This window comes from Cellulomonas sp. P4_D11 (assembly GCF_056401915.1).
Genome location: NZ_JBFUIK010000002.1, coordinates 111,749 through 225,381 on the forward strand (window position 1 = coordinate 111,749; position 113,633 = coordinate 225,381).

The 113,633-nt window shown below is 73.3% G+C and carries 107 protein-coding genes (2 of these 107 running past the window's edge); 51 read left to right on the plus strand and 56 right to left on the minus strand.

Annotation, left to right across the window (positions count from 1 at the left end; genetic code table 11):
- Together AC1DT4_RS02035 and AC1DT4_RS02040 are read right to left on the minus strand one after the other, a co-directional pair.
- Positions 1–118, minus strand: partial view of a ChbG/HpnK family deacetylase gene (locus AC1DT4_RS02035; RefSeq protein WP_477088099.1) — the 5' end (the start) only. 731 nt of this gene lie to the left of the window's left edge; only the first 118 of its 849 coding nucleotides appear in the window; it begins with the start codon at positions 116–118; its stop codon lies off the left edge, out of view.
- Positions 115–891 (minus strand): glycosyltransferase family 2 protein, encoded by a 777-nt coding sequence (locus tag AC1DT4_RS02040; RefSeq protein ID WP_477088100.1) that lies wholly within the window; start codon positions 889–891, stop codon positions 115–117. The genes AC1DT4_RS02035 and AC1DT4_RS02040 overlap by 4 nt, the downstream gene beginning before the upstream one ends.
- 129 nt (positions 892–1,020) lie before the next feature.
- Here AC1DT4_RS02040 and AC1DT4_RS02045 point away from each other — a divergent pair, with 129 nt between their 5' ends.
- Positions 1,021–1,878, plus strand: coding sequence for a hypothetical protein (locus AC1DT4_RS02045; protein WP_477088101.1), 858 nt, complete (start codon positions 1,021–1,023; stop codon positions 1,876–1,878).
- Here AC1DT4_RS02045 and galE read toward each other — a convergent pair.
- Both galE and AC1DT4_RS02055 read right to left on the minus strand, forming a co-directional pair.
- Positions 1,867–2,847 carry a UDP-glucose 4-epimerase GalE gene (gene galE / locus AC1DT4_RS02050; protein ID WP_477088102.1) on the minus strand — a complete coding sequence of 327 codons (981 nt, stop codon included), beginning with the start codon at positions 2,845–2,847 and terminating at the stop codon, positions 1,867–1,869. The two genes, AC1DT4_RS02045 and galE, sit on opposite strands and share 12 nt — an antisense overlap.
- Positions 2,844–4,079 carry a hypothetical protein gene (locus AC1DT4_RS02055; protein WP_477088103.1) on the minus strand — a complete coding sequence of 412 codons (1,236 nt, stop codon included), beginning with the start codon at positions 4,077–4,079 and terminating at the stop codon, positions 2,844–2,846. Before AC1DT4_RS02055 ends, galE begins: the two co-directional genes overlap by 4 nt.
- A gap of 123 nt (positions 4,080–4,202) precedes the next feature.
- On the opposite strand from AC1DT4_RS02055, the gene AC1DT4_RS02060 reads away from it, so the two are divergent.
- The gene (locus tag AC1DT4_RS02060) at positions 4,203–5,285 is read left to right on the plus strand and encodes a carboxylate-amine ligase (protein WP_477088104.1); all 1,083 of its coding nucleotides are present in this window, start codon (positions 4,203–4,205) and stop codon (positions 5,283–5,285) included.
- A gap of 3 nt (positions 5,286–5,288) precedes the next feature.
- Here the strand turns inward: AC1DT4_RS02060 and AC1DT4_RS02065 are convergent, their stop codons facing one another.
- Positions 5,289–6,518, minus strand: coding sequence for an NAD(P)/FAD-dependent oxidoreductase (locus AC1DT4_RS02065; RefSeq protein WP_477088105.1), 1,230 nt, complete (start codon positions 6,516–6,518; stop codon positions 5,289–5,291).
- A gap of 172 nt (positions 6,519–6,690) precedes the next feature.
- Here AC1DT4_RS02065 and glgX point away from each other — a divergent pair, with 172 nt between their 5' ends.
- Genes glgX through treZ form a run of 3 tightly spaced genes read left to right on the plus strand, consistent with a single transcriptional unit; the run spans position 6,691 to position 13,246 of the window.
- Positions 6,691–8,943, plus strand: coding sequence for a glycogen debranching protein GlgX (gene glgX / locus AC1DT4_RS02070; RefSeq protein ID WP_477088106.1), 2,253 nt, complete (start codon positions 6,691–6,693; stop codon positions 8,941–8,943).
- Positions 8,940–11,450, plus strand: coding sequence for a malto-oligosyltrehalose synthase (gene treY / locus AC1DT4_RS02075; RefSeq protein WP_477088107.1), 2,511 nt, complete (start codon positions 8,940–8,942; stop codon positions 11,448–11,450). Before glgX ends, treY begins: the two co-directional genes overlap by 4 nt.
- A gap of 5 nt (positions 11,451–11,455) precedes the next feature.
- On the plus strand, positions 11,456–13,246 hold the full coding sequence (gene treZ, locus AC1DT4_RS02080; RefSeq protein ID WP_477088108.1) for a malto-oligosyltrehalose trehalohydrolase: 1,791 nt from the start codon (positions 11,456–11,458) through the stop codon (positions 13,244–13,246).
- 3 nt (positions 13,247–13,249) lie between these two features.
- On the opposite strand, the gene zapE is transcribed toward treZ, so the two are convergent.
- Positions 13,250–14,284, minus strand: a complete 1,035-nt coding sequence (zapE, locus tag AC1DT4_RS02085) for a cell division protein ZapE (protein ID WP_477088109.1) — start codon at positions 14,282–14,284, stop codon at positions 13,250–13,252.
- 352 nt (positions 14,285–14,636) lie between these two features.
- On the opposite strand from zapE, the gene AC1DT4_RS02090 reads away from it, so the two are divergent.
- Genes AC1DT4_RS02090 through AC1DT4_RS02125 form a run of 8 tightly spaced genes read left to right on the plus strand, consistent with a single transcriptional unit; the run spans position 14,637 to position 21,947 of the window.
- Positions 14,637–16,295 carry a nitrite/sulfite reductase gene (locus AC1DT4_RS02090; protein WP_477088110.1) on the plus strand — a complete coding sequence of 553 codons (1,659 nt, stop codon included), beginning with the start codon at positions 14,637–14,639 and terminating at the stop codon, positions 16,293–16,295.
- A complete protein-coding gene (locus AC1DT4_RS02095; RefSeq protein ID WP_456787299.1) occupies positions 16,292–16,450 on the plus strand; it encodes a hypothetical protein in 159 nt (52 codons plus the stop codon). The genes AC1DT4_RS02090 and AC1DT4_RS02095 overlap by 4 nt, the downstream gene beginning before the upstream one ends.
- On the plus strand, positions 16,447–17,136 hold the full coding sequence (locus AC1DT4_RS02100) for a phosphoadenylyl-sulfate reductase (RefSeq protein ID WP_477088111.1): 690 nt from the start codon (positions 16,447–16,449) through the stop codon (positions 17,134–17,136). Before AC1DT4_RS02095 ends, AC1DT4_RS02100 begins: the two co-directional genes overlap by 4 nt.
- Complete coding sequence (gene cysD / locus AC1DT4_RS02105) at positions 17,133–18,038, plus strand: sulfate adenylyltransferase subunit CysD (protein ID WP_477088112.1); 906 nt, start codon at positions 17,133–17,135, stop codon at positions 18,036–18,038. Before AC1DT4_RS02100 ends, cysD begins: the two co-directional genes overlap by 4 nt.
- On the plus strand, positions 18,038–19,468 hold the full coding sequence (locus tag AC1DT4_RS02110) for a sulfate adenylyltransferase subunit 1 (protein ID WP_477088113.1): 1,431 nt from the start codon (positions 18,038–18,040) through the stop codon (positions 19,466–19,468). The genes cysD and AC1DT4_RS02110 overlap by 1 nt, the downstream gene beginning before the upstream one ends.
- The gene (cobA, locus tag AC1DT4_RS02115; protein WP_477088114.1) at positions 19,465–20,661 is read left to right on the plus strand and encodes a uroporphyrinogen-III C-methyltransferase; all 1,197 of its coding nucleotides are present in this window, start codon (positions 19,465–19,467) and stop codon (positions 20,659–20,661) included. Before AC1DT4_RS02110 ends, cobA begins: the two co-directional genes overlap by 4 nt.
- Positions 20,662–20,670: 9 nt before the next feature.
- Positions 20,671–21,465 carry a dihydrofolate reductase family protein gene (locus AC1DT4_RS02120; RefSeq protein WP_477088115.1) on the plus strand — a complete coding sequence of 265 codons (795 nt, stop codon included), beginning with the start codon at positions 20,671–20,673 and terminating at the stop codon, positions 21,463–21,465.
- The gene (locus AC1DT4_RS02125; RefSeq protein WP_477088116.1) at positions 21,462–21,947 is read left to right on the plus strand and encodes a hypothetical protein; all 486 of its coding nucleotides are present in this window, start codon (positions 21,462–21,464) and stop codon (positions 21,945–21,947) included. Before AC1DT4_RS02120 ends, AC1DT4_RS02125 begins: the two co-directional genes overlap by 4 nt.
- 53 nt (positions 21,948–22,000) lie before the next feature.
- Here AC1DT4_RS02125 and AC1DT4_RS02130 read toward each other — a convergent pair whose 3' ends face one another.
- From AC1DT4_RS02130 to AC1DT4_RS02145, 4 genes are read right to left on the minus strand one after another with little or no spacing between them, the layout of a single operon-like run.
- Positions 22,001–23,245 (minus strand): ABC transporter permease, encoded by a 1,245-nt coding sequence (locus AC1DT4_RS02130; protein WP_477088117.1) that lies wholly within the window; start codon positions 23,243–23,245, stop codon positions 22,001–22,003.
- Entirely contained in the window at positions 23,242–23,934 is a 693-nt protein-coding gene (locus AC1DT4_RS02135; RefSeq protein WP_477088118.1) for an ABC transporter ATP-binding protein, read from the minus strand. Before AC1DT4_RS02135 ends, AC1DT4_RS02130 begins: the two co-directional genes overlap by 4 nt.
- A complete protein-coding gene (locus tag AC1DT4_RS02140) occupies positions 23,931–24,968 on the minus strand; it encodes an efflux RND transporter periplasmic adaptor subunit (RefSeq protein ID WP_477088119.1) in 1,038 nt (345 codons plus the stop codon). Before AC1DT4_RS02140 ends, AC1DT4_RS02135 begins: the two co-directional genes overlap by 4 nt.
- The gene (locus AC1DT4_RS02145) at positions 24,965–25,573 is read right to left on the minus strand and encodes a hypothetical protein (protein WP_477088120.1); all 609 of its coding nucleotides are present in this window, start codon (positions 25,571–25,573) and stop codon (positions 24,965–24,967) included. The genes AC1DT4_RS02140 and AC1DT4_RS02145 overlap by 4 nt, the downstream gene beginning before the upstream one ends.
- Positions 25,574–25,741: 168 nt before the next feature.
- Here AC1DT4_RS02145 and AC1DT4_RS02150 point away from each other — a divergent pair, with 168 nt between their 5' ends.
- Both AC1DT4_RS02150 and AC1DT4_RS02155 read left to right on the plus strand, forming a co-directional pair.
- On the plus strand, positions 25,742–26,401 hold the full coding sequence (locus tag AC1DT4_RS02150; RefSeq protein WP_477088121.1) for a response regulator transcription factor: 660 nt from the start codon (positions 25,742–25,744) through the stop codon (positions 26,399–26,401).
- On the plus strand, positions 26,398–27,528 hold the full coding sequence (locus tag AC1DT4_RS02155; protein WP_477088122.1) for a sensor histidine kinase: 1,131 nt from the start codon (positions 26,398–26,400) through the stop codon (positions 27,526–27,528). The genes AC1DT4_RS02150 and AC1DT4_RS02155 overlap by 4 nt, the downstream gene beginning before the upstream one ends.
- Positions 27,529–27,562: 34 nt before the next feature.
- On the opposite strand, the gene AC1DT4_RS02160 is transcribed toward AC1DT4_RS02155, so the two are convergent.
- Together AC1DT4_RS02160 and gndA are read right to left on the minus strand one after the other, a co-directional pair.
- Positions 27,563–28,798 carry a carboxylate--amine ligase gene (locus AC1DT4_RS02160; protein WP_477088123.1) on the minus strand — a complete coding sequence of 412 codons (1,236 nt, stop codon included), beginning with the start codon at positions 28,796–28,798 and terminating at the stop codon, positions 27,563–27,565.
- Positions 28,795–30,249, minus strand: coding sequence for an NADP-dependent phosphogluconate dehydrogenase (gndA, locus tag AC1DT4_RS02165; protein ID WP_477088124.1), 1,455 nt, complete (start codon positions 30,247–30,249; stop codon positions 28,795–28,797). The genes AC1DT4_RS02160 and gndA overlap by 4 nt, the downstream gene beginning before the upstream one ends.
- A gap of 7 nt (positions 30,250–30,256) precedes the next feature.
- Between gndA and AC1DT4_RS02170 the strand changes: the two genes are divergently transcribed.
- The 6 genes from AC1DT4_RS02170 (at position 30,257) to AC1DT4_RS02195 (ending at position 36,539) form a co-directional block, all read left to right on the plus strand.
- Positions 30,257–30,382, plus strand: a complete 126-nt coding sequence (locus tag AC1DT4_RS02170; RefSeq protein WP_477088125.1) for a hypothetical protein — start codon at positions 30,257–30,259, stop codon at positions 30,380–30,382.
- A 115-nt stretch (positions 30,383–30,497) separates the two neighbouring features.
- Positions 30,498–31,082, plus strand: coding sequence for a DUF3000 domain-containing protein (locus tag AC1DT4_RS02175; RefSeq protein ID WP_477088126.1), 585 nt, complete (start codon positions 30,498–30,500; stop codon positions 31,080–31,082).
- Positions 31,083–31,153: 71 nt separating this feature from the next.
- Positions 31,154–31,672, plus strand: a complete 519-nt coding sequence (locus tag AC1DT4_RS02180) for a helix-turn-helix transcriptional regulator (protein WP_477088127.1) — start codon at positions 31,154–31,156, stop codon at positions 31,670–31,672.
- Between the two features lie 93 nt (positions 31,673–31,765).
- Entirely contained in the window at positions 31,766–33,061 is a 1,296-nt protein-coding gene (locus AC1DT4_RS02185) for an HRDC domain-containing protein (protein WP_477088128.1), read from the plus strand.
- A 122-nt stretch (positions 33,062–33,183) separates the two neighbouring features.
- Positions 33,184–34,425, plus strand: a complete 1,242-nt coding sequence (locus tag AC1DT4_RS02190) for a thiolase family protein (protein ID WP_477088129.1) — start codon at positions 33,184–33,186, stop codon at positions 34,423–34,425.
- On the plus strand, positions 34,422–36,539 hold the full coding sequence (locus AC1DT4_RS02195; protein WP_477088130.1) for a 3-hydroxyacyl-CoA dehydrogenase NAD-binding domain-containing protein: 2,118 nt from the start codon (positions 34,422–34,424) through the stop codon (positions 36,537–36,539). Before AC1DT4_RS02190 ends, AC1DT4_RS02195 begins: the two co-directional genes overlap by 4 nt.
- Here the strand turns inward: AC1DT4_RS02195 and pflA are convergent.
- From pflA to AC1DT4_RS02215, 4 genes are all read right to left on the minus strand, one after another.
- Positions 36,536–37,405 carry a pyruvate formate-lyase-activating protein gene (pflA, locus tag AC1DT4_RS02200; RefSeq protein WP_477088131.1) on the minus strand — a complete coding sequence of 290 codons (870 nt, stop codon included), beginning with the start codon at positions 37,403–37,405 and terminating at the stop codon, positions 36,536–36,538. The genes AC1DT4_RS02195 and pflA overlap by 4 nt on opposite strands.
- A gap of 5 nt (positions 37,406–37,410) precedes the next feature.
- On the minus strand, positions 37,411–39,684 hold the full coding sequence (pflB, locus tag AC1DT4_RS02205; protein ID WP_477088132.1) for a formate C-acetyltransferase: 2,274 nt from the start codon (positions 39,682–39,684) through the stop codon (positions 37,411–37,413).
- A gap of 82 nt (positions 39,685–39,766) precedes the next feature.
- A complete protein-coding gene (gene dxs / locus AC1DT4_RS02210; protein ID WP_477088133.1) occupies positions 39,767–41,650 on the minus strand; it encodes a 1-deoxy-D-xylulose-5-phosphate synthase in 1,884 nt (627 codons plus the stop codon).
- A 132-nt stretch (positions 41,651–41,782) separates the two neighbouring features.
- Positions 41,783–43,867, minus strand: coding sequence for a glycogen debranching N-terminal domain-containing protein (locus tag AC1DT4_RS02215; protein WP_477088134.1), 2,085 nt, complete (start codon positions 43,865–43,867; stop codon positions 41,783–41,785).
- 192 nt (positions 43,868–44,059) lie between these two features.
- On the opposite strand from AC1DT4_RS02215, the gene AC1DT4_RS02220 reads away from it, so the two are divergent.
- From AC1DT4_RS02220 to AC1DT4_RS02265, 10 genes are read left to right on the plus strand one after another with little or no spacing between them, the layout of a single operon-like run.
- Positions 44,060–45,100, plus strand: a complete 1,041-nt coding sequence (locus tag AC1DT4_RS02220) for a LacI family DNA-binding transcriptional regulator (RefSeq protein ID WP_477088135.1) — start codon at positions 44,060–44,062, stop codon at positions 45,098–45,100.
- A 49-nt stretch (positions 45,101–45,149) separates the two neighbouring features.
- A complete protein-coding gene (locus tag AC1DT4_RS02225; RefSeq protein ID WP_477088136.1) occupies positions 45,150–46,418 on the plus strand; it encodes a sugar ABC transporter substrate-binding protein in 1,269 nt (422 codons plus the stop codon).
- Between the two features lie 42 nt (positions 46,419–46,460).
- A complete protein-coding gene (locus tag AC1DT4_RS02230) occupies positions 46,461–47,582 on the plus strand; it encodes a carbohydrate ABC transporter permease (protein WP_477088137.1) in 1,122 nt (373 codons plus the stop codon).
- Entirely contained in the window at positions 47,579–48,448 is an 870-nt protein-coding gene (locus AC1DT4_RS02235; protein ID WP_477088138.1) for a carbohydrate ABC transporter permease, read from the plus strand. Before AC1DT4_RS02230 ends, AC1DT4_RS02235 begins: the two co-directional genes overlap by 4 nt.
- Positions 48,449–48,505: 57 nt before the next feature.
- Complete coding sequence (locus AC1DT4_RS02240; protein ID WP_477088139.1) at positions 48,506–49,960, plus strand: GuaB1 family IMP dehydrogenase-related protein; 1,455 nt, start codon at positions 48,506–48,508, stop codon at positions 49,958–49,960.
- Between the two features lie 5 nt (positions 49,961–49,965).
- Positions 49,966–50,658 (plus strand): type 1 glutamine amidotransferase, encoded by a 693-nt coding sequence (locus AC1DT4_RS02245; RefSeq protein ID WP_477088140.1) that lies wholly within the window; start codon positions 49,966–49,968, stop codon positions 50,656–50,658.
- Complete coding sequence (locus AC1DT4_RS02250) at positions 50,655–51,341, plus strand: NUDIX hydrolase (RefSeq protein WP_477088141.1); 687 nt, start codon at positions 50,655–50,657, stop codon at positions 51,339–51,341. The genes AC1DT4_RS02245 and AC1DT4_RS02250 overlap by 4 nt, the downstream gene beginning before the upstream one ends.
- Position 51,342: 1 nt before the next feature.
- Positions 51,343–52,215: an aminoglycoside phosphotransferase family protein gene (locus AC1DT4_RS02255; protein WP_477088142.1), complete on the plus strand. Its 873-nt coding sequence runs from the start codon at positions 51,343–51,345 to the stop codon at positions 52,213–52,215.
- A 40-nt stretch (positions 52,216–52,255) separates the two neighbouring features.
- Positions 52,256–52,867 (plus strand): isochorismatase family protein, encoded by a 612-nt coding sequence (locus tag AC1DT4_RS02260; RefSeq protein WP_477088143.1) that lies wholly within the window; start codon positions 52,256–52,258, stop codon positions 52,865–52,867.
- Positions 52,868–52,870: 3 nt separating this feature from the next.
- Positions 52,871–53,308, plus strand: a complete 438-nt coding sequence (locus tag AC1DT4_RS02265) for a DUF1801 domain-containing protein (RefSeq protein WP_477088144.1) — start codon at positions 52,871–52,873, stop codon at positions 53,306–53,308.
- A 17-nt stretch (positions 53,309–53,325) separates the two neighbouring features.
- On the opposite strand, the gene AC1DT4_RS02270 is transcribed toward AC1DT4_RS02265, so the two are convergent.
- From AC1DT4_RS02270 to AC1DT4_RS02295, 6 genes are all read right to left on the minus strand, one after another.
- The gene (locus tag AC1DT4_RS02270; protein ID WP_477088145.1) at positions 53,326–54,174 is read right to left on the minus strand and encodes a hypothetical protein; all 849 of its coding nucleotides are present in this window, start codon (positions 54,172–54,174) and stop codon (positions 53,326–53,328) included.
- Positions 54,175–54,208: 34 nt separating this feature from the next.
- Positions 54,209–54,943, minus strand: a complete 735-nt coding sequence (locus AC1DT4_RS02275; protein ID WP_477088146.1) for a HEAT repeat domain-containing protein — start codon at positions 54,941–54,943, stop codon at positions 54,209–54,211.
- A gap of 75 nt (positions 54,944–55,018) precedes the next feature.
- Entirely contained in the window at positions 55,019–57,763 is a 2,745-nt protein-coding gene (gene acnA, locus AC1DT4_RS02280) for an aconitate hydratase AcnA (protein WP_477088147.1), read from the minus strand.
- Between the two features lie 198 nt (positions 57,764–57,961).
- Entirely contained in the window at positions 57,962–58,132 is a 171-nt protein-coding gene (locus AC1DT4_RS02285) for a translation initiation factor 2 (protein ID WP_477088148.1), read from the minus strand.
- Between the two features lie 79 nt (positions 58,133–58,211).
- Positions 58,212–59,480 carry a class I SAM-dependent RNA methyltransferase gene (locus AC1DT4_RS02290; protein WP_477088149.1) on the minus strand — a complete coding sequence of 423 codons (1,269 nt, stop codon included), beginning with the start codon at positions 59,478–59,480 and terminating at the stop codon, positions 58,212–58,214.
- Positions 59,470–61,473, minus strand: a complete 2,004-nt coding sequence (locus AC1DT4_RS02295) for an APC family permease (protein ID WP_477088150.1) — start codon at positions 61,471–61,473, stop codon at positions 59,470–59,472. The genes AC1DT4_RS02290 and AC1DT4_RS02295 overlap by 11 nt, the downstream gene beginning before the upstream one ends.
- Before the next feature lie 107 nt (positions 61,474–61,580).
- Here AC1DT4_RS02295 and AC1DT4_RS02300 point away from each other — a divergent pair, with 107 nt between their 5' ends.
- Both AC1DT4_RS02300 and AC1DT4_RS02305 read left to right on the plus strand, forming a co-directional pair.
- Positions 61,581–62,228 (plus strand): potassium channel family protein, encoded by a 648-nt coding sequence (locus AC1DT4_RS02300; RefSeq protein ID WP_477088203.1) that lies wholly within the window; start codon positions 61,581–61,583, stop codon positions 62,226–62,228.
- Positions 62,225–62,899 carry a potassium channel family protein gene (locus AC1DT4_RS02305; RefSeq protein ID WP_477088151.1) on the plus strand — a complete coding sequence of 225 codons (675 nt, stop codon included), beginning with the start codon at positions 62,225–62,227 and terminating at the stop codon, positions 62,897–62,899. The genes AC1DT4_RS02300 and AC1DT4_RS02305 overlap by 4 nt, the downstream gene beginning before the upstream one ends.
- Here AC1DT4_RS02305 and AC1DT4_RS02310 read toward each other — a convergent pair.
- The 4 genes from AC1DT4_RS02310 to dut form a co-directional block, all read right to left on the minus strand.
- Positions 62,832–63,593 (minus strand): DUF3159 domain-containing protein, encoded by a 762-nt coding sequence (locus tag AC1DT4_RS02310; RefSeq protein WP_477088152.1) that lies wholly within the window; start codon positions 63,591–63,593, stop codon positions 62,832–62,834. The genes AC1DT4_RS02305 and AC1DT4_RS02310 overlap by 68 nt on opposite strands.
- Entirely contained in the window at positions 63,586–63,954 is a 369-nt protein-coding gene (locus AC1DT4_RS02315; protein WP_477088153.1) for an OB-fold nucleic acid binding domain-containing protein, read from the minus strand. The genes AC1DT4_RS02310 and AC1DT4_RS02315 overlap by 8 nt, the downstream gene beginning before the upstream one ends.
- The gene (locus tag AC1DT4_RS02320) at positions 63,951–64,721 is read right to left on the minus strand and encodes a DUF3710 domain-containing protein (RefSeq protein WP_477088154.1); all 771 of its coding nucleotides are present in this window, start codon (positions 64,719–64,721) and stop codon (positions 63,951–63,953) included. Before AC1DT4_RS02320 ends, AC1DT4_RS02315 begins: the two co-directional genes overlap by 4 nt.
- A gap of 64 nt (positions 64,722–64,785) precedes the next feature.
- Positions 64,786–65,256: a dUTP diphosphatase gene (gene dut, locus AC1DT4_RS02325; protein ID WP_477088155.1), complete on the minus strand. Its 471-nt coding sequence runs from the start codon at positions 65,254–65,256 to the stop codon at positions 64,786–64,788.
- A gap of 38 nt (positions 65,257–65,294) precedes the next feature.
- Here dut and AC1DT4_RS02330 point away from each other — a divergent pair, with 38 nt between their 5' ends.
- Positions 65,295–65,747, plus strand: a complete 453-nt coding sequence (locus AC1DT4_RS02330; protein ID WP_477088156.1) for a DUF3093 domain-containing protein — start codon at positions 65,295–65,297, stop codon at positions 65,745–65,747.
- A gap of 78 nt (positions 65,748–65,825) precedes the next feature.
- Here AC1DT4_RS02330 and AC1DT4_RS02335 read toward each other — a convergent pair whose 3' ends face one another.
- The 3 genes from AC1DT4_RS02335 to AC1DT4_RS02345 all read right to left on the minus strand — a co-directional run bounded on the left by AC1DT4_RS02335 (position 65,826) and on the right by AC1DT4_RS02345 (position 67,753).
- The gene (locus tag AC1DT4_RS02335) at positions 65,826–66,125 is read right to left on the minus strand and encodes a DUF4193 domain-containing protein (RefSeq protein WP_056090713.1); all 300 of its coding nucleotides are present in this window, start codon (positions 66,123–66,125) and stop codon (positions 65,826–65,828) included.
- 160 nt (positions 66,126–66,285) lie between these two features.
- Positions 66,286–67,107 carry an inositol monophosphatase family protein gene (locus AC1DT4_RS02340; protein WP_477088157.1) on the minus strand — a complete coding sequence of 274 codons (822 nt, stop codon included), beginning with the start codon at positions 67,105–67,107 and terminating at the stop codon, positions 66,286–66,288.
- Between the two features lie 13 nt (positions 67,108–67,120).
- A complete protein-coding gene (locus AC1DT4_RS02345) occupies positions 67,121–67,753 on the minus strand; it encodes a trimeric intracellular cation channel family protein (RefSeq protein ID WP_477088158.1) in 633 nt (210 codons plus the stop codon).
- A 134-nt stretch (positions 67,754–67,887) separates the two neighbouring features.
- On the opposite strand from AC1DT4_RS02345, the gene sepH reads away from it, so the two are divergent.
- Positions 67,888–68,931: a septation protein SepH gene (gene sepH / locus AC1DT4_RS02350; RefSeq protein WP_477088159.1), complete on the plus strand. Its 1,044-nt coding sequence runs from the start codon at positions 67,888–67,890 to the stop codon at positions 68,929–68,931.
- Here the strand turns inward: sepH and AC1DT4_RS02355 are convergent, their stop codons facing one another.
- Genes AC1DT4_RS02355 through AC1DT4_RS02370 form a run of 4 tightly spaced genes read right to left on the minus strand, consistent with a single transcriptional unit; the run spans position 68,932 to position 74,139 of the window.
- A complete protein-coding gene (locus AC1DT4_RS02355) occupies positions 68,932–69,591 on the minus strand; it encodes a thymidine kinase (protein ID WP_477088160.1) in 660 nt (219 codons plus the stop codon).
- Positions 69,591–70,793 (minus strand): alkaline phosphatase family protein, encoded by a 1,203-nt coding sequence (locus tag AC1DT4_RS02360; RefSeq protein ID WP_477088161.1) that lies wholly within the window; start codon positions 70,791–70,793, stop codon positions 69,591–69,593. The genes AC1DT4_RS02355 and AC1DT4_RS02360 overlap by 1 nt, the downstream gene beginning before the upstream one ends.
- Positions 70,790–71,362 carry a DUF5998 family protein gene (locus AC1DT4_RS02365; RefSeq protein ID WP_477088162.1) on the minus strand — a complete coding sequence of 191 codons (573 nt, stop codon included), beginning with the start codon at positions 71,360–71,362 and terminating at the stop codon, positions 70,790–70,792. Before AC1DT4_RS02365 ends, AC1DT4_RS02360 begins: the two co-directional genes overlap by 4 nt.
- Before the next feature lie 50 nt (positions 71,363–71,412).
- Positions 71,413–74,139 (minus strand): GNAT family N-acetyltransferase, encoded by a 2,727-nt coding sequence (locus AC1DT4_RS02370; protein ID WP_477088163.1) that lies wholly within the window; start codon positions 74,137–74,139, stop codon positions 71,413–71,415.
- Between the two features lie 128 nt (positions 74,140–74,267).
- On the opposite strand from AC1DT4_RS02370, the gene AC1DT4_RS02375 reads away from it, so the two are divergent.
- Entirely contained in the window at positions 74,268–76,742 is a 2,475-nt protein-coding gene (locus tag AC1DT4_RS02375) for a DNA gyrase/topoisomerase IV subunit A (protein WP_477088164.1), read from the plus strand.
- An 11-nt stretch (positions 76,743–76,753) separates the two neighbouring features.
- Here the strand turns inward: AC1DT4_RS02375 and AC1DT4_RS02380 are convergent, their stop codons facing one another.
- Both AC1DT4_RS02380 and AC1DT4_RS02385 read right to left on the minus strand, forming a co-directional pair.
- Positions 76,754–77,500 carry a lysoplasmalogenase gene (locus tag AC1DT4_RS02380; RefSeq protein WP_477088165.1) on the minus strand — a complete coding sequence of 249 codons (747 nt, stop codon included), beginning with the start codon at positions 77,498–77,500 and terminating at the stop codon, positions 76,754–76,756.
- 118 nt (positions 77,501–77,618) lie between these two features.
- Positions 77,619–78,653 carry an N-acetyltransferase family protein gene (locus tag AC1DT4_RS02385; protein ID WP_477088166.1) on the minus strand — a complete coding sequence of 345 codons (1,035 nt, stop codon included), beginning with the start codon at positions 78,651–78,653 and terminating at the stop codon, positions 77,619–77,621.
- Between the two features lie 159 nt (positions 78,654–78,812).
- Between AC1DT4_RS02385 and AC1DT4_RS02390 the strand changes: the two genes are divergently transcribed.
- The gene (locus AC1DT4_RS02390) at positions 78,813–79,292 is read left to right on the plus strand and encodes a P-loop nucleotide/nucleoside kinase family protein (RefSeq protein ID WP_477088167.1); all 480 of its coding nucleotides are present in this window, start codon (positions 78,813–78,815) and stop codon (positions 79,290–79,292) included.
- Positions 79,293–79,366: 74 nt separating this feature from the next.
- Here AC1DT4_RS02390 and AC1DT4_RS02395 read toward each other — a convergent pair whose 3' ends face one another.
- Positions 79,367–81,493, minus strand: coding sequence for a DNA gyrase/topoisomerase IV subunit B (locus AC1DT4_RS02395; protein WP_477088168.1), 2,127 nt, complete (start codon positions 81,491–81,493; stop codon positions 79,367–79,369).
- 163 nt (positions 81,494–81,656) lie between these two features.
- Between AC1DT4_RS02395 and AC1DT4_RS02400 the strand changes: the two genes are divergently transcribed.
- Positions 81,657–81,866 carry a DUF7455 domain-containing protein gene (locus AC1DT4_RS02400; RefSeq protein ID WP_315096168.1) on the plus strand — a complete coding sequence of 70 codons (210 nt, stop codon included), beginning with the start codon at positions 81,657–81,659 and terminating at the stop codon, positions 81,864–81,866.
- 134 nt (positions 81,867–82,000) lie between these two features.
- On the opposite strand, the gene AC1DT4_RS02405 is transcribed toward AC1DT4_RS02400, so the two are convergent.
- The 7 genes from AC1DT4_RS02405 to AC1DT4_RS02435 all read right to left on the minus strand — a co-directional run bounded on the left by AC1DT4_RS02405 (position 82,001) and on the right by AC1DT4_RS02435 (position 87,087).
- A complete protein-coding gene (locus AC1DT4_RS02405) occupies positions 82,001–82,279 on the minus strand; it encodes a YciI family protein (RefSeq protein WP_477088169.1) in 279 nt (92 codons plus the stop codon).
- Positions 82,276–82,767, minus strand: coding sequence for an SRPBCC domain-containing protein (locus tag AC1DT4_RS02410; protein ID WP_477088170.1), 492 nt, complete (start codon positions 82,765–82,767; stop codon positions 82,276–82,278). Before AC1DT4_RS02410 ends, AC1DT4_RS02405 begins: the two co-directional genes overlap by 4 nt.
- Positions 82,754–83,119, minus strand: coding sequence for an ArsR/SmtB family transcription factor (locus tag AC1DT4_RS02415; RefSeq protein ID WP_477088171.1), 366 nt, complete (start codon positions 83,117–83,119; stop codon positions 82,754–82,756). Before AC1DT4_RS02415 ends, AC1DT4_RS02410 begins: the two co-directional genes overlap by 14 nt.
- Entirely contained in the window at positions 83,116–83,475 is a 360-nt protein-coding gene (locus AC1DT4_RS02420; protein ID WP_477088172.1) for a VOC family protein, read from the minus strand. Before AC1DT4_RS02420 ends, AC1DT4_RS02415 begins: the two co-directional genes overlap by 4 nt.
- Positions 83,476–83,639: 164 nt before the next feature.
- Positions 83,640–85,232: an RNA polymerase sigma factor gene (locus AC1DT4_RS02425; RefSeq protein WP_477088173.1), complete on the minus strand. Its 1,593-nt coding sequence runs from the start codon at positions 85,230–85,232 to the stop codon at positions 83,640–83,642.
- 237 nt (positions 85,233–85,469) lie between these two features.
- Positions 85,470–85,865: a universal stress protein gene (locus AC1DT4_RS02430; RefSeq protein ID WP_477088174.1), complete on the minus strand. Its 396-nt coding sequence runs from the start codon at positions 85,863–85,865 to the stop codon at positions 85,470–85,472.
- Between the two features lie 97 nt (positions 85,866–85,962).
- Entirely contained in the window at positions 85,963–87,087 is a 1,125-nt protein-coding gene (locus AC1DT4_RS02435; protein WP_477088175.1) for a DUF4192 domain-containing protein, read from the minus strand.
- Positions 87,088–87,209: 122 nt separating this feature from the next.
- On the opposite strand from AC1DT4_RS02435, the gene AC1DT4_RS02440 reads away from it, so the two are divergent.
- Complete coding sequence (locus AC1DT4_RS02440) at positions 87,210–87,764, plus strand: hypothetical protein (protein ID WP_477088176.1); 555 nt, start codon at positions 87,210–87,212, stop codon at positions 87,762–87,764.
- Between the two features lie 9 nt (positions 87,765–87,773).
- A complete protein-coding gene (locus AC1DT4_RS02445; RefSeq protein WP_477088177.1) occupies positions 87,774–88,895 on the plus strand; it encodes a polyprenyl synthetase family protein in 1,122 nt (373 codons plus the stop codon).
- 35 nt (positions 88,896–88,930) lie between these two features.
- On the opposite strand, the gene AC1DT4_RS02450 is transcribed toward AC1DT4_RS02445, so the two are convergent.
- Positions 88,931–89,344: an Rv2175c family DNA-binding protein gene (locus tag AC1DT4_RS02450; RefSeq protein ID WP_477088178.1), complete on the minus strand. Its 414-nt coding sequence runs from the start codon at positions 89,342–89,344 to the stop codon at positions 88,931–88,933.
- Between the two features lie 144 nt (positions 89,345–89,488).
- Here AC1DT4_RS02450 and AC1DT4_RS02455 point away from each other — a divergent pair, with 144 nt between their 5' ends.
- The gene (locus AC1DT4_RS02455) at positions 89,489–90,640 is read left to right on the plus strand and encodes a lytic transglycosylase (RefSeq protein WP_477088179.1); all 1,152 of its coding nucleotides are present in this window, start codon (positions 89,489–89,491) and stop codon (positions 90,638–90,640) included.
- Positions 90,641–90,688: 48 nt separating this feature from the next.
- Complete coding sequence (gene pknB / locus AC1DT4_RS02460; RefSeq protein WP_477088180.1) at positions 90,689–92,737, plus strand: Stk1 family PASTA domain-containing Ser/Thr kinase; 2,049 nt, start codon at positions 90,689–90,691, stop codon at positions 92,735–92,737.
- A 151-nt stretch (positions 92,738–92,888) separates the two neighbouring features.
- Here pknB and AC1DT4_RS02465 read toward each other — a convergent pair whose 3' ends face one another.
- The 3 genes from AC1DT4_RS02465 to AC1DT4_RS02475 form a co-directional block, all read right to left on the minus strand.
- Positions 92,889–94,241 carry a class II 3-deoxy-7-phosphoheptulonate synthase gene (locus AC1DT4_RS02465; protein ID WP_477088181.1) on the minus strand — a complete coding sequence of 451 codons (1,353 nt, stop codon included), beginning with the start codon at positions 94,239–94,241 and terminating at the stop codon, positions 92,889–92,891.
- A complete protein-coding gene (locus AC1DT4_RS02470) occupies positions 94,238–95,458 on the minus strand; it encodes a pyrophosphate--fructose-6-phosphate 1-phosphotransferase (RefSeq protein ID WP_477088182.1) in 1,221 nt (406 codons plus the stop codon). Before AC1DT4_RS02470 ends, AC1DT4_RS02465 begins: the two co-directional genes overlap by 4 nt.
- A 78-nt stretch (positions 95,459–95,536) precedes the next feature.
- Positions 95,537–96,322 carry a lysophospholipid acyltransferase family protein gene (locus AC1DT4_RS02475; RefSeq protein WP_477051172.1) on the minus strand — a complete coding sequence of 262 codons (786 nt, stop codon included), beginning with the start codon at positions 96,320–96,322 and terminating at the stop codon, positions 95,537–95,539.
- Between the two features lie 148 nt (positions 96,323–96,470).
- Between AC1DT4_RS02475 and AC1DT4_RS02480 the strand changes: the two genes are divergently transcribed.
- Positions 96,471–97,082 (plus strand): hypothetical protein, encoded by a 612-nt coding sequence (locus AC1DT4_RS02480; protein ID WP_477088183.1) that lies wholly within the window; start codon positions 96,471–96,473, stop codon positions 97,080–97,082.
- A 21-nt stretch (positions 97,083–97,103) separates the two neighbouring features.
- On the opposite strand, the gene AC1DT4_RS02485 is transcribed toward AC1DT4_RS02480, so the two are convergent.
- Positions 97,104–98,051, minus strand: a complete 948-nt coding sequence (locus tag AC1DT4_RS02485) for an ROK family glucokinase (protein ID WP_477088184.1) — start codon at positions 98,049–98,051, stop codon at positions 97,104–97,106.
- A gap of 220 nt (positions 98,052–98,271) precedes the next feature.
- Between AC1DT4_RS02485 and AC1DT4_RS02490 the strand changes: the two genes are divergently transcribed.
- Complete coding sequence (locus AC1DT4_RS02490) at positions 98,272–100,086, plus strand: AMP-dependent synthetase/ligase (RefSeq protein WP_477088185.1); 1,815 nt, start codon at positions 98,272–98,274, stop codon at positions 100,084–100,086.
- A gap of 4 nt (positions 100,087–100,090) precedes the next feature.
- Here AC1DT4_RS02490 and AC1DT4_RS02495 read toward each other — a convergent pair whose 3' ends face one another.
- Positions 100,091–100,318, minus strand: coding sequence for a hypothetical protein (locus AC1DT4_RS02495; protein ID WP_477088186.1), 228 nt, complete (start codon positions 100,316–100,318; stop codon positions 100,091–100,093).
- A 36-nt stretch (positions 100,319–100,354) separates the two neighbouring features.
- Positions 100,355–101,644, minus strand: coding sequence for an NYN domain-containing protein (locus AC1DT4_RS02500; RefSeq protein WP_477088187.1), 1,290 nt, complete (start codon positions 101,642–101,644; stop codon positions 100,355–100,357).
- Positions 101,645–101,818: 174 nt separating this feature from the next.
- On the opposite strand from AC1DT4_RS02500, the gene AC1DT4_RS02505 reads away from it, so the two are divergent.
- On the plus strand, positions 101,819–103,732 hold the full coding sequence (locus AC1DT4_RS02505) for a DEDD exonuclease domain-containing protein (RefSeq protein ID WP_477088188.1): 1,914 nt from the start codon (positions 101,819–101,821) through the stop codon (positions 103,730–103,732).
- An 8-nt stretch (positions 103,733–103,740) separates the two neighbouring features.
- Positions 103,741–104,022, plus strand: coding sequence for an Lrp/AsnC family transcriptional regulator (locus tag AC1DT4_RS02510; RefSeq protein WP_370503424.1), 282 nt, complete (start codon positions 103,741–103,743; stop codon positions 104,020–104,022).
- A gap of 330 nt (positions 104,023–104,352) precedes the next feature.
- Here the strand turns inward: AC1DT4_RS02510 and trpD are convergent, their stop codons facing one another.
- Both trpD and AC1DT4_RS02520 read right to left on the minus strand, forming a co-directional pair.
- Positions 104,353–105,411, minus strand: a complete 1,059-nt coding sequence (trpD, locus tag AC1DT4_RS02515; RefSeq protein ID WP_477088189.1) for an anthranilate phosphoribosyltransferase — start codon at positions 105,409–105,411, stop codon at positions 104,353–104,355.
- The gene (locus AC1DT4_RS02520; RefSeq protein ID WP_477088190.1) at positions 105,408–105,836 is read right to left on the minus strand and encodes a hypothetical protein; all 429 of its coding nucleotides are present in this window, start codon (positions 105,834–105,836) and stop codon (positions 105,408–105,410) included. The genes trpD and AC1DT4_RS02520 overlap by 4 nt, the downstream gene beginning before the upstream one ends.
- Positions 105,837–106,137: 301 nt before the next feature.
- Between AC1DT4_RS02520 and ctaE the strand changes: the two genes are divergently transcribed.
- The 5 genes from ctaE to AC1DT4_RS02545 all read left to right on the plus strand — a co-directional run bounded on the left by ctaE (position 106,138) and on the right by AC1DT4_RS02545 (position 111,159).
- Positions 106,138–106,785, plus strand: a complete 648-nt coding sequence (gene ctaE / locus AC1DT4_RS02525) for an aa3-type cytochrome oxidase subunit III (RefSeq protein WP_477088191.1) — start codon at positions 106,138–106,140, stop codon at positions 106,783–106,785.
- A gap of 69 nt (positions 106,786–106,854) precedes the next feature.
- Entirely contained in the window at positions 106,855–107,640 is a 786-nt protein-coding gene (gene qcrC / locus AC1DT4_RS02530) for a cytochrome bc1 complex diheme cytochrome c subunit (protein WP_477088192.1), read from the plus strand.
- Entirely contained in the window at positions 107,637–108,677 is a 1,041-nt protein-coding gene (gene qcrA / locus AC1DT4_RS02535) for a cytochrome bc1 complex Rieske iron-sulfur subunit (protein ID WP_477088193.1), read from the plus strand. Before qcrC ends, qcrA begins: the two co-directional genes overlap by 4 nt.
- Positions 108,674–110,410: a cytochrome bc1 complex cytochrome b subunit gene (gene qcrB, locus AC1DT4_RS02540; protein WP_477088194.1), complete on the plus strand. Its 1,737-nt coding sequence runs from the start codon at positions 108,674–108,676 to the stop codon at positions 110,408–110,410. Before qcrA ends, qcrB begins: the two co-directional genes overlap by 4 nt.
- Positions 110,411–110,532: 122 nt before the next feature.
- Positions 110,533–111,159 (plus strand): superoxide dismutase, encoded by a 627-nt coding sequence (locus tag AC1DT4_RS02545; RefSeq protein ID WP_421734079.1) that lies wholly within the window; start codon positions 110,533–110,535, stop codon positions 111,157–111,159.
- A 75-nt stretch (positions 111,160–111,234) separates the two neighbouring features.
- Here AC1DT4_RS02545 and AC1DT4_RS02550 read toward each other — a convergent pair whose 3' ends face one another.
- The 4 genes from AC1DT4_RS02550 to ctaD all read right to left on the minus strand — a co-directional run.
- Positions 111,235–111,630 (minus strand): META domain-containing protein, encoded by a 396-nt coding sequence (locus tag AC1DT4_RS02550; RefSeq protein WP_477088195.1) that lies wholly within the window; start codon positions 111,628–111,630, stop codon positions 111,235–111,237.
- Positions 111,627–112,034 (minus strand): META domain-containing protein, encoded by a 408-nt coding sequence (locus tag AC1DT4_RS02555; RefSeq protein ID WP_477088196.1) that lies wholly within the window; start codon positions 112,032–112,034, stop codon positions 111,627–111,629. The genes AC1DT4_RS02550 and AC1DT4_RS02555 overlap by 4 nt, the downstream gene beginning before the upstream one ends.
- Before the next feature lie 72 nt (positions 112,035–112,106).
- A complete protein-coding gene (locus AC1DT4_RS02560; protein ID WP_477088197.1) occupies positions 112,107–112,505 on the minus strand; it encodes a cytochrome c oxidase subunit 4 in 399 nt (132 codons plus the stop codon).
- A protein-coding gene (gene ctaD, locus AC1DT4_RS02565) for an aa3-type cytochrome oxidase subunit I (RefSeq protein ID WP_477088198.1) crosses the window boundary here: on the minus strand, positions 112,502–113,633 show its 3' portion. 677 nt of this gene lie beyond the right edge of the window; the window shows 1,132 of its 1,809 coding nt (coding positions 678–1,809); its start codon lies beyond the right edge, outside the window — the gene reads right to left on this strand; the stop codon is at positions 112,502–112,504. The genes AC1DT4_RS02560 and ctaD overlap by 4 nt, the downstream gene beginning before the upstream one ends.

The following is a 113,633-nucleotide window of genomic DNA, read 5'->3' on the forward strand; positions in this document are numbered from 1 at the left end:
CGACGGCGAGCAGCGACGTCGCGGTGACGACGCCGTCCTCGTGCGCGCGCCGGACCGCGGCGTTGACCCCACGGGTCAGCCCGAGGTCGTCCGCGGTGACGATCAGCAGGCGGGTCATGACGGCCGCGACGGCCCCGTCACCGGCACGACGTCCTTGAGCTCGCTGCGCAGGCGCGCCATCTCGAGGACCATCGCCTTGATGACGCCGAACGACGAGAGCGTCGAGACGCCCCGGGTCCGCGGGAAGTAGTCGACCCCGATCTGCAGCACCTGGAAGCCGGACCGCTGCGCGCGGATGACCAGCTCGGCGTCGATGAACGACCCCTCGCTCTTCAGCGTGACGTGGTCGAGCACCCGGCGCCGGCACAGCTTGAAGGCGAAGTTGATGTCCCGCACCCGGGTGCCGAAGACCAGCTGCACGAGGCCGTTGTAGAAGAACGAGTACACCGCGCGCCGCGGTCCCTCGCCGGTCCGGTCGAGCCGGTACGCGCTGACCATGTCAACCTCGTAGGTCTCGAGCACCCGCAGCGCGCGCACCAGCTCCGTCATCTCGAACGGCAGGTCGGCATCGGTGTAGAGGACGACGTCGCCGGTGGCCGCGGCGAAGCCGCTCTTGAGGGAGCCGCCGAGCTTGCGGTTCTGCGCGTGGTGCACGACGCGGACGTGGTGGTCCTCGGCCGCCATCTCGTCGGCGATCCGGGGCGTGGCGTCCGTCGACGCGTCGTCGACCACGATGAGCTCGTAGTCGAGGATCTGGCCGGCCTCGACCAGCTCGACGCAGACCCCGCGCGCCGCGGCCACCGCGCGCTGGATGTACTGCTCCTCGTTCCACATGGGGAAGAAGATCGAGAGCTTCTCGAAGGGCTGCCTGGTGGCAGGTGCTGCGGGCACGTGGACTCGGGCCTCTCGACGGGAACGTGGCGGCGGGAGCGTCGGCATGCAACCTCGGCGCCCGCGTGGAGCATAGGGTTTCCGCGGCGAGCCCGGAGCGATGACCACGCCCGGCTGGACGAGGGGGTCATGTCGGTGGGAGCTGCACTGCTCTGCGTGGCGGGTGCCGCCCTGTGCTCGGGGACCGCGATCGTGCTCCAGGCCGTGGCGGTCCGACGGCTGCCGAAGGAGTCGCGTCTCGACGCCGCGCTGGTCGGCGGACTCGCGCGGAACCCGGTCTACCTGGCGGCCCTCGTCCTGGTGGCCACCGGCTTCGTCCTGTCGTTCGTCGCCCTGCAGACCTTGCCCCTGTTCGCCGTCCAGGCGGGTCGGGCGTCCAGCCTGGCCGTCGCCGCGCTGCTCGCCGTCGCCGTGCTGGGCGCGCGGCTGCGCTGGACCGACTGGCTCGGCCTCGCGGGGCTCGGTGCGGGCCTGGTGATCCTCGCGTCCGCGGTGGAGTCGCAGAAGGCCTCGGACGTCGGCGCGGCCGCGACCTGGATCGTGGTCGGCGGCACCGTGGCGCTCGTCGTCGGCACGGCCGTCACGGCCCTGGGAGCGCCGACCCGACGACGCGGACTGGTGCTCGCCGTCCTCGCCGGGCTCGCCTTCGCCGTCCTCGCGCTCGGCGCGCACACCGCGACCAGCTGGGCGCCGCTCGACCTGGTCACCGACCCCGTCGTCTGGTGCGCCGCGGTGTCCGGCGGGCTCGGGCTCGCGGCGTCTGCGCTCGCCCTGCGCCGGGCCCCCGTCGTCGCCGTGACCGCCCTCATGGTCGGCGTGGAGACCGTCGCCGGCGCGCTCCTGGGGATCGCGCTCGCGGGCGACCGTCCGGCGCCCGGAGCCGCCGTCGCGGCCGCGCTCGGGTTCGTCCTGGTGCTCGTCGGTGCGACCGTGGTCGCCCGGTTCGGTGCCCCGGAGAGCGTCGACGCGGCGGTGTCAGGGGTGTAGCCGCGGCCCGGCCTGCCACGCGTCCCACGCGCTGCGCAGGATGTCGGTCATGCCCGCGCGCGCCGTCCAGCCCAGCTCGTCGCGGGCGCGCTCGACGGCTCCGACCACGCGCGCCGGGTCGCCGTCCCGCGGGCCGAGCACCTGCGGCGTCGTGTCGAGCCCGGTGACGGTGCCCAGCAGCTCGAGCACCGTGAGCACGGAGACGCCGCGGCCCATGCCGATGTTGAACGCGTCCGAGCGCAGCCCGTCGCCCTCCAACCGGTCGAGCGCGACGACGTGGGACTCGGCGAGGTCCACCACGTGCACGAAGTCGCGCACGCAGCTGCCGTCCGGCGTCGGGTAGTCCGCGCCGAACAGCTCCGGCGGCAGCCCGCGGGCCAGCCGGTCGAACACGCGCGTGACCAGGTTGGCCACGACGTCGTCACCGAGCTCGGACGCTCCCGCACCCGCGACGTTGAAGTACCGCAGCGACACCGCTCGCAGACCCGTGGCGCCGGCGGCGGAGCGGACCAGCAGCTCGCCGGCGAGCTTGGTCCGGCCGTAGGGGTTGATCGGGACGAGCGCGTCGTCCTCGTGCACCATGCCCGTCGTCGGGCAGCCGTACACCGCCGCCGACGAGGAGTACACGAGCACCCCGACCCCGGCGCGCTGCATCGCGTCGAGCACGTGGGCCAGGCCGCCCACGTTCTGGGCGTAGTACCAGAGCGGACGGACGACCGACTCGTCCACCCGCTTGCGGGCCGCGAGGTGCACGACGGCAGTGACGGCGTGGTGCCGCATCGCCGCGACCAGCGCAGGCACGCACCGCGGGTCGGCCAGGTCGAGGCGCTCGAGCGGGACGTCACCGAGCCGCGACCGCCGCCCCGTGCTCAGGTCGTCGACCACCAGCACGTCCCGACCCGCCGCGCGCAGCGCCCGGACCACGTGCCCACCGATGTAGCCGGCTCCCCCGGTCACCAGGACGGTCATGACACCTCGAAGGAGATGCCGAAGAGCACGGTCAGGACGACCAGGAGCACGCCGCTCAGGGCGAGCACGCCGGTGCGCAGCGCCCGCGACCGGAGGCCCGCGAGGAAGTCCCCGGCGGCCGCGACCACCGGGAAGGCCGCGAGCGCGTACCGACCGGTCCCCATGAAGTCGTCGGTGCCCACGATGGGGATGAGGAGCACCACGGCGGCGTAGGCGAGGTAGCCCCAGCCGAACAGCCGCCAGACCCGCGGCAGGAGCAGCACGGCGAGGACGCACACGATCGCCTGCAGCGTCAGCAGGGCCGCCGTGCGGTAGTGCCCGTCGCGGACCAGCTCGACGTACCCCAGCTTGAACCAGGTGTGCGGGCCGACCCCCTGGTCCCAGCCGGGCGCGGACTCCACGTGCACGAACGCCAGCGGGTCGCCGTACGCCAGCCAGAGGTAGCCCGACCACAGGGCGAGCCCGAGGACGGACAGCAGGACCCCGAGCTGCGGCAGCCGGACGTGTCGGAGTGCTCCCACCAGGTCGCGCCAGCCGACCGGGAGGCTGGGGTCGGTCCGGCGGTCCTGGGCCACGATCTCCAGCGTCCGCACGACCAGGCCGACCACGACCGCGGTGCCCACGGGCCGGCCGGCGGTGGCGAGGGCGCCCACCAGCCCGGCGGCGACGTACCAGCGGCGGTCCAGGAGGAGGAACGCGCCGATGGTGCAGAGCATGAAGAGCGAGTCGGCGTAGACGGCGCCGTAGAGGAACATCGCGTACGGGTAGACCAGCAGGAGCGCGATCGCGAGCGTCGCGGACCGACGCGGGAGCCGGTCCCAGGCCCAGCGGCCGAACACGAGCGCCGTCGCGAGCCCGGCGAGGACGCCGACGAGGGTTCCCGCGAGCTGGTCGTCGCCCAGCACGGTGCCGACCGCGCGCACGGTCAGGGGGTAGACGGGGAAGAACGCGATGCTCGACTGCTGACCGGGGACGTAGTCGTACCCCTGGGTCACGATCCGCAGGTACCAGCCGGCGTCGTAGTGGAACCAGCCGTCGAGCCAGGCCGGGCCGGTGAGCGTCGGGTCCAGGTCGGGCGCGCGGCGGTACGGGTTCGCCAGCGTCACCACCACGGTGAGGACGGCGGCCACCGCCAGGAACGCGACCGTGACGAGCTTCCAGGGGTACGGGTCGACCCCGGCGACGGTCGTCGTCGACCGCGCCTCGCCCTTCTCACGGCTCCCCGCGCCCACGTCGGCCCCCGTCGCCCCCGTCCACTGCAGTCGCAGTGCCCGGGCGGAAGCATAGAGCCCCCAGCGCGGCACTCGGGCCGGCTTGCCCGCGCGGTCGGGTGATCGCGCCGCCACACTGTTCCGATGCGAACCCTGGGTGTCGAGGAGGAGTTCCTGCTGGTCACGCCCGAGGGCAGACCGACGTCGGTCGCGGTCACCGTGCTGCGGCACGCCGCCGCGGCGGACGGGGCGGCCAGCGACGAGCCGGGCGGTGACGTCGAGAAGGAGTTCAAGCAGGAGCAGATCGAGACGTCCACCCCGCCGCGTGCCGACCTGGGCGAGCTCGCCGCCGAGATCCGCGCGGGCCGCGAGCGCACCGACGCGCTCGCCCGGCTCGCGGGTGCACGCATCGCCGCACTGGCGTCGGCGCCGCAGGTCGTGGAGTCCACCGTCCTGCCCGACAAGCGCGCGTACGCCATCCGGGCGGAGTTCGCGCAGACCGCTCGTGACCAGCTCACCTGCGGATGCCACGTGCACGTGGAGATCGCCGACGAGGACGAGGGCGTCCGGATCCTCGACCACCTGCGCCCCTGGAACTCCGTGCTGCTCGCGCTGAGCGGCAACAGCCCGTCGTGGCAGGGCAGCAGCACCGGCTACGCGTCGTACCGGTCGCAGGTCTGGGGGCGATGGCCGACGGCCGGCCCGACCGCGCCGTTCGGGGACGCGGCGGGGTACCGCGCGGTCATCGACGACCTGCTGCGCTCCGGGGCGATCCTGGACGAGGGGATGGTCTACTTCGACGCCCGCCTCTCCTCGCGCTACCCCACCGTCGAGGTGCGCGTCGCGGACGTCTGCCTGGACGCCGACGACGCCGCGCTCCAGGCGGCCCTCGTGCGGGCTCTGGCGGACACGGCCGGCGAGCCGGCGCCCCAGCCGCGCACCGAGCTGCTGCGCGCGGCGACGTGGCGGGCGGCCCGGTCGGGCCTCACGGGCGACCTGGTCAGCCCACGCTCGGGCAAGCCGCTGCCCGCCGCCGAGGTGGTGGCCGAGCTGGTCGAGCACGTGCGCCCGGCGCTGACCGCGTCGGGCGACCTCGCGTGGGTGGAGCGCCAGCTCGCCACGGTGCTCCGGCGCGGCAACGGAGCGATCCAGCAGCTGGGCTGGCGCGCCGAGGGTGCCGACGACGACGACGTGGTCCGCCGCGCGGCCGAGCGCACGCTCGCCTGAGCGCTACAGCAGGTCCGCCAGCGGCACGTCGGGATCGGCGAGCCGGTCGCGGTCCACGACCGCCTGCGAGCGGATGAGCGCCTGCACGTCGTCCACCACGTCCCAGACGTTGACGTTCATGCCGGCCAGCACGCGCCCCTCGCGCCGCCAGAACGCGATGAGCTCCCGGCCCTGCAGGTCGCCGCGGACGACCACCTCGTCGTACCCGTGGGACCCGACGTACCCGGCGTACTCCATGCCGAGGTCGAACTGGTCCGTGAAGAAGTAGGGCAGCGCGTCGTACGGCTGGTCCGCGCCGGCGATCGTCGCCGCCGCGGTCGCGGGCTGGTTGAGCGCGTTCGCCCAGTGCTCGACCCGGACGTGCGTGCCCAGCAACGGGTGGTGCGCCCGGGCGATGTCGCCGACCGCGAGGACGTGCGGGTTCGACGAGCGCAGGTGGGCGTCCACGACGACCCCGTCCTCGACGTGCAGCCCCGCACCCTTCGCCAGGTCCACCCGCGGCGCCGCGCCGATCCCCACCACCACCAGGTCGGCGTCGACCAGGGTGCCGTCCGCCAGCTCCACCGCGCCGACGTGCGTGCCGTCGCCGCCCGCGACGATCTCGAAGACCTCCGTGCGGGTCCGCAGGTCGACGCCGTTCTCCCGGTGCAGCTCCGCGAACATCGCCGCCAGCTCCGGGCCGAGCACGCCGAGCAGCGGCAGCGGGTCGCGCACCAGCACGCTGACCGTGCAACCGGCGGCCCGCGCCGCGGCGGCGACCTCCAGCCCGATCCAGCCGCCGCCGACGACCACGACGTGCTTGCCGGCGGTGAGCAGGGCGCGCAGGCGGTCGCTGTCGTCGATCGTCCGCAGCTGGACCACCCCCGCGAGCCCGCCGCCGGGGACATCGAGCCGGCGCGGCTCGGAACCGGTCGCGAGCACCAGGTGGTCCCACGCGGTCCGGGTGCCCGAGCCGTCGATGACGTCGCGCGCCGCCAGGTCGATCGAGGTGACCGTCGTGCCGAGGCGCAGCTCGACGTCGTGCGCCGCGTACCAGTCCACGGGGTGCACGAACGCGCCGTCGCGCTCCTCGCTGCCCTGCAGGTAGCCCTTGGACAGGGGTGGCCTCTCGTACGGGCGCTCGGTCTCGGTGCCCAGGAGCACGACGCGGCCGTCGTAGCCGCGCTCCCGCAGCCCCTCGACCGTCTTCGCGCCGGCCAACCCGCCACCGACGACCACGACCTGACCGGTCACGGCTGTCCTCCCTCTCGTCGGACGACCGGAGGGCGGGTCCCCGACCTCGGTGCCGAAGGCCAGCGCACCAGGTCGCGGGTCCGGATGCAACGGCTGCGGTGTGTCGAACTCCACCCGGACGAACCCGACGCACCCCGCGCCAGATGGACGCCCGACTGGCACCCTGGCATGCATGCTGATGTGGCCGGGACGCCCCTACCCGCTGGGCGCCACCTACGACGGGACAGGGACGAACTTCGCCCTCTTCTCGGAGGTGGCCGAACGAGTCGAGCTCTGCCTGTTCGCCGACGACGGCACCGAGACTCGGGTGGACCTGACCGAGGTCGACGCGTTCGTGTGGCACGGGTTCCTGCCGGCGATCGCCCCCGGGCAGCGCTACGGCTACCGCGTGCACGGTCCGTACGACCCGGCGCAGGGCCAGCGCTGCAACCCGAACAAGCTGCTGCTCGACCCCTACGCCAAGGCGATAGACGGCCAGATCGACGGCGACCCCTCGCTGTACTCGTACCGGTTCGACGCGCCCGACGAGCGCAACGACGACGACTCCGCAGGCCACACGATGACCTCCGTCGTGATCAACCCGTACTTCGACTGGGGCCACGACCGCCCGCCGCAGCACGAGTACCACGAGTCGGTCATCTACGAGGCGCACGTGCGCGGCCTGACGATGCAGCACCCCGCCATCCCCGAGGAGCTGCGCGGCACCTATGCGGGCATGGCGCACCCCGCCGTCATCGAGCACCTCACGTCGCTCGGCGTGACGGCCGTCGAGCTCATGCCCGTGCACCAGTTCGTCAACGACCCGTCCCTCGTCGAGAGGGGCTTGTCGAACTACTGGGGCTACAACACCATCGGGTTCTTCGCCCCGCACAACGGCTACGCGGCGTTCCAGCACGCCGGCCAGCAGGTGCAGGAGTTCAAGGCGATGGTCAAGGAGCTGCACGCCGCCGACATCGAGGTCATCCTCGACGTGGTCTACAACCACACCGCCGAGGGCAACCACATGGGCCCGACCCTGAGCTTCCGGGGCCTGGACAACGCCAACTACTACCGGCTCGTCGACGAGGACCAGGCGCACTACTTCGACACCACGGGCACCGGGAACTCGCTGCTGATGCGGTCGCCGCACGTGCTGCAGCTGATCATGGACTCGCTGCGCTACTGGGTGCTGGAGATGCACGTCGACGGCTTCCGCTTCGACCTGGCGGCCACGCTCGCCCGGCAGTTCCACGAGGTCGACCGCCTGTCCGCGTTCTTCGACCTCGTCCACCAGGACCCGGTCGTCTCGCAGGTCAAGCTCATCGCCGAGCCCTGGGACGTCGGTGACGGCGGCTACCAGGTGGGCGGGTTCCCCCCGCTGTGGTCGGAGTGGAACGGCAAGTACCGCGACACGGTCCGGGACTTCTGGCGCGGCGAGCCGTCGACGCTGGGCGAGTTCGCCAGCCGCCTGTCGGGGTCCTCGGACCTGTACGAGCACACCGGCCGCCGCCCGATCGCAAGCGTGAACTTCGTGACGGCCCACGACGGCTTCACGCTCACCGACCTCGTGTCCTACAACGAGAAGCACAACGAGGCGAACGGCGAGGGCAACAAGGACGGCGAGAGCCACAACCGGTCCTGGAACTGCGGCGCGGAAGGACCGACTGACGACGCCACGATCACTGCCCTGCGCTCGCGGCAGCGCCGGAACTTCCTCACGACGCTCCTGCTCTCGCAGGGCGTCCCGATGATCGCCCACGGCGACGAGCTGGGCCGCACCCAGCAGGGCAACAACAACGTCTACTGCCAGGACGGCCCGCTCTCCTGGGTGGACTGGGACCTCGACGAGGACAAGACCGACCTGCTGGAGTTCACGCGCCGGCTCGTGCGACTCCGGCAGGACCACCCCGTGTTCCGACGCCGTCGCTTCTTCGCCGGCCAGCCGGACCTCTCGGACCAGTCCGACCTCCTGGACCTGGCCTGGCTCGCGCCGGACGGCCACCGCATGCGCGACGAGGCCTGGGGTGCGGACCACGCGCGCGCGGTGATGGTGTTCCTCAACGGCGACGCGATCCTCGAGCCCGACCTGCGCGGCCAGGAGATCGTGGACGACAGCTTCCTCGTGCTGTTCAACGGGCAGCCCGACGCCGCCACGTTCACGCTCCCCCAGAACCAGTTCGGGGACGTGTGGACGGCCGTGGTGGACACGGACTCGCAGATCGAGGCCGGCAGCACGGTCGCGGCCGGCACCACCCTGGAGCTCCGGGAGAAGTCGATCATCGTGTTCACCCGTCCCTCGATCCTTCCGTCGCCGACGTCGTCAGGCATCGGTGCGGTGGCGACGGCGTCGAGCGAGGCGGCCAAGCAGACGAGGGGCCGCAAGCACGGGGAGTCGGCGGACGAGAAGCCGAAGCGACGCACCACCCGGCCGCGCCCGTCCGCATGAGCGACCCGCGCCCGACCCCGACCCGCCGGCTGCCGACGGCGGGCAAGCCGGTGCCGACGTCGACCTACCGCGTCCAGCTGGGCGAGGACCTCACGCTGGACGACGTCGCGCGGCGCGTGCCGTACCTGGCGTCGCTCGGCGTGACGCACGTGTACCTCTCGCCGATCCTGCGCGCCGCTCCCGGATCGACCCACGGGTACGACGTGGTCGACCACGACGAGATCGCGCCCTCGCTGGGCGGGCTGCCCGCGCTGCGCCGGCTGGCGGACGCGGCCCACGACGCGGGCCTCGGCCTGGTGCTCGACATCGTGCCCAACCACATGGCGGTGCCGACCCCGGTCTGGCACAACCGCGCCCTGTGGTCGGTGCTCGCCGAGGGGCCTGACTCCGCCTACGCCGACTGGTTCGACGTGGACTGGTCCGCGGGCGACGGCGCGGTGCTCATGCCCGTGCTCGGCGACCGCATCGGGGCGGTCCTCGGCCGCGACGAGCTGCAGCTGGACGAAGTCGAGATCCCGGGCGAGGGCACGCGGACCGTCCTGCGCTACCACGACCACGTGTTCCCCGTCCGTCCGGGCACGGAGTCGCTGGCGCTGGCGGAGCTGGTCGAGCGGCAGCACTACCGGCTGGCGTACTGGCGCGTGGCCGACGAGGAGCTCAACTACCGGCGCTTCTTCGACGTCGGCACCCTGCTCGCGGTGCGGGTCGAGGACCCCGCGGTGTTCGACGCCACGCACGCGCTCGTCCTGTCCCTGCTCGCGGACGGCACCATCGACGGCCTGCGGATCGACCACCCCGACGGCCTCGCCGACCCCGGCGGCTACCTCGCCCGGCTGCGCGACGCGAGCGGGGGCGCCTGGGTGGTCGTCGAGAAGATCCTCGAGGGCGACGAGACGCTCCCCCCCGACTGGGAGACGGCCGGCAGCACGGGGTACGAGGCGCTGTGGCGGATCCAGCAGACGTTCGTCGACCCGGGCGGCGCCGCGGTGCTCGGTGCCGTCATGCACCGGCTCACGGGCGACACGTCGGACGCGTTCCCGGCGATCGCCGAGCGGGCCAAGCGCGAGATCGTCGACGGCCCCCTCTACGCCGAGGTGCACCGGCTGACGTCGCTCGCCGCGGACATCTGCCGCGGCGACCTGCGGCTGCGCGACCACACCTGGCGCGCGCTCGAGGACTGCCTCATCGAGCTGCTCGTCGCGTTCGACCGCTACCGCGCGTACGTCGTCCCCGGCGAGCCCGTGCACCCGGAGTCGCTCGAGGTCATGCAGACGGCGGCCGCGCACGCGCGCGCCCGGCTGTCGCCGGAGCGCGGCGCGACCATGGACGTCGTCGTCGACCTCCTGCTGGGCCGCGAGGTCGGCAGCGCCGGGCGCACCCGGGGTCCGCGCCGGGACGAGCTCGTCGTCCGGTTCCAGCAGACCTGCGGTGCCGTGATGGCCAAGGGCGTCGAGGACACCGCGTTCTACCGCTGGACCCACCTGACCGGGCTCTGCGAGGTCGGCGGAGCGCCCGAGCAGTTCGCCCTGACGCCCACCGACCTGTCCGCCTGGGCGGCGGAGCAGCAGGTGTCCGCGCCGCTCGGGATGACCACCCTGTCCACGCACGACACCAAGCGCGGCGAGGACACCCGGTCGCGCCTCGGCGTGCTGAGCGAGCTGCCCCGCGAGTGGTCCGTCCTCGTCGACGCTCTGCGGGCGGCGTCGGCCCCCTACCGCAGCGCGCTGCTCGACGGGCGGACCGAGTACCTCCTGTGGCAGACGCTCGCGGGCACGTGGACGGACGCCGGCCCGATCACCGAGGACAGGCTGGTCGAGTACCTCACCAAGGCGATCCGCGAGGCCAAGAGCCGCACCACGTGGACCGCGCCCGACGAGGCGTACGAGCGGGCGGTGCTCGACGCCGCGCGGCAGGCGCTGGTCGACCCCGTCGTCGCGGGGCTGCTGGGCGACTGGGAGGTCCGCACGCGCCCGGCGGTCCGCGCCGCGACGCTGGGCAGCAAGCTGGTCCAGCTGACGCTGCCGGGGGTCGCCGACGTCTACCAGGGCACCGAGGTCCCGAACCCCGTGCTGGTCGACCCCGACAACCGTCGGCCCGTCCCCCTGGAACCGCTGGTCACCAGGCTCGCGCGGCTCGACGACGGTGCCGGCCCCCGGGACCTCGCCGACGAGAAGCTGCTGGTCACCTCCCGCGCGCTGCGGCTGCGCCGGTCGCTGCCCGAGGCGTTCGTCGGCCCCGAGAGCGGGTTCCTGCCGCTGGCGCACTCCTCAGGGCACTCGCTCACCTACGCCCGGACGGTGGGTGGCCACGCGCGCGTGGCCGTGGTCGCCACGCGCCTCGCGGCCGCCGTCGACCGCCTCGGCGGCTGGTCCGACCACACCGTCGCCCTGCCCGAGGGCGACTGGCACGACGTGCTCACCGACCGGCCCGTCACGGGCGGCGTGGTGGACGTCGGTCCGCTGCTCGACCGGCTGCCGGTGGCCCTGCTCGTGCGGGCCGAGGGCTGACCGGGATGCTTCCCCGGGTCTGGGCGCCGTCGGCGTCGCACGTCGACCTCGTGCTGGACGACGGGCGGCACCCGATGTCGATCGACGACGGCGGCTGGTGGTCCGTCGACCGGGACCTGCCGCACGGCACCGACTACGCGTTCGCGGTCGACGGCGGCGAGCCCCGGCCCGACCCGCGCAGCGCCTGGCAGCCGGCGGGCGTGCACGGGCCCAGCCGCGTCTACGACGCCGGGTCGTTCGGCTGGACCGACGACGGCTGGGCCGGCGTCGACGCCCGCGGTCACGTCACCTACGAGCTGCACGTCGGGACGTTCACGTCCGGCGGCACCCTGCTCTCCGCCATCGACCACCTCGACGACCTGGCCTCGCTCGGCGTCGACCTGGTCGAGCTCCTGCCGGTCGCGCCGTTCAGCGGCGTGCACGGCTGGGGCTACGACGGCGTGGCCACGTTCGCCGTGCACGAGCCCTACGGCGGTCCGGCGGCGCTGCAGGCGTTCGTCGACGCCGCGCACGCCCGCGGCCTCGGCGTCTGCCTGGACGTCGTGCACAACCACATGGGCCCGTCCGGCAACTACCTCGGGGAGTTCGGCCCGTACTTCACCGACGACCACCAGACCCCGTGGGGCTCCGCGATCAACCTCGACGGCGACGGGTCGCCCGAGGTGCGCCGCTGGGTGTGCGACAGCGCGCTGCGCTGGTTCCGCGACTTCCACGTGGACGCCCTGCGCCTGGACGCCGTGCACGCGCTGATCGACCACTCGGACCGGCACCTGCTCGCGCAGCTGTCCGACGAGGTCGCCGCGCTCTCCGAGGCCCTGGGCCGGCCGCTCTCGCTCGTCGCCGAGTCCGACCTCAACGACCCGGTCTCCGTCACCCCGACCACCGAGCACGGCTGGGGCATGACCGCGCAGTGGGACGACGACGTGCACCACGCCATCCACGCCCTGGTGACCGGCGAGCGCCACGGCTACTACGGCGACTTCGGCAGCCCGGAGGTCCTGCGCAAGGCGCTGACCAGGGTGTTCGTGCACGACGGCGGCCTCTCGACGTTCCGCGGCCGCGACTGGGGCCGTCCCGTGCCGCCCGGGACCGACGGCCACCGCTTCGTCGTCGCGGCGTCGACGCACGACCAGGTGGGCAACCGCGCGCTCGGCGACCGCCCCTCGGCGCGCCTGGACCCCGGCCGCCTCGCCGTCGAGGCCGCGCTGGTCCTGCTGTCCCCGTTCAGCCCGCTGCTCTTCATGGGCGAGGAGTGGGGCACCCGCACGCCCTGGCAGTTCTTCACCGACCACCCGGAGACCGACCTGGCGGCCGCCGTCCGCGACGGCCGGCGCCGCGAGTTCGGCGGCCACGGCTGGGAGGTGCTCTACGGCGGCGACATCGAGGTCCCGGACCCGCAGGACCCGGCGACGTTCCGGGGCTCCGTGCTCACGCGCGAGGAGCTCGACGACCCGGCCCACCCGGAGCACGCGCGCCTGCTCGACTGGTACCGGACGCTCATCGCCGTCCGCCGGTCCGTCCCCGACCTCGCCTCGGGCGACCTGGCGGCCACCGACCTGGTCTGGGGCGGCGCCTCCGAGCGCGACCAGGAGGACGTGCCCTGGGACGGCTGGATGGTGCTGCACCGCGGGTCGGCGCGCGTCGTGATCAACCTGTCCGGCGAAGAGGTCGCGGTGCCCGTGCACACCGACGACGCGCTCGACGCCGTGGCGGCGTGGGACCCGGCCTCGCTCGAGCCGACCCCGGGCGGCGCGCTGGTCCTGACGCCCCCGCGCTCGGTCGTGGTCCTCGCCTGACGGTCAGGCGACGAGCGCGGCGCCGTCCGCCGCGAGCGAGCCCAGCCGCGACAGCGCGCGGTAGTACTTCTTGCGGTACCCGCCGGCGAGCATCTCGGGCGAGAACAGGTCCCGCTCCCCCGCGCCGCCCAGCAGCACCGGGACGTCGCGGTCGTAGAGCCGGTCCACCAGCACGACGAGCCGCAGGGCGACGTCCTGCGTGGGCACGGGCCGCACGCCCGTGAGCGCGACGAGCCCGACGCCGTCCAGCAGGGCGCCGTAGCGGCTCGGGTGGACGGTCGAGAGGTGCGCGAGCAGGTCGCCGAAGTCGTCGAGGGTGGCGTCGGTGCGGGTGGCCGCGGCGGAGCGGACGGCGTCGTCGCGCAGCCCGTCCGCGTCGGTCACCACGGAGCGGTGCCGGTAGTCGTCGCCGTCGACGCGCAGGACCTCGAACCGGGCGGCGAGCGCCTGGATCTCGCGCAGGAAGTCCTCGGCGGCGAACCGGCCCTCGCCCAGCGAGCCGGGCAGCGTGTTCGACGTCGCCGCGAGCGCGACGCCGCGGTCGGCCAGCTCGCGCAGCAGTCGGGACATGAGGACGGTGTCGCCCGGGTCGTCCAGCTCGAACTCGTCGATGCAGACCAGGCGGCGGGTGGCGAGGGCCTCGACCGTCGGCAGGAAGCCGAGGGCACCGACGAGGTTGGTGTACTCCACGAACGTGCCGTAGGCCGCGTCCTCGACGCCGACCGCGTGCGCGAGCGACGTGAGCAGGTGGGTCTTGCCGACGCCGAACCCGCCGTCGAGGTAGATCGCGACCGGCGTCGACCGCCCGCGCTTCAGCCACGAGCGGGACGGCCCCCGCCGGATCTCCTCGGCCGCGGCCGACAGCCGCGTGACGGCGGCCGCCTGCGACGGGTGCGCGGGGTCCGGCCGGTAGGTCGCGAAGGACTCGTCGGCGAAGTGCCGGGGCGGGACGAGCTCGGCCAGCAGGCGGTCCGGGGGGACGACGGGCCGGCGCTGCGTGAGACTGGGCGTGGCCAGCGCGGGGTCCGGAGAGGTCACGATCGAGCAGCCTACGTCGCACCCCGGGGCAGCGCGAAAAGCCGACCATGACGGTCCACATACCTGCTCTTGGACGTTCGTCCCACATGTCGACCGCAACATCTCATGATCCGGACGCCCTCTCCCCTGTCACGCGCTCCCGTGACACCCTCGTCAGGTGATCGCCCCCGGGTTCCGCCTCTCGTGTCGGTGCATGTGCACCCTCACCGCGGACCTGTGCGTGTGCTGCTGTCCGCGGAGCAACTGACCCCGCCCCTCGTCCCCTTCGGGCGCGCGGTCTGCGTCCCGACAACCGCTCCCCCAAGCGGTGGGTGCAGTCGCACGTCCACGTTCTCCCGGAGATAACGCCCCTATGGCGCAGACCAGGATCGCCCCGCCCGCTGCTCGTGCCGAGGGCCAGTGGGCGTTCGACCAGAAGGAACCGCTGAACGGCAACGAGCTGTTCAAGCAGCAGGACGACGCGCTCAACGTCCGGCAGCGGATCGAGGACGTCTACTCCCGCGAGGGCTTCGCGAGCATCGCGCCCGAGGACCTGCGCGGACGCATGCGCTGGTGGGGGCTCTACACGCAGCGCAAGCCCGGCATCGACGGCGGCAAGACCGCCACGCTCGAGCCGCACGAGCTCGACGACGAGTTCTTCATGCTCCGCGTGCGCTGCGACGGCGGCGCCCTGAGCCTGCAGCAGCTGCGCACCATCGCGGACATCTCGGTCGAGTTCGGCCGCGGCACCGCGGACGTCACCGACCGGCAGAACATCCAGCTGCACTGGATCCGCGTCGAGGACGTGCCCGAGATCTGGCGCCGGCTCGAGGCCGTCGGACTGAGCACGCAGGAGGCCTGCGGTGACTGCCCGCGCGTCGTGCTCGGGTCCCCCGTCGCCGGCGTCGCGGCCGACGAGATCATCGACGGCACCCCCGCCGTGCGCGCGATCGTCGACAACTACATCGGCGACCCGCGCTTCTCGAACCTCCCCCGCAAGTTCAAGACCGCGATCAGCGGCTCACCGCACCACGACGTCGCGCACGAGATCAACGACGTCGCGTTCGTCGGCGTGGTGCACCCCGAGCTCGGTCCCGGCTTCGACCTGTGGGTCGGCGGCGGCCTGTCCACCAACCCGAAGCTGGGCGTCCGGCTGGGCGCGTTCGTCACGCTCGAGCAGATCCCGGACGTGTGGGTCGGCGTCGTGAGCATCTTCCGCGACTACGGCTACCGCCGGCTACGCACGCGTGCGCGCCTGAAGTTCCTGGTCGCCGACTGGGGACCCGAGCTGTTCCGGCAGGTGCTCGAGGGCGAGTACCTCGGCTTCACGCTGGAGGACGGTCCCGAGCCGCCCCCGCCGCCCTCGGGCCGTCGCGACCACGTCGGCGTGCACCCGCAGAACGACGGGAACTTCTACGTCGGCATGGCGCCGACGGTCGGTCGGATCTCGGGCGAGCTGCTGCAGCAGCTGGCCGACCTCGTCGAGACCGCCGGGTCCGACAAGGTCCGGCTGACGGTCGAGCAGAAGATCGTCGTGCTCGACGTCGCGTCGGCGAAGGTGGACCCGCTGGTCGAGGGGCTCGAGGCGCTGGGACTCCCGGTCCGGGCGGCGAGCACCTTCCGCCGAGGCACCATGGCGTGCACCGGCATCGAGTTCTGCAAGCTGGCGATCGTGGAGACGAAGGCGCGCGCGACGCACCTGATCGGCGAGCTGGAGGACCGGCTGCCGACGTTCGACCAGCCGATCACCATCAACCTCAACGGCTGCCCCAACTCGTGCGCCCGCATCCAGACGGCCGACATCGGCCTCAAGGGCGCGCTGGCCGGCGGCGAGGACGGCTACCAGGTGCACCTCGGCGGCGGTCTCGGGCTCACCAGCGGGCTCGGCAAGACGCTGCGCGGCCTGCGCGTGCCCGCCGAGGAGCTCCCCGACTACATCGAGCGCGTCACGCGCAAGTTCGACGAGCAGCGCACCGAGGGCGAGCTGTTCGCGCAGTGGGCACAGCGGGCGGACGAGGAGGACCTGCGATGAGCGGAACGTCGGGCGAGCGGGCAGTCCCCTACTACTGCCCCTTCTGCGCCAGCGAGGACCTCTGGCCGGCCGGCGAGACCCACGGCCAGTGGGAGTGCCGCTCGTGCACGCGCGCGTTCGCGCTGAAGTTCGTCGGGCTGGTGGCGCGCTCATGATCACCACCGACCTCCAGGAGCTCGCCGAGCAGGCCGGCCGCGACCTCGAGGGCGCCCACCCGTCGGAGATCCTGCGCTGGGCCGCCGAGACGTTCGGCACCGACCTGGTCCTGGCGTCCTCCATGGGCGACGAGGTGCTGGTGCACCTCGCCGCCGAGGCCGTCCCGGGCATCGACGTGATCTTCCTCGACACCGGCTACCACTTCGCCGAGACCCTGGGTACGCGCGACTACTACGCCGACTTCACGGACATCAAGCTGCGCACGATCCTGCCCCTGCGGACCGTCGCGGAGCAGGACGCGGAGCACGGCGCGAAGCTGCACGACCGCGACCCGAACCTGTGCTGCGCGCTGCGCAAGGTCGAGCCGCTCGAGCGCGGCCTGGCGCCCTACACCGCGTGGGTCACCGGCATGCGCCGCGAGGACGCCCCGACCCGCACGGACATCACGGTCGTCGGGTGGGACGCCAAGCGCGGCAAGGTCAAGCTCAACCCGCTGGCGGCGTGGACCCAGGCCGACGTGGACGCCTACGTCGAGGAGCACCACGTCGTCCTGAACCCGCTGCGCCAGGCGGGCTACGCCTCCATCGGCTGCGCCCCGTGCACGCGAGCCGTCGCGCCCGGCGAGGACCCGCGCGCGGGCCGCTGGTCCGGTACCTCCAAGATCGAATGCGGGTTGCACACATGACGGGTACGACGACCCTGACGCAGCTGGACGCCCTCGAGTCCGAGGCCGTCCACGTCATGCGCGAGGTGGCCGGCGAGTTCGAGCGCCCGGTGCTGCTGTTCAGCGGCGGCAAGGACTCGATCGTCATGCTGCACCTGGCCCGCAAGGCGTTCTGGCCGGCCCCGGTGCCGTTCGCGCTCATGCACGTCGACACGGGGCACAACTTCCCCGAGGTCATCGAGTACCGGGACCGCGTGGTCGCGCAGTACGGCCTGCGGCTCGTCGTCGCGAGCGTGCAGGACGCGATCGACGACGGCCGCGTCGCGGAGCGTGCCGACGGCTCGCGCAACCCGCTGCAGACCGTCCCCCTGCTGGACGGCATCACGGCCCACCGCTTCGACGCGGTGTTCGGCGGCGGGCGGCGCGACGAGGAGAAGGCGCGCGCCAAGGAGCGGGTCTTCTCGCTGCGCGACGAGTTCGGCCAGTGGGACCCGCGCCGCCAGCGCCCGGAGCTGTGGGACCTCTACAACGGTCGCCACAGGCCCGGCGAGCACGTGCGCGTCTTCCCCCTGTCCAACTGGACCGAGCTGGACGTCTGGCGCTACATCGAGCGCGAGGGGATCGAGCTGCCCTCGATCTACTACTCGCACCAGCGCGAGGTGTTCCTGCGCGACGGCATGTGGCTCGCGCCCGGCGGCTGGGGCGGCCCGCGCCCGACCGAGACGCTCGAGGTCCGCACGGTCCGCTATCGGACGGTCGGCGACATGAGCTGCACCGGCGCCGTCGAGTCCGCCGCCCTCACCGTCCCCGAGGTCATCGCGGAGGTCGCCGCGAGCCGGCTCACCGAGCGCGGCGCGACGCGGGCCGACGACCGGGCGTCGGAGGCCGCGATGGAGGACCGCAAGCGCGAGGGCTACTTCTGATGGGCGCCCCGACCAGCCAGCTCACACCCACCGAGGAGACCCTGCACGTGACCGAGCACGCGACGCGGGACCTCCTGCGCCTGGCCACGGCCGGCTCCGTCGACGACGGCAAGAGCACGCTGATCGGCCGCCTGCTGTACGACACGAAGTCGGTGCTGGCCGACCAGCTGAGCGCCGTCGAGGCCGCGACGCTCGCCCGCGGCGGCGGCGACGTCGACCTGGCACTGCTCACCGACGGGTTGCGCGCCGAGCGCGAGCAGGGCATCACGATCGACGTGGCGTACCGCTACTTCTCGACGGCCACGCGCGCGTTCGTGCTGGCCGATACGCCCGGCCATGTGCAGTACACGCGCAACATGGTGACCGGCGCCTCGACCGCGGAGCTCGCGATCGTGCTGGTGGACGCGCGCAAGGGCGTCCTCGAGCAGACCAGGCGGCACGCGACCATCACCGCCCTGCTGCGCGTGCCGCACGTCGTGCTCGCGGTGAACAAGATGGACCTGGTCGACTTCGACGAGGCGACCTTCCGGTCCATCGCGCAGGAGTTCACGGCCTACGCGGTCAGCCTCGGCATCCCCGACGTCACCGCGGTCCCGCTGTCGGCGCTCGCCGGCGACAACGTGGTCGACCGCTCCACGCGCACGCCCTGGTACGACGGGCCGACGCTGCTCGAGCACCTCGAGTCGGTGCCGGTCGGCCGCGACGCCCTCTCCGAACCCTTCCGGTTCCCCGTGCAGGTGGTCATCCGCCCCCGCACCGCGGAGCACCCCGACTACCGCGGCTACGCAGGCCGGGTCGCCTCCGGGGTCGTCTCGGTCGGCGACGAGATCACCGTCCTGCCCTCGGGCAAGCGCAGCACGGTCGTCGGCATCGACACGTTCGACGGGCCGCTGACCGAGGCGCACGCGCCCCAGTCGGTGACGCTGCGCCTTGCCGACGACGTCGACGTGGCCCGCGGGGACGTCCTCGTGCCCAGCGCGGCCACCGTCGAGGTCGGGACGGACCTCGTCGGCACCGTCTGCTGGCTCGCCGAGAAGCGCAGCGTCCTGGGCGCGCGTCTCCTGGTCCGGGTCGGCACCCGCACGGTCCGGGCGCTCCTGCGGGAGGTCGACGCGCGGCTCGACGTCGACACCCTCACCGTCGACCGGTGGGAGGGCGTCGACACGCTGCACCTGGTCGACGCCACCGACACGTCCTCCGACATCCCGCCCCGGGCGCTCACGCTCAACGCGATCGGGCGGGTGAAGATCCGGCTCGCCGAGCCCATCGTGCTCGACGAGTACGCCACGCACCGACGCACCGGCGGGTTCCTGCTGGTGGACCCGGCGGACGGGACCACGCTCGCCGCCGGGATGATCGGCGCCACGCTGCTGGACCGGCTCACCCCGGCGCAGGACGACGACGACTGGTTCGCCGGGTCCGGCATATGAGCACCCCGCAGCACGCCCTCCTGCTCGACGTCACCGGCCGGCGCGTCGTCGTCGTCGGCGGGGGCCCGGTGGCGGCCCGGCGGGCGACGCGCCTGGCCGACGACGGCGCCGACGTCCTGGTCGTCGCGCCGGCGCTCTGCGAGGACCTGGCCGAGCTGGTCGCCGCGGACCGCGTCACCTGGCGCGCGCGCGACTACCTCGCCACCGACCTCGACGGCGCCTGGCTGGTCCACACGGCGACGGGCGAGCGCGCGGTCGACGACGCCGTCGCGGCCGACGCCGAGGCAGCCCGCCTCTGGTGCGTCCGCGCCGACGACGCGAGCGCGTCGACCGCGTGGACACCGGCCGTCGCGCGCTCGGGCGACGTCACCGTCGCCGTCGGGGCCGGCGGCGACCCGCGACGTGCGGCCGCGCTGCGGTCGGCGATCGCGGTGCTGCTCGACACGGGCGCCCTGCCGCTGCGCCACCACCGAACGGCCACCGGGCACGTGACGCTCGTCGGGGGCGGCCCGGGCGACCCCGGCCTCATCACGACGCGCGGCCGCCGCGCGCTCGCCGAGGCCGACGTCGTCGTGGTCGACCGCCTGGCGCCGCGCGCGCTGCTGGCCGAGCTCGACCCCGCCGTCGAGATCATCGAGGCCGGCAAGTCCCCGCATGCGCACACCCTCACGCAGACCGAGATCAACGCGGTGCTCGTCGAGCGCGCGCAGGCCGGTCACCGCGTGGTGCGGCTCAAGGGCGGCGACCCGTTCGTGCTCGGCCGCGGCGGCGAGGAGGTCCTCGCGTGCCTGGCGGCCGGGGTGCGGGTCGAGGTGGTGCCCGGGGTGACCAGCGCGCTGGCCGTCCCCGCCGCGGCCGGCATCCCCGTGACGCACCGCGGCCTGGCCCGGCAGCTCACCATCCTCTCGGCGCACGACACCGCGCCCGACTGGTCCACGCTCGCCCGGCTCGAGGGCACGCTCGTCCTGCTCATGGGCGTGGCGCAGCTCCCCGGCCACACCCGCGCGCTCCTCGCGCACGGCAAGGACCCGGGCACGCCGGTCGCCATCATCGAGAACGGGACGCTCCCCGGGCAGCGGACGACTGTCGGCACGCTGGCCGACATCGCGGACCGCGCACGCGAGCGCGGCGTCGGCAACCCGGCCGTCGTGGTCATCGGGGACGTCGCGGCGCTGGCGGAGGTCCTGGCCTAGGTTGGCGGGGTGCCCGACCTCCCCGCGCTCGACGTCCTGCTCCCCCGGGACGCGCCCGTCCGCCACCTGGTCCCGCGCGACGACGAGGCCGAGCTGATCGCCCTCTTCGCCGACCAGCCGGCCTCCGGCGTCCACGTCCGCGCGAACATGGTGGCCACCCTGGACGGCGCGGCCACCGGGGCGAACCAGGTGAGCGGCTCGATCAACGGCCCGGCCGACCTCCGGGTGTTCCGGGTGCTCCGCGCGCTGGCGGACGTCGTCCTCATCGGCGCCGGCACGGCCCGGGGCGAGCGCTACACGGCGCTCGAGGTACCCGAGGAGCTGCGTGCCGCACGGGCCGCCCGGGGCCGGCCCGACACCCTCGAGCTCGCCATAGTCACGGCCACCGCCGAACTCCCCGACGAGCTGCTCGACTCCGACCGTCCCCCGCTCGTGCTCACCACCGGCTCGAACCCCGCGCTGGACCGACTGCGGGAGCGCATCGGCGCCGACCGCGTCGTCGTGGCGGACGGAGGCCTCCCGGGCGCCGTCGATCCCCGTGCCGTCGTCGCGGCCCTGGGCGCGCGCGGGCTGCGGCACGTCCTCGCCGAGGGCGGCCCGCGGCTGCTCGCCCAGCTGGTCGACGCCGACCTCGTCGACGAGCTCTGCCTGACGTGGAGCCCGCAGCTCGTCGGCGGGCCTGTCGGACGCATCACGCACCTGCCCACGTGGTTCGAGCCGCCCCGGGCCCTCACGCCGCGGCATCTCCTCCACGCGGACGGCGTGCTGCTCGGACGGTGGCAGGTGGCTAGGCTCGGCGCGTGACCGACACGATCATCGTCCTCACGGAGGACACCCTCGCCAGCGCCGACGTCGAGAAGCTGCTCGCCCTGCACGAGGGCGAGACGTACGCGTACCGCGTGCTCGTCCCGGCGGACACCGATCGACCGCTCGTCTCCACGATCATCGACAACCTCAGCCTCGGCGAGCTGAAGGAGGCGTGGAACCGCGCCCTCGGCAAGGAGCCGTCGACGCCCGAGGCCAAGGCCACCGCCGACGAGCAGCTGGCCGGCAGCATCGCCGCGTTCGTCGCCGCCGGCCGCGAGGCCACCGGCTCCGTGGTCGACGACGACCCGCTGCCCGCGCTCAAGGCCGCGGTCGTGGACGGCGACGTGATCGAGGTCAACGTCGTGACCTACCCGCACGCGGTCGAGGACACGTTCCACCGCGACTGGGCGTCCCGCGCGCGCGAGGAGCTCCAGGTCCCCGTGCTGCACCTGTACTCCGGCACCAGCGAGATCGGCTGACCGACGACGAAGGGCGGCACCCCGTGCGGGTGTCGCCCTTCGTCGTGCCGACGTCACACCGACCGCAGCGCCTCGGTCGGCGGGACCCGGGCGGCGCGCAGCGCCGGGTACAGGCCGACGACCGACCCCACGGCGAGCGCGCACGCGAGACCGGCCAGCACGGGCAGCCAGGGCACCGTGACGGCCCACCCCAGACGGGCAGCGAACGCCCAGGTCACCGCGACGCCGAGCACCACACCGGCGGCTCCGCCGAGGAGGGACAGCAGCACCGACTCGAGAAGGAACTGCCCGCCGATCGAGCTCCGCGGCGCGCCGAGCGCTCGTCGCACCCCSATCTCCCGGCGGCGCTCGAGCACCGACACGACCAWGACGTTGGCGATGCCGACGCCGCCGACGAGCAGAGCAACCGCTCCGAGCCCCAGCGCGAGGAGCGTGAACGACCGGTCGGCCGCATCTCCTGCGGCGAGGGCGTCGGACGGGCGGGACACCCGGACCTCGTCGGGGGCGGCCGGGTCGGCCGTGCGGCCCAGCACCGCTCGCGTGGCCACGACCTGCCCCGGCTCGACGCGCACGTAGACGGCGGTGGGCGGGAGGTCGCCGTCGACGAGCGTGTGCGCGACGGACGTCCCGACCAGCGCCGCCTCGTCCAGCTCGGGCGCGAGGACCACCGGGCCGAGGATGCCGATGACCGCGAACCGCCGGCCACCCAGCGACACGTCGACGCCGTCGCCCAGCGGGCCGATGCCGAGCCGTCGGGCGGCTGTGGTCCCGAGCACGACCGCGGGGTAGTGCTGCGTCGCCGCGTCGAGCCAGCGTCCTTCGCCTACCGGCGCCGCCACCGCGTCGAGCAGGTCGAGGTCGGCGGCGACCACCGAGATCCCGCTCGTCTGGCTCTCGGGGACCTTGTCGGTGCGGCGCACGGTGGCATCGACCGCGCGGACCGCCGAGGCCGCCGTGACGGTGGGGACACGGGCGATCATCGCGACAGACTCGTCGGGCAGCGTGCCCTCGTCGCCCCCGAACCCCTGGCCCGGCGCGACCGTGAGCAGGTTGGTGCCGAGCGCGTCGAGCTGAGCGCTCAGGTCAGCTCGCGACGACTCCGAGAGCCCGAGCACCCCGACGAGCGCCGTGATCCCGATGGCGATGCCCAGGGCGGACAAGGCGGTGCGACCGGGGCGGACCGTGAGCCCGCGGGCGCCCAGCCGGAGCACGTCGGCCACGGACATGCGGCGGACGGTCGGCGTCGTCCGCGCCGGCATCGCCGTGCCCCGTGGAGGACCGACCTCGGTGCGGGTCATGCCGCCACCCCTGGGCAGGTGTCGTGCTCGACCCGGCCGTCGCGCAAGGAGACCAGCCGCGGGAGACGGCCCGCGATCCGTTCGTCGTGCGTGACGACCACGATCGTCGCGCCGTCGGCGTGCAACGAGTCGAACAGCTCGAGCACGGCCGCGCCGGACGCCTGGTCGAGGTTGCCCGTCGGCTCGTCGGCCAGCAGGATCTGCGGTTCGTGCACGAGCGCCCGGGCCACGGCGACGCGCTGGCACTCACCGCCCGACAGCTCCGTCGGGACGTGCCGCACGCGGTCGGCGAGCCCGACCCGGTCCAAGGCCGTCCGCGCCCGGCGCAGCCTCTCGGGGCGCCGGACGCCCTGGTAGAGGAGCCCGTCGGCCACGTTCTCGAGCGCCGACCGGCCGTCCAGCAGGAAGAACTGCTGGAACACGAAGCCCAGGCGCACGGCGCGCACCCGGGACAGCGCGGAGTCGGACAGCGCCGTCACGTCGTCGCCGGCCAGCCGCACCCGGCCGGCCGTCGGACGGTCGAGCGCACCCATGACGTGCAACAACGTCGACTTGCCCGAGCCCGACGGGCCGACGACCGCCGTGTAGTCACCCTCCTCGATCGTGAGGTCGATGCCCTGCAGGACGGTCAGCGCCGCCGAGCCGCTGCCGTACGTCTTCGTGACGCCGCGCAGGTCCAGGACGCTCACGGGGTCACCACCACGTCGTCGCCCTCGGCCACGTCGTCGCCGGAGATCTCGACGGACGTCCCGGCGAACGCGCCGGTCGTCACGGTCACGTACTCGGAGGTGCCGTCGGCGTGCACCTTCTGCACGCCGTACCCGCCGTCGGCCAGCGCGACCAGCGCCGTGACCGGCACCACCAGCACGTCCGTCGCGACGGTCTGGTCGAGACCGACCTCGACCGGCGTGCCCTCCACCAGGCCGTCGAGGAGGAGATCGGTGGGCGCGATCGTGACGCGGAGCTGCGGCTGCTCGTCGACGGTGACGACCGCCGTCGCCGCGATCGTGCCGCCCGTCGACGTCCCGTCGGGGAGCGTGAGGGACGCGGCCGCGCCGACCGGAGCCAGACCGGCCTGGCTGGTCCTCAGTGCGACGGTGACGATCCGCTGCGTCGCGCCGATCGAGAGCACCGGTGCGCCGGGCTCGACCATCGCGCCGAGGTCGGCCAGGCGTTCGTCGACGCGCACGTCCTCGGGCGCGAACAGCACGTCGCCGAGCCGGACCGTGCCCGTCGGCGCCACGCCCAGGGACTTCTGCCACCGCGTGACGGCGGCGGTCGTGACCCACGACCAGTCCTCGTCGACGGTCAGGCCCAGACCGGCGGTGAGCCCGAGGTCCGTGAGTGCCTGCTCGAGCTGCCGGACGTCGATGCCGTCGGCGGAGGAAGGACCGAGGTCTCGCCACGCCGGGACGGTCCCCCGCAGAAGGACGACCGGCCGGGCGTCGACGGCGTACAGGGGCTGTCCGGCCGCCACCGTCGACCCGGCGGGGGCGAGCCAGGTCACGGTCCCGGGCGCGCGAGCCGCGACCGAGGTCGTGGTGCCGTGGCCAACCTCGCCGCTCACCGTGGTGGTCGAGACCAGGTCGGTTCGGTCGACCGTCCGGGTGGCCCACGCGGCAGGCGGTGTGGAGGGATCGGCGGCGCTCGTCGGGGCGCTGCACGCGGACACCGACAGGGCGAACCCGACGGCCAGGGCGGCGGTGCGCGGCGTCGTCCTCACTTCTGTCCGCCGTCGGTCGAGCCGTCCGGCGCCTCCACGCCCGCCTGGACGAGGCACTCCTGCATGTCCTCCTCGAACTGCGGGTCGTCCGGTGCGGGCGCGCCGGTGGCGTCCTGGGTGCCACGCCGGAACTCCTGCTCCACCCGGCCGCCGTCGAACGTCGGGTCGGGCATGTCCCAGCCGCGGTCGCGCATGCACTGGGCGTGGTCGAGGAACGACTGCTTCTGCTCCGCGGTGAGCGGTGTCGTCGCCGCGCCGGACTCGGCCATCCTCTGCCACGGCTCGCACGCGTCGTCCGCGGCCTCGCCCTGCTCCGGCGTGACGCTGCCAGGATCGCCCAGCCGGTAGTGCCCGTCGGTCGGGTCGGGCACGTCCACGCCGTGCTCTCGCATGCACTGCGCCCACGCGAGCATCGCGTCCTCGGGGGCGAGGACGGACGACGACGCCGACGGGACTCCGGAGGTCGCTCCGCCGGCTCCCGGGAGCATCGGCCCCCGCGTCGGCGTGCAGGCGGCGACCGCGCCGAGCAGGCAGGCGACCGCGAGAGCCGACACCACGCGCTGGCGTCGGCCGGTGGGCGGTGGGATGGAGGGGATCGGGCTCATGGTGGCTCTCCTCGTCGTGGTCGGACTGACGGACCCAGCCCACCGCGCCGCCGGTTCGGGCAGCATTGGGTCCCGGACGGTCGCAGGCCCACGCGCTTACGCTGGCTGAACACGGCAGGACCGATGCTGCGCGGGCGGCCCACGTGCGGGCCGGGACGGAGGTGCGCGGTGCGGGTGCTGGTGGCCGAGGACGAAGAGGTGATGGCCGATGCCGTGGCCCGCGGGCTGCGCCGCGCCGGGTACGCCGCCGACGTGGCCATGGACGGTGGCACCGCTCTCGAGCTCGCGACGCTGAACCCGTACGACGTGGTGCTGCTCGACCGCGACCTGCCGGTGGTGCACGGGGACGACGTGTGCCGTGCGCTCCTGGCGTCCGGTTCCACGGCCAGGATCCTCATGCTCACCGCCGCCGGCGGTCTGCAGGAGAAGATCGACGGGTTCGGTCTCGGCGCAGACGACTACCTGGCCAAGCCGTTCGCGTTCGCGGAGCTGCTCGCCCGTGTGCAGGCGCTCTCCCGCCGCACGGCACCGGCGCAGCCACCCGTCCTCGTGGCAGGTGGCCTCCGGGTGGACGTCGCGCGGCGGACCGTGACGCGCGACCACCGGCCGGTCGACCTCACCCTCAAGGAGTACGGCGTCCTCGTCGAGCTGGTGCGGGCGGCCGGGGCCGTCGTGTCGGCCGAGGACCTGCTGGCGCGCGTGTGGGACGAGCACGCCGACCCGTTCACGAACGCCGTCCGGGTGACGATGGTCGGCCTCCGCCGGAAGCTCGGTGACCCTCCGCTGGTCGAGACGCTCCGCGGCGCCGGGTACCGGGTGATCGCGTGAGACGGTCACTGAGCGTCCGCTGGCGGCTCACCCTCTTCTACACCCTCATCGTCGCGGCGTCCGGCGCCGTCCTGCTCGCCCTCGTCTACGGGCTGGTCACGGGCGGACAGGAGCGCTCCGGCAGCGCGACGTCGCAGCGGGCACCGGGACCGGACGCCGACGGCCCGCCGGCCGGGACCACGGGCCCCGAGTCCCCCGACGGCGACACCGGGGACGAGTCGACGCAGCTCGCCCAGAGCTCGTGGTACGCGCTCGCCCTGGTCACGGCGGTCTCCGTGGGCGTCGGGTGGGTCGTCGCCGGTCGCCTCCTCGCCCCCGTGCACACCATCACGGCACGCGCGCAGCGCATCTCTGCCGACTCGCTCGACGAACGCATCGCCCTCGGTGGTCCGCGGGACGAGCTGCGCGCGTTGGCCGACACGTTCGACGCCCTGCTCGGCCGGGTGCAGAGCACGGTGACGTCGGAGCGGCGCCTGGTGGCCACGATGTCCCACGAGCTCCGGACGCCCCTGGCCAACCAGCAGGCCGCGCTGGACGTGGCGCTCGCGGACCCCGCCGCCGACGCCGACGAGCTGCGCGCCGCGGCGACCGTCGCGCTCGAGCAGAGCCGACGGGCGGCCCGTACCATCGACGCGCTCCTCGTGCTGGCCCGCGCGCAGTCGGGGGACGCCGTCGGTCCACCGGTCCCGGTCGACCTCCGGGAGGCGGTCGCCGATGCCGTGGCTCAGGTGCGCACGCCCGGCGACGGGCTCATGTGGGAGGTGCACCTCGTGGCCTCGACGGTGCCCGGTGAGCCGGACCTGCTGGCCCGCGCCGTGGCGAACCTCGTGGGCAACGCCGCGCACCACAACCTGCCCGGCGGCCACGTCGAGGTCGCCCTGACGGCCGAGCCCGGCACCGCCCGGTTGACCGTCGCCAACTCGGGACCTCGGGTGCCTCCGGAAGCCGCCGCCGACCTCGTCCTGCCGTTCCGGCGGGGCGCCGCCGACCGGACCGCGGTCGCCGGCGGTGTCGGTCTCGGACTCACCGTGGTCCAGGCCGTCGCCGACCACCACGGCGGCACGCTCGTCCTCACGCCGCGACCTGACGGCGGGCTGGTCGCAGAGCTCGGCCTGCCTGTGCCGTGACCGGGCGCGCATCGATGCGCGCCCGGTCACGGCCTCAGAACCCCGTCGATGTCGCTTCCGGGTAGTACCGCCGGAACTTGCGCACCTGGTTGACCAGCGCCATCCAGACGTACAGCCGCCGGCGCGGCGACAGGTCCACGCGGTACCGCAGCGGGTGCGCCACGGCCTTGGCCTTCATCAGCCGCCGCACGCGCGCGGCGAGCTCCGGGTCTCGGACGTACCTCAGCAGCAGCCGGTGCGGTACGACGGCGTACAAGACCTCCTTGTCGACGACGACGGGCGGCACCGACCGGCCCTCCACCGCGTCCTCGACCAGGAACCGCATGGGGTTCGCGCCGGCCGCCGTCACGTAGTAGTTGTTCCGGCCTATCCGCGGGTTGACCTCGAAGAACCGGAACATCCCGGTGCGCGGGTCCACCTTGACGTCGAAGTTGGCGAAGCCCCGGTACCCCGTCGCCGTGAGCAGCGTCCGTGCCTGGTCCAGCATGGCGTCCTCGCGGGTCGTGATCATGGCGGCGGGGTTGCCCAGCCCGGACGGCGTGTGCTCCTCGAGCAGCACGTGCGCCGAGCAGAGCAGCGTGATCTCGCCGTGGGTGTCGACGTACGCGGTGATGGACCGCATCTGCGTGTCGTCGCCGGGCACCAGCTCCTGCACGACGAACCGCCCGTGGAACCCGGCCTCCCGCAGGGCGCTCCACAGCCACGCGAGCTCCTGCGCCGTCGCGATCTCGAAGACCTTCTTCTTGCCCTCGAACTCGACGTCCTGGTAGTCCGCGCTGCTCGCGGCCTTCGCGATCAGCGGGTACTCGAGGTCGACCGGCGCCGCCTCCCAGTCCGCGCCGCCCGAGAACTCCTGCACGATCGTGCGCGGCACCGAGATGCCGAGGTCGGTGCAGATCTCGGCGAACGTGGCCTTGTCCGAGATCCGGTCGAGCAGGTGCTCGGACAGGAACGGGACGACGTAGTACTGCTCCAGGAGGGCGCGGTGCTGCACGACCACGCGGACCAGCCAGTCCGAGTTGGCCATGAGCAGCAGGCGCTTGTCGGGCATCCCCTGCGCGACGCTGACCAGCCGGTCCACCAGCTGGCGCGGCTCGTGGCCGTCCGCGACGATCTCGTGCCGCACGATCTTCGAGTGCGCCACGGGACCGAGCGCCGCGCCGGCGACGACCACCGACGTGACGCCGTAGGCCTCGTGGAACGAGCGGGCCAGGGCGTACACGCCGATGTCGGCACCGAGGATGACCGGCTGCAGGTCGGTCACGCTCACGCGGTCTGCTCGGTGCGGTCGGCCGACCACAGCGTGTGGAACGTGCCGTCCTTGTCCGTGCGGCGGTACGTGTGCGCACCGAAGAAGTCCCGCTGCGCCTGGATGAGCGCCGCCGGAAGCCGCTCGGCGCGGACGCCGTCGTAGTACGACAGCGAGCTGGCGAACGCGGGCGTCGGGACGCCGTGCAGCGCGGCACCGGCCACGATCCGGCGCCACGCCTCGACCCCGTTGCCGACCGCGCCGGTGAAGTACTCGTCGGCCAGGAGCAGCGGCAGGTGGGCGTCGCGCTCGTACGCCTCGGTGATGCGGTTGAGGAAGCGCGCGCGGATGATGCAGCCGCCGCGCCAGATGCGGGCCATGGCGCCGCGGTCGATGTCCCAGCCGAACTCGGCGCTCGCGGCCGCGATCTGGTCGAAGCCCTGCGAGTACGCGACCACCTTCGACGCGTACAGCGCGAGCCGGACGTCCTCGACGAAGGCGTCGCGGTCGGTCACGTCCCACGGGGTCGTGTGCGCGGGCAGGACGCCGTGCGCGGCCGTCCGCTGCGGGACCGAGCCGGACAGGGCCCGTGCGAACGTCGCCTCCGCGATGCCCGTGATCGGCACGCCGAGGTCGAGCGCGTTCTGCACCGTCCAGCGGCCGGTGCCCTTCTGCTCCGCCTGGTCGAGCACGATGTCGACGAACGCCGACCCGGTCTCGGCGTCGACGTGCTGCAGGACGTCCGCGGTGATCTCGATGAGGAACGACTCGAGGTCGCCGGTGTTCCACTCGGCGAAGATCTGCCCGATCTCCGCGGCCGAGGCACCCAGCCCCTGGCGCAGCAGGTCGTACGCCTCGGCGATGAGCTGCATGTCGGCGTACTCGATGCCGTTGTGCACCATCTTCACGAAGTGGCCCGCGCCGTCGGGGCCGATGTACGTGCAGCAGGGCACGCCGTCGACCTTGGCCGAGATCTTCTCCAGGATCGGTCCGAGCGACTCGTACGACTCCTTGGTGCCGCCGGGCATGATCGACGGGCCCAGCAGCGCGCCCTCCTCGCCTCCGGACACCCCGGAGCCGACGAAGTGCAGCCCCTTCTCGCGCAGCGCGGCCTCCCGGCGGATCGTGTCGGGGAAGTGTGCGTTGCCGGCGTCGACGACGATGTCGCCCTCCTCGAGGAAGGGCACGAGCTCGTCGATGACCGCGTCGGTGGGGCCACCGGCCTTCACCATGACGATGATCTTGCGCGGCCGCGCCAGCGACGCGACGAAGTCCTCGACGGACTCGGACGGTACGAAGTCACCGTCGTCGCCGTGGTCCGCCACGAGCGACTCGGTCTTGGCGTAGGAGCGGTTGTGGATGGCCACCGTGTAGCCGTTGCGCGCGAAGTTGCGGGCGAGGTTGCGGCCCATCACCGCCAACCCCGTGACGCCGATCTGCGCGGTTCCGGTGGCAGTTCCTGAGGCGACCATGCGGGCAGTGCTCCTTCGATCGACGGCCGGCACGCGCCGCGGCCGCGACGGCGACGAGCAGGTGCCGGGGCACGTGCAGGCGCAGGTCGGGTGGGGCGACGTCCGGGGGTGCTGGGTGCGCGGGCAAGCCTAGTCCGGTGCGCCGGAGCCCGGAGCGGCGTGCCGGACCCCGAGACGGACAGCCTCACGGGCGGGACGGCGGCGTGCCGGACGCCCGTTCAACGGCCGCCGTGCGTACGCTCCACTGCGTGACACCCGCCGGTCCTGACGACGTTCCCGCCGAGTTCGTCAGCGCGCTGCGCTCGCTGCGCCGGGTGACCGTCCGCCCCGAGGTGATCCTGGACGAGGTGCCCGGCCCGGCCCGCATCGCCCCGTTCTCCGCGGCGCTCACCGCCGAGGTGCGCACGGCCCGTCGGTCGGTCGCGGCGGAAGAGCTCGCGTCGGGACGTTTCGTCGTCCTCTTCGACCCCGCCGGCCAGGAGGCCTGGGACGGTCACTTCCGCCTGGTGACGCTGGTGCGCGCGACGCTCGAGGCCGAGGTCGGCGCCGACCCGCTGCTCGCCGAGGTCGCGTGGACGTGGTTCACCGACGCGCTCGAGGAGTCCGGCCTGGACGCGCACGCGGCCGGCGGCACGGTCACGCGGGTGCTGTCGCAGAGCTTCGGTGCCCTCGATCGCCGGTCCGAGCAGACCGAGCTGGAGATCCGCGCGTCGTGGACCGCCGCGGACGAGGATCTGGGCCCCCACCTGCAGGCCTGGGCCACGCTGCTGTGCACCGCGGCGGGCCTCGAACCACTGCCCGAGGGCGTCGTCGCCCTCGGGCCGAGGCGCTGACCGCAGGTCCGGGGGGGCCTGCTCACACCAACCGCCTCAAGTCAACGGGTCACGTTGCCGATGACTGGCACGTGACCATCGAGCCTCTGCGACGCGACCTGGCCCCGGCCCGACGGCCCGAGCTCCGGTCCGGCGTGCCCAGCTCGCGCACGTCTCCCCCCGCGTCGACCCAGCAGATGTGCGTGGTCGTGACCGAGGTCGCCGACGGCGACGGTGCTCCCCTCGTCCGCAACCTGCGCCGTCGCGGCGCCCCGCGCGTCGTCGTGCTCACCCGCCGGGCCAGCCGGCCCGAGCTCGGTGTGCTGCTCCAGGGCGGGCTGCGCGGCGTCGTCGCCGGCGCGACCGCGCAGAGCCTGCCGCGCAGCGTCGTCGTGACCGCGCCGCCCCCGCCGCTGCCGGACCTCACCGCCCGCGAGATCAGCGTGCTCAAGCTGGTGGCCGACGGCCGCACCAACCGGCTGATCGGCGAGGAGCTCGGTCTGTCCGCGCTCACGGTGAAGAGCCACCTTGCCCGGATCTCGCGCAAGCTGGGCACGGGCGACCGCGCCGAGCTGGTCGCCATCTCCATCCGCGGCGGCGTCCTGTCCTGACCCGGCCGACGTACGGACGCCCCCTCGGCCGAAGTACGCGCCGCCCGCGCGGCCTGCGCGGCAGCACGCTCGACGTCGCCTACCGTGGACCCCATGCGACCTGAGGCGACCGCCGGCGCCCCCGCAGGGGGATCCGTGCCGCCATCGACCCCCGATCCCGAGACCGAGGTCGCGCCCGCTCCCGACGTCGTGATGCTCACCGAGCCGGCCGAGGGCATCCCCCCGGTGGTCGAGACGCCCGAGGCCCTCGCCGCGGTCGTCGCCGCGTTCGGGGCGGGTACCGGTCCGGTCGCCGTCGACGCCGAGCGCGCGTCCGGCTACCGCTACGGACAGCGCACCTACCTCGTGCAGCTCCGGCGCGAGGGCGCCGGCACCGCACTGATCGACCCCATCGCCGTCCCCGACCTCTCGTCGCTCTCCGACGCCCTGGTCGGCGTCGAGTGGGTGCTGCACGCCGCCTCGCAGGACCTGCCCGGGCTCGCCGAGCAGGGCATGAGGCCCAGCCGCGTCTTCGACACCGAGCTCGGCGCCCGGCTGCTCGGCCTCGACCGGGTCGGGCTCGCGGCGGTCGTCGCGGACGCGCTGGGGCTCGGGCTGGCCAAGGAGCACTCGGCCGTCGACTGGTCCACGCGCCCGCTGCCCACCGAGTGGCTCCGCTACGCCGCGCTGGACGTCGAGGTGCTGGTCGAGCTGCGTGAGGTGCTCGCCGAGCGGCTGGCCGTCGCCGGCAAGGCCGAGTGGGCGGCGCAGGAGTTCGAGGCCGTCCGCACCGCGCCCCTGCCGCCGCCGCGCGTCGAGCCGTGGCGCCGGGTCTCCGGCCTGCACGCGATCCGCGACGCCCGCCGGCTCGCGGTGGTCCGCGAGCTCTGGCTCACGCGCGACCAGAACGCGCGCACGCGCGACATCTCCCCGGGCCGCGTCCTGCCCGACCACGCGATCGTCGCCGCCGCGCAGGCGCTGCCGCGCTCCGTCGCCGCGCTCACGGCGCTGCCCGCGTTCGCCGGCAAGGGCACGCGCCGCCGCGCGGCGCTCTGGCAGCAGGCGGTCGACCGCGGTCTCGCCACCCCGGACGACGAGCTGCCGTCGGTGCGCGGCCCGAAGAGCGACGCGCCGCCGCCGCCGCGGGCCTGGGCCGAGAAGGACCCCGAGGCCGCCGCGCGCCTGGCCGCCGCCCGCGAGGTGGTCACGGCGCTCTCGGCCACGCACGACGTACCGGCCGAGAACCTTCTGCAGCCCGACCTCCTGCGCCGGCTGTGCTGGACTCCGCCCGAGACGCTCGACGCCGACGGGATCGCCGAGTTCCTGCGGGCCGGTGGCGCGCGGCCGTGGCAGATCGGCCTCGTCGCCGACCGGCTCGCCGACGTGTTCGCGACGCTCCCCCGCGACTGAGACCCGGTGTTACTCTTCGGTAACTTACGGCTGGCCACGCCCGGGAGACCCGGGTAGCGTCGGCCGTCGCGGGCCCGCTCTCGCAGGCCTGTCGGACACCGCCGTCCCGCCCTGGAGGCCCGATGCCCACCGCATCTCCCCGCCCCACGCCGCTCGTCCGCCGCGTCGTCTTCGTCGACGGGGTCCGCACCCCGTTCGGCCGCGCGCGCAAGGACGGGCTCTACGCCCACACCCGTGCCGACGACCTGTCGGTCAAGACCGTCCGGGAGCTGCTGCGCCGCCACCCGGAGCTGACGCCCGAGCGCATCGACGAGGTCGCCATCGCCGCGACCACGCAGCAGGGCGACCAGGGCCTGACGTTGGGCCGCACGGTCGGCGTGCTGGCCGGGCTCCCCCGCTCCGTGCCGGGCTACGCGATCGACCGCATGTGCGCCGGCGCGATGACCGCGGTGACCAACACCGCCGCCGCGATCGGCGTCGGCGCGCAGGACGTGGCCCTGGCCGGCGGGGTCGAGCACATGGGGCACCACCCGATGGGCTTCGACGCCGACCCGAACCCGCGGTTCCTGTCCGAGCGCCTCGTCGCCAACGACGCCCTCAACATGGGCGTGACGGCCGAGAACCTGCACGACAAGTTCCCGGCGCTGACGCGCGAGCGGGCCGACGCGTACGGCGTCGCCAGCCAGGACAAGTACGCCGCGGCGCTGGCCGCCGGCAAGATCGAGCCGGACCTCGTGCCGGTCGCGCTGCGCGACCCCGAGAACGGCTGGGGCCTGGCCACGGCCGACGAGCCGCCCCGCCCGGGCACCACGGTCGAGGCGATCCAGAAGCTGCCGACGCCGTTCCGCGCGGGAGGTCGCGTCACGGCCGGCACCGCCGCGCCCCTCACCGACGGCGCCGCGTCCTGCCTGCTCGCGGCCGAGGACACCGCCGCGGAGCTGGGCCTGCCCACCCGCATGCGGATGGTGTCGTTCGCGTACGCCGGCGTGGAGCCCGAGATCATGGGCATCGGACCGGTCCCGGCCACGGTCAAGGCGCTCGACCGCGCGGGCCTGACCATCGAGGACATCGGCCTGTTCGAGATCAACGAGGCGTTCGCCGTCCAGGTGCTCTCGTTCCTCGACGCGTTCGGCATCGCCGACGACGACCCCCGCGTCAACCAGTACGGCGGCGCGATCGCCGTCGGCCACCCGCTCGCCTCGTCGGGCGTCCGCCTGATGACGCAGCTGGCCCGCCAGTTCGAGGAGAACCCGGACGTCCGCTACGGCCTGACCACCATGTGCGTGGGCCTCGGCCAGGGCGGCACGGTCATCTGGGAGAACCCGCACCACGCCGACTACCAGCCTCTCGAGGGGGACAAGTGAGCACGACCACGGACACGCGCCCCGAGCGCGTCTCCCACGCCATCGCCCGCGACGTCACGCTGCCCGGCGGCGCCGGCACGCTCGCGCTGGTCACCATCGACAACGGCCTGGACCACACGAAGCCGACGACGTTCGGCCCGCTGGGCATCGCCGAGCTGACCGCGACCCTCACCGCGGTGCGGGCGCGCGTGGCGGCGGGCGAGATCGTCGCCGTCGCCGTCACGGGCAAGCCGTACTACCTGGCCGCCGGCGCCGACCTCACGCAGATCGGCACCGTGCCCGGCCGCGAGGGCGCGCTCAGCCTCGGCCAGGGCGGGCACACGGCGTACGAGCTGCTGCACACGATGGGCGTCCCGACGTTCGCGTTCGTCAACGGCGTCGCCCTCGGCGGCGGCCTCGAGCTCGCGCTGAACTGCGACTACCGCACCGTCGCCTCGGACGTCCGCGCGCTCGCGCTGCCCGAGACCGGCCTGGGCCTGGTCCCCGGCTGGGGCGGCGCGTACATCGTGCCGCGCCTGATCGGCGTCGAGAAGGCGCTCGACGTCATCCTCACGCGGCCGGCGGCCAACAAGCCGTTCGCCGCCAAGGAGGCCGCACAGATCGGCCTCATGGACGTCGTGCTCGACCCGGCCGACTTCCTCGAGGAGTCGATCCGCTGGGCCGCCCGCGTGGTCACCGGCGAGGTCGTCGTGGAGCGCCGCGAGCTGGACTCCGCCGAGGTGTGGGACGGCGTCGTCGCCGCCGCGCGCCAGCGCCTCGACGCCGTCATCAACCGCTCGCGGCCGGCGCCGTACCGCGCGCTCGACCTCGTGGCGGACGCCCGCACGGCGTCGCGCGCGGAGGCCTTCGCGGCCGAGGACGAGGCGCTCGCCGACCTCATCATGAGCGAGGAGATGCGCGCGTCGATCTACGCGTTCGGGCTCGTCTCCGGTGGCAAGAAGCCCGTCGGCGCCCCCGACCGCGCGCTCGCGCAGCCGGTCACGCGCGTCGGCATCGTCGGCGCCGGGCTCATGGCCGCGCAGATCGCCATGCTCTTCGCGCAGCGCCTGGGCGTGCCGGTCGTCATGCGCGACCTCGACCAGGAGCGCGTGGACAAGGGCCTCGCCGCGGTGCGGTCGTCCGTGGACCGACTGACGTCGACCGGCCGGATGAGCGAGTCGGCGGCCTCGCGGCTGCTCGGCTCGATCCACGGCACGACGGACCTCGCCGAGTTCGCGTCCTGCGACCTCGTGATCGAGGCCGTCACGGAGATCCTCGACCTCAAGAAGAAGGTCTTCGCCGAGCTGGAGACGGTGATCTCCCCGACGGCGATCCTGGCCACCAACACGTCCGCGCTGAGCGTGAGCGCCATGGCCGCCGACCTGCAGCACCCCGAGCGCGTGGTCGGGCTGCACTTCTTCAACCCGGTGGCCGCGATGCCGCTGGTGGAGGTCGTGCGGGCCGAGCAGACGTCGCTCGAGGCGCTGGCCACGGGGTTCGCCGTCGCGGCCAAGCTGCGCAAGACGGCCGTCCTCGTGGCCGACCGCCCCGGGTTCGTCGTCAACCGGCTGCTCGTCCTGCTGCTCGGCGTGATCGTCGACGCCGTCGAGAAGGGCACGCCGGTCGAGGTCGCGGACCGTGCGCTGCGGCCCCTCGGCCTGCCGATGCCGCCGTTCGAGCTGTTCGACCTGGTCGGCCCCGCCGTCGGGCTGCACGTGCTCACGTCGCTGCGTGAGGAGCTGGGCGACCGGTTCCCCCGCTCCCCCGGCCTCGAGAAGCTCGTGGCCGACGGCACGACCGTGGTGCTGCCCGCGAAGGCCAAGGGACTCCCGAAGCCCGTCGACCCGGCCATCCAGGCGGTCTTCGACGGCGGCCGCGAGACCCCGGGCACCCCGCTCGACGAGGCCGGCGTGCTCGACAGCGTGCTCACCGCGCTCACGGTCGAGGTCGGGCACATGCTCGAGGAGGGCGTCGTCGCCACCCCGCAGCAGATCGACCTGTGCATGATCCTGGGCGCCGGCTGGGGCTTCCACCTCGGTGGGCTCACGCCGTACCTGGACCGCACGGGCTACTCCGAGCGCGTGCTCGGCCGGCGGATCCTGCCCGACGGCGTCGCCAACGTGCCGAGCGTCTAGAAGACCGCCAGCCCCCGGTCCCGGAACGTCGCGCGCACGCGCTCGACGAGCTCCGGGGTCGGGGGCTGCGTCGTCTCCAGCTGGTAGGTCATCCCCAGCTCGGCCCACTTGTCGCGCCCCATCTGGTGGAACGGCAGGACCTCGACGCGCTCGACCACGGCACCCATCGCGGCGACGTGCTGCGCGACCGCAGCGACGTTCTCCGGGTCGTCCGTCAGACCGGGCACGAGGACGAACCGCACCCACGTCCGCACGCCACGGTCTCGGAGGCGGGCGGCGAAGTCGAGCGTCGGCTGCAGCGCGCGGCCGGTGACCTGCCGGTACGTCTCCGGCAGCCCCGACTTGATGTCGAGCAGGACGAGGTCGACGTCGTCGAGCATCTCGTCCGTGCACTGCGCGCCGAGGAAGCCGGAGGTGTCGAGCGTCGTGTGGACGCCCATGGCCTGCGCGCCCCGCAGCAGGCGCCGGACGAACGCCGGCTGCATGAGCGGCTCGCCGCCGGAGATCGTCAGCCCGCCGCCGGTCGCCGCGAACACCGTGCGGTACCGGGCGACGCGCGCCAGGATCTCGTCGGCGGTCACGTCGGTCCCCCGCCGCATCTGCATGGTGTCGGGGTTGTGGCAGTAGAGGCACTGCAGGGGGCAGCCCGCGAGGAACACGGTGAGCCGGGTGCCCGGCCCGTCCACCGCGGTGACCAGCTCCCAGGAGTGCACGGAACCGACGCTGCCCGAGCGCACGGCCGCCATCCGGGCGGAGTGCTCCAGCTCGACCGTGCTGAGCCCGGCGGTGCCGGACCGCGCGCGGGGAAGACCCAGGTGCACGGCCGGCCACGGCGCCGCCTCGTGCACCTGGGTGGTCGTCGTCATCCCGGTCACACCGACCCGTGGAACGTCCGCGACAGCACGTCGAGCTGCTGCTCGCGCGTGAGCCGCACGAAGTTCACGGCGTAGCCCGAGACCCGGATGGTCAGCTGCGGGTACTCCTCGGGGTGCTCCATGGCGTCCTCGAGCGTCTCGCGGTTGAGCACGTTGACGTTGAGGTGGTAGCCCGACGACATCATGTACGCGTCGAGCAGGCCCACCAGGTTCGTCACCTGCTCGTCGGGCGTGCGCCCCAGGCCGGTCGGGACGACGGACGAGGTCAGCGAGATCCCGTCCATCGCCTCGGCGTAGGGGATCTTGGCCACCGAGAGCGCGGAGGCGAGCATCCCGTGCGCGTCGCGGCCGTTCATCGGGTTGGCGCCCGGGGCGAACGGCTGGCCGGCGCGCCGGCCGTCGGGGGTCGACCCCGTGGACTTCCCGTACACGACGTTGGACGTGATGGTCAGCACGGACTGCGTGTGCACCGCGTCGCGGTAGGTCGGCGTCTGGCGGATCTTGGCCATGAAGGTCTTCACCAGCCAGACGGCGATGTCGTCGGCCCGGTCGTCGTCGTTCCCGTAGGCCGGGAAGTCGCCGTCGACCTCGTACTCGGTGACGAGCCCGTCGACGGTCCGCACGGGCCGGACCTTCGCGTACCGGATGGCCGAGAGCGAGTCCGCGACCACCGACAGGCCGGCGATGCCGCACGCCATCGTCCGCAGCACCTCGCGGTCGTGCAGGGCCATCTCGAGGCGCTCGTACGCGTACTTGTCGTGCATGAAGTGCACGCAGTTGAGCGCGTCGACGTAGGTCTGGGCCAGCCAGTCGAGCATCCCGTCCAGCTTGGCGACGACGTCGTCGTAGTCGAGCACGTCACCGGAGACGGCCGGCGCCGAGGGCGCGACCTGCTTACCGGTCAGCTCGTCGCGACCACCGTTGATCGCGTAGAGCAGCGCCTTGGCCAGGTTCACCCGCGCCCCGAAGAACTGCATCTGCTTGCCGACCCGCATGGGCGACACACAGCAGGCGATCGCGGCGTCGTCGCCCCACGACTCACGGATGAGGTCGTCAGACTCGTACTGCAGGGCGGACGTGTCGATGGAGACCTTGGTGCAGTACCGCTTGAAGCCCTCGGGCAGGCGGTCGCTCCAGAAGATCGTGAGGTTGGGCTCGGGTGCCGGTCCCAGGTTGTACAGGGTCTGGAGGTACCGGAACGACGTGCGGGTCACCAGCGTCCGCCCGTCCTCGCCCATGCCGCCGATCGACTCCGTCACCCACGTGGGGTCGCCGGAGAACAGCTCGTCGTACTCGGGCGTGCGCAGGAAGCGCACGATGCGCAGCTTGATGACGAGGTCGTCGACGAGCTCCTGCGCCTCCGTCTCCGTCAGGCACCCGGTGTCGAGGTCGCGCTGCAGGTAGACGTCCAGGAAGGTCGACGTCCGGCCCAGCGACATCGCCGCGCCGTTCTGCTCCTTCACCGCGCCCAGGTACGCGAAGTAGAGCCACTGGACCGCCTCGCGCGCCGTCGCGGCCGGCCCGGAGATGTCGTAGCCGTACGAGGCCGCCATGACCTTGAGCTCCTGCAGCGCGCGCACCTGCTCGGCGTTCTCCTCGCGGTCCCGGATGACACCCTCCGACGAGCGCTCCCGGTCCAGCTCGGCGCGGTCCTCGCGCTTGGCGGCGATGAGCGCGTCGACCCCGTAGAGCGGGACGCGGCGGTAGTCGCCGATGATCCGGCCGCGGCCGTAGGCGTCGGGCAGGCCGGTGATGAGGTGCGCCGACCGGGCCGCGCGCACCGCGGGCGGGTAGACGTCGAAGACGCCGTCGTTGTGGGTCTTGCGGTACTTGGTGAAGATCTCGCCGACGATCGGGTCCGGCGCGAACCCGTAGGTCTCGAGCGCCTTCTCCACCATCCGGTAGCCGCCGTTGGGCATGATCGCGCGCTTCAGCGGCGCGTCGGTCTGCAGGCCGACGATGAGCTCGTGGTGGCGGTCGATGTAGCCGGGCTCGTGCGACGTGATCGACGACGGCGTGTGCGGGTCGATGTCGTGGACACCGCGGGCGCGCTCGGCCGGGAACATCGCGGTCAGCCGCGCCCACAGCGCGGTCGTGCGCGGCGTCGGGCCGGCGAGGAAGTCCGCGTCACCGGTGTACGGGGTGTAGTTCCGCTGGAGGAAGTCCCGCACGTCGATCCGGTCCGTCCACGGTCCCGTGGCGAAGCCGTACCACGCGGGGTGCGCGGCCGCCTCGCGGCGCTGGTTCGCGGACAGTGTGCTGGTGGACATCTGGGGCTCCTCCGACGTAGTCGATATCTCGACGCTACGGAGGTGAACGGGCCCCGGCACGGGACCTAAGGCCTCAGATGGTTCAGGGCGTGCGCCCCAGGGCCGCGAGCGTGTCGCGCGCGATGTCCGCCGGGTGCAGGCGCAGCTCGGTGACCAGCTGCTCGCGGGTGGCGTGGTCGAGGAACGCACGCGGGATGCCGAAGGCCTCGACCGGCGTCCCGATGCCCGCCTCCCGGGCGCGCTGGGCCAGGTGCGAGCCGAGGCCGCCGTCGACGACGCCGTCCTCGATGGTGACGACGTGGTCGTGGTCCCCGACCAGCTTGGTGAGCGCACCCGAGACCGGCATGACCCAGCGGGGGTCCACGACCGTCGCCCGGAGCCCGTGCGCGGCGAGCAGCGCGGCGGTCTCGAGCGCGGTCGGCGCCATGGCGCCGTACCCGATCACGAGGACGTGGGGCAGGTCGGCGGGACCGTCGTGCCGGGCCAGGACGTCGATGCCGTCCAGGTGGTCGATCGCCGGCACCGGGTCGACCAGCGCGCCCTTGGGGTAGCGCACGACGGTCGGGGCGTCGTCGACGTCGACGGCGGTCCGCAGCGCGTCGCGCAGGGTCTCCTCGTCGCGCGGCGCGGCCAGCCGCAGGCCCGGCACGACGCCGAGCATCGCCAGGTCCCACATGCCGTTGTGGCTCGCGCCGTCGGAGCCCGTGAGCCCCGCCCGGTCCAGCACGAACGTGACGCCCGCCTTGTGCAGCGCGACGTCCATGAGCACCTGGTCGAACGCGCGGTTGAGGAACGTGGCGTACACGGCGACCACCGGGTGCAGGCCGCCGAAGGCCATCCCCGCGGCGGACGTCGCGGCGTGCTGCTCGGCGATCCCCACGTCGAAGACCCGCTCGGGGAACTCGGCCGCGAACGGCGCGAGACCGACGGGCTGCAGCATCGCCGCCGTGATGGCGACCACGTCCGGGCGCCGACGCCCGATCCGCAGCAGCTCGTCCGCGAACACGCTGGTCCACTCGAACCGCGACGGCGCCACCGGCAGGCCGGTCTCGGGGTGGATCTTGCCGACGGCGTGGAACCGGTCGGCCACGTCCTGCTCGGCGGGCACGTACCCGCGGCCCTTCTCGGTGATGACGTGCACGATCACCGGGCCGCCGAACGCGCGGGCGTTGCGCAGGGCCTTCTCGACCGCGCGCACGTCGTGCCCGTCCACGGGTCCGACGTACTTGATGCCGAGGTCCTCGAACATGCCCTGCGGGACCAGGACGTCCTTGAGGCCCTGCTTCATCCCGTGCAGCGCGTCGTACGTCATCCGCCCGGGCGGACCGGACCTGCGCAGCGTCCGCTTGCCCCACGACAGGACGTTCTCGTAGCCGCGCGTCGTGCGGAGGGTGTCGAGGTGGTGGGCGAGCCCGCCGATGGTCGGCGCGTAGGAGCGGCCGTTGTCGTTGACGACGACCACGAGCCGGCGGTCCTGGCCGGCGGCGATGTTGTTGAGCGCCTCCCAGGCCATGCCGCCCGTGAGGGCGCCGTCGCCGATCACGGCCACGACGTGGCGGTCGGCGCGGCCCTGGAGCTGGTTGGCCTTCGCGATGCCGTCGGCCCAGCTCAGCGCCGTCGAGGCGTGCGAGTTCTCGACGACGTCGTGCTCCGACTCGGCGCGGCTGGGGTACCCGGACAGCCCGCCCTTGCTGCGCAGCTGGGAGAAGTCGCGCCGGCCGGTGAGCAGCTTGTGCACGTAGGCCTGGTGGCCGGTGTCGAACACCATGGTGTCCAGCGGCGACTCGAACACCCGGTGCATCGCGATCGTCAGCTCGACGACGCCGAGGTTGGGCCCGAGGTGGCCGCCGGTGCGCGAGACCTGGTCGACGAGGAAGTCGCGGATCTCGGCCGCGAGGTCGTCGGCCTGCTGCGGGGTGAGCCGGCGCACGTCCTCGGGGGAGCTGATGTGGTCGAGCTGACCCATGAGTGGTGCCTCCTCCTCCGGTGTGCGGCGACGATGCCGCACCGTGCGGACGCCGAAAGCTGTGCCCACACTGTAGGACGCCCGGGGGTCTTCAGCACGACGCCGCAGGTCAGCACGGGTGTGGGACGTGCCTCACCGGACCGGGCGCGACGCCCCGAGCACCTCGACGTCGGCGTCGGTGCTGACCTCGGCCGTGCCGTCCGCCGTCAGACGCACGTCGAGCGGGCGCCCCGCGAGCCGCAAGCCACGCACCTCCACGGCGCCCACGGGGCTGGGCGTGGGAGGGCGGACCGTCAGCGTGCCGCCCGGCACGTCCGGGTCCAGGCCGAGCGCCGACGCCAGGACCGTGACCGCGGAAGCCGCCGACCACGCCTGCGGCCGGCACGCCGCCGGGTACGGCACCGTGCGAGGCACGTCGCCGCGGGCGTCGCCCGACCAGAGCTCGGGCAGGCGGAAGTCGAAGTCGTCACCCGCGGCGAGCAGTCCCTCGACCAGGGACGCCGACTCCCGCGCGTGACCGCCGCGCGCGAGCCCGGCCAGGACGACCGCCGTGTCGTGGGGCCAGACGGCACCCCCGTGGTAGCGCATCGGCCAGTAGCCCGCGGACTCCGCCGACATCGTGCGCAGCCCGCGGCCGGCGTCCATGTCGGGCCGCCCCAGGCGTTCCGCGACCACCCGCTCCTCGGCCGGGGTGAGGAGGCCCGTTCCCAGCAGGTGCCCGATGTTGCTGGTCACGGTGTCGACCACGGCCTTGTCGACGTCCAGCGCGATGCCCGGGTACGCACCGTCCGGCGAGTCGACCCAGAAGCTCGCCCGGAAACGGTCCGCCAGGCGCTCCGCCCAGGCCCGCCAGCGGTCCGTCCCGGGCCGGCCGAAGGCCTCGAGCAGCGAGGCTCCGGACCTCGCCGCCTCGTAGGCGTAGCCCTGCACCTCGACGAGCGCGATCGGACCGGTCGCCAGCCTGCCGTCCCGCCACTGCACCGAGTCGCCGGAGTCCTTCCAGCCCTGGTTCGCCAGCCCGCGCCCGGACTCGTCCACGTACTCGAGGAAGCCGTCGCCATCCGCGTCGCCGTGCTCCACCATCCACGTGAGCGCCGCCTCGGCGGCGGGCAGCAGCGCCGCCACCTCGTCGGGGGGCATCCCCCACCGCCACGCGTCGTGGAGCAGGCACACCCACAGCGGCGTCGCGTCGACCGTCCCGTAGTACAGCGGCGGCAGGGCCAGGCCGTGCTCGGGCATCACCAGCTCCGCGCGGCGCACCTCGTGCAGGATCTTGCCGGGCTGCTCGGCGCTCGCGACGTCCGTGGCCTGCCCCTGCCGGGCGGCGAGGGTCCGTAGGGTGCCCGCGGCCAGCTCGGTCCCGAGCGGCAGCAGCATGCGCGCGGCCCAGAGCGAGTCGCGCCCGAAGAGGGTGAAGAACCACGGCGCGCCGGCGGCCAGGAACACGTCGTCGGGGGCGAACGCGGCGGACATCCGCAGCGTCGCCAGGTCGTCGAGCGCCTGGCCCAGCAGTGCGGGCAGCCGACGGTCGTCGGCGACCACGTGCGGGATCGACCACTCCGGACCCGGTCGGGACGGCGCGTGCACGACAGCCGCCGCGTCCTCGACGTCGAGGCGCCACGCCAGCGTGACGGGCACGGCGGCGGTGACCTCGACGTCCCACCACAGGACGGCCTCCGCGGGGTCCCCTTCGAGCACCACCCGCGCGCCCGGCGCACGCAGCGTGGCGACCAGGTCGGCGCCCGGCCGCCAGCGCACCAGGCCCAGCGCGCCGGTCGAGTCGTCGAGCACGTCGGCCCCGACCGGGGCGCGGCCACCCTTGAGGCGCTCCATCGGCGTCGCGTCCGCCCGCACCAGCAGCTCCACCCGGGCCCGGACGGGCTCGGCGGTGGAGCAGGTCAGGACGAGCTCCTCGTCGACCCGCCCCGGGCGCACGGTCCTCAACCGGTCCAGCCGGGCGGTCGGGTCCGCACCGGGTCCGTCGATCGCCCGCGTCACGGCGACGACCCGTACCCGGCCGGGGCCGTCCGGCGCGGCGGCGACGGTCTCGGGCTCCTCCCCGCCCACGTGCACGCGCGCTGCGGCCAGCACCCGCACGTCCGCGTGGTGGATGCCCTGGGCCCCTTGGGCGCGGATCTGGCCGTCGGCACCGGACCACGCCTGCGTCGGCGCGTGGACGGCCGCGAGCAGGTCGTGGAGCAGCGGCTGGACGTCCATCGTCGGTCTCCCTCGTCGTCGGGGGTGCGCGGGCCGGGCGCGGCCTGGACCGGCACCGGCGTGACCGAACCGTGACCTCGTCCAGTTGACAGCCCCGCGCGGTGCTGGCAACTCTAGGACCAAACATTTGAGCGTTCCAATACCGGATGTCCAGTCGATTGGATCGTTCACATAGGCCGCGAAGGGGCAGCCATGGACGCCAGCAGCCGTGCCACGCTCGAGCACGTGGCCCGGCGCGCCCAGGTGTCGCGGCAGACCGTCTCCAACGTCCTGAACGCCCCCCACCTCGTCCGTGCCGACACCACCGAGCGGGTGCGCGCGGCGATCGAGGAGCTGGGCTACCGGCCCAGCACCGCCGCCCGGCAGCTGCGCACCGGCCGCTCTCGCGTGCTCGGGCTGCGCATCGAACCGGTCCGCGACGGCATCAACGGCGCCGTGCTCGACCGGTTCCTGCACGCCCTCACCGAGCGCGCCCAGGCCCGCGGCTACCGGGTCATGCTCTTCACCGCGGCCGACGACGAGCGGGAGATCCAGCAGTACGACGAGCTGCTCGAGACGGCGGACCTCGACGCGTTCGTGCTGACCAGCACGCACCACGGCGACCGCCGCACGCAGTGGCTGGGCGAGCGGGACGTGCCGTTCGTGACGTTCGGCCGTCCGTGGGAGACCGACGACGGTCCCGTGGTCGAGGACCATCCGTGGGTCGACGTCGACGGCGCCGCGGGGACGCGCGCCGCGGTCGAGCACCTGCAGCAGCTCGGTCACCGCCGCATCGGGCTGATCGGCTGGCCGGAGGGCTCGGACGTGGGCGCCGACCGCCGCCGGGGCTGGCGCAACGCCATGCTCCGCGCCGGGTGGGACAAGGACGGGCTCGGCCAGCTCGAGGCCGCCGTCCCCGACGGCGTCGCGGCGGGCGGCCGCGCCGCCGAGCTGCTGCTCGAGCACAGCCGGCCCACCGCGCTGGTGTGTGCGAGCGACTCCCTCGCCCTGGGCGCGCTGCACGCGACCCGGGCGACGGACGCACCGCCCGCCGTCGTCGGCTTCGACGACACCCCCGTCGCCACAGCACTCGGCCTGACGAGCGTGGCCCAGCCGCTGGCCGAGGCCGCCGACCGGGCCCTGGGTCTCCTGCTGCGCAGGCTCGACGGCGGGGCAGGGCCGGTCCCCGACCCGCACGTCCTGCTCACCCCGTACCTCGTCGTCCGCGCCTCCAGCACACCGCCACCTGCCTGACCACCCGTGCGTCGCGACGAAGCACGCACCCGACCGAAGGGCCACCACCATGCGCTCCGCACCCCTCCGCCGCCGCACCCTCGCGGCGCTCACCGCCGGCACGGCCGGACTCCTCGCCCTCACCGCGTGCAGCGGCGGCGGCTTCGACGACGAGGGCGGGGGGTCGGCCACCGCCGCCAGCACCGGCAGCGGCGACCTCCAGGTCCTGATCGGGTCGAGCGGCGACGCCGAGACGGACGCCGTGAACGCCGCGGTCGACGCCTGGTCGAAGGACTCGGGCACCAAGGCGACGGTGACCGTCGCGTCCGACCTCGCCCAGGAGCTCAGCCAGGGCTTCGCCTCCGGCGACCCGGCCGACGTGTTCTACGTGAGCGCCGACGCCTTCCAGGGGTACGCCGCCAACGGGTCCCTGCTGGCCTACGGCGACCAGCTCGAGGCCAAGGACGACTTCTACCCCTCGCTCGTCGACCAGTTCTCCTACGACGGGAAGCTCTACTGCGCCCCGAAGGACTTCTCCACGCTCGCGCTGGAGATCAACACGGACGACTGGGCGGCCGCCGGCCTCACCGACGCCGACATCCCGACCACGTGGGACCAGCTCAGCAGCGCGGCGACCAAGCTCACCGCCGACGGCCGGACCGGGATGGGCTTCAGCGGGGAGTACGCGCGGATCGGCGCCTTCCTCGCGCAGGCGGGAGGGTCGCTCGTCAGCGAGGACGGCACGACCGCGACCGCCAACAGCGCCGAGAACGTCGCGGGCCTCACCTACGTCAAGGACCTGCTGACCTCGGGCAGCGCGGCGTACGCGTCGACGCTCGGCACCGGCTGGGGCGGCGAGGCGTTCGGCACCAACAAGGCCGCCATGACGATCGAGGGCAACTGGATCACCGGCGCGATGACGAACGACTACCCCGACGTGAAGTACACGGTCGTGCCGCTGCCGGCGGGTCCCGGGGGCCAGGGCACCCTGCAGTTCACCAACTGCTGGGGCATCGCCGCGGACTCCCCGAACCAGGAGGCCGCGATCGACCTGGTCGAGTCCCTGGTCGCGACCGACCAGCAGCTCGCGTTCGCCAAGGCGTTCGGCGTCATGCCGTCGGTCCAGTCGGCGGCCGACGGCTGGCGCGAGCTCTACCCCGACATGTCCGCGTTCATCGACAGCGCCGACTTCGCGCAGAACGTGGTCAACGCGCAGGGTGCCGGCGACGTGATCACCGACTTCAACGCCCAGCTCGAGGGGCTGGCGACCGGTGACCCGAAGGCGATCCTCGACTCGGTGCAGACGAACCTCCAGGCGGTCCTCGACGACCAGTCCTGACGCGCAGTACCCGGGATCGACCGCTCGCGACGAGGAGGACACGTGACGACCGCCACTGCGGCAGCGGCCCAGCGTGCCGACCGACGACCCGGCACCTCGCCGGGGCGCCGGTCGGGAGGGCCGGGCCGGCAGGGACTCGCCGGCTGGGTGTTCGTCGCGCCGATGCTCGTGATCCTCGGGCTCTTCCTCGTCGTGCCCGTGCTCATGGCCGCGTGGGTCAGCGTCTCGGACTGGAACGGGCACGGCAGCCCGTTCGGGGCCGACGTCGGCTACGTGGGGGCGCAGAACTACACCGACCTGCTGTTCGGGACCGGGCTCGCGACGAAGGACTTCGGCACGTCGCTGCGGAACAACGGGTACTACGTGCTGCTCGTGGTGCCGCTGCAGACGGCGCTGGCGCTGTTCCTGGCGGTCATGGTGAACCGGAAGGTGCTGCGGGGGCGCGGGGCTCTACGCACCGCGTTCTACTTCCCGTCCGTCACCAGCACGGTCGCCATCACGGTGCTCTGGCTGTTCCTGTTCTCCGCGTCCGGCGCGGTGAACAGCGCCCTGGCGTGGCTCGGCATCAACGGACCGAACTGGTTCAACGACCCACGGGGCGTCCTGCACCTCCTGCTCGGGCTCGTCGGCGTCGACGCACCGCCCCCGGCGCTGGCCTCGCACGGGATGCTTGGCATCACGTGGTGGGAGTGGCTTGCCGGCCCGTCGGTCGCGATGAGCGCGTTCATCCTCATGGCCGTCTTCACCACGTCCGGCACGTTCATGCTCCTGTTCCTCGCGGCGCTGCAGGCGATCTCCGGCGACGTGGAGGAGGCGGCCGTGATGGACGGCACGACCGGCTGGCAGCGGTTCTGGTACGTCACGCTGCCGATGCTGCGGCCGACGGTCTTCACCGTGGTCACCCTCGGGCTCATCGGCTGCTGGCAGGTGTTCGACCAGATCTACACCGGCACGCAGGGCGGCCCGGCCAAGACGACGCTGACCCCGGCGTACCTGTCCTACAACGCGGCGTTCAACAACCAGGACTGGGGCCGCGGCGCGGCGATCGCGTTCATGCTGTTCGCGATCATCGTCGTCCTCACGGGCGTGCAGCGGGTCCTCCTCCGCGAGCGCGACGGGGCTCCCCGCCGGCGTCGGGCCGGGGCCGGGACGGAGCGACCGTGACCGCCGACGCCCCCACCACCCCGCCCCGGGCCCGTCGCCGCCCGCGCCGCGCGGGGGACGTCGTCGTGTACGTGATCCTCGCGCTGCTCGCGCTGCTGTACGTCTACCCGTTCCTGGTACAGATCTCCACGTCGTTCAAGACCGATGCCGAGGCCGCGACGAACGCGCTGTCACTCGTGCCCCAGACGTGGACGACGGCCGCCTACGAGCGGCTGTTCCGGCACTCGGACTACCCGTTGTGGTTCCGCAACTCGGTCATCGTGACCATCGCCGTCACCCTCGGCCGGGTGTTCATCGACGCGCTCGCCGGCTACGCGCTGGCCCGGCTCCGGTTCCGCGGCCGCGGCCTGGTGTTCGCCGGCGTGATCGCGGTCATGGCCGTGCCGAGCGTCGTGCTGCTCATCCCGAAGTTCCTGGTGATCAAGCAGCTCGGCATCTACAACACGTTCGGCGGCCTGATCATCCCGCTGCTGGCCGACGCCGCCGGGGTCTTCATCATGAAGAACTTCTTCGAGTCGATCCCGCCCAGCGTCGAGGAGGCCGCGCGGCTCGACGGCGCCGGCACGTTCCGCATCTGGTGGTCCGTCGTGCTGCCCATGGCGACACCGGCGCTGGTGACGATCGTCATCCTGTCGTTCCAGGGCTCGTGGAACGAGCTGTCGCACTTCATCGTCGCCTCGCAGGACCCCGGCCTCGTCACGCTGACCAAGGGCGTCGCCCAGCTGGCCTCGGGGGCTCTCAGCGCGGGCACCCAGTACCCCTTGAAGCTCGCGGCCGCGGCCATCATGACCATCCCCGTGGCCGTGCTCTTCTTCGTGTTCCAGCGCCGGCTCATGAACGTCAGCAGCGGCGCCGTGAAGGAGTAGGACGCCTGCCCGGGTTCCCCGCGCACCGACTATCATGGATCGGAAAGGGGAACACCCATGCGCTTCCTGCCCGGCCACGCGGCCACCTCAGACCTCACCTACGGAGACGTCTTCCTCGTCCCGTCGCGTTCAGAGGTCGCCTCCCGCTTCGACGTCGACCTCACGGCCGTCGACGGCACCGGCACCACCGTCCCGATCGTCGTCGCCAACATGACGGCGGTCGCGGGCCGGCGGATGGCCGAGACGGTCGCCCGCCGCGGCGGCATCACGGTCCTCCCCCAGGACGTCCCCACGGATGTCGTCGCCGAGGTGGTCTCCTCGGTGAAGGCCCGGCACACGGTGGTCGAGAGCGCCGTCGTCGTCAGCCTGCACGACACCGTGCACACCGCGCTGACGCTGATCGGCAAGCGCGCGCACGGCGCGGCCGTCGTCGTGGAGGACGGCCGTCCCGTCGGCGTCGTCACCGAGGCCGACTGCGGTGGCGTCGACCGGTTCACGCAGGTGTCCGAGGTCATGAGCGCCCAGCCCACGACCGTCGACCTCGCCGTCATCGAGCAGGGCGGCCTGCGCGGCCTCGAGGCTGCGTTCGAGCAGCTGCACGCCTCGCGCCGCAAGTTCTCCCCCGTCGTGCGCGACGGTGAGCTCGTCGGCGTACTCACACAGGTCGGCGCGCTGCGCTCGTCCGTGTACCAGCCGGCGCTCGACGCGCAGGGTCGGCTGCGCGTCGCCGCCGCCGTCGGCATCAACGGCGACGTCAAGCAGAAGGCCCTCGAGCTGCTCGAGGCCGGGGTCGACGTGCTCGTCGTGGACACCGCGCACGGGCACCAGCGCAAGATGCTCGACGCGCTGGGCGCCGTCCGCTCGCTCGACCCGCAGGTGCCGGTGGTCGCGGGCAACGTCGTCACCGCCGAGGGCACGCGCGACCTGATCTCCGCGGGCGCGGACATCGTCAAGGTCGGCGTCGGCCCCGGCGCCATGTGCACGACGCGGATGATGACCGCGGTCGGCCGCCCGCAGTTCTCGGCCGTCCTGGAGTGCGCCGCGGAGGCGCGCCGGCTGGGCAAGCACGTCTGGGCCGACGGCGGCGTGCGGCACCCGCGCGACGTCGCGCTGGCCCTGGCCGCCGGTGCGTCCCAGGTCATGGTCGGCTCGTGGTTCGCGGGCACGCACGAGTCCCCCGGGGACCTGCACGAGGACGGCAACGGCCGGCTCTACAAGGAGTCGTTCGGCATGGCGTCCGCCCGTGCGGTGGCCGCGCGCACGCGCGGAGGCTCGGCGTTCGACCGGGCCCGCAAGGGGCTGTACGAGGAGGGCATCTCGTCCTCCCGCATGTTCCTGGACCCGCGCCGCCCGGGCGTCGAGGACCTGATCGACACGATCACCGCGGGCGTCCGCTCGGCCGCGACCTACGTCGGCGCCACGACCATCGACGAGCTGCACGAGCGCGCGGTCGTCGGGATCCAGTCGGCGGCGGGCTACGAGGAGGGGCGCCCGCTGCCCGACGGGTGGTGATCGGCATGCGTCCCGTCCTGGTGATCACCCACGCCCCGCACGAGGGCCCCGGGCTGATCTCCCGCGGGCTCGACGCGCCGATCCGCGTGCGGACCGTGCTCGACCTCGAGGACGCGCGCCTGCCGGGCCTCGACGAGGTCTCCGGGGTCGTCGTCCTGGGCGGCCCGATGGACGCCGACGACGTGCCCGGCCACCCCGGCCTCGCGGCGGAGCGCACGCTGCTGGCGGCCGCGGTCGACGCCGACGTCCCCGTGCTCGGCGTGTGCCTCGGCATGCAGCTGCTGGCGCTCGCGCTGGGCGCCCGGCTCCACCTGCGCGCCGCGACCGAGATCGGTTTCGCGCCGGTAGACATCGACGTCGAGGACCCGCTGCTGGGGGCGCTGGGCACCCGCCCGACCGTCCTGCACTGGCACTCCGACACCGTCGAGCTGCCGCCGGGCGCGACCCTCCTGGCCTCCACCGACGCGACGCCGGTCCAGGCGTTCCGGGCCGGCAGCGCGCTCGGCCTGCAGTTCCACCCCGAGCTCGACGCGGGGATGCTCGACCTCTGGCTCTCGACGCCGGACATGGTCGGGGACCTGTCGGCCGACGAGGTCGAGGAGATCCGCTCCGCCGGCGCCCGGCACCTGCCCGGTCTCGTGCCGGCCGCCGAGAAGCTGTTCGCCGGTTTCGGGGAGCTCGTGCGGGCTCGCGGATGACCGCACCGACCCCGGAGGTCCGTGGAGCGCGCGCGGAGCTCGTCGACCTGTGCGCGCGCGGCCTCGACTGGCGGGTGGATCCCGCGCGCGTGCTCGACGACCCGTCCGCTGCGCGCCCGGCCGCGGTGCTCGTGCTGTTCGGCGAGCTGGACGCCTTGCCCGCCCGCACGGACACCCCGGCGGTGGCCCGCGACCTCGACGTGCTCCTGCAGCGGCGCTCGGGCACGCTCGGCCACCACGCCGGCCAGATCGCGTTCCCCGGCGGCAGGCTCGAGCCGACCGACGCCGGGCCGCGCGAGGCCGCCCTGCGCGAGGCCGTCGAGGAGGTCGGGCTGGACGCGTCCGGCGTCGAGGTCCTGGGCACCCTTCCGCCGCTCCCGGTGCCGGTCAGCAACCACCTGGTCACGCCGGTGCCGGCGTGGTGGACGCACCCGTCGGTGGTTGCCGCCGTCGACCACGCCGAGACCGTCGACGTGTTCCGCGTCCCCGTCGCCGACCTGCTCGACCCGGCGAACCGGGCGAGCGTCGAGCACCTGCGCTGGGGCCGCACGGTCCGCACGCCGGCGTTCACGGTGGACGGCACGCTCGTGTGGGGCTTCACCGGGATCGTGCTCGCGCGCATGTTCGACGCGCTCGGGTGGGCCGTGCCGTACGACGTCCGCCGCACGGTCTCGGCCCGCTGACGTGGTGCATCCCGTCCCCGAGGTCGAGGTCACCGAGCAGCTCGCGCGCACGCTCCTGGCTGAGCAGCACCCTGACCTCGCGCACCTGCCGCTGACCTGGGCGGGGACCGGCTGGGACAACGCGCTGTGGCGCCTGGGCGACCACCTGGCCGCCCGGTTCCCCGTGCGGGCGCTCGCGGCGCCCTTCGTCCACCACGAGCAGGAGTGGTTGCCCGTCCTCGCCCCGCGCCTGCCGGTCGACGTGCCGGTGCCCGTCCGCGCCGGGCGTCCGTCCGGCTCCTACCCGTGGACGTGGAGCATCGTGCCGTGGTTCGACGCCGTCGCCGCGCACCGCACCCCGGTGGCCGGCCGGACGGCGTGGGCCGCCGCGCTGGCCGACGTGTTCGTCGCGCTGCACCACCCGGCCCCCGACAACGCCCCGGTCAACCCGTTCCGCGGCGTCTCGATCGTGCCCCGAGAGCCGGCCCTGCGGGAGCGGCTCGCCACGCTCGGGCTGCCCGACGCCGACCGGATCCTCGAGCGCTGGCGCGACCTCGCCGCCGCACCAGAGTGGGACGGCCCCGCCCTCTGGCTGCACGGCGACCCCCACCCGGCCAACCTGCTGGTCCACGACGGACGGCTCCGGGCGGTCATCGACTTCGGAGACATGACCTCCGGCGACCCGGCGTCGGACCTGTCGACCGCGTGGCTGACGTTCGACGCCGAGGGGCGCGCGGCATTCCGGGACCGACTGGTGTACGACGACAACACGTGGCGGCGCGCGCAGGCGTGGGCGCTGCACATGGCGGTCGTGCTTCAGATGCACCCCGTGGACCACCCGACGCTCGCGGAGATCGGCCGGCACGGGATCCAGCAGGCGCTCGCCGACGGCTAGGTCGGCCTATCCTCGGAGCGAGGGAACGGAGCCGGTCGTCATGAGCACCGCGTTGATCGTCGTGGACGTGCAGAACGACTTCTGCGAGGGTGGCTCGCTGGCCGTCACAGGCGGAGCCCGGGTCGCCGCCGACATCTCGGCGTACCTGGCGGCGAACGCGGACGACTACACGCTCGTCGTCGCCACCCGCGACTGGCACGCACCCCTGCCCGACACCAACGACGGGCACTTCGCGGCCGACGGCGAGGAGCCCGACTACGTCCGCACCTGGCCCGTGCACTGCGTCGCGCACACCCCCGGCGCCGAGTACCACCCCGACCTCGACCTGCCGGCGGACCGCCTGGTCGAGGTGGTGAAGGGCGAGTCCCGCCAGGACTACTCCGGATTCCAGGGGCGCATCCTCGGTCCCGGGCCGGAGGACGCCGACCTGGCGGACACCCTGCGGAGCCACGGCGTCGACCGCGTCGACGTCGTCGGCCTCGCCACCGACTACTGCGTTCGCGCGACCGCGCTCGACGCGCACGACGCCGGCTTCGGCGTGCGCGTCCTGACCGACCTCGTCGCCGGTGTGGCCCACGACTCCTCGGTCGCGGCGCTCGACGAGCTCGCCGCGTCCGGGGTCGACGTCGAGCCGGCCCCGTCGGAGGACTGACCGATGGCGGACACCCCGAACAAGACGACCCCCACCGACGCCGACGTCGCCGCCTTCGTCGCGGCCGTCGAGCACCCGGTCCGCCGGCGGGACGCCGAACGCCTGGTGGCGCTCATGACCCGCGTGACGGGCGAGCCGCCGCGGATGTGGGGGCCGACGATCGTCGGCTTCGGCACCTACCACTACCGCTACCCGTCGGGCCGCGAGGGCGACTCGAGCGCGGCCGGGTTCTCGCCGCGCAAGGACGCGACGACGATCTACTTCCCGGACGGCGTCGACGCGCACGCCGACGTGCTCTCGGGCCTCGGGCCGCACACGGTCGGGAAGGGCTGCCTCTACGTCAAGGACCTCGACGCCGTGGACCTCGGGGTGCTCGAGGAAGCCGTGCGCCGCTCGTACGCGACCGTCTCGGCCGGCACGTTCGGCACCCGGCTCTCCTGACCGGCCCCTCGGCTGCTCTAGCCGAAGGTCGCCGAGACCACGACGTCGCCGCCGCCGACGTCGATGCTGATGTCGGAGACGGACACGCCCGGGGGAAGCAGCGCCGCGATGTCGATCCTGCGCGCAGCCGCCGCCGCGATCCTCGGCCGGAACGGTGCGACGAGCGCGCCCACGACCGGGTTGGTGCTGGAGATCTCCGCGTCGCGGACCGAGAGCACCAACGCGTCATCGATCGACGCCACGCCCGTCACCACGACGGCGGCGCGCACGACGCTCTTGCGCACCTTGGCCTCCGCTCGGACGGACAGCTCGCGAGGCCCGCGGCTCTCGAGGTCGAGGTCCAGGTCGGTCAGCGTGAAGCCGCGCGACCTCAGCGCGTCGGCGAGGGCCGCGCGCGCCGCACCTTCGATGCCTTTCCGCGGTGCGGAGACACGGGCCGTGCCCACGACCGGCGCGTCCGGGGACGGCGGTTGCACCTCGAGGGCGAGCTGGTCGGTCGAGCTGGTCGCCCAGGCGAACCGCACGTCGCTCGCGGAGATCGCAACGTCCACCGGGACACCCGCGACCGACGCCGGGTGGGCCACCAGCTCGAGCGTGCGGACGACCGCCGGCTCGCGATGCGTGACGTCGACCGCTGGGAGCCTCTCCGGGTCCGGACCGTCGACCTCGATGGCGACGCCGGTGCCATCGACCGTCAGGGACGCGATGTCGGCGCCGTCGAGGTGAGCTGTGACGACGATCCGCTCCAGCCCGCGGACCCGGCGCTGCGCGAGTCTGGCGAGCAGCTCTCGGACGCGGGTCTCGATCTCCGCGTCGCTGGTGGGTCGCGGGGCCGTGCCGAACGGGAGGTGGCGCTGATCGGTCATGGAGCGAGGCTAGGCCGAGCCCCGTCCCCCCGCTCTACGTCGCGGTGACCGGCAGGGCCGGCATCCGCTTCTTCTTCCGGTTCTCCCGGACCACCCAGGCGACGTCGGGGTCCGACGACTCCGTCAGCGGGAGGAACGCCGCCAGGCCCCGATCCGGGTCGGCGGCCAGCGCGACGCTCCAGCAGTAGCCGAGCGCCTGCCGCAGGGTTCGGACGTCCGCCGCCCGCCGCTCCTGTGCCGGCAGCGACGCGAGGAAGCTCGTCGCGCTGGCGCACGCCGTCAGTGCCGCACCCGTCGTCGCCGCGTCGTGCAGCAGGCGGGGCTCGCACAACGCCGCCACGGCCGCGCGCCGGACCAGCGCGGAGCCGTCGTCGGCCCAACCGGCCATCGTCGACCGCAGGAGCTCGGGGTCGGCGTCGCCGGCCAGCTGCCAGGCCATCGCGACCCCCTCGCGGACGCGCCAGGAGCCGTCCGACGCCCGGTCGCGCAGCGCCGCGACGACGTGCGACCGCTCGCCGGCGCTCGTGGCCCCGAGCAGGCGGGGCGCCAGCGCGACGGTGGCGCACATCCGGCGGAACTCGTCCGGGTCGTCCAGGAGCTCATCGACGAGCGCCGGGTGCTCTCCCCCGCACACCTGCGCGAACGCCTGCACCAGCTCGAGGTCCGCGCGGGGGCCGGGCAGCCCGCTGTGCGCGTCCAGGTACGCCACGACGGCGGCCCCGTCGAGGTCGCGCAGTGCGGAGGCGTGCTGGGCTCGGCGGGTCGTCACGGCCCCATCCCACACCCGCGCCCTAGCACGCCGCGAGCCCGGCCCCCACGGGGACCGGGCTCGCGGGGTGGTGCGTCAGGCCTTGACGAGCGAGCGCAGGACGTACTGCAGGATGCCGCCGTTGCGGTAGTAGTCCGCCTCGCCGGGGGTGTCGATGCGCAGCACCGCGTCGAACGCGACGACCGTGCCGTCGGTCTTCGTGGCGGTCACGGCCAGCGTGCTCGGCGTCGTGCCCTCGTTCAGCGCCGTGACGCCCGTGATGTCGAACGTCTCGGTGCCGTCCAGGCCCAGCGAGTCGGCCGACTCGCCCTCGGGGAACTGCAGCGGCAGCACGCCCATCCCGATGAGGTTGGAGCGGTGGATCCGCTCGAAGCTCTCGGTGATGACGGCCTTGACGCCCAGCAGGCTGGTGCCCTTGGCGGCCCAGTCGCGCGACGAGCCCGACCCGTACTCCTTGCCGCCGAGCACGACGAGCGGGATGCCGGCGGCCTGGTAGGCCTGCGAGGCGTCATAGATCGACGTCTGCTCGCCGGTCAGCAGGTTCGTCGTGAAGCCGCCCTCGACGCCGGGGACCAGCTGGTTGCGCAGCCGGATGTTGGCGAACGTGCCGCGGATCATGACCTCGTGGTTCCCGCGGCGCGAGCCGTAGGAGTTGAAGTCGCGACGGCCCACGCCGTGCTCGGCCAGGTAGAGGCCCGCGGGGCTGTCGGCCTTGATCGAGCCGGCCGGGCTGATGTGGTCGGTGGTGACCGAGTCGCCCAGCTTGGCCAGCACGCGCGCGCCGTGGAAGTCGACGACCGGCGCGGGCTGCGCCGGCATGCCGTCGAAGTACGGGGGCTTGCGCACGTAGGTCGAGTCCTGGTCCCACTCGAACGTGTCGCCCTCGGGCGTCGGCAGCGCGCGCCACCGGTCGTCGCCGGTGAACACGTCGGCGTAGTCCTTGGTGAACATCGCGCGGTCGATCGAGGCGTCGATCGTGGACTGCACCTCGTCCGGCGTGGGCCAGATGTCCCGCAGGAAGATCGGCTGACCGGCCTCGTCGCGGCCCAGCGGGTCCGACTCGAAGTCGAAGTCCATGGTCCCGGCCAGCGCGTACGCGATGACCAGCGGCGGGGAGGCCAGGTAGTTCATCTTGATGTCGGGGTTGATGCGCCCCTCGAAGTTGCGGTTGCCCGACAGCACGGCGGCCACGGCGAGGTCGTGCTCCTGCACGGTCTCCGAGACCTTCTCGTCCAGCGGGCCCGAGTTGCCGATGCAGGTGGCGCAGCCGTAGCCGACCAGGTGGAAGCCCAGCTTCTCGAGGTACGGCCAGAGGCCCGCCTTCTCGTAGTAGTTGGTGACCACCTGCGAGCCGGGCGCCATCGACGTCTTGACCCACGGCTTGGCGGTCAGGCCCTTCTCGACGGCCTTCTTGGCGACGAGCGCAGCGGCGATCATCACCGAGGGGTTCGACGTGTTGGTGCAGCTCGTGATGGACGCGATCGCGACCGCGCCGTGGAACAGGTCGAACGAACGGCCCTGGGTGTCGGTCGTCGGGTACACGCGCATGGCCGACGACGTGATGGCGGGCGAGTCGGATGCGGGGAACGACTCGCGCTCGGCCTCGTCGACGCCGTTGGTGACCTCGGGCGCGTAGGTGGGCAGGTCGCGCTGGAACTGCTCCTTGGCCCGCGACAGCTCGATGCGGTCCTGCGGGCGCTTCGGGCCGGCGATCGACGGGACGACCGTGGACAGGTCGAGCTCGAGGTACTCGGAGAACACCGGCTGGACGTAGCTGTCCGCGGTCGGGTCCAGCCACATGCCCTGCTCCTTGGCGTACGCCTCGACGAGCGCGAGCTGCTCCTCGGAACGGCCGGTCAGGCGCAGGTACTCGATCGTCACCGAGTCGATCGGGAAGATCGCGGCCGTCGAGCCGAACTCGGGGCTCATGTTGCCGATGGTGGCGCGGTTGGCCAGCGGCACCGCCGCGACGCCCTCGCCGTAGAACTCGACGAACTTGCCGACGACGCCGTGCTGGCGCAGCTTCTGCGTGATCGTGAGCACGATGTCGGTGGCCGTGACGCCCAGCGGGATGGTGCCGGTCAGCTTGAAGCCGACGACGCGCGGGATGAGCATCGACACCGGCTGGCCCAGCATGGCCGCCTCGGCCTCGATGCCGCCGACGCCCCAGCCCAGCACGCCGAGGCCGTTGACCATGGTGGTGTGCGAGTCGGTGCCGACGCACGTGTCGGGGTAGGCCTTGCCGTCCCGGACCATGACGACGCGCGCGAGGTACTCGATGTTGACCTGGTGCACGATGCCGGTGCCCGGCGGGACGACCTTGAAGTCGTCGAACGCCGTCTGGCCCCAGCGCAGGAACTGGTAGCGCTCGCGGTTGCGCTCGTACTCCAGCTCGACGTTGCGCTCGAACGCGTCGGCGCGGCCGGCCACGTCGATCTGCACGGAGTGGTCGATGACCAGCTCGGCGGGCGCGAGCGGGTTGATGCGGCTGGCGTCGCCACCCAGGTCGACGACGGCCTCGCGCATGGTGGCCAGGTCGACCACGCAGGGCACGCCGGTGAAGTCCTGCATGATCACGCGGGCGGGCGTGAACTGGATCTCGGTGTCCGGCTGGGCGTCCGGGTCCCACTCGGCCAGCGCGCGCACGTGGTCGGCGGTGATGTTGGCGCCGTCCTCGGTGCGCAACAGGTTCTCGGCGAGCACCTTGAGGCTGAACGGGAGCTTCTCCACGCCCGGCACGGCCGAGAGTCGGAACACCTCGTACGAGGCGTCACCGACCTCGAGTGTTCCCTTCGAACCGAAGCTGTCGACGCTGCTCACGGGGGCTCCTTCGCTGGCGAGTCTGCCGGTGGTGCTGCCGGGGATGGGTGGTCACCCGGACCGCTGGGGGTGCGACCTCTCAGCCTAGGTGGCCGCGGTCGCGATTTATCTCGACATCAAGATACATGCTCGCGGGCCCCCGCGCACGCGCGTCCCGTCGTCGGCACGGCGTGCGTGCGGGGGCCCGCGGGCGGACCTCTAGGCCTGGGCGGCCCGCTCGGCGTCGACAGCGTCCTGCGCCTTGCGCTCGGCCTCGATCGCGCGCTGGTGCGAGCGCGGGTCGTAGTCCGGCGTGCCCTGCTTGTGCAGCTCCTGGGTGACCAGCCGCTTGGCCTCCGCCAGCCGGCTGACCGCGTCCTTGTCGCTCACGGTGCCTCCCTCCTGCCGGGCCGCTCCGGGTCCGGCGACGCGTTCCACGCTAGCCCGGAGCCACCCCTCCTGCACCCAGTCAGCGGGTCAGGACGGCGACCGCCTCGAGGTGGTGCGTCATCGGGAACAGGTCGTACGCCTGCAGGTCCGCCAGGGCGTACCCGGCGTCGGCGAACAGGGCGATGTCGCGGGCGAGGGCCGCCGGGTCGCACGCCACGTAGACGACACGCTCGGGCCGCAGCTCGGTGATGCCGGCGACGACCTTGCGCCCGGCACCGGTCCGCGGCGGGTCCAGCACGACCGCGTCGGCGTGCACGACGTCGGAGTCGGCGTCCACCCGGCCCGAGAGCACCTGCGCGACGTCGCCGGCGTGCAGCTCGACGTTGGAGCGGGAGTGCAGGTTGCGCCGCGCGTCCTTCACGGCTCGCGCGTCGCCCTCGACCGAGACGACCTCGCCCGTCTCGCCGACGGCGTCGGACAGCGGAGCCGTGAACAGCCCCGCGCCCGAGTACAGGTCGAGCACGGCCGCGCCGTCGACGTCCCCGAGGGCCGCCAGCACGGCGGCCACGAGCAGGTCCGGCGCCTCGCGGTGCACCTGCCAGAAGCCGGTGCCCGCCACGCGGAAGTCGTAGCCGACCTCGCCGCGCTGCACGTGCTCGCGCACGGCGGTCCGGGCGTTCGGGCGGCCGTCCATGCGGCGCCGCCCGAGGTCGAACGGCGCGTCGTCGACGAGCACGAGCGGGGCGTCGCCGCTCGCGGGGGCGATCGCCTCGACGCGGGAGCCGGCGGGCCAGCGCCGACCGAACAGGTCGAGCGCAGCGATCGCCTCGCTGGCCAGCGGCATCGACTCCAGGGCGTGCACGTCGTGCGAGCGGAACCCGCGCATGCCGGCCCGTCCCTCGGCGTCGGCGACCAGATCGATGCGCGTGCGCCAGCCGAGGCCGCCGCGCTCGTCGTCGCCGGGTGCCGCCTGGACGGGAACCTCGAGGTCGAGCTTGGCCAGCCGACGCAGCTGCTCGGCGAGCACGGCGGCCTTCCACGCGCGCTGTGCGGGCAGGGCGACGTGCGCGAGCTCTCCCCCGCCGACCCCGCCCGGGCCGGCCGCCGGCCAGGCCGACTCGACCCGGTCGGGCGAGGCCTCGAGGACCTCGACCGCGTCCGCGCGCCAGAACTTGGCGGTCTCGCCCGCGTCGGTGAGCCGCGCCCGGACCCGCTCGCCGGGCAGCGTGTGCCGGACGAAGATCACTCGCCCGTCGTGGCGTGCCACGCAGTGCCCGCCGTGCGCCACCGGCCCGATCTCGAGCTCGACCAGCTCGCGGGGAACGTCCTGTGCAGTCTCAGTAGCCACGCGGAACGGTACCCCGGACGGGCTCCTCGAGCCCCGTCTGGCCCTCGGAGGACGCCAGCTGCCACGGCACCGAGGCCACGACGACCCCGGGCGTGAAGAGCAGGCGCCCCTTCAGCCGCAGCGCGCTCTGGTTGTGCAGCAGCTGCTCCCACCAGTGCCCGACCACGTACTCGGGGATGTAGACGACGACGAGGTCTCGGGGGCTGTCCCGGCGGATCGAGCGGACGTAGGTGAGCACCGGCCGGGTGATCTCACGGAACGGCGAGTCGAGCACGCGCAGCGGCACCGGGATGTTCAGGGCCTCCCACTGCTCGCGCAGCGCGACGACGTCCTCCGGGTCCACGCCGACCGTCACGGCCTCGAGCACCTGCGGCCGCGACGCCCGTGCGTACGCCAGCGCGCGCATGGTCGGCCGGTGCAGGTGCGAGACCAGCACGATCGCGTGCACGCGGCTGGGGAGGGCCCGGGCCGACTCGGCGTCGACGCCGAGCGCGAGCTCCTCGCGGACCTGGGCGTAGTGCCGGTGGATGGACTGCATGAGCACGAACACGAAGATCATGGCCAGGATCGCGATGTACGCGCCGTGCGTGAACTTGGTGATCAGCACGACGAGCAGCACGGTCGCCGTCATGACGAGGCCGACCGTGTTGATGATCCGCGAGCGCTTCATCTGCGTGCGTCGGGCCGGGTCGGGCTCGGTGCGCAGGTGCCGGGTCCAGTGCCGGACCATGCCCAGCTGGCTCACGGTGAACGACACGAAGACGCCGACGATGTACAGCTGGATCAGGCGGGTGACCTCGGCGTCGAACGCGATGATGAGCGCGATGGCCACCAGGGCGAGCGTGACGATGCCGTTGGAGTACGCCAGCCGGTCGCCTCGGGTGTGCAGCTGCCGGGGCAGGTACCCGTCGCGCGCCAGGATCGAGCCCAGGACCGGGAAGCCGTTGAAGGCGGTGTTTGCGGCGAGCACGAGGATGAGGCCCGTGACGATGGCCACGAACACGGCCGCCCACGGCGCGCTCTGGAACACCGCGGAGGAGATCTGGCTGATCACCGGGTGCTGGACGTAGGACGTGCCGACGGGCACGCCGTTCTCCAGCAGCTGGGTCTGCGGGTCGTCGGCGAACATCACCCCGGTCGCCCGCGCAAGGAGCAGGATCGCCATGATCATGACGATCGACAGCCCGCCCAGCAGGGCCAGCGTGGTGGCGGCGTTCTTGGACTTGGGCTTCTTGAACGCGGGCACGCCGTTGCTGATCGCCTCGACGCCGGTGAGCGCGGCACAGCCCGACGCGAACGCGCGCAGGATGAGGAAGAAGCCGGCCAGGCCCGTCAGGCCCTGGTCGAACGCCGCGGACGGCGTCAGCTCGAGGCCCGCGCTCTCCGCCATCGCGAGGTTGCCCGTGAGCAGCTGGATCGCGCCCACGAGGGCGACGGCTCCGATCGCGAACATGAACAGGTACACGGGGACGGCGAACAGGCTCCCCGACTCCTTGACCCCGCGCAGGTTCGCGATGGTCAGCAGGACGACGAGCCCGACCGCGAACGCCGCCTCGTGCCCCCGCAGGGGCGGGAAGGCCGTGGCGGCGTACTGGGCGCCCGACGAGATCGACACGGCCACCGTGAGCACGTAGTCGACCAGCAGCGCGCTGGCCACGGTCACGCCCGCGTTGGGGCCGAGGTTGGTGGTGGCCACCTCGTAGTCGCCGCCGCCGGACGGGTAGGCGTGCACGTTCTGCCGGTACGAGGCGACGACGACGACCATCACGAAGACCACCGCGAGGCCGACCCACGGCGAGATGACGAGCGCGGCCGCACCCGCCAGGGAGAGCGTCAGCAGGATCTCGTCGGGCGCGTACGCCACCGACGAGAGCGCGTCCGACGCGAACACCGGGAGCGCGATGCGCTTCGGCAGGAGCGTGTGGCCGAGGCGGTCGCTGCGGACGGGGCGTCCGAGCAACAGGCGTTTGGCGGTATCCGAGAGGTCCGACACGATGCGCAATGCTAGGCCCGCGCGGCGCACGCCACACCACCGACACCAGCGCGCACGCCGGACCGGCGCAGCACGGTATAGCGTGCCGCACTGTGCACTTCGTGATCATGGGATGTGGCCGGGTCGGGGCGACCCTGGCCAAGAGCCTCGAGGACAACGGCCACTCCGTGTCCGTCATCGACCAGAACCCCGAGGCGTTCCGGCGCCTCGTCGACTTCGGCGGCAACAAGGTCACGGGCCTCGGCTTCGACCGCGACACGCTCACGCAGGCCGGCATCGAGGACGCGTTCGCGTTCGCCGCCGTCTCGGACGGCGACAACTCGAACATCCTCGCGGCGCGCGTGGTGCGCGAGACGTTCGGCATCGAGAACGTCGTCGCCCGCATCTACGACCCGCACCGCGCCGAGATCTACCAGCGGCTGGGCATCCCCACCGTCGCGACCGTGCGCTGGACCGCGAACCAGGTGCTGCGCCGCCTGCTGCCCATGGGCGCCACCGACGAGTACCGCGACGCGTCGGGCCAGATCCAGCTCTCCCAGATCGACATCCACGAGGGCTGGGTGGGCAAGCCGCTGCGCGCCCTCGAGGAGGCCAGCGGCGCCCGCGTCGCGTACGTGACCCGTTACGGCGACGGCATCCTGCCGACGTCCACCACCGTCCTGCAGGAGAACGACACCGTGCACGTGCTCATGCGGGCGGACGCATCCGCCCAGGTCGAACGGGTCCTCACCTCGACCCCGGCGGTGGAGGCATGAGGGTCGTCATCGCGGGCGCCGGCTCTGTCGGCCGCTCCATCGCGCGCGAGCTGCTCGGCCACGGGCACGAGGTCACGCTCATCGACCGGCAGCCGTCGGCCATGCGCGTCTCGCAGGTCGCCGACGCCGACTGGCTGCTGGCCGACGCGTGCGAGCTCCCCACGCTGCGCCAGGTCCACACCGAGGAGGCCGACGTGGTCGTCGCGGCGACCGGCGACGACAAGGCCAACCTCGTCATCTCGCTGCTGGCCAAGACCGAGTTCGGCGTCCCCCGCACCGTGGCCCGCGTGAACAACCCGAAGAACGAGTGGATGTTCGACGAGGCCTGGGGCGTCGACGTCGCCGTGTCCACCCCGCGGATCATGACGGCGATGGTCGAGGAGGCCGTCACCGTGGGCGACCTGGTGCGGATCTTCACGTTCCACCAGTCGCGCGCGGACATCCTCGAGCTCACCCTGCCCGAGGACTCCCCGCTGGCGGGGGTCCGGGTCGGTCAGATCGAGTGGCCGGCCGAGACCGTGCTCGCGTGCATCGTTCGCGACGCACGACCGATCGCGCCCAGCGCCGACGACACGCTCGAGGGCCGGGACGAGCTGCTGTTCGTCACGGCTCGGGAAGCGGACGAGGCCGAGCTGGAAGCGCTGCTGACCCGCGGACCAGCGACCAGCTGAGCCAGAGCGTCAGCGCGGTGAGCGGCAGTCCCATCGCGAGCTTGGCCGTGCCCAGCCACGCGACCTGGTCGGCCAGGTAGAGCGGGACCTGGACGACGAGCCGCAGCGCGAACATGGCGACCCACGGCCACGTCGCCAGCGCGTACCGGCGACGCAGGACCGGGTCGGCGCGCCACGCGACGGCGGCACCCCAGGACCCGTTGCTCGAGAGCGGACCCTCGGGCCGGAACAGGCCCATCACGAGCCCGACCAGCGGCCAGCCGACGAGGATGGAGACCAGGGTCCCGACGAGGTACACCACGTTGACCCACAGGCCGTACGCGAAGTAGTTCGAGGCGTCCCCGGACCGCCAGGCCCAGATCACGCCGATCCCGACCCCGAGCAGCCCGGAGAACGCCTGGGTCACGGGGGTGCGCTGCACGAGCCGGACGATCACGGCGACGACGGCCGCCGCCGACGCGGCGATCAGGGCCGGCGCGAGGCGCTGGCCGGATGCGATGAACACGACGACGAACAGCAGCCCCGGCGCGACCGACTCCGCGACGCCGCGGACGCCGCCGACCGCGTCAGCGGCCGAGAACTGCTCGGCCGTGAGCGCGCGCATGCCGCGCAGGCCGCCCTCCTCGGGCGGGACGAGGTCGTCGATCGCCTCGAACCCGTCGACCGGTCCGTCGTCGGGGTATCGATCACTCACCGGGACGCGGCCGCAGCTCGTAGCGCGGGTTGAACACGGTGCGGCGGCCGTCGATCAGGCACACGAGGCCCTCGATCTTCAGGCGTCGGCCCGGCGTGACGCCGGCGATCTCGCGGCGGCCGAGCCAGACCAGGTCCAGCGAGCCGCTGCCGTCGTACAGCTCGGCCTCGAGGGCAGGGACGCCCTCGCGCGGGCGCAGCGTGACCGACCGGATGACGCCGGAGACACTCGCGCGCGACCGGTCCGACAGCTGGTCGACGGGCGTGCACCCGACCGACCGGTGGGCGTCGGCGCGCTCCTCGTCGGCCTCGATCTCGGCCTGCGACGCGACGGCCTTCTTCAGGCGTTCCTTGAGGCTCATCGGATCTCCGTGATCTCCGGGCCGCGGGTCAGGGGGTCGAAGTCGGGGACGTTCGGCTGCTCCTGCGCCGGACCGGCCTGCGACAGGTTCGGCGTCCCCGGACCGGGCAGGCGCAGCGTGAGCAGGTCGCGCGGCGGACGCGCGTCCGTGCCGCGCACGACGACGATGCCGGCGAACAGCTGCTCCAGGGCGGTCGCGGCCGTCGGGTCCACCGCCGCACGCCCGGTCATCACGCCTCGCACGAACCAGCGCGGGCCGTCGGCGCCGATGAAGCGCGCGGGCCGGTGACCCGTGCGCCCCTCGGGCGTCCGGACCGGCAGACGCGCCAGGAGCTCGCGGCCGAACGGGCCCGGCAGGTCGTCGGCCGACCCGCCCTGCTGGGTCACCGACTCGGCGATCTCCGCGCGGATCTCGTCCCAGATGCCCTCGGTCCGGGGGGCCGCGAAGGCCTGCACCTGCAGCGAGGAGCCGTCGAGCAGGATCGACGCCGCGGAGACCACGTCCGTCGCCTTGTCGATCTCCATGCGGAGCTCCATGCCCTGCACGCCGGGCACCAGGATCGCGCCGAGGTCCACGCGCGGCAGGTCGTCGTCGACCTCCGACGAGTCCCAGGGGCCGCCCGTGCGCTCGACGACCTCGGGTGCGTCGTCGGTGTCGTCGTCGACCGTGCTCTCCTCGTCGACGGCAGCGTCTGCGGCGGCGTCGATCTCCGTCGCCACCGCGTCATCGGTGGCGGGATCCTTCCCACCACGCCGGAACAGCGCCACGTGCTCACTCCTCTTCGACGCGCTCGCGCGCATCAGTTGCCTACCACTCGACAGTAGTCCCGACCTAGGCGGTCGGTGCAGCCTTCCAGCCGCCGCTGGACCCGAAGCCGCCCTCGCCCCGGTGCGAACCGGGGAGCGTCTCGACCTCGACGAACCGCACCCGCTCGACCCGCTGGACGACGAGCTGCGCGATGCGGTCGCCGCGGTGCAGCTCGAGCGCGTGCTCCACGTCCGTGTTGAGCAGCGTCACGGCGATCTCGCCCCGGTAGCCGGCGTCGACGGTGCCGGGCGCGTTGACGATGGTCAGCCCGTGCCGCATGGCCAGGCCCGAGCGCGGGTGCACGAACGCGGCGAACCCGTCCGGCAGGGCGATCGCCACGCCGGTGGGCACCGTGACCCGGCCCTGCGGCGGGATCACGACGTCGATCCTGGAGACCAGGTCGGCGCCGGCGTCGCCCGGGTGCGCGTAGGCGGGCGCGGGCAGGTCGGGGTCGAGGCGCAGCAGGAGCACCTCGGTGCTGGGGTCGGCCGTCACGGGGCCAGACCCTACCCGCCGGATGGGATGCTGGGTGCATGCCCGACGCTCCCCCCACTGCCGCCCCCTACGCCGAGCGGCTCTGGCTCGGCCCGCTCGGCTGGGTGCTGCTCGTCGTCTTCGCGGTGATGATGTCCATCGCGTTCGTCCCGGTCGACGTGCGCCTCGCGGCCGCGGTCGGTGTCGCCGTGGTCGCGGTCGGCGCCGCGGTGCTCGTCGGCGCGGCCCCGCGGGTCGAGGTGCGCGACGGGACGTTCCGCGCGGGCGGTGCCCACATCCCGGTGGGGCTGCTGGGCGACGTGACACCCCTCGACGCCGCGGCGTCGAAGGCCGAGCTCGGTCCGCGGCTCGACGCGCGCGCCCACCTGGTCCTGCGTGGCTGGATCCACACGGCGGTCCGGGTCGAGCTGCACGACCCGCAGGACCCGACGCCCTACTGGGTCGTATCCACCCGCCACCCGGACCGGCTGGCCGCGGCGCTGCGCGCCTGATCGCCGACACACCTAGGGCCGGTCGCCCCGTGGTGCGGAGCGCCGGCCCTCAGATGGGTCGTGCAGTGGTGGAGCTGCTCAGGCTGCGCACTCGGAGCAGACGGGTCGACCGTCGCGCTCGTAGGCGAGCTGGCTGCGGTGGTGCACCAGGAAGCAGCTCGAGCAGGTGAACTCGTCGGCCTGCCGGGGCAGCACCCGCACGGAGAGCTCCTCGCCGGACAGGTCCGCACCGGGGAGCTCGAACCCTTCGGCCGCCTCGGTCTCGTCCTCGTCCACCACGCCCGAGTTCTTGTCGGAGCGCCGAGCCTGGAGCTCCTGGAGCGAGTCCTCGCTCAGGTCCTCCTCGGTCTTGCGCGGGGCGTCGTAGTCGGTAGCCATGTGTGGCGTCACACTCCGTGTCTGGATGGAATCTCGTACGCGGGATCAATGCACGCGACGTGCTTTTTGTTCCCGCGCGCGCTGGGATTCTGCACCAGTTTCGATCCCTGAGCGAACCGGACGCGTGACCATATTCGTCACACCCCGCGTGGGAGCGTTTTCAGGCGTCGGAATCCGCCCCGAGGCCCTCGAGGAGGGCGATCAGCTCTGTCACCCGTTCGGCTGAACCGGCGACGGTCATCGCTTCCTGGGCCGGCTGCCCGCGCAGGCCTGTGACCTGCGCGCCCGCCTCCTGGGCCACGAGCGCGCCGGCGGCCAGGTCCCAGGGCTGCAGACCCCGCTCGTAGTAGAGGTCGAGGCCGCCCGCAGCGAGCGTGCACAGGTCCAGCGCAGCAGATCCGACGCGACGAATATCACGTACCTGTGGCAACAGTTCTGCGACCACCCGTGCCTGTGCGCGGCGGCGCGACGCCGTGTATCCGAACCCGGTGCCCACCAGGGAGTCGATCAACGTTCGCGCGGCGTTCACCTGCAGCACGCGCCCGTCGAGCCGCGCACCCAGCCCGCGTCCGGCCGTGTAGGTCCGGCCGTCCTCCGGCGAGAACACGCACCCGGCCAGCGCGGTCCAGGTCGCCGGCTCGGGAGGGCCGGTGACGGCGGCGACCGACACCGCGTAGGCGGGGAGCCCGTAGAGGTAGTTGACGGTCCCGTCGATGGGGTCGACCACCCAGGTGATCCCCGAGGTGCCCGCCCGGAAGCCCTCCTCCTCCCCCAGGATCCCGTCGTCGGGCCGCAGCTCGGCCAGCCGCCGGCGCAGCAGCGCCTCCGAGGCGAGGTCCATCGCCGTCACCACGTCCTGCGCGCTGGACTTGGTCGCCGCGACGGAGACGTGCCGCCGACGGCCGTCGAGGATCAGCGCGCCGGCCTCGCGGGCGAGCGCCTCGGCGACCGCGACGAGGGAAGAGACATCACCGGGGTTCACGCGGTCCATCCTGTCAGCGGACGGTGCCTCGCCACGGTCCGGGGGCCTTGAGGTGGAAGCGCAGGGCGCCGACGCGCAGCCCGAACACCGCGAGCACGACGGCGACGCTGGCCGCCGGGGTCACCACGCCGAGCCACCACAGGAAGGCCGTCACGCTCGATCCCAGCACGGCCGGGATGGCGTACAGCTGGCGGTGGTGGAGCACCACGGGCACCTCCCCCGACAGCAGGTCGCGCAGCACGCCGCCGCCCACCCCGGTCATCACCCCGACCAGGACGGCGGCGGTCAGCGTCGTCCCGTACTCGAGCCCCTTGACGGTGCCGACGACGCTGAACAGCGCCAGCGCGCCGGCGTCCAGCACCACGATGAACCGGCGAGCCCGCTCGAGGCGCGGGTGGAAGAAGTAGATGAGGGTCGCGCCCGCCATGGCGGTGACGATGAACCGCCAGTTCGAGATGCCCACGGGCGGGACGGCGCCGATGAGCACGTCGCGCAGCATGCCGCCGCCCAGGCCGGCGGCCCAGCCGAGCACGAGGATGCCGAACACGTCGAACTGCTTGCGCACGGCGGCCAGCGCCCCGGACATCGCGCCGACGAAGACCCCGACCAGCTCGAGGACGGGTTCGAGGGGGATGTCGGTGTCCACGCGGCCGATCATGGCAGCGCCGACCGGGCACCCGCGGCACCCGGGTCGGTGTGCCGTTCCGCGGCGCACCGACCCGGGTCCGCGCCCTGGCGGCCGATCGGTGGCAGGCTCGTGCCGAGTTACCGGGAGGTCGCATGGGTGAGCTGGAGCTGGTGGGTCTGCACGAGGACGGGGAGCACCTCGTCCTGGTGGCCCCGGACGGGGCGCGCTTCCGCGTGCGCATCGACGAACCGCTGCGCGCCGCCGTGCGCCGCGACCGCCCGCAGCTCGAGCAGCTGCGCGCGGAGAGCGCCGGGACGCTGAGCCCGCGGGAGATCCAGGCGCGGATCCGCGCGGGTGCCACGACGCAGGAGGTCGCGGACGACGCGGGCCTGCCGATCGAGCGCGTGCGCCGTTACGAGGGCCCGGTGCTGGCCGAGCGGGAGCACATCGCCGAGCAGGCACGCGGCACGCGCGTCGGCCGGGACGTGGGCGCACCGACTCTGGGCGACCTGGTCACCGACCGGCTCGCCGCCCGCGGCGTCGACCTCGCCTCGCTGGCGTGGGACGCGGCCCGCGACGCCTCCGGCCCGTGGGTCGTGCTCGCGCGGTTCGCGGTCGGCGACGCCGAGCACGAGGCCCGCTGGACGTTCGACCCGGCCAAGCGCACCGTCGTGGCGGACGAGGACGAGGCCCGCTGGCTGTCCGAGACCGAGATCCCCGACGAGCCGGTGTCGCGCCGGCACCTCGCCGCGGTGCGCGACGTCGTCTTCGACTTCCAGGGCGACGTCCCGACGCTGCGCGCGCAGGACGGCGACCTGCCGGCCGACCCCGTCGAGCCCGCACCGGACCCGCAGGAGCAGACCGCGTCCCTGCTGGACGACCTGCGCAGCCGGCGCGGCGTGCGCCAGGCCGTCGAGCTCGGTGACGAGGACGACGACGAGTCCGAGGCCTTCGAGGGCTTCGGCCCGCAGCACGCGTTCGACTTCGGCCGGCTCGAGCCTGTCCCCGGCGCGCACCCGGAGGGCGCCGAGGACGAGGCCGTCGTCTATCCCCCGCCTGCTGCCGTCCCCGAGCCGGTCACCACGCCCGCGGCCTCGGCCGCCGAGCACGACGACGCGGACCGCCCGCGCTCCCGGCGCGGGCGCGCGAAGGTGCCCAGCTGGGACGAGATCGTGTTCGGGGCCAAGCCGGAGTAGCTAGAGCGACAGCTCGTCGACCGACGCCAACGTCTGCGCGCTCGTCGACGACGCCCTCGCGGCCGCGGCCGTCATCCGGCGCATGTGGTGCCGGCGGCACAGGACCTCGTACGCCACCTCGTCGGCACCCGCCTGCACGTCGCCGACCACCACCTGGGCGCCCTCGACCACCATGACCCCGCCGACGGTGCGGGCGTTGTGCGTGGCCCGGGCGCCGCACCAGCACAGCGCGCGGACCTGCAGGATCTCGACGCGGTCGGCCAGCTCGACCAGCCGGGCCGCGCCCGGGAAGAGGCGGGCCCGGAAGTCCGTCGAGATGCCGAACACGTAGACGTCGACCGCGAGCTCGTCGACCACGCGGGCCAGCTGCTCGACCTGCGCGGCCGTGTAGAACTGCGCCTCGTCGCCGATGAGGTAGTCGACGGGGCGACCGTGCGTGCGGCGCGCGATGACGTCCGCCCAGAAGTCGGTCGAGTCGTCGACCTCGTGCGCCTGCTGGGTGAGGCCGAGGCGCGAGGAGATCGTCGCGGCGCCGGCGCGGTCCTGCCGCGTGAACAGGACGCCGTCGCGACCCCGGGCCGCGTGGTTGTGGTGCATCTGGAGCGCCAGCGTCGACTTGCCGCTGTCCATGGTGCCCGAGAAGAAGACCAGCTCGGCCATCAGGCGACCACCACGCACGGGACGAGCATCTCGTGGCGCGTGAGCGACCCGTGGACGCCGACGAGGTCGAGCGACGCGAGCGACTGGGTCCGCGAGTCGACGACCGTCGCGCGGCCCGTCATCGCGACGACGACGTCGCCGATGACCGGCAGCACCTGCGCGGAGATCTCGCCGAACCACCCGTCGGCGGCGGCCTCGGCGCGCGTCGCGACGACGGCCGACGCGCCGAGCACGCCGCGCCAGCGCTCCGCGACGGTCGTCGGCTCGACGCCCCGCTCGAGGTGCAGGTGCAGAGCGCGCGGCTCCCCGGCGACCAGCTCCACACCCGCGCCCAGCACGGCGTCCGTCGCGACGTCCCAGCGCGCGGCGCGGTCCACGTCGACCATGCCGTGGTCGGCGGTCACGACGAGCAGCGTGTCGCGCGGCAGCGACCGCGCCAACCGGCCGAGCTCGGCGTCGAGCTCGGCCAGGGCGTCGCCCCACTGCCACGAACCCCAGCCGTGGTGGTGGCCCGCCTTGTCGACGTCGCCCCAGTACAGGTAGGCGACGCCGGGCCGGCGCAGGGCGTCGACCGTGGCGTCCACGCGCGCCGCGAGCGACTCCGCCGGCCGGTACGTCGGCCCGCGCAGCGCTGCCTCCGTCAGGCCCGAGCCGGAGAACCGCAGCGGGCCGATGCTCGTCACGGTCGTCCCTGCGGCGACCAGCCGCTCGAACACCGTGGTCTCCCGCTGCCACTCGCGGGCGGGCGGCAGCCCGGTCCAGCTGACGAGGTTGCCCAGCTGCCCCGTCGCGGGGTCGCGGACCGTGTAGCCGAGCATCCCCGTGCGCCCGGGCGGCAGCGCGACCCCGAAGGTGCCCATCGCGGTCGCGGTGGTCGACGGGAACGTGCTGGTCAGCGGCGTGGAGTCGCCGAGCCGCTGGCGCAGGAACGGGGCGTGGCCCGCGCGCTCCGCGAGGTTGGTGTGGCCGAGACCGTCCACCAGCACCACGCAGACCCGCGAGGCCGACGGCAGGCCCAGCAGCTCCTGCGAGAGCCGCGCCTCCGGGACCTCGTCGACGCCGAGCGCGCCGGCGACGGCCGGGAGCACGCGGCCGAGGCACGGGTACGTCGAGCTCGGCGCCACGAGGTCCGCGGCCTCGAACTCCGCGCGCGCCCGCGCGGACGCGGTCGTCAGAGCGGTCGGCACCTCGAGGTCGGTCATCGCGCCCGCGCGCTCGCCGCCGACAGCTGCCGCGCGAACGCCGTGGCGGCGCGTACCGAGTCGACGCCCTCGGCCGCCGAGCTCACGCGCACGACGACGTCGTCGGGCGCCAGCGTCCCGGTCAGGCCGTGGTCGGCGTCGCACGAGGGGTCGCCGCACGTGGCCGGCTCGAGGTCGACGCGGGAGACCGCGCCCCAGCCGATCACGAGGGTGAGCTCCTGCGCCGGCTGTCCGGGCACGTGCTTCTCGGGCAGCGGCACCACGTGGGTGAGCGCGACGGACGTCAGCTCCGCCAGCGGCACGGCCTCGGTGGTCGCCGAGGCGGACGCCGACGGGTGCTCGGAGTCGGCCGGGTGGTCGTCCACGTGCGCAACGACCAGGCGGGTGGGGGTCAGCACCAGCACGGTGACGTGCCGGCGCACCTCGGCGGCGTCGAACGTCGTCTCGGGGTGGACCAGGTGGGCCACGACCTCCTCGTCGGCGAGGGCCACGTCGAGCACGTCGACGACGAGCTCCGGGTAGTAGCCGGCACGGTGGAGGTCGTGGTGCAGGGCGGGAGCAGCGGGCACGCGCCCATCCTCCCACCTCACCGGCCGAGTCCTGCGAGCACGCACGCCCGTCACACCCTCGACAGCCGTCGGGTGGCGTCGGCCCGGTCCGCTCGCGAGACCGCCACCCGCGCCCCGAGGGCGACCGCGCCGTGCTCGGACACCACCACGGGGTTGAGCTCGAGCGAGCGCAGCTCGGGCAGGTCGTCGGCCAGGACGGCCACCCGGGCGATGATGTCCTCGAGCGCGGCCACGTCGAGCGCGGGCAGACCGCGGTAGCCGAACAGCCGCGGCGCCGCCCGGGCGGTGCGGATCAGCTCGGCCACGTCCACGTCGGTGAGCGGCGGGACGCCGTAGGCGACGTCGCCGAGCAGGTCCGAGGCGTCGCCGGCCAGCCCGAAGCTGATGATCGGGCCGAACAGCGGGTCCTCCACCGACCGCACCACGCACGCGGACCCGTGCGGCGCCATGGCTTGCACCTCGAGCGGCGCGTCGCTGTCCGCCCCCTCGTGCCCCTGCGCCAGCGCGAGCACCTGCGCCACGTCCGCGCGCAGCTCGGTCTCGTCGGCGACGTCGAGACGCACGCCGCCCAGGTCGGCGCGGTGGCGCAGGGCGGCGACGGTCGTCTTCAGCGCGACCGGCCAGCCGATCCGTTCGGCGGCGGCCACGGCCTCGTCGGCGTCGCGCACACGGACCGAGGGCAGCACGCTGAGCCCGACCGTGGCGAGCAGCTGCGCGGTCCTCTCGGCGTCGAGGGCGAGCGTGGCCTCGCCGGGCCCCTCGGCGGCGAGCCAGCCTGCGACCAGGCGGCGGGCCGCCCGCGTCCTGGCCCCGGCCGGGTGCAGCGGGCGGCCGCGGTCCCCCGCGCGCCACTGGGCATAGCGAGCGGCGTGCCCAAGGGCCAGGGCGGCGTCCTCGGGCGTGCTGTAGGCGGGCACCGTCCACTGCCGGCCGTCCTCGTCGCTGGCCGTCAGCTCGGGGGTCAGACCGTGCAGGTCGTAGATGCAGGCCACCGTGGTGCGCCCGGACCGTGCCGCCGCCCGCGCCACGGCTTCCTGCAGCACGGCGTCCGGCCCGCCGACCGTCGGGATGCGCACCACGACGACGACGTCGCTGTCCGGCGTGGCGTAGAGCTCGTCGACCGCGGCCCGGACCGCGTCGGGCGGGGCGTCCTCCGCCAGCAGCTGCACGTGCCCGCTGACCACCAGCCCCGCCGCGGCCGTCGCCTCGGCGACCAGCGCCGCGACCGAGTTGGAGCTCGCCAGGATGGCGGTGCGCCGGCCGGCCGGGAGCGGCTGGTGGGCGAGGACCTGCGCGACGTCGAGCAGCTGGTGGGTGTTCTCGACCCGGACGACGCCGGACTGGCGGAGCACCTCGGCGAGCGTGCGCGGCGGGGCGTGCGTCGGCCGCACCGCGTGGCCCGGCGGCACCACCTGACCCGACCGGCCGGCGGTCACGACGATCACCGGCTTGATCAGCGACAGGCGCCGCGCGACGCGGGAGAACTTGCGGGGGTTGCCCAGCGACTCCAGGTACAGCCCGACCACGTCGGTGCCGTCGTCGTCGGCCCAGAACTGCATGAGGTCGTTCCCCGAGACGTCCGCCCGGTGCCCCGCGGAGACGAACTGCGACAGCCCGATGCCCCGGCGCCGCACGGCCGCCAGCACGGCCACGGCCAGCGGCGCGGACTGGCAGAACAGCCCGATCCGGCCGGGTGCCGGCGGCGTGCGGGCCAGCGAGGCGTTGAGCTGCAGGCCCCCGTCACGCGTCGAGACGATCCCGTACGAACCCGGTCCGACCACGCGCATGCCCGCCCCGTGCGCGGCGCGGAGCAGCGCGCGCTGCCGCTCGAGTCCGTCGGGGCCCTGCTCGGCGAACCCCGCGGTGAGCAGCACGAGGCCCCGCACGCCCAGCCGGGACAGGTCGCGCACCACGTCGGTCGTCTCGGCGGCGGGAACGGCGACGACGGCGAGCGCGACCGGGCCGGGCACGTCGGCCAGCCGAGCGTGCGCGCCGGCCCCGGGCACGCCGACCGCGTGCACGACGACGGACGGGTCCCCCGCGCGCAGGTCCTCCAGCACGCCCGCGGCGAGCCGACCGGCGAACGACCCCGCCTGGTCGGCGCCCGGCCCCACCACCACCACCGAGTCCGCGTGCAGCAGGTCGCGCATCGACCGCGCCTCGGCCCGGTGCTCGCGGTCGGCCATCACCGCGAGCGAGCGGTCGGTCGGGTCGATGTCGAAGCCCACGGCGACCACGCCGTCCTCGGTGTTCTGCCGGACCTCGTAGCCGGCCTCGCGGAACGTGCCGATCATGCGGCCGTTCTGCGGCAGCACCTCGGCGACGAACCGCCGCACGCCGCGCTCGCGGGCGGCCGCGGCGAGGTGCTCGAGCAGCACGGACCCGAGGCCGCGGCCCTGGTGCGCGTCGGCGATGTTGAAGGCGACCTCCGCCTCGTCGTCGTCGATCTTGTCGTAGCGCGCGACGCCGATGATCTGCTCCACGGCGTCGGGGTCGACCGCGCTCGACACGGCGACCAGCGCGACGCGGTCGACGTGGTCGACGTTGACCAGCCTCTGCAGGTCACGCTCGGGGAGCCGTTCGAGGGGGGCGAAGAACCGGAGGTAGGTCGACCGCTCGGACTGGCCGACGTGGAACGCCTGCAGCGCGTCGGCGTCGGTGGGCCGCATCGGCCTTACGTGCGTGGTCGAGCCGTCGCGCAGCACGACGTCGGCCTCCCACGCGGACGGGTACGCGGGTACCGGTCGTGCGCGGTCGTCAGCCTCGACGTCTGCCATGTGCGCCACGGTAGTGCGGCGTGCCGCCCACTGGGGCCCCCGATCAGCGCGCCGCGGCTCGTCGGAGCGCCCGCACGGTCCACAATGGTCGCCGCACCGCAGACCGGCCCCCCCGAGGAGCAGCACCCATGGCGCGTCGCCCCGCGACCCCCGACCTCCCGCCCGAGGACCTCGTCGAGCGCATCGTCGACATCGACGTCGCCGCCGAGATGGAGGGCTCGTTCCTCGAGTACGCCTACTCGGTCATCTACTCGCGCGCGCTGCCCGACGCCCGCGACGGCCTCAAGCCCGTGCAGCGCCGCATCCTCTTCCAGATGTCGGACATGGGACTGCGGCCCGACCGCCCGTACGTGAAGTCGGCGCGCGTCGTCGGCGAGGTCATGGGCAAGCTGCACCCGCACGGCGACGCCGCGATCTACGACGCGATGGTCCGCCTGGCCCAGCCGTTCTCCCTGCGCCTGCCGCTGGTCGACGGGCACGGCAACTTCGGCTCGCTCGACGACGGCCCCGCCGCCCCCCGGTACACCGAGGCGCGCATGGCACCCGCCGCGCTGGCCATGACCACGGGGCTCGACGAGGACGTCGTCGACTTCGTGCCCAACTACGACAACAAGCTCACGCAGCCCGAGGTCCTCCCCGCGGCGATCCCGAACCTGCTGGTCAACGGCGCGGCCGGCATCGCGGTCGGCATGGCGACCAACATGGCGCCGCACAACCTGGTCGAGGTCGTCGCGGCCGCCCGGCACCTGGTCATGCACCCGGACGCCACCCTCGACGACCTCCTCCGGTTCGTCCCGGGGCCGGACCTGCCGTCCGGCGGCAAGATCGTCGGCCTCGACGGAGTCCGCGAGGCGTACCGGACGGGTCGCGGGGCGTTCCGCACCCGGGCGACCGCGCGCATCGAGAACGTCACGCCCAAGCGCAAGGGCATCGTCATCACCGAGCTGCCCTACACGGTCGGCCCGGAGAAGGTGATCGAGAAGATCAAGGAGGGCGTGCAGAGCAAGAAGCTCTCCGGCATCTCCGACGCGGTGGACCTCACGGACCGCCAGCACGGCCTGCGCCTGGTCATCGAGATCAAGACCGGCTTCCACCCCGAGGCCGTGCTCGAGCAGCTCTACCGCTACACGCCCCTCGAGGACTCGTTCTCCATCAACAACGTCGCGCTCGTCGACGGCCAGCCCCGCACGCTGGGCCTGCGCGAGCTGCTCGTCGTCTGGGTCGAGCACCGGCTGGTCGTCGTCCGCCGCCGCTCCGAGTTCCGGCTGGCCAAGCGGCTCGAGCGCCTGCACCTCGTCGAGGGCCTGCTCGTCGCGATCGTCGACATCGACGAGGTCATCCAGGTCATCCGCACGTCCGACGACGCCGACACCGCTCGAGCCCGCCTGCGCAGCGTCTTCGACCTCTCCGAGCCGCAGGCCGAGTACATCCTCGAGCTGCGCCTGCGCCGGCTCACCAAGTTCTCCCGGATCGAGCTGGAGAAGGAGCAGCAGCAGCTGGCCGAGGAGATCGCGGAGCTGCGCGAGATCCTGGCCGACGACGCCCGGCTGCGCGCCCTCGTCTCCGACGAAATGGCCGAGGTGGCAGCGACGTACGGCACCCCGCGCCGCACGATCCTGCTCGAGTCGGCGGGCGGCACGTCGGTCACCGGCGCCCCCGCCCCCCGCGGCGGCGCCGCACCCCTCGAGATCGCCGACACCCCGTGCTGGGTGCTCCTGTCCGGCACGGGTCTGCTCGCGCGGACCGCGTCGGAGGACCTGCCGCCCCGGGCCGAGGGCGCCCGCCGGGCCAAGCACGACGTGGTCACCGCTGCGGTGCCCGCCACCGCGCGCGCCGAGGTCGGCGTCGTGACGTCGCAGGGTCGCATCGTGCGCGTCTCGGTGCTCGACCTGCCGGGGCTCCCCCCGACGGACGGTGCGCCCTCCCTGTCCGGCGGCGTGCCGCTGGGCGAGGTGGTGACGCTGCTGCCGCGCGAGCGCGTGGTCGGCCTGACCTCGCTGGCGGCCGACGCCCCCACGCTCGCCCTGGCGACCGTGCAGGGCACGGTCAAGCGCGTGACCTCGGGCGACGTCCCCGGCAACCGCGACGCGTGGGAGGCCATCTCGCTCAAGGACGGCGACGAGGTGGTCGGCGTCGCCGCGGTCACCGACACCGACGAGCTGGTGCTGGTCGCCTCCGATGCCTCCCTCCTGCACTTCCCGGCCTCCGCCGTACGCCCGCAGGGCCGGGCAGCGGGCGGCATGGCCGGCATCAAGCTCGCCGCCGGTCAGCGCGTGGTGGCCTTCGGAGCCGTCCGCGCCGAGGCGGCCGCGGACGCCGTGGTGGTGACGGTCGCGGGCGCCTCCGGTGCGCTGCCCGGCACCCAGGCGGGCTCGGCCAAGGTGACGCCGTTCGAGGTGTACCCGGGCAAGTGCCGCGCGACGGGAGGCGTCCGGGCGCACCGGTTCCTGCGCAACGAGGACGCGCTCATCCTCGCGTGGGTCGGCGCGTCACCCGCCTGGGCCACCGGCTCGGCCGGCCAGCCGGTCGAGCTGCCGCCGCTCGACCCTCGTCGGGACATGTCCGGCACCGCGCTGACGGCGCCGGTCCACGCGATCGGCTGACCGCCCGGCGCTCAGACGAGCGCCACCACGTTGTCGGGGACCGGCGGCCTCTGCACGTAGCTGCGGACCGGCCGCGGCTCCGGGGCGCGACGCTCGGCGGCGTTCCGGAGGACCACGGCGGACGCGAGCAGGCCCTGCCCGACGACGTACGTCAGCATCACCCAGAAGCCCTGGCCGCCGAGGTGCCAGGAGGGCACGAACGCCTCGAGCGCGATGAGGCTGTCGCTCAGCAGGAATACCGCCCCACCGACGGTCGCGAGGCGCCCGAGCCCGGTCGCGAGCACCGCCATCGCGGTGAGCACGCCGCCGTAGATCGCCACCGGCACGAGCAGGCTTCCCGCGCCCGGCGCGCAGGCGGCGACCAGGCCGACGAGCACCGCGGCGTAGGGCAGCAGCAGGAGCGGGCGGCGATACACCACGGAGCGACGGACGTTCGGGGCGAACGCCACGACGTAGGCCACCTGCGCGAGCAGGAAGAACCCGACCATGACGAGGAACGCGGCGTCGTCCCCGACGAGCGAGGGCACCAGGTCGCCGAGCCACGAGAAGCCGAGCGCCACGAGCGCCCACGTCACGAGGTGGCCGCGGGGCCAGCGGGTCGCCGAGGCCACGACGGCCGCGAGCGCCGGCATCAGCAGCCACTGGCTCACCGTCGCGATGTCGTCGGCTCCCGCCCACTGGGCGGTCAGCTGCACGAGCACCAGCACGACGAAGACCGCGACCCACGTGCGCGCGGCCACGGACAGCGAGCGTCCCACGGCGACCTCCTCGAGCCGGACGTCCTCGTCCGGCGACAGAAAACGGCCGGACCTCGTCGTCCCGCCGCGCGAATGTTAACCCGCGCGGAGGCCGTCATGACGCGGTTCGACGCGCGCCTCAGAGCTCGATCGAGAACATGGTCGAGCTGTGGAACACCGCGTAGCCCAGACCCTCGTACAGCCGGTGCGCGCCGGACTGGTTCGCGGTGTCCACGCCGAGCTCGGCCATGTCCATGCCGTCCGCGCGGTAGGCCGCCATGCCCGTGGCCAGCAGCGCCGGCGCGAGCCGCTTGCCGCGCCAGGCCCGCCGCACGCCGAGCAGGTCGGTGTAGCCCGCCTTGTAGCCGATCACGGGCCAGTCCTGCTCGTAGCGTCCCGACACCAGGTAGCCGGCGACGTCTCCCGTGGCGTCGTCGACCGCGACGAAGCTCCACCGGGGGGCGAACATGCTGCGCCCCTGGGCCCAGTCCTCGGCCGTGCGCGGCTCGCTCCCCCAGTGGTCGGCGAACGCCTCGTTGTGCGCCAGCCGCACCTGGTCGTCCAGCTCCGCGCTCCACGGCACGATGCGCAGGCCGTCGGGTACCTCGACCGCCGGGAGCTCGACGTCGAGCGGGCGACGCATCTCGGCGTAGTACCGGACCGGCGTGAACCCGCCCGCCCGCAGGAGCCGGACGGTCGGCTCCGCCTCGTCCTGCGTGAACGACGCGAGCCGGGCCGGGAGCTCCTTGCCCGAGGCCGCGAGCACCTGCCGCCCGCGCGCCACCTCCCAGGCGAGCACCTGTCGCCCGATCCCGCGCCCCCGCCACTGCGGGTCGACGGCACCGTCGAGGAACGCCCGGACCACCCGCGCGTCCCCCGGCGGCTGGTTGACCTGCGCGAAGGCGCGAATGGCACCGTCGGCGTCGATGCCGGCGAGGGTGTCCCGCGTGTGGTCCTTCCAGTCGCCGTCGAACTCCTCGTCGATCTCCTCGGCGGAGGTCCGGAACGGCGCGCCGTCCGCCTCCTCGACGGCCGTGACGAGCCGGGTCAGCGCTGGGACGTCGTCGCGGGTGAGCGGGCGCCAGGTCAGGCCTGGCGTACCGGTCGGGACGGGGGCGACGGCGGGGGCGGCGGCGCGCACGGCGATGGGCGCGAGATCGGTGGTGGTCACCATGCCTACGATCCCCGCCGGCACACCGTCACGGCAACCGAAAAGCGCTCCTGCCGTCCGTCCCCGCGAGCTCGTGGAGTCCGACCCGTCGGCTCGTCGCGACGCTGCCCGTCCGGCGCGACTGCCTGTGCACCGCCGACCGGAACCGGCACGATGGCTCGTGTGTCGACCTCACCCCCGCGGCTGGTGCTCATCTGTGGGCTGCCGGCCTCGGGCAAGTCCACGCTCGCCCGCCGCCTGGCCGCGGAGCTGCCCGCGATCCGGCTCGACAAGGACGCATGGGTGACGCGGCTCGGTGGCGACGTGTGGGACGACGACCTCCGTGACCGTGTCGAGAGCCTGCTGTGGGACCTGACGCAGGAGCTGCTCGGTCAGGGGCAGAGCGTCATCCTCGAGTGGGGGCACTGGGCCCGGGCCGAGCGCGACCAGAAGCGTCTCGGCGCGCGCGCCCTCGGGGCCGAGGTCGAGCTGCGCTACCTCTCCGCGCCGATCGACGAGCTCGTCCGACGAGCGGAGCGCCGCACCGCGACCGGCGAGTGGACGGCCGCACCGATCACGCGAGAGCACTTCGCCACGTGGGCGACCGTCTTCGAGCCTCCCGATGAGGAGGAGGCGCAGCTGTTCGACGACCCGGTCTCCTGAGGGACGCCCTCCTCCGGGTCTCCTGAGGGACGCCCTCGTCGGCGAGACGGGATCGACTCGTCAGAGGGCGGTGGTCACGCGTCGATGCGGCTGCGGTCCAGACCCTCGGCGCCGGCGACGATGAAGTCCTTGCGCGGCGCCACGTCCGAGCCCATGAGCAGCTCGAAGATCTCCTCGGCGCGCTGCGCACCCTCGACGGTCACCCGACGCAGCGTGCGGTGCCGCGGGTCCATCGTCGTCTCGGCCAGCTGGTCGGCGTCCATCTCGCCCAGGCCCTTGTACCGCTGGATGTCGTCCTTGTAGCGCTTGCCGGCCCGGTCCAGCTTCTTCAGCGTCGCTGCCAGCTCGGCCTCCGAGTACGTGTACACGTACTCGTTCTTGCGCCCGCCCCCGCCGATCACCTCGATGCGGTGCAGCGGCGGCACGGCCGCGTACACCCGGCCGGCCTCGACGAGCGGGCGCATGTACCGGAACAGCAGCGTGAGCAGCAGGGTGCGGATGTGCGCACCGTCCACGTCGGCGTCCGTCATCAGCACGATCTTCCCGTAGCGGGCCGCCTCGAGGTCGAACGACCGGCCCGACCCTGCACCCACCACCTGGATGATCGCGGCGCACTCGGCGTTCTTCAGCATGTCCGTGATGGACGCCTTCTGGACGTTGAGGATCTTCCCGCGGATGGGCAGCAGCGCCTGGAAGTCGGAGCTCCGCGCCAGCTTGGCGGTGCCCAGCGCGCTGTCGCCCTCGACGATGAACAGCTCGCTGCGCTCGACGTCGTCGCTGCGGCAGTCGGCCAGCTTGGCGGGCAGCGAGGACGTCTCGAGCGCGTTCTTGCGCCGAGAGATCTCCTTCTGCTTGCGCGCGGACAGCCGCGCGCGCATCTCCCCGACGACCTTGTCGAGCAGCAGCGACGACTGCGCCTTGTGGTCGCGCTTGGGCGACACGAAGATCGCGCCGAGCTCGGTGTCGAGCACCTTGGCGACGATGGCGCGGACCGGGCCGGTGCCCAGCACCTCCTTGGTCTGGCCCTCGAACTGCGGCTCGGCCAGGCGGACGGTGACGACCGCGGTCATGCCGGCCAGCACGTCCTCCTTCTCGATCCGCTCCGAGGTGTCCCGCGCCGAGATCTTGAGCCGCCGGGCGTTCGCGTCGACCGCCTTGCGCATCGTCCGCAGCAGGCCGGCCTCGAAGCCGGCCAGGTGGGTGCCGCCCTTGGGCGTCGAGATGATGTTGACGAAGCTGCGCACCTCGGTGTCGTAGCCAGTGCCCCACCGCATCGCGACGTCGACCTCGCAGGTCCGCGAGACCTCCTGCGCCGTCATGTGCCCGCGCTCGTCGAGCACCGGGACCGTCTCGGTGAACGTGCCCGACCCGGTCAGGTGCCAGGTGTCGGTCACGGCAGTGTCCGGCGCGAGGTGGTCGACGAAGTCGACGACGCCCCCGCTGTGCAGGAACGTCTCCTCGTGCGGCCCGTCGGCGCCCGGGGTGCCCGCGATGCCGCGCTCGTCGCGCACCGTCAGCGTCAGGCCGGGGACCAGGAAGCTGGTCTGCCGGGCGCGCGTGACCAGCTCGTCGTACGCGAAGACCGCGGTCTTGGGGAAGATCTGCGGGTCGGCCCAGTACCGCACGCGCGTGCCGGTGCGCGCCCGGGCGACCTTCCCGCCGACCTCCAGCTCGGAGCCGGACACGAACGGCTCGAACGGGTTGTCGGGGCTGAGGCCGCCGCGGTCGTCGAACGTGCCGGGCTCGCCCCGGTGGAACGTCATGCGGTGCGTGCGGCCGCCGCGGTCCACCTCGACGTCCAGCCGGGCGGACAGGGCGTTGACCACGGAGGCGCCGACGCCGTGCAGGCCGCCCGAGGCGCCGTAGGAGCCGCCGCCGAACTTGCCGCCGGCGTGCAGCTTGGTGAACACGACCTCGACGCCCGTCAGGCCCGTCTTCGGCTCGATGTCCACGGGGACGCCGCGGCCGTTGTCCCGGACCTCGACCGAGGAGTCGGCGTGCAGCACGATCTCGATCCGGTCGCCGTGGCCGCCGAGCGCCTCGTCCACCGAGTTGTCGATGATCTCCCACAGGCAGTGCATGAGACCGCGGCTGTCCGTGGTCCCGATGTACATGCCCGGGCGCTTGCGCACCGCCTCGAGCCCTTCCAGCACGGACAGGTGCCGGGCGGTGTAGCCGGACTGCGAGGAGGTCGTCGTCACGGCCCCGATGGTAGTCGCCGGGCCCGACAGCCCGGCGGCACCATGCCGCCGGCAACAGCCGTGTTGCGGGCCGGTTACAGTCCGCTACGCGGTGAGCGAACCACCCGCTCCGGGTGCATGGGATCCGCTGCCGGGATGGTTCTATGTATTCGTGACCGGGACCATGACGCATCCACTGACCGCGGCCGACCGCTGCGACCGCTGCGGCGCACAGGCCTATGTCCGAGTTGTCCTCCCGGTGGGAGAGCTGCTCTTCTGCGCGCACCACGCGCGCGAGCACGCACCGAAGTTCGCCGAGCTGGCGACGCACGTGCAGGACGAGACCGACCGCCTGCTGGCCGAGCACGGAGCAGGAGCCGGCGCCGCGAGCTGACGCCGCCCGACCGACATCGACGAGGCCCGGACCTGATGGTCCGGGCCTCGTTCGTCGTCTGCCCAGGGGCCCTCGTCCGCCCAGGGTCCCTCGTCCGCCCAGGGTTCCTCGTCCGCTCGGCGTTCGCCGTCGGCTCAGGCCAGCACGTTCGTCCACGCGAGGACGCGGTACGCGCGCACGACGCCGTGGACGACGAACGGGTCGGCCGCCGCGAACTCCTCGGCCGCCTCCCGGCTGGTCAGCACGCACATCGACCCGTTGACCTCGGGCTGCTCGAACGTGCCGATCGCGACGAGCAGCCCGCGGGCCGAGAAGTCCTCGTAGTGGGCGACGTGCGCGGCCATGTGGACCGGCGCGAGCTCGAGCACGTCGGGTCCGGACTCGTAGAGCACGACGTACCGGACCTCCCTCACGGCGCCCCGTCGACGTGGGCGACCAGGCGGTCGAAGATCATGCCCCAGCCGCGCACGTACGAGCCGCCGCGGTAGCCCTCGGGCAGGGCGCACGCGCCACCCAGCTGCTCTTCGGTCATCCGCTCCCACCCGCGGTGCTCCACCGAGACGCGCGTGAGCGCGGCGCCCAGCGGGCGGAAGCGCAGCTCGACCTCCGTGGGCTCCGGGGTGAGCAGCCACGACATCGTGAACCCGTGCGGCGGGTCCCACGCGACCAGCTCGCCCCAGACCCGGGTGGTGCCGTCGTCCCACGTCTCGACGACGCTCCCGCCGAGCCGGCGCTCCATCGACACGTCGCGCACCCGGTCACCGCCCGACGAGAACGGCTCGACCGGCCACCAGACCCCGATCTCCCGGACGAAGACGTCGAACGTCCTGGTCACGTCGGCCCGCACGGTCGTCGCCTGGTGCACCGGCGGGGCGGCGAGCGTGAGCTCAGGCCGTGGCACGGGAGTCCCTCTCGGTGCCGTCGGCCTCGAGCACGCCCGCCTCGATCTCCACGAGCCGGCGGGCGGCGTCCAGCGACGCCGCCCAGGTCTCGTCGAGGTAGGCCCGGAGCCCGGCGAGCCCCTCGGGACGAGACCGGTAGAAGTTGCGCGTGCCCTCGCTGCGGCGGGTGACCAGACCCGCGTCCTCGAGCACCCGCAGGTGCTGGCTCACCGCGGAGCGGCTCACGTCGAACTCCTCCGCGAGCCGGCCCACGGGAACCTCGTCGTGGGCCAGCAGCGTGAGGATCTCGCGGCGCCGCGGCTCGGCGAGCGCGCGCAGGACCGTGTCCGTCGGCGTGTCCGTCTGGCTCACGCCCACAGTCCTACCGCATGCCCGTCCGGGTCGGCGAGGACCGCGATGCTTCCGTTGTCCGCGGGGAGCTTGGTCGGCGGTGTCAGGGTCGACCCACCGAGCGCCTCGGCCTTGGCGAGCGTCGCCGCGAGGTCCTCGACGCGGACGTACAGCAGGATCCCCGGCGGCATCCCGTCCGGGTCCGCGGCGCCGATGCCGCCGCCGACCGCCTCGGCAGGCGCGCCGGTGTCGATCAGCGTGTACCCGCCGAGCTCGGGCGGCGCCTCGCCCGACCAGTCGAACAGCTGTGTGTAGAACTTCCGCGCACGGTCGGGGTCCGTGCTGGTGATCTCGAACCACATGACGGGACTGCCCATGATCCACCTCCGGTCGGCCGGACTGACTCGTCTATCGTCAGTCGTCGCTAACCGTTAGTCAATACTTACGATCAAATCGCTTCAGCGGTCCGGACCCCGGAGCGCGGGGACGACGAAGGCCCGGACCGACTGGTCCGGGCCTTCGTCGTCGTCGGGTGCGCCTGTCAGTCCAGGTAGTCCCGGAGGACCTGCGAGCGCGACGGGTGACGCAGCTTCGACATGGTCTTCGACTCGATCTGCCGGATCCGCTCGCGCGTGACGCCGTAGACCTTGCCGATCTCGTCGAGCGTCTTCGGCTGGCCGTCGGTCAGGCCGAACCGCATCGACACCACGCCGGCCTCGCGCTCCGAGAGCGTGTCGAGCACCTGGTGCAGCTGCTCCTGCAGGAGCGTGAAGCTCACGGCGTCCGCGGGGACGACGGCCTCGGAGTCCTCGATGAGGTCACCGAACTCGCTGTCACCGTCCTCGCCGAGCGGCGTGTGCAGCGAGATGGGCTCGCGACCGTACTTCTGGACCTCGACGACCTTCTCGGGCGTCATGTCGAGCTCCTTGGCGAGCTCCTCGGGCGTGGGCTCGCGGCCCAGGTCCTGGAGCATCTGCCGCTGGACGCGGGCGAGCTTGTTGATGACCTCGACCATGTGCACCGGGATGCGGATGGTGCGCGCCTGGTCCGCCATGGCGCGGGTGATGGCCTGCCGGATCCACCACGTCGCGTACGTCGAGAACTTGTAGCCCTTGGTGTAGTCGAACTTCTCCACCGCGCGGATGAGACCGAGGTTGCCCTCCTGGATCAGGTCCAGGAACAGCATGCCGCGGCCCGTGTAGCGCTTGGCGAGGGAGACGACGAGCCGCAGGTTGGCCTCGAGCAGGTGGTTCTTGGCCCGACGACCGTCGTTCGCGATCCACTCGAGCTCGCGCTTGATCTTGGGCTCCATGGTGATGCCCGCGTTCAGCCGCTCCTCGGCGAACAGGCCGGCCTCGATCCGCTTGGCGAGGTCCACCTCCTGCTCGGCGTTCAGCAGCGCGACCTTGCCGATCTGCTTGAGGTAGTCCTTGACCGGGTCGGCCGTGGCGCCGGCCGTGACGACCTGCTGCGCCGGGGCGTCGTCGTCGTCCGCGTCGGAGTAGACGAAGCCGCTGTCCTCGCTCTCCTCCTCCTTGGCGGCCGGCTTCTTCTCGTCGCCGTCCTCGGAGTCCTCGTCGTCGGCGTCGGCGGTGTCCTCGACGACCTCGACGGCCTCGACCACGACCTCCTCGATCGCCTCGAGGTCGATCTCCTCGCCCTCGACGACCTCGTCCTCGACTGCCTCGGCGCCGTCGACCTTGCCCGTGGCGGGCTTCGCTGCGGCCTTCTTGGCGGCTGCGGTCTTCGCCGCGGCAGGCTTGGCGGCTGCGGTCTTGGCGGCCGTCGTCTTGGCGGCCGCGGCACGCGTGCTCGTCGCCTTGGCGGGCGCAGCCGGGGTCTCCTCGGGCGTCACGACCGCGTTGGTCGACGGGCGCGCCTTGGCGCTGGTCGCGGCGACGGCGCGAGCGGGGGCGGCCACGGGGGCCGGCTCACGGACGCCGATGCCGGCGGTCGCGAGCCCACGGACGACGGCGCGCAGACGCTTGGCGTCCTGGACGTCCGCCTGCTCGCACGCGGTGCGCAGCTCCTCGGCGCCCACGGTGCCGTGGGTGCGCCCGCGCAGGACGAGGTCCTGGAGGGCAGGGTGCTCGAACTCACGCGGAAGAGCGGGATGCGGGGTCTGGGACGACACGAACGACCTTTCGGCAGCGCGACACCCGGAACGGGGCCGGGAGGTAGATAGACATTGTACCGACCCCGGGGGCCGGTCGGCGCGATCACGGGCACGACGACAGGTCCGTCAGGGACGGCTCTGTGGGGGTCGTCGTGCTCAACGAACGGGGCGCGCGAGAGATTCCCGCGCCTCGCTCCCCAGTTCGACGACCCGCAGCGCGCGTGCGACGAGCCGCAGCGAGCGACTGAGGGGCGGTCAGCCCGGGCCGGGCTTCACCGTCAGCACCGGGCACGGGGCGTCGAACAGCACCCGCTGCGCGTTGGCCCCGAGGATGAGCTTGCCTACCGGGCTGCGCCGCCTCAGCCCGAGGACGACGAGGTGCGCACCGACCTCCTCGGCGGTCGCGATGAGGTCGTCCGCGACGTCGCCGCCGTTCAGCAGGCGCACCTCGTGGTCGACGCCTGCGGAGGCCAGGTCGGCGCGGACCCGGTCCAGCTCGGCCTCGACCGCTGCACGCTGCTCCTCCGGCTCGTCCGGCCGCGCACTCACGACGACCACGACGCGCGTGTCGCGTTGCCGCGCCTCCTCGATCGCCGCCCCGAGAGCCGCCCGACCTTCCGGAGTGGCCAGATAGCCGACCACGATGCCCATCGGTCCTCCCCTCGTCCCGCGGCAACACCGCCGTGCCCGTGACGCTACCCGAGGCTGCGGGCCGGGACGAGCGCACCGCGTGCGACGGCGTCGCAGGTCAATCGAGGTGCCGCACCCAGCCCGGCGGGATCGCGGCGACGAGCGCGTCGTCCAGCAGCTCTGCGAGGCGGTACGCGGGGCCGGCGTCGAGCGCGCCGTCCAGCAGGACCCGCGCGCGTGCGCCGTCCCCCCGCCACCACGCGAGCAGCGCCAGCAGGGTGAGGGCGGGAGCCTGGGCACCGGTCCGCCCGCGCGCGACCACGGCCTCGAGGACGGCCTCGTGCACGGCGGTGGCCCGCTCGGGCGGGACCACGCCCCGGTGCGGGTCGATGATCATCGCCATCGCGCCCCCCAGTGCCTCGTCCAGCTCCGGGGTCGGTCCCCCACCCCGGACGCAGCGCTCGGGCAGGTCGCCCGTGCCGGGCACGAGGGAGACCAGCACCGCGTCGCGCACCTGCGTGTCGGTCAGCCCGGCCTCGAGCCGGCCCCACGGTGCGCCGCCGGTACCTGGCCCCGCGGTGGCGACGAGGTCGACCGCGGACCGCCAGGCGACGACCGAGTCCTGACGCCACCGGGTCAGAGCGCCCGGCCCCACGAGCACGGCGTCCTGCCACCGGAGCTCCCACCGGCGCCGGACGCGAGCGACGGAACGCCGGATCTCGCCGTGCACCGGGGGGATGCGGGCGATGTCCGCGCGCGAGTCGGCGACAGCCGAGCCCGCCAGCACCAACGCGGCACCGACCTGGGTGGCATCGAGGTCGCGCAGCGGCCGCCCACCCGGCGGGCAGCACTCGTCCCGGCAGTCGAGCGCGAGGTACCCCTGCGGCGTGACCACCCACACCGGGACGTCGCCCAGCGGCTCGGCGGCCGCCTCCCGGAAGTGCTCGGCCGCCCGGTGGGCCGCACCGTCCTCGCCGCGCGGGTCGCGGTCGGTGTACACGACGAGGATCCCACGGCGCGCGGTGTCCCGACCCAGCAGGGACACGAGGGACCGAGCGAGCGCCGGGCCGCCGGTCGGGTGCGCCAGGTGCGGCAGGTCGACCCGGACGACCAGGCCGACCGCGCCCCGGGGCGGCCGCAGGCTGACGGCGACGGCGCTGTCCTGCGGGCGGAAGCCGAGCCGGTGCGGCACGAGCGCGAGGATCTCCCGGGGTTCGCTCACCCGGAGCGTGGTGGTCTGCATGGCGCCAGCCCACCCGAGCGGGCCGGGGTCCGGGCCCGGTGCCGCCCGATCTGTGCACGAGGGCGCCGCTCGGCGGGCATGTGGGCGGCTCGGCGCACCGGCCGGGCGGCTAGCCTGTGCCGATGCCCAGCCATGCCGCCCTCCGTGCGCGCGCCCGATCCGGCGTCGCCGCCGTCGTCGTCGCGCTCGCCGTCGGCGCGTCCGCCGCGGGGTGCACGACCAGCGGCCCCGGGCGGGCGACTCCGACCGGCAGCGCCGTCGCCGTCGCGACCCCCGCGCCGTCGCCCACCGAGACGCTGCTGCCGGAGGGCGCGGAGAGCCCGCACTCGGCCGTCGGCGAGCTGGTCGCGGGCTTCCCCGCCGCGCTCGTGCCCGTGCCCGAGGGCGCCGACGTGCTGGTCTCGTCGGCCGAGCCCGTGGCCGGCACGGACCTCACGGAGATCAGCCTCAACCTGCGCACGGGCCAGGACGCCGCCGGCCTGCTCGCCGCCGTCCGCGCACCCCTGGTCGCCGCCGGCTTCACCGAGGGCACGCCGCCCGCGCCGGAGCCGGGCCTCGCCGCCCAGTCGACGTTCTCCCGGGGCGACGGGTCCGAGCTGCTCGTCGTCGGGATCCTCGACCGCGACGACGAGCGCACCCTGACGCTCGGCGGGCGGGTGCGCGCGACGGCGCCGTAGGCTGCCCGCGTGAGCGCAGCCAGCCCCGCCCTCGTCGACGTCGAGGACGTGCGACCCCGGATCGACGAGCTCCTGACCAGGCACGTCGACCAGCTGCGCACCGTGCTCGCCGCGGCCAGCGAGGACGCGGACGTGCTCGCCGACGCGGTCGCGCAGATCCTCACCGGTGGCAAGCGGCTGCGCGCGGCGTTCTGCTACTGGTCGTGGCGCGCGCACGGCGGTGTCCCGGGCACGCCCGAGGCGGACGCGGTGCTCCGGGTCGGGGCCGCGCTCGAGCTCTTCCAGGCCGCGGCGCTGTTCCACGACGACGTCATGGACGACTCGGACACCCGCCGGGGCTTCCCCGCCGCGCACCGGGCGTTCGCCGGGCTGCACGCCCAGCACGGGCTGACCGGCGACCCGGAGCGGTTCGGCATGTCGGCCGCCATCCTGCTCGGAGACCTCACCCTGATCGCGAGCGAGCAGGAGTTCGCCGGAGCGCTCGCGCAGCAGCCGCTCCAGCGTGCGGAGCGCGCGCGCACGGTGTTCGACCTCATGCGGACCGAGGTGACCGTGGGCCAGTACCTCGACGTGCTGGCGCAGGCCCTGCCCTGGGGCGACGACCCGGTGAGCGACGAGACACGGGCCCGCGAGGTCATCCGCGCCAAGGCGGCCCGGTACAGCGTGGAGCACCCGATCGTGCTCGGCGCCGCGCTCGCCGACGCCGGCGAGGGCGAGCTGGCGGCGTGCCGGACGCTCGGACTGCCGCTGGGCGAGGCGTTCCAGCTCCGCGACGACCTGCTCGGGGTGTTCGGCGACCCCCGCACCACCGGTAAGCCGGCGGGCGACGACCTGCGGGAGGGCAAGCGGACTGTGCTCACGGCGCGGGCCGTCGCCCGGGCGCGGGCCGCGGCCGACGACGCCACCGTCCAGCTGCTGCGCGACCGGCTCGGCGACCGCTCGCTGAGCGAGTCCGACGTCGCCGCCCTCGCCGCAGCCATCGAGGGCACGGGCGCGGCCGACGACGTCGAGGCGCTCATCGACGACCTCGCCGGCCGCGCGTTCACGCTGATGGACGCCCGCCCCTGGGCCGAGCCGGCGCGCGGACAGCTGATCGGCCTCGCGCACGCGGCCGTCGACCGCCGCGCCTGACCGCGCTCGGCCAGGGAACAGCGGGACCGCGACGGTCAGAGCTCGGCGGCCGCCCGGCGTCGGATCTCGGTCTTGCGACCCGCCCGCAGCGCATCGATCGGCGTGCCCGGCAGCGAGTCGTCCGGCGTGAAGAGCCACTCGATCGCGGCCTCGTCGGAGAACCCGGCGTCGGACAGCACCGTCAGCGTGCCCTGAAGGGACGCGAGGACCGTCCACGGCTGGTCGGCGTCGGGATGGGTGGGCTGGGCGGGGTTGGCCAGGTGGCCGGGCACGAGGAAAGCCGCCGGGATCGAGAACACCCGGGGGTCGCCGCGCCGGGTGCCGACCAGCTTGCGCTCCTGCACGATCCGGCGGACCTTCGACGCGTCGAGGCCGATCCGGTCGGCGACGTCAGGGACGGTGAGCCACTCGTCGACCAGGCGGTCGAGGGCGTCAGAGGAATCGTTCACCCGACCAGAGTACGCAATCGGGAATTACACCGGCGCAATTCCCTCGCGCGCTTTCCCCTCCCCGGGTATTCAGATACGTTCGCATTCTGTCACTCCAGTCACACGAGCAACATCCGTTCACTTTCGCACCATGAGGTAGGCCCCATGTCCCAGCACGCCACCGCTCGCCGTCTGGCCACTGGCACAGGTGCGACCCTCGCGCTCGCCGTCGTCGGCGTCACCGCGACGGGGGGCGCGGCCCAGGCCGACGACTCCTACACGGTCCGCACGGGCGACACCGTCAGCCACATCGCCGCCCGCACCGGGACCACCGTCACGGCGATCGCGCGCGCGAACGCCCTCGCCGACGCGTCCCGCATCCGGATCGGCCAGGTCCTCACCATCCCCACCGGGTCGTCGGCCGCTCCCGCACCCGCCGCGCCCGCGCCGGCTCCTGCCGCCGCGACCTACACCGTCGTCGCCGGTGACACGGTCAGCCACATCGCGACCCGGCTCGGCACGTCCGTCGCCGCCATCGTCGCGGCGAACGGGCTCGACACGCGGGCGCTCATCAGGATCGGCCAGACCCTGGCGATCCCGGGCGCCGGCGCCTCGGCCGCCGCCCCGGCTCCGGCCGCGGCCGCTCCGGCGCAGGCGGCCGGCTCGGTCTCCTACACGGTGCGCTCGGGCGACACCGTCACCGGCATCGCCGCCGCGAAGGGCACCACGGTCGCCGCGATCGTCGCGGCCAACGGCCTCGACGCGCGTGCCCTCATCCGCATCGGCCAGACGCTCACCGTGCCGGTGCCCGTCGCCGCCCCGGCACCCGCCTCGGTCGGCAACACGTTCGCGGGCCGCACGTACGCGGAGTCCGTCGTCGCCGCCGCCAACGCCAACCTCGCGACGCTGCGCGGCTCCGGGGTGCCCTCGAAGGCGGACATGCAGGGCAGGATCGCCGCGACGGCGCGGGCCATGGGGGTCGACCCGGCGCTCGCGCTGGCCGTCGCGTTCCAGGAGTCCGGGTTCAACCACGCGGTCGTCTCCCCCGCCAACGCCATCGGCACCATGCAGGTCATCCCGAGCTCGGGCGCGTGGGCCTCCGACCTGGTGGGCCGGCAGCTGAACCTGGTCGACCCGGACGACAACGTCACGGCGGGCGTCGCCATCCTGCGCGCGCTCGTGCAGAACGCGCCCGACCTGCCGACGGCGATCGCCGGCTACTACCAGGGCGCGTCGTCGGTGCAGCGGAACGGCATGTTCGCGGACACGCGGCGGTACGTCGCCAACGTCCAGACCCACATGACGCGCTTCCGCTGAGGCCCTGCCTGCCGCATGCGCGGCACGGGCGACCGTAGACTCCCTGCCGTGGGAGCCACCGTCACCGATCCGCTCGTCGGCCGCCTGGTCGACAGCCGGTACGAGGTCGTGTCCCGCATCGCCCGCGGCGGCATGGCCACCGTGTACCTGGCGGTCGACCGGCGCCTCGACCGCGACGTCGCGCTCAAGGTCATGCACGCCCACCTGGCGGAGGGCACGTCCGGCTCCGACTTCGTCGCCCGCTTCCGGCGGGAGGCCCGCACGGCCGCCCGGCTCACCCACCCCGGGCTGGTCAGCGTGTACGACCAGGGCGTCGACGGCGAGACCAGCTACCTGACGATGGAGTACATCGACGGGTCCAACCTGCGCCGGCACATCGGCGAGCGGGGTGCCCTGACCGTCGGCGACGCGCTGCGGATCGGCGAGAACGTGCTCGACGCGCTCGCCGCGGCCCACCGCGTCGGCCTCGTGCACCGGGACATCAAGCCGGAGAACGTCCTGCTCGCGACCGACGGCCGCGTCAAGCTGGCCGACTTCGGGCTGGCGCGCGCGGTCACCGAGGTCACCTCGACCACCACCGGCACCGTCCTCGGCACGGTCGCCTACCTGGCCCCGGAGCTCGTCGTCCGCGGAGTCAGCGACGCCCGCACCGACGTCTACGCCTGCGGCATCCTGCTCTTCGAGATGCTCACGGGCCGTCAGCCGTTCACGGGCGAGACGCCCATCCAGGTGGCGTTCCAGCACGTCAACAACGACGTGCCTGCGCCGTCGGAGCTGGCGGACTGGCTGCCCATCGAGATCGACGACGCCGTCCGGGCGCTCGCCGCCCGCGACCCCGACGACCGCCCGGTGGACGCCGCGGCGGCACTCGCCCTGCTGCGCCGTACCCGCGCCGCGCTGGACGACGAGACGCTCGCCCGCCACGCCGACGTCGCCCCGTCGATCGTGCTCCCGGCGGCGACGGACCCGGCCGAGACCGATCTCGAGGCGGACCCGGACGACTCGGCGGAGTCGGACGACGACGACCTCGACGCACCGGCCGTCGACGCGCTGGCCGACCCGGACCAGGACGAGACCACGCTCCTCGAGACCGGCGACGCCCGCGGCACGACGGTCGCGCTGCCGATCGGGCTCGGTGTCTCCGCCGCGGAGCTCACCGGTCACCCGCCCGACGAGCCCGCACCCCGACGCCGTCACCGCGCCCGCTGGATCGTCCTGCTCGCCCTGCTCGCGGCGCTGATCGGTGGCGGCGCCTGGTGGTACCTGCAGATGGGTCCGGGCGCGTACACGACGGTCCCGACGATCATCGGGCAGGACGAGGCCGAAGCCACCGCGATCCTGCGGCACGCCGGTCTGGGTGCCCACCCGACGTCGGCCTTCGACGCCGAGGCGCCCGTCGACAAGGTCTTCACGACCGATCCCGGACAGGGCGAACGGATCCGCAAGGACGGCACCGTCACGTTCACGATCTCCAAGGGTCCGGACTATGTCCCGGTGCCCGCCGGCGTGGTGGGCGCGCTGCAGGCGGACGCGGAGGCCGCGCTGGCCTCGGCCGACCTGGACGCCAACTACACCGAGCCCGCGTTCAGCGACTCCGTCGGCGTCGGGTTCGTCATCAGTGCCACGCTGCCGGACGGCTCACCCGCCGAACCGGGCAAGCAGACGATCCGCGGCACCGTGGTCCTGCTGACGCTCTCCAGCGGGCCGGCGCCCGTCACGATCACGTCCGTGGTCGGGTTGAGCGTGGAGGAGGCGACTGCAGCCGTCCAGGTGGACAACCTCAAGCTCGCGCCGACCGAGGTGTTCAGCGACACCGTGGCAGCAGGCCTGATCATCGACCAGTCACCTGCCGCCAGCACTGACGGCCACCGCGGCGACACGATCACGGTCAACGTCTCCAAGGGCCCCGAGAACGTCGTGATGCCGAACGTCGTCAGCAAGCAGTTCGACGCGGCCAAGGCCCAGCTCGAGAAGCTCGGACTCGTCGTCAAGCGTGAGAACGTGCTCGGCGGATTCTTCGGCACGGTGCGCGACCAGAGCGCACCGGCTGGCCAGCCCGTGAAGGTCGGCACGGAGATCGTCCTCACCGTCGTGTGATCGCCCGTTCCCCGCGAGGTGGCGAGCCGAGTCGCGCCGCGCGGTGTGAGCGGCCCGCTGTGGTGGGCGTGCGGCGACGCGCAGCGGCGACCGGTCAGCACGCTCACACCGCGCGGCGCCCCGGACCGGGCGGGCACGTCACGACTCGGGGCTACGACGCGCGGAGCAGCTCCACGACCTGGAACGCCATCTCGAGCGACTGCTGGTGGTTCAGGCGCGGGTCGACCAGCGTCTCGTAGCGTCGCGCCAGGCCCTCGTCGTCGATCTCCTCGGTGCCGCCCAGCACCTCGGTGACGTCGTCCCCGGTGAGCTCGATGTGCAGCCCGCCCGGGACGGTGCCCAGGCCGCGGTGGACCTCGAAGAAGCCGGCGACCTCGTCCATGACGTCGGAGAACCGGCGGGTCTTGTAGCCGGACGCGGACGTGATCCCGTTGCCGTGCATCGGGTCGCAGACCCAGGTGACGGGGCGGCCGTCGGCGGTGACCTTCTCGACGAGGGCGGGCAGCAGGTCGCGGACCTTGCCGGCGCCCATGCGCGTGATGAAGGTGATGCGGCCGGCCTCGCCCTGCGGGTTGAGCTTGTCGATGAGCGCGAGCGCGTCGTCGCCCGTCGTCGTCGGGCCGAGCTTGATGCCGAGCGGGTTCTGCACGCGGGAGAAGTAGTCGATGTGCGCGCCGTCCAGCTGGCGGGTGCGCTCCCCGATCCACACGAAGTGGCCGGAGCAGTCGTACGGCAGGCCGGTCCGCGAGTCGATGCGGGTCAGCGGACGCTCGTAGTCGAGCAGCAGACCCTCGTGGCTCGAGAAGAAGTCGACCGACCGCAGGGCGTCGAAGTCGGCGCCGCACGCTGCCATGAACCGGATGGCCCGGTCGATCTCGGCCGCGATCTCCTCGTACCGGGAGTAGGACGGGTTGGCCATGAAGCCGCGGTTCCACTCGTGCACCCGCAGCAGCGACGCGAAGCCACCGGTGGTGAACGCGCGGATGAGGTTCAGGGTCGACGCGGCCGTGTGGTACGCCTCGAGCAGTCGCTGCGGGTCCGGCGTGCGGGCCTCGGGCGTGAACTCGTAGCCGTTGATGATGTCGCCGCGGAAGGCGGGCAGCGTCACGCCGTCGCGCGTCTCGCTGTCGGACGAGCGCGGCTTGGCGTACTGCCCGGCCATCCGACCCATCTTGATGACGGGCAGGCTCGCGCCGTACGTCAGCACGACGGCCATCTGCAGGATCGTCTTGATCTTGTTGCGGATGTTGTCGGCCGTGGCCTCCCCGAACGTCTCGGCGCAGTCGCCGCCCTGCAGCAGGAACGCCTCGCCACGGCCTGCCGCGGCCAGCTGGGAGCGCAGGTGGTCGGCCTCGCCGGCGAAGACCAGCGGAGGCAGCGTCGAGAGGCGTGCGGTGACCGCCGCCAGGGCGGTCGCGTCGGGCCACTGCGGCTGCTGGAGCGGAGACATCGAACGCCAGGCCTCGAGCCCCGCGACGACCTGCGGGTCGGGCTCGACGCTCATGAGTGGCTCGCCGGGACGAGGGGCTGCCCGATGTCCTCGAGCAGCGCGCCGAACCACGGCTGCGAGACGTCGAACGCCTTGCCACCGGCGATGCGCGGGAACTCGATCGCGCGCAGCACGTCGCCCTGCTCCTCGTCGTGCCCGATCACGCCGGACTCGCCGCGCAGGGCGGACTCGACGGCCAGGTCGGTCATCGACTTGATGAGGCGCAGGTCCTCGGCGTTCGCGGCCGCGGCGCGCGAGTAGTAGCCGGACTTCTGCACCATGACCTTCTCCGCGCCCAGCTTCTCGGCGAACTGCTTGGCGAACCACTGGCCCGGGTTGATCGTGTCGAGCCGCACGTGCCCGAAGGCGTCGCGCAGCACCTCCTGGCCGGAGGACTCGAGCTGGTCGACGATCTCGTGCATGCCGGCACCCTCGGACAGGAAGATGTTGACGTTGCCCTGCGAGTCCATGATCTGCTTCAGGCGTGCGGCCTCGGCGTCGATGTCGAGCGCCAGCTCGGGCAGGAAGACGGCGTGGATGTCCCAGCGCTCCCGCGTGAGGCCGATGCCGGGCACCCACTCCTGCGTGTCGAGCCACTTGCGGTAGTCGGCGGCGGCGGCGGCGGTGAGCCAGCCGCAGTGCCGGCCCATGACCTCGTGCACGATGAGCATGCGGGGGCCGGAGCGGTGCTCGCCGATGATGTTCGCGGCGAAGCCGGCGGCCTCCTCGGCGGCGGTCCACGCGCCCAGCGACTGCTTGATGGGCACCACGTCGTTGTCGATGGTCTTGGGCAGGCCCACCACCGTCAGCTCGTAGCCGTTCTCGTGCAGGTAGGCCGCGAGGTCCGCCGCGGTCGTGTTGGTGTCGTCGCCACCGATGGTGTGCAGCACGTCGACACCGTCGGACTTGAGCCGCTCGGCCGCCACCTGCAGCGGGTCCTGGCCCTCCTGGACGAGGCCGCGCTTGACGCAGTCCGCCGCGTTGGTGAGCTTGACGCGCGAGTTGCCGATGGGCGAGCCACCGAACCTGTGCAGGATGCCGGCCTTGGCGCGCGTCTCGTCGTCGATGACGATCTTGTCGCCCCGCAGGAGCCCGTAGTAGCCGTGCTCGTACGCGATGATCTCGATGTCGGGAGCGATCTCCGTGTACCGCTCGATGAGCCCGCCGACGGCGGACGACAGGCACGGGGCGAAGCCACCTGCGGTCAGGAGGGCGACGCGACGAACCGACATGAGAAACACCTCTCGTTGACACCGTCGGCGCGCACGTTCCGTCGGCGCGCCCCAGAGCCGGCGCTCAGGCCGACGGCGTCATCCTACTGACGTCTCGGGCTCGCCCTCGGGCGGGACCGGTACCTGGACGTCGGGCACAGGGCGCCCGCCGGGGGCCGCAGGAAGGTGGTCGGCGGCGTCGCCGGCGACGGCCGGGTGGCCGGTCGCGATGCGCGCCTTCTGGGTCGCCGCGTACACGTCGACGTACTCCTGGCCCGAGAGGCTCATCACCGCGTACATGATCTCGTCGGTCACCGACCGCAGGATGAACCGGTCGTTCTCCATGCCCTGGTAGCGGCTGAAGTCGAGCGGCTCCCCGATGACGACGCCGATGCGCATCACCTTGGGGATCCGACGCCCCGGCGGCTGGGCCTCGTCGGTGCCCACCATCGCGACCGGGATCACGGGGGCGCCGGACTCGAGCGCGAGCCGCGCGATGCCGGTCTTGCCGCGGTAGAGCCGCCCGTCAGGGCTGCGGGTGCCCTCGGGATAGATGCCGAACAGGTCGCCGTCGGCCAGGCGCCGCAGTCCGGTGCGGAGCGCGGCCTCGCTCGCCTTGCCGCCGCCGCGGTCCACCGGGATGGTGCCGACGCCGCGCATGAAGCCGGCGGTGAGGCGGCCCTTGATGCCCGAGCCCGTGAAGTACTCCTGCTTGCCGATGAACACCAGCTCGCGATCGAGGACCAGCGGCAGGAAGAAGGAGTCGATCACCGCGAGGTGGTTGCTCGCCAGGATCGCGGCGCCCTCCTCGGGCACGTTCTCCGCACCGCGCACCCACGGCCGGTAGACCAGGTGCAGCAGCGGACCCACGAAGACCCGCTTCATCAACCAGTAGAACAACGGTTCACCTCTCGACCCGACACACGGACTTTCCGTCCACCCGAGCCCTGTGCTCGCACCCGACGTCCCCCTGCCGCAGGCGGAGCCGAGCACGAGCCACGCCGACTGCTCGGTCCGACTCTAGAGTGCTCCTATGGCACCTCGCCCTGACGACCCCGACGACGGCGTCCAGCCGACGGGCGCGGACGTCCCCCCGCCGTCGCCCGAGGAGGGTGCCGAGGACGCCGGAGCCACGGACGAGGAGGCCTGGGCGGCCATCGTCGCCCAGCTGAGCGACATCGACGGGTACGACGGGGCGGACACGCCCGAGGCCGACGAGGCTCCCCCGGCACCCGCCGAGGCCGCCCCCGCCGCCGGGCTGTCGTTCCCGGTCGCCCCGTGGGTGGCCGACCGGCGCGTCGTGCGGCCGGCGCACGAACCGACCGGCGAGGCCGAGCTGAGCGGTCGCGACTGGGACGGCACGTCGCAGTACGACGAGGCCGAGTCTGCGGCCGACGACCGGGAGCACTTCGTGCCGCCGGACCCCGGTCCGGTGCTCGGTGGCGACCCGCTGCTCACCATGGCCTGGTTCGCCGCCGCAGGCATGCCGATCTTCCTGCTCGTGGTGCTCGTCGCGTGGCGCGACGCCCCGGCCGCGCTGGTCCAGGCCGCGGCGGTGGTCTTCGTGATCGGCATCGGCGTGCTCGTCTGGCGCATGCCGCACCGCCGGGACCCCGACGACGACGACACGGGTGCCGTCGTCTGACCGGCTGCTCCGCACCCGTCGTCAGAGACGCGCGAGGTCGGCCGCGCCCACCATGCCGGCGTCGTTGCCCATCGACGCGACGACGATCGAGGCCTCCGGCCGGTGACCGCGCCCGGACAGCTGCGCCGCGAAGCCGTTGCGTGCCGAGGCCAGCAGCAGGTCGCCCGCGTCCGCGACCCCGCCGCCGACGACGATGAGCGCCGGGTCGAGCAGAGCCGTCGCGGACGCGGCGCCCTCGCCGAGCCAGCGCCCGAGCTCGGCGAGCAGCTCGACGGCCAACGGGTCGCCCTCCTGGGCGGCCTGCGTGACCTGGGGGCCCGTGAGCTTGTCGACGTCGCCGCCGGCCAGCTCGAGCAGGCGGGCCGCGCGCTCGGGCTGGATGATCGCGGTCGCCTGGGCGTCGCGCACCAGGGCGCTGCCGGACGCGTACTGCTCCCAGCAGCCTTCGTGGCCGCAGCCGCAGTAGTGCCCACCGGGGACGACGCGCATGTGGCCGACCTCGGCCGCCACGCCCCAGGCGCCGCGGACGAGCTCCCCGTTGGACACGATCGCGCCGCCGAGCCCGGTGCCGACCGTGAGCATGAGCATGTCGTCGACGTCGCGTGCGGCCCCGAACCGGAACTCGGCCCAGCCGGCCGCGTTGGCGTCGTTCTCGACCACGATCAGCACGTCGTCGTCGCCGAGGATCGCCTGCACCTTCTGGCGCAGCGGGTAGTCGCGCCAGGCGATGTTCGGCGCGAAGAGCACGGAGGACCGGTCCGCGGAGACGAACCCGGCGGCGGCGACCCCGATCGCGCTGACCTCATAGGACCCGCTGAGCTCCTGGTAGACCTCGGCGATCGCCTTGTCGATGCCGGCGACGTCGTCCGGGGAGGTGTCGCGGCGCGTCTGCGCAAGGATCGTGCCGTCCTCGTCGACGACGCCCGCCGCGATCTTCGTCCCGCCGATGTCGACACCGATGGCGTGCATGTTCGTATGTGCTCCTACGCGCTCGTACCGTGCTCGCTACCGTCCGGTGCGGGGTCCCACGCTAGCCGCCCGCGCGCGCTGATGTGCTCTCTGCGCCCACGCGCCGAGCGGCACCGCACCCGGTCCGCCGCAGAGCGTACCCAAACGGGTGCTGGCTTCGGCGACCCGGAAGTCCCGTATCCTCGGGGCCACACTTCGCCCCTCTGTCACTGGAGCCAGCATGGACGAGTTCCACACGCCGTTGCGCCTCGAGGTCGATCCCTCGAACAACCTCAACGACCTGCTCGCCGAGCGTCTCACGGGAACCCCCGACCGCGTGGTCGTCGAGCACAAGACCCAGCAGGACGGCCCCTGGATCCCGCTGACCGCCCGGCAGTTCGACGCCGAGATCGTGGCCGTCGCCAAGGGTCTGGTCGGCCGCGGGGTGCAGCCCGGCGACCGCGTCGGCATCATGTCGCGCACCCGCTACGAGTGGTCGCTGATCGACTGGGCCGTCTGGGCCGCCGGCGCCATCCCGGTCCCCCTCTACGAGACGTCGTCGGCCGAGCAGGTCCTCTGGATCCTCACCGACGCGGACGTGTCGCTCCTCGTCGTCGAGACCGCCGCCCACGCCGCCCTGGTCGAGGAGGTCAGCGCCGACACCCCGCACCTGCGTGAGGTCCTGATCCTCGACGACGGTGCCGTCGACTCGGTCGTCGCCGCGGGCACCGACGTCTCCGACGACGAGATCGCGCGCCGCCGCGCGCTCGCGAGCCTCGCCGACGTCGCCACGATCATCTACACGTCCGGCACCACGGGCCGCCCCAAGGGCGTGGAGCTCACGCACGGCAACTTCTACGAGCTCACCGTGAACGCCGTCGCGGACCTCGACGAGGTGTTCGCCGAGCCCGACGCGCGGACGCTGCTTTTCATGCCGCTCGCGCACGTGTTCGCGCGGTTCATCGAGGTGCTGTGCATCCCGGCCGGCGCGGTCCTCGGGCACAGCCCGAGCACGACGACGCTCCTGGAGGACCTCGGCTCGTTCCGGCCGACGTTCATCCTGGCGGTGCCCCGCGTGTTCGAGAAGGTCTACAACTCGGCCGAGCAGAAGGCTGCCGCGTCCGGCAAGGGATCGATCTTCCAGCGGGCCGCCAAGACCTCGATCGTCTACTCGCGGGCGCTCGACAACCCGCGGGGTCCGAGCCCGTGGCTGCGCCTCCAGCACAAGGTCGCCGACGTCCTGGTCCTGCACCGGCTGCGGAACGCCCTCGGCGGACGGGCGCGCTGGGCCGTCTCCGGCGGGGCTCCGCTGGGCGAGCGGCTCGGACACTTCTACCGCGGTCTGGGCCTCAACGTGCTCGAGGGCTACGGCCTCACCGAGACGACCGCGCCGGCCACCGTGAACCGCCCGGGGCGCGGGACCAAGATCGGCAGCGTCGGTCTCCCCCTGCCCGGCAGCGGGGTCCGCATCGCCGCCGACGGCGAGATCGAGGTCACGGGCGTCCAGGTGTTCCGGGGTTACCACAACAACGACGCCGCGACCGCGGAGTCGCTGCACGACGGCTGGTTCCGCACCGGTGACCTGGGCTCGCTCGACGACGAGGGCTACCTGCGGATCACCGGGCGCAAGAAGGAGATCATCGTCACCGCCGGCGGGAAGAACGTCGCACCCGCCGTGCTGGAAGACCGTCTCCGGGCGCACCCGCTGATCAGCCAGGTCGTCGTGGTCGGTGACCAGCGCCCGTTCATCGGCGCCCTGGTGACGCTCGACCCCGAGGGCGTGCCCGGGTGGCTGGCGGCGCACGGCAAGCCCGAGATGACGCTCGCCGAGGCCGCCAAGGACGCGGACGTCCTCGCATCGCTCGACAAGGCGGTGGAGAAGGCCAACAAGGCGGTCTCGCGGGCAGAGTCGGTGCGCAAGTACCGCATCCTCGACACGGACCTCACGATCGCGAACGGCTACCTCACCCCGAAGCTGAGCATCCGCCGGTCCGAGGTGCTCAAGGACTTCGCGGGCGAGGTCGACGCGCTCTACGACGGTCCGTCGCGCGACTGACGGCTCACACCGCGCGCACCAGACGCAGGGGCGGGACGAGACCCGACGCCGCGAGCACGCCGATGGCGTGCTGCTCCGCGGCATCGAGCTCGACCGCCCCTGCGGTGGTCGCCGGGCCGGCGACGGGCACCGCCGGGGGTGCCGACGAGCGCACCGGGATGGTGAGGAACGTGACGACGCAGTCCGCGCACGCGGCCCCGCGCTCCGTGCAGGTGTCGCAGTCGATGATCATGCGGCGGACGCTAGCGACGCCCACTGACAGGCGCCGCTAGAGACGCTGCAGGCGCGTCACGAGCGTGCTCGACGGCACCACCCAGGCGCCGTCCGCCTCGACGTCCCGCGCGACCTCCTGGTCGCTGGTGACCACGACCAGCACCCGACCCGCCGGCTCGGCCGACACGAGCCGGCGGATGAGGTCGTCGGCGATCTCCCCGACGGCGAAGAGCACGCGCACCCCACGGGCGTACCCGCCGGGCGGCCCCTGCTGACCCTCCTTGCCGTCGAAGCAGCAGGTCACCTCCGCGCCGGTGCGCGCGGCGACACCCGCGAGCCCGTCGACGAGCCGCCGGCGCTGCTCGGCCAGAGACAGCTCGCCGAACCCGGACTTCGAGACGTTGTAGCCGTCGACCACCAGGTGCGCCCACGGCTGACGCAGGAGCTCGTCGAGCAGGGCCGGGTCGTCCACCGAGCGACCGCGCGAGCCGCGTCGGACGGCGGTCTGCTCGCTGGTCGGCCCGACGAGGTCCGCGGGGAGGTCGGCGACCGGCGGCAGCGCGAGCTCGGCCCGCAGCCCGCTGGCGGCGTCCACGATCGTGTCGAGCAGGAGCCGGACGCGGACGTCGGCGAGCTTGCGGGCGGCCCGGAGCTCCGCGCGGGCGGCCGTGCGCTCCGCCTGCGACACGCGCCGCTCCTCGAGCGCCTGGCGGAGGTCGTCGCCGGCCCGCGCCTGCGCCAGCTCGGCCGCGTCGAGCACGGCGCGCGCCTCCTCCGCCGCGCGGCGGCCCTCGCTGCGCGCGCGGTCCGCGTCGGAGCGCAACCGCCGCAGCTCGCGCTGCAGCGTGCCCAGCTCCTCCTGCGCGGTGCGCGCCTCCTCGCGGGCGACAGCTGCGTCGGTCCGCCACCGCTCGACCTCGGCCTGCGCGCGCTCCAGGCGGGCAAGCGCCGCCGTGGCCTCGGCGTCGGGGACCACCTCGGGCGGCGGGAGCAGGTCGCGCCAGCCCGGCGTCCCCAGCAGCCACGCACCGGTGGCCGCCGCGACGGACTGCTCGGGCGGTCCCTCCGCGCCGGGCCCGACCTGGGCGGCGAGCTCGGGGTTCGCCTGGGCCCAGACGCGCGCGACCCGGGCGCGGAAGGCATCCTCCTGCAGCGCGGCCCAGAGCGGCCCCGCGCCCGCCGTCGCGCGGCGGCGGGGGGCGAACCGGTGCACCGCGCGCAGCGAGGGCGGGACCTCGACGGGCTCGGCGGCGCCCAGCGCGTCGGCCGCGACCTGGACGAGCGCGGTGCGCACGGGGACCGGCACGTCGGCCGCGTCGTCGCTCGTCCCGTCCGCGCTGCGCATGCCAGCACCCTAGGCGGCGAGGTGGCCCGACGCGGGCCGACGGGCCCGCGAGGGAGGGGGACCACCGGGTCGCGCCCTCGATCTGCGCGCCATGCCTGTGCGGGGTCGGTCCGGTCCGCGACGCACCGGGCGAGGAGCCGGGCCGTGTCGGTGGCCGTGGGTAGCGTCCCAGCCATGTCGCCCGTCCGCCGCCTGCGCCCCGTCTGGGCGGACGCGACCCCCGACCCCGCGGCACGTCCGGTGCAGCCGAGCCTGGACGACCTGGGCACCCCGCTCTCGGACGTCGTCTTCGTCGTCGTGGACCTCGAGACCACAGGCGGCACGCCCGCGGACTCGGCCATCACGGAGATCGGCGCGGTCAAGGTGCGCGGCGGCGAGGTGCTGGGCGAGTTCCAGACGCTGGTCGACCCCGGCGGTCCCGTGCCGGCCTTCATCCAGGTGCTCACCGGGATCACCACGACGATGCTCATCGGCGCCCCGCCCATCGAGGAGGTGCTGCCCAGCTTCCTCGAGTTCTCACGCGGCGCCGTGCTGGTCGCGCACAACGCCCCGTTCGACATCGGGTTCCTCAAGGCCGCGGCCGCGCGCACCGGCCACGCCTGGCCGGGGAACAAGGTCGTCGACACCGTCCGGCTCGCGCGGCGCGTCGTCACGCGCGACGAGGCGCCGAACCACAAGCTGTCGTCGCTCGCCGCCCTGTTCCACGCGTCGGTGACGCCCAACCACCGCGCGCTCTCCGACGCCCGCGCGACGGTCGACGTCCTGCACGCGCTGCTGTCCCGGATGGCACCCCTGGGCATCACGCACCTCGAGGACCTGGCGACGGCCACCGACCCCGTGCCGGGCGACGTGCGCCGCAAGCGCACCCTCGCCGACGGCCTGCCCGACGGCCCGGGCGTGTACCTGTTCCGCGGTCCGGGCAACGAGGTGCTCTACGTGGGCACGTCGACCACGTCGCTGCGCCAGCGCGTGCGGTCCTACTTCACGTCGGCCGAGAAGCGCAGCCGGATGATCGAGATGGTGCGCGTCGCCGAGCGCGTGGACCCGATCCCGTGCGCTACGCCGCTCGAGGCCCGGGTCCGCGAGCTGCGGCTCATCGCGGCCCACTCCCCCCGCTACAACCGCCGCTCCCGGTTCCCCGAGCGCATGCCGTGGGTCCGCCTCACCTCCGAGCCGTACCCGCGGCTGTCGGTGGTGCGCGAGGTCAAGGACGACGACGGCGCCACCTATATCGGCCCGTTCTCGTCGGTGTCCACCGCGCAGCTGGCGGTCGACGCCCTGCACGAGACGTTCCCCATCCGCCAGTGCACCCGCCGGCTCCCGCTCGTCGCACCCGCCGGCGCGTCGGCGTGCGTCCTCGCCGAGATGGGCAGGTGCGGCGCGCCCTGCACGGGCCACCAGGGCGTGGCCGACTACGCCGACGTCGTCGGGCGCGTCCGGGACGCGATGCTCGCGGACGCCACCCCGGTGGTCGAGGCGCACGCCGACCGCATCGGCTGGCTCGTCGCGCAGGAGCGCTTCGAGGAGGCCGCCACCGTCCGCGACCGGCTGGGCGGCTTCCTGCGCGGCGCCAGCCGGGCGCAGAAGTTCGCGCCGCTCGCCGCCTGCCCGGAGCTCGTCGCGGCCAAGCGTGCCGACGACGGCGGGTGGGAGCTCGTCCTGGTCCGCTACGGCCGCCTCGCCGGCACCGCGCGCGTCGACCGGCGCACCGACCCCCGGCCCGCCATCGCGACGCTCCAGGCCACCGGCGAGCAGGTCGAGGCCCCCGTCGCCCCCGCGCCCGCGGCCCACCCCGAGGAGACCGACCTCGTCCTCGCGTGGCTCGAGAAGCCGGGCGTGCGCCTGGTCGCCGTCGACATCCCCTGGGCCTGCCCGGTGAGGTCCGCCGAGTCGCTGGGCGACCCCGCCACGGCGGTCGCCGCCCTGGTCAGACCCCGCCTCGCGCCGGACGGCGGCCGCCTGATCCAGCTGGTCGCCGCCGCGCCGGCCGAGCGGGAGCTCGACATCGCCGAGGCCCGGCCGGTGACGCTCGAGAGCGACGACGCGCGGGTCATCCCGATCAGCATCCGGGCGCCCCGCACGGCATGATGACGAGCATGCTGACCGCCATCGTGCTCATCGACTCGGACGCCTCGAGGATCCCGGAGGTCGCCGCCGCGATCGCCGACATCCCGGGCGTCAGCGAGGTCTACTCCGTCACCGGCGAGGTCGACCTCATCGCCATGGTCCGCGTGCGCGAGCACGACGACCTGGCCGACGTCATCGCGGACAAGGTGAGCAAGATCGAGGGCGTCATCCGCACCCAGACCTACATCGCGTTCCGCACGTACTCGCAGCACGACCTGGAGCAGGCGTTCGCCCTCGGGCTGGAGGACTGATCCGGAGCGCAGCGCAGGTCGAGGGGCGCGGAGCGTCACTCGGCCGTAGCGGAGCGCAGGATCAGTCCGACCACAAGCACAGTGGACTGACCCCGAGCGCAGCGTAGGTCGAGGGGCGCGGAGCGTCACTCGGCCGTAGCGGAGCGCAGGATCAGTCCGACCACAAGCACAGTGGACTGACCCCGAGCGCAGCGTAGGTCGAGGGGCGCGGAGCGTCACTCGGCCGTAGCGGAGCGCAGGACCAGGGGCGCGGAGCGTCACTCGGCCGTAGCGGAGCGCAGGACCAGTCCGACCACAAGCACAGTGGACTGATCCGGAGCGCCGCGCCCCCTACGCGCTGCTCGCCGCCCGCCACCGCTCCAGCACGTCGGCCGCGGCGCCGGTGTCCAGCGACTGCCGGGCGTGCTCGGTGGCCGCGCCGAGCCGCTCGACGAGGGTCCCCTCGGCGGTGCCGGGCAGCGTGCCGTCGGCCACGAGGGCCGCGGCGGTGTTGAGCACGACGGTCTCGCGCACGGCACCCGCCTCGCCGGCGAGCAACCGTCGCGCGACGTCCGCGTTGTAGTCGGCCTTCGCCCCGCGCAGCGACACGAGGTCGATCCGCGCGACGCCGAGGTCGGCCTCCCAGTCGATGACCGACTCGGTCACCGCGCCGTCGCGGACCTCCCACAGGCGCGTGGGACCGGTCGGCGCGATCTCGTCGAGCCCGTCCTCCCCGCGGAACACCACGGCGGTGACCCCGCGCTGTGCGAGGACGCCGGCCAGCAGGGGCGCCATCCGGAGGTCGGCGACGCCGATGGCGGCGGACCGGGGCTGCGCGGGGTTGGTGAGCGGGCCGAGGAAGTTGAAGGCCGTGCCGATGCCCAGCTCGGTGCGGGCGGCCGCGGTGTGGCGGAACGACGGGTGGAACACCTGGGCGAAGCAGAACGTGATGCCGACCTCGGTCGCCAGCTCCGCGACGCGCGCCGGCGGGTGGTCGAGCCGGATGCCGAGCGCCTCGAGCACGTCCGCGGAGCCGGACGAGGAGGATGCCGCGCGGTTGCCGTGCTTGACCACGGTGATCCCGGCGCCCGCGATGACGAGCGCGGACATGGTCGAGATGTTCACGGTGTGCGAGCGGTCGCCGCCGGTGCCGACGATGTCGAGCGTCCGCCCGGGCACCTCGATGCGGATCGCGTGCGCGAGCATCGTGTCCGCCAGCGCCGTGAGCTCCTCGACGGACTCGCCCTTGGTCTTGAGCCCGATCAGGAAGGCCGCCACCCGGGGGGTGGATGCGGCGCCGCTCATGATCTCGGCCATCGCCCACGACGTCTGCTCTGCCGTGAGGTCCCGCCGGGCCGTGAGGGTCGCGAACAGGTCGGGCCAGCTCGAACCAGCGGGGGCGTCGGTCATCGGGTGACGGCCCGCGCCTCGACGAGTCCGGCCACGGCACCGTGCAGCTCGACCGGGTCGAGCGGGCGGCTGACGACGGCGTCGGCGTTCGACCAGGAGGCGAGCCAGGCGTCCTGCGGCCGTCCGGTGAGCACGAGGGTCGGCGGGCAGAGGTAGATCTCGTCCTTGAGCTGGCGCGCGAGGCCCAGGCCCCCGACCTTGTCGGCCTCGCCGTCGAGGATCAGCAGGTCCAGCCCGCCGGCCTCGGTGGTGGCGATGACGGCCGCGGCGGTGGCCACCTCGACCCACTCGATGTCCCCCGCGCCGCGCCGCAACCGACGACCCACGGCGAGCCGCACCTGGGCGCGGGCGTCCACGTCGTCGCTGTACAGGAGGATGCGCGGGCCGGGGGCGGTGGCTGCGCTGGCGGGCTGCGCGGTGCTCATGAAAAGGGTCCTCACTCGTCGTCGACGTGCGTCCGAGGGCATCTTGGCACGGCTCGTGCCGCGTCGGCGGGGAGGCCCGCGATCGGGTCGCCCGGACGCATAGCACGGGGCCCGCGACGCGCCGCACGCGGCGACACCTCGACGGGCCGCGCCGACCCCGTCCGGTGCCTCATCGGGCCGCCAGATCCGCGTGATCGTCGGGGCACCCCTCGCGCGCGAGGGTCCGGATCCTGACGGTGTGACATTTACCTGTGGCCACGCTGAGGGTCCAACGTCCCATGCGGGGTCGTCATCAGCCATAATGACGAACGTGTCGACCGCAACGGCTGCCCCGCGCACCAGCCCCCACGTGAGCGTCAACCGACCGAACCCCGTCTCGGTGGGGACGATCGTCTGGTTGGCCAGCGAGCTCATGTTCTTCGCCGGCCTCTTCGCCATGTACTTCACGCTGCGTGGCGCAGCGCCGGAGGCCTGGGCGGAGAACACGCCGAAGCTGAACGTCACCTTCGCCGCGATCAACACCACGGTGCTGGTGCTGTCGTCCGTGACCTGCCAGATGGGTGTCTGGGCCGCCGAGCGATTCCAGCCCGTGCGCACCGGCTCGCTGTTCGCGGTGAACCGCTGGGGCATGAACGAGTGGATGTCCCTCACCTACCTCATGGGCGCCTTCTTCATCGGCGGCCAGATCTTCGAGTACGCGGAGCTGGTGAGCGAGGGTCTGACGATCTCCTCCAGCCCCTACGGCTCCGTCTTCTACCTCACGACCGGCTTCCACGGTCTGCACGTCGTCGGCGGCCTGCTCGCCTTCCTCTTCCTGCTCGGCCGCTCCTTCAGCGCGAAGCGCTTCGGGCACCACGAAGCCACCACGGGCATCGTCACGTCGTACTACTGGCACTTCGTCGACGTCGTCTGGATCGCGCTCTTCGCCGTGATCTACCTCTTGAAGTAAGGCGCAGCGGGCGCCCGCGCCCGTCGCTCCGTAGTCCCTATCCCCCATGTGCGAGACGAGGATCGATCCGTGAAGGCACTCGCAGCCCGCAGGCAGGATCGGCGCGCGCCGATCGTGCTGCTCCTGCTGGCGCTGCTGCTCACCGGTGGCCTGTACGCGGTGCTGGCACCGACGTCGGCCGACGCGACGCCTGTGAAGGCGAGCACCAACGACATCGCGACCGGCGAGAAGCTGTTCCAGGCCAACTGCGCGACCTGCCACGGGCCGTCCGCGTCCGGCACCGAGAGCGCCCCCTCCCTCATCGGTGTGGGGGCCGCCGCGGTCGACTTCCAGGTCGGCACCGGCCGGATGCCCATGCAGATGAACGGTCCGCAGGCGCAGGTCAAGCCGGTGCAGTTCAGCCAGGACCAGATCAACCAGCTCGCCGCGTTCGTCGCGTCGCTGGGCGCCGGACCGGCCATCCCGACGGCGGAGCAGGTCGACCCCGCGCTGGGTGACCCCGCGACGGGCATGTCGATCTTCCGCACCAACTGCGCGATGTGCCACAACGCCATCGGCGCCGGCGGTGCGCTGTCCCAGGGCAAGTTCGCCCCCAACCTCTGGGCGACCACGCCCACCCACCTGTACGAGGCCATGCTGACCGGCCCGCAGTCGATGCCCGTGTTCAACGACGCGAACATCACCCCCGAGGAGAAGCGCGACATCATCGCGTTCATCGACCAGCAGGGCGGCGCGTCCCCCGGCGGTCTCGACCTCGGCGCCCTCGGCCCGGTGAGCGAGGGCCTGTGGGCCTGGGTCGTCGGCATGGGCCTGCTCATCGGCGCAGCAGTCTGGATCGGAGCGAAGTCCTCGTGAGCAACCACGAACCCGGCCACGAGGCCAGCAACGAGCTCGTCACGCACGCGCCGGGCGCGCTGCCCGACAAGTTCGAGGATCCGGGCCACCCCGAGCACCACGACCGTCTCGGCGACAACGACCCGAAGGCGAACAAGAAGGCCGAGCGCCAGGTCGTCTTCCTGTTCGCGATCTCGGTCATCGCGACCATCGGGTTCCTCGTCGCGTACTTCGCGGTCCCGCCGGGCGAGTCCGTCGAGTCGATGCGCCTCTCGAACCTGCTGCTCGGCATCGGTCTCGCGCTCTCGCTCCTCGGCATCGGCCTCGCGGCCGTGCACTGGGCCAAGGCGCTGATGAACGACCACGAGAAGTCCGAGGAGCGCCACCTTCAGCGCAGCGACGACGAGACGCGGACCGCGGCCGTCGAGGTGCTCAAGGAGGGTGCTGCGGACTCGGCCATCGGCCGGCGCGGGGTGCTCCAGGGGGCCATGATCTCGGCGCTCGCGCTGTTCCCGCTCGCGATCATCGTGCCGCTCATCGGCAGCGTCGGCGAGGACTGGAACGTCTCCAAGTTCCGCCACACGATGTGGAAGAAGGGCACGCGCCTCGCGACGGACCCGACCAACCGCCCGATCAAGGCAGCGGACGTCACCATCGGCTCGGTGTTCCACGTGATCCCCGAGGGCCTCGAGGAGGCCGACTACCCGCTCGACGAGAAGGCCAAGGCCGTCGTCCTGCTGGTGCGCATCGATCCTTCGGAGCTCAAGGAGTCCGAGGAGAAGAAGTCTTGGTCCTACAACGGGATCGTCGCATACTCGAAGATCTGTACCCACGTGGGTTGTCCGGTCGCGCTGTACGAGCAGCAGACTCACCACCTCCTGTGCCCCTGCCACCAGTCGACGTTCGACGTGGCGGACGGAGCAAAGGTCGTGTTCGGACCGGCGAAGCGGCCCCTGCCGCAGCTGCCGATCACCGTCGATGACGAGGGCTACCTGATCGCGCAGAGCGACTTCAACGAGCCCGTCGGCCCGAGCTACTGGGAGCGCCTGGTCAAATGACGACGACAGCCACCCCCACCCCCGTCGAGAAGCTCGCCGCGGGTACGGCGGACTACCTGGACCAGCGGACCGGCATCGGCACCGCGGTCAAGACGTTCGCGCGCAAGATCTTCCCCGACCACTGGTCGTTCCTCCTCGGCGAGATCGCGCTCTTCAGCTTCATCACGATCCTGATCTCGGGCGTGTTCCTCACGATGTTCTTCGTGCCGAGCATGAACGAGGTCCACTACGACGGGCCGTGGGCGTCCCTGCAGGGCGTCCAGATGTCCGAGGCTTTCGCCTCGACGCTGCGCTTGTCGTTCGAGGTCCGCGGCGGCCTGCTCATGCGGCAGATCCACCACTGGGCCGCGCTGATCTTCATGGCGGCGATCGTCACGCACATGATGCGTGTGTTCTTCACGGGCGCGTTCCGCAAGCCTCGCGAGGTCAACTGGGTCGTCGGCTTCCTGCTGCTGATCCTCGGCCTGGCCGCCGGCTTCTCGGGCTACTCGCTCCCCGACGACGTGCTCTCCGGCAACGGCCTGCGCATCACGGACGGCGTCGTCCGGGCCATCCCGATCATCGGCAGCTACACGTCGTACTTCATCTTCGGCGGCGAGTTCCCGGGTCAGGACCTGATCCCCCGGCTGTTCACGGTGCACATCCTGCTGGTGCCCGGGATCATCCTCGCGCTCATCGGCCTGCACCTGTTCTTCGTCGTGCTCCACAAGCACACGCAGTACCCGGGCTCCGGGCGGACCAACAAGAACGTCGTCGGCTACCCGCTGTTCCCGATCTACGTGGCGAAGGCCGGCGGCTACTTCTTCACGGTGTTCGGCGTCATCGCCCTCATGGCGGCGACCATGCAGATCAACCCGGTGTGGAACTACGGCCCGTACGACCCGTCGCCCATCTCGGCGGGCGCGCAACCTGACTGGTACATGCTCTTCCTCGAGGGATCCCTGCGCCTCATGCCCGGGTTCACCGAGGTGGTGATCGGGCAGTACACGCTGTCGCTCAACGTGATCATCCCGGCGATGGTGGTGCCGGGCATCCTGTTCACGCTGCTGGCCGCGTACCCGTTCGTCGAGGCGGCAGTGACCGGCGACCGCAGCGAGCACCACGTGCTCGACCGCCCGCGCAACCGGCCGTTCCGCACCGCGTTCGGCGTCTCGCTCCTCACGGCGTTCTTCATCCTCGTGCTCGCCGGGTCCAACGACCTCATCGCGACGCACTTCCACCTGTCGATCAACGACATCACGTGGGCGTTCCGCGCGCTGATCTTCCTGGGCCCCTGGTTCGCGTTCTGGGTGACCAAGCGGATCTGCCTCGGCCTGCAGCGCAAGGACCGCGAGCTGGTCCTGCACGGCCACGAGACGGGTCGCATCGTGCGGTTCGCCAACGGTGAGTACATCGAGGTGCACAAGCCGCTGGACGCCCACGAGCGCTGGCTCCGGGTGCAGCACGACGCCATCCGCCCACTCGAGATCGAGCCGGCGGAGGACTCCCGCGGGGTGCGCCGCAAGGGCTACGCGCTCGACCGGATGCGCCAGCGTCTCTCGCAGACGTTCTACGAGGACCGCGTCGAGCCCGTCACGCCGGCCGAGCTGGCGGCGTCCCACTCGCACGGCGAGCACGACGCCGTCGAGGCGGGCCCCGAGCACGCACCGGCCGAGCTGACCGGCGCCGTCGGCGGCGGCCAGCACCTGGTGGATCCGCAGGATGAGACGGCCCCCGACGGGCGGAATCGCTGATCCTGAGCAAGAGTTGACCGTGGAGTCGGGCGGCTCGCCGTAACGGCGAGCCGCCCGTTTCTTCGTATCAGACGGGCCGCGACACGCGGTCCCAGACCGACGCAGGAGAGGTGTACTCACGCATGGCTGACTACTCGCTTCCGGATCTGCCCTACGACTACGCGGCCCTCGAGCCGCACATCTCGGGCCGCATCATGGAGCTGCACCATGACAAGCACCACGCCGCCTACGTGACCGGCGCCAACACGGCGCTCGAGAAGCTCGCCGCCGCGCGCGCGGCCGACGACTTCGCCGCGGTGAACCTGCACGAGAAGAACCTCGCGTTCAACCTCGGCGGCCACGTCAACCACTCTGTGTTCTGGCAGAACCTCTCCCCCGACGGCGGGGACAAGCCGACCGGCGAGCTCGGCGCGGCGGTCGACGAGTTCTTCGGGTCGTTCGAGGCGTTCCAGAAGCACTTCGCCGCCAACGCGCTCGGCATCCAGGGCTCCGGCTGGTCGATCCTCGCGTGGGACTCGATCGGCCAGAAGCTCGTGATCGTGCAGCTGTACGACCAGCAGAGCAACATCGCGCTGGGCCTGGTCCCCGTCGTCGTCCTCGACATGTGGGAGCACGCGTTCTACCTCGACTACGTCAACGTCAAGGCGGACTACGTCAAGGCGTGGTGGAACATCGTCAACTGGGCCGACGCCGCCGCGCGCTTCGACCGCGCGCGCACGCAGACCGCGGGCCTCATCGTCGCCGTCTGACAGCCCCTGTCGTACGCGAGGGCCGGCACCCGTCAGGGTTGCCGGCCCTCGCCGCGTCTCCGCCAACCTGAGGCCTCACGAGTTCGGCTGGAGCGTCCCGATCTCGATGCCGAACTCGTCGGCGAAGATCAGGTTCTCGCCCTGCACGGTCGCCTTCACCGACTCGGCGATCCAGGTGTCGACGCTCTGGCACGCCATGCGCGTGGTCGACCACGGGCCGAACGCCACCTGGTCGCCGTCCTGGTCCCAGGAGCCGGTCAGCCGGTTGCACCCGTCGGTCCCGGTGATCGTCCCGTCGTCCTTCAGCTCCAGCGACACGACGCCCTCGGTGTCCTGCATGCCCCACACGCCCGCGACGTCCTCGACGGGGGCGCTGGGGGCTGCGCCGGCGGCGTCGGTGCAGGCCGCGAGGGAGGCGGCCGCGAGGGCCGTCACGAGCGCGATGCAGGCGCGACGCCGGCAGCTGCTCACGACGTCTTCTCGAGGGTCCCGATCTCCTTGCCCTTGTCGTTCAGCACCGTCATCTCGTCGCCGGACACGGTTGCCGAGGACGCCGCCGACAACCAGGTGTCCACGTCCTCGCAGGCCATCATGGTGGCCGCGAAGTCGCCGAACTCGATGGTCGAGCCGTCGATCTTCCACGTGCCGTTCAGCTGGTTGCAGCCGTCCGACCCGCTGACGGTCCCACTCTCGATCAGCTCGAGGTTGACCAGGGGCTCCGACTTCGGCTGGGACCACTCCCCGGTGACGTCCTTGGTGGTCAGTGCAGAGCCGGAGCCACCGTCGGAGCCGCTGCTCGCACACCCGGCGAGCACCACCCCGACTGCGGCGACGAGCACGAGGGACCGGACCGCAATTGCTGACGAATGCCTCATTCCGCCGACGGTAGCGCAGCGGGCACGCGAATGCCCCCACCGAAACGGCGGGGGCATTCGCGAGACGGGCGATCAGTGCGCGTGCTGCCCACGGGAGAACTCGAACACCCAACCGACGAGGCCGATGACCCCGAACGCGATGCCGATGCCCGACAGCCACCACCCCACCGCGAGGCCGGCGAACGTGATCGCGGCGGAGACGCCGAGCACGAGCGGCCACCAGCTCCAGGGGCTGTACACGCCCTGGTCGCCGGCACCCTGCTCGATCTCGCCCAGCGGGTCGTCCTCGGGCCGCTCGTCGATGCGACGCGACAGCAGCGCGAAGTAGGCGCCGATCATGCCGACCAGGCCGCCGACCAGCGGGATGCCGACGGTTCCGACGGGCTCGCCGTGGCTCCAGGCCGCGTAGATCAGGCCGACGGGGACGAAGAACAGCACCCCGTAGAGGAAGAGCTTGGTCTCGAGCTTCATCGCGTGCCCTCCTCGTCCGTGCCCGGACGGTCCTCGACGATCGTCGCGGTGGACTGCTCGGGCTCGCCCGTGCCGCCCACGACGCGCTCGTTGGCGACGGCGCCCTCACCGCGGCGGTCGGCCTCCCAGTCCAGCGGGCCGGGGTTCGGCTCCACGTGGTCCATCGCGGCGACCTCGGGATGGTGCAGGTCGAACGCGGGACGCTCGGAGCGGATCCTGGGCAGCGACGTGAAGTTGTGGCGCGGGGGCGGGCAGCTGGTGGCCCACTCGAGAGAGGCGCCGTAGCCCCACGGGTCGTCGACGGTGACAAGCGGCGCGTTGCGCCACGTGGTGTAGACGTTCCAGAGGAACGGCAGCGTGGACGCGGCGAGGATGACGGCGCCGACGGTAGACAGCTGGTTCATCCACGTGAAGCCGTCGTCGGGTGAGTAGTCCGCGTACCGGCGCGGCATGCCCTTGACGCCCAGCCAGTGCTGGATGAGGAACGTGGTGTGGAAGCCGATGAACAGCATCCAGAAGTGGACCTTGCCCAGCCGCTCGTCGAGCATCCGGCCGGTCATCTTGGGCCACCAGAAGTAGAAGCCCGCGAACATGGCGAACACGACGGTGCCGAACACCACGTAGTGGAAGTGGGCGACGACGAAGTACGAGTCCGACAGCGAGAAGTCGAGCGCCGGGCTGGACAGGATGATGCCCGTCAGTCCGCCAAAGAGGAACGTGACGAGGAAGCCGATCGTCCAGAGCATCGGCGTCTCGAACGTGAGCTTGCCGCGCCACATCGTGCCGATCCAGTTGAAGAACTTCACGCCGGTCGGCACGGCGATGAGCATCGTCATGAACGAGAAGAACGGCAGCAGCACGGACCCGGTGACGTACATGTGGTGCGCCCACACGGTCACGGACAGGGCGGCGATGGCGATCGTGGCGTAGACCAGGCCCTTGTAGCCGAAGATCGGCTTGCGGCTGAAGACCGGCAGGATCTCCGTGATGATGCCGAAGAACGGCAGCGCGATGATGTAGACCTCGGGGTGCCCGAAGAACCAGAACAGGTGCTGCCAGAGGATGGCGCCACCGTTCTCGGGGTTGAACACCTGGGCCCCGAGGCGGCGGTCCGCACCGAGCGCGAAG

Bases quoted from the DNA above. Each gene is read 5' to 3' on its own strand.
- AC1DT4_RS02045 (WP_477088101.1), top strand. From the start codon at position 1,021: ATGTCGGTGGGAGCTGCACTGCTCTGCGTGGCGGGTGCCGCCCTGTGC.
- galE (WP_477088102.1), bottom strand. From the start codon at position 2,847: ATGACCGTCCTGGTGACCGGGGGAGCCGGCTACATCGGTGGGCACGTG.
- AC1DT4_RS02060 (WP_477088104.1), top strand. From the start codon at position 4,203: ATGCGAACCCTGGGTGTCGAGGAGGAGTTCCTGCTGGTCACGCCCGAG.
- glgX (WP_477088106.1), top strand. From the start codon at position 6,691: ATGCTGATGTGGCCGGGACGCCCCTACCCGCTGGGCGCCACCTACGAC.
- treY (WP_477088107.1), top strand. From the start codon at position 8,940: ATGAGCGACCCGCGCCCGACCCCGACCCGCCGGCTGCCGACGGCGGGC.
- treZ (WP_477088108.1), top strand. From the start codon at position 11,456: ATGCTTCCCCGGGTCTGGGCGCCGTCGGCGTCGCACGTCGACCTCGTG.
- AC1DT4_RS02090 (WP_477088110.1), top strand. From the start codon at position 14,637: ATGGCGCAGACCAGGATCGCCCCGCCCGCTGCTCGTGCCGAGGGCCAG.
- AC1DT4_RS02095 (WP_456787299.1), top strand. From the start codon at position 16,292: ATGAGCGGAACGTCGGGCGAGCGGGCAGTCCCCTACTACTGCCCCTTC.
- AC1DT4_RS02100 (WP_477088111.1), top strand. From the start codon at position 16,447: ATGATCACCACCGACCTCCAGGAGCTCGCCGAGCAGGCCGGCCGCGAC.
- cysD (WP_477088112.1), top strand. From the start codon at position 17,133: ATGACGGGTACGACGACCCTGACGCAGCTGGACGCCCTCGAGTCCGAG.
- AC1DT4_RS02110 (WP_477088113.1), top strand. From the start codon at position 18,038: ATGGGCGCCCCGACCAGCCAGCTCACACCCACCGAGGAGACCCTGCAC.
- cobA (WP_477088114.1), top strand. From the start codon at position 19,465: ATGAGCACCCCGCAGCACGCCCTCCTGCTCGACGTCACCGGCCGGCGC.
- AC1DT4_RS02145 (WP_477088120.1), bottom strand. From the start codon at position 25,573: ATGAGCCCGATCCCCTCCATCCCACCGCCCACCGGCCGACGCCAGCGC.
- gndA (WP_477088124.1), bottom strand. From the start codon at position 30,249: ATGGTCGCCTCAGGAACTGCCACCGGAACCGCGCAGATCGGCGTCACG.
- AC1DT4_RS02185 (WP_477088128.1), top strand. From the start codon at position 31,766: ATGCGACCTGAGGCGACCGCCGGCGCCCCCGCAGGGGGATCCGTGCCG.
- AC1DT4_RS02190 (WP_477088129.1), top strand. From the start codon at position 33,184: ATGCCCACCGCATCTCCCCGCCCCACGCCGCTCGTCCGCCGCGTCGTC.
- pflA (WP_477088131.1), bottom strand. From the start codon at position 37,405: ATGACGACGACCACCCAGGTGCACGAGGCGGCGCCGTGGCCGGCCGTG.
- pflB (WP_477088132.1), bottom strand. From the start codon at position 39,684: ATGTCCACCAGCACACTGTCCGCGAACCAGCGCCGCGAGGCGGCCGCG.
- dxs (WP_477088133.1), bottom strand. From the start codon at position 41,650: ATGGGTCAGCTCGACCACATCAGCTCCCCCGAGGACGTGCGCCGGCTC.
- AC1DT4_RS02215 (WP_477088134.1), bottom strand. From the start codon at position 43,867: ATGGACGTCCAGCCGCTGCTCCACGACCTGCTCGCGGCCGTCCACGCG.
- AC1DT4_RS02220 (WP_477088135.1), top strand. From the start codon at position 44,060: ATGGACGCCAGCAGCCGTGCCACGCTCGAGCACGTGGCCCGGCGCGCC.
- AC1DT4_RS02225 (WP_477088136.1), top strand. From the start codon at position 45,150: ATGCGCTCCGCACCCCTCCGCCGCCGCACCCTCGCGGCGCTCACCGCC.
- AC1DT4_RS02240 (WP_477088139.1), top strand. From the start codon at position 48,506: ATGCGCTTCCTGCCCGGCCACGCGGCCACCTCAGACCTCACCTACGGA.
- AC1DT4_RS02245 (WP_477088140.1), top strand. From the start codon at position 49,966: ATGCGTCCCGTCCTGGTGATCACCCACGCCCCGCACGAGGGCCCCGGG.
- AC1DT4_RS02250 (WP_477088141.1), top strand. From the start codon at position 50,655: ATGACCGCACCGACCCCGGAGGTCCGTGGAGCGCGCGCGGAGCTCGTC.
- AC1DT4_RS02260 (WP_477088143.1), top strand. From the start codon at position 52,256: ATGAGCACCGCGTTGATCGTCGTGGACGTGCAGAACGACTTCTGCGAG.
- AC1DT4_RS02265 (WP_477088144.1), top strand. From the start codon at position 52,871: ATGGCGGACACCCCGAACAAGACGACCCCCACCGACGCCGACGTCGCC.
- AC1DT4_RS02270 (WP_477088145.1), bottom strand. From the start codon at position 54,174: ATGACCGATCAGCGCCACCTCCCGTTCGGCACGGCCCCGCGACCCACC.
- AC1DT4_RS02300 (WP_477088203.1), top strand. From the start codon at position 61,581: ATGGGATGTGGCCGGGTCGGGGCGACCCTGGCCAAGAGCCTCGAGGAC.
- AC1DT4_RS02305 (WP_477088151.1), top strand. From the start codon at position 62,225: ATGAGGGTCGTCATCGCGGGCGCCGGCTCTGTCGGCCGCTCCATCGCG.
- AC1DT4_RS02315 (WP_477088153.1), bottom strand. From the start codon at position 63,954: ATGAGCCTCAAGGAACGCCTGAAGAAGGCCGTCGCGTCGCAGGCCGAG.
- AC1DT4_RS02330 (WP_477088156.1), top strand. From the start codon at position 65,295: ATGCCCGACGCTCCCCCCACTGCCGCCCCCTACGCCGAGCGGCTCTGG.
- AC1DT4_RS02335 (WP_056090713.1), bottom strand. From the start codon at position 66,125: ATGGCTACCGACTACGACGCCCCGCGCAAGACCGAGGAGGACCTGAGC.
- sepH (WP_477088159.1), top strand. From the start codon at position 67,888: ATGGGTGAGCTGGAGCTGGTGGGTCTGCACGAGGACGGGGAGCACCTC.
- AC1DT4_RS02355 (WP_477088160.1), bottom strand. From the start codon at position 69,591: ATGGCCGAGCTGGTCTTCTTCTCGGGCACCATGGACAGCGGCAAGTCG.
- AC1DT4_RS02360 (WP_477088161.1), bottom strand. From the start codon at position 70,793: ATGACCGACCTCGAGGTGCCGACCGCTCTGACGACCGCGTCCGCGCGG.
- AC1DT4_RS02370 (WP_477088163.1), bottom strand. From the start codon at position 74,139: ATGGCAGACGTCGAGGCTGACGACCGCGCACGACCGGTACCCGCGTAC.
- AC1DT4_RS02375 (WP_477088164.1), top strand. From the start codon at position 74,268: ATGGCGCGTCGCCCCGCGACCCCCGACCTCCCGCCCGAGGACCTCGTC.
- AC1DT4_RS02385 (WP_477088166.1), bottom strand. From the start codon at position 78,653: ATGGTGACCACCACCGATCTCGCGCCCATCGCCGTGCGCGCCGCCGCC.
- AC1DT4_RS02400 (WP_315096168.1), top strand. From the start codon at position 81,657: ATGACGCATCCACTGACCGCGGCCGACCGCTGCGACCGCTGCGGCGCA.
- AC1DT4_RS02420 (WP_477088172.1), bottom strand. From the start codon at position 83,475: ATGGGCAGTCCCGTCATGTGGTTCGAGATCACCAGCACGGACCCCGAC.
- AC1DT4_RS02430 (WP_477088174.1), bottom strand. From the start codon at position 85,865: ATGGGCATCGTGGTCGGCTATCTGGCCACTCCGGAAGGTCGGGCGGCT.
- AC1DT4_RS02435 (WP_477088175.1), bottom strand. From the start codon at position 87,087: ATGCAGACCACCACGCTCCGGGTGAGCGAACCCCGGGAGATCCTCGCG.
- AC1DT4_RS02440 (WP_477088176.1), top strand. From the start codon at position 87,210: ATGCCCAGCCATGCCGCCCTCCGTGCGCGCGCCCGATCCGGCGTCGCC.
- AC1DT4_RS02455 (WP_477088179.1), top strand. From the start codon at position 89,489: ATGTCCCAGCACGCCACCGCTCGCCGTCTGGCCACTGGCACAGGTGCG.
- AC1DT4_RS02465 (WP_477088181.1), bottom strand. From the start codon at position 94,241: ATGAGCGTCGAGCCCGACCCGCAGGTCGTCGCGGGGCTCGAGGCCTGG.
- AC1DT4_RS02470 (WP_477088182.1), bottom strand. From the start codon at position 95,458: ATGTCGGTTCGTCGCGTCGCCCTCCTGACCGCAGGTGGCTTCGCCCCG.
- AC1DT4_RS02475 (WP_477051172.1), bottom strand. From the start codon at position 96,322: ATGAAGCGGGTCTTCGTGGGTCCGCTGCTGCACCTGGTCTACCGGCCG.
- AC1DT4_RS02480 (WP_477088183.1), top strand. From the start codon at position 96,471: ATGGCACCTCGCCCTGACGACCCCGACGACGGCGTCCAGCCGACGGGC.
- AC1DT4_RS02485 (WP_477088184.1), bottom strand. From the start codon at position 98,051: ATGCACGCCATCGGTGTCGACATCGGCGGGACGAAGATCGCGGCGGGC.
- AC1DT4_RS02490 (WP_477088185.1), top strand. From the start codon at position 98,272: ATGGACGAGTTCCACACGCCGTTGCGCCTCGAGGTCGATCCCTCGAAC.
- AC1DT4_RS02495 (WP_477088186.1), bottom strand. From the start codon at position 100,318: ATGATCATCGACTGCGACACCTGCACGGAGCGCGGGGCCGCGTGCGCG.
- AC1DT4_RS02500 (WP_477088187.1), bottom strand. From the start codon at position 101,644: ATGCGCAGCGCGGACGGGACGAGCGACGACGCGGCCGACGTGCCGGTC.
- AC1DT4_RS02505 (WP_477088188.1), top strand. From the start codon at position 101,819: ATGTCGCCCGTCCGCCGCCTGCGCCCCGTCTGGGCGGACGCGACCCCC.
- AC1DT4_RS02510 (WP_370503424.1), top strand. From the start codon at position 103,741: ATGCTGACCGCCATCGTGCTCATCGACTCGGACGCCTCGAGGATCCCG.
- trpD (WP_477088189.1), bottom strand. From the start codon at position 105,411: ATGACCGACGCCCCCGCTGGTTCGAGCTGGCCCGACCTGTTCGCGACC.
- AC1DT4_RS02520 (WP_477088190.1), bottom strand. From the start codon at position 105,836: ATGAGCACCGCGCAGCCCGCCAGCGCAGCCACCGCCCCCGGCCCGCGC.
- ctaE (WP_477088191.1), top strand. From the start codon at position 106,138: ATGACGAACGTGTCGACCGCAACGGCTGCCCCGCGCACCAGCCCCCAC.
- qcrB (WP_477088194.1), top strand. From the start codon at position 108,674: ATGACGACGACAGCCACCCCCACCCCCGTCGAGAAGCTCGCCGCGGGT.
- AC1DT4_RS02545 (WP_421734079.1), top strand. From the start codon at position 110,533: ATGGCTGACTACTCGCTTCCGGATCTGCCCTACGACTACGCGGCCCTC.
- AC1DT4_RS02555 (WP_477088196.1), bottom strand. From the start codon at position 112,034: ATGAGGCATTCGTCAGCAATTGCGGTCCGGTCCCTCGTGCTCGTCGCC.
- AC1DT4_RS02560 (WP_477088197.1), bottom strand. From the start codon at position 112,505: ATGAAGCTCGAGACCAAGCTCTTCCTCTACGGGGTGCTGTTCTTCGTC.